Annotated in this window: 101 protein-coding genes, 1 tRNA gene and 1 other RNA gene; 49 read left to right on the top strand and 54 right to left on the bottom strand. The window is 66.5% G+C overall.

What is annotated here, in order from left to right:
- Both ACQR1L_RS31580 and ACQR1L_RS31575 read right to left on the bottom strand, forming a co-directional pair.
- Window positions 1–1,072, bottom strand: a 1,072-nt coding sequence (locus ACQR1L_RS31580) for a 5'-3' exonuclease (protein ID WP_434861817.1), incomplete at its 3' end; no start/stop codon positions are given.
- A gap of 312 nt (window positions 1,073–1,384) precedes the next feature.
- Entirely contained in the window at window positions 1,385–2,437 is a 1,053-nt protein-coding gene (locus ACQR1L_RS31575; protein ID WP_434861816.1) for an acyltransferase family protein, read from the bottom strand.
- Between the two features lie 151 nt (window positions 2,438–2,588).
- On the opposite strand from ACQR1L_RS31575, the gene ACQR1L_RS31570 reads away from it, so the two are divergent.
- The 4 genes from ACQR1L_RS31570 to ACQR1L_RS31555 all read left to right on the top strand — a co-directional run bounded on the left by ACQR1L_RS31570 (window position 2,589) and on the right by ACQR1L_RS31555 (window position 8,786).
- Window positions 2,589–3,908 carry a UDP-glucose dehydrogenase family protein gene (locus tag ACQR1L_RS31570; RefSeq protein ID WP_434861815.1) on the top strand — a complete coding sequence of 440 codons (1,320 nt, stop codon included), beginning with the start codon at window positions 2,589–2,591 and terminating at the stop codon, window positions 3,906–3,908.
- A gap of 111 nt (window positions 3,909–4,019) precedes the next feature.
- Window positions 4,020–6,494, top strand: coding sequence for an ATP-dependent helicase HrpB (hrpB, locus tag ACQR1L_RS31565; RefSeq protein ID WP_434861814.1), 2,475 nt, complete (start codon window positions 4,020–4,022; stop codon window positions 6,492–6,494).
- Between the two features lie 160 nt (window positions 6,495–6,654).
- On the top strand, window positions 6,655–7,152 hold the full coding sequence (locus tag ACQR1L_RS31560) for a TIGR02281 family clan AA aspartic protease (protein WP_434861820.1): 498 nt from the start codon (window positions 6,655–6,657) through the stop codon (window positions 7,150–7,152).
- A gap of 134 nt (window positions 7,153–7,286) precedes the next feature.
- Entirely contained in the window at window positions 7,287–8,786 is a 1,500-nt protein-coding gene (locus tag ACQR1L_RS31555) for a phosphomannomutase/phosphoglucomutase (protein WP_434861819.1), read from the top strand.
- Window positions 8,787–8,844: 58 nt separating this feature from the next.
- Here ACQR1L_RS31555 and ACQR1L_RS31550 read toward each other — a convergent pair whose 3' ends face one another.
- The 5 genes from ACQR1L_RS31550 to ACQR1L_RS31530 all read right to left on the bottom strand — a co-directional run bounded on the left by ACQR1L_RS31550 (window position 8,845) and on the right by ACQR1L_RS31530 (window position 12,789).
- On the bottom strand, window positions 8,845–10,311 hold the full coding sequence (locus ACQR1L_RS31550; RefSeq protein WP_434861813.1) for a methyl-accepting chemotaxis protein: 1,467 nt from the start codon (window positions 10,309–10,311) through the stop codon (window positions 8,845–8,847).
- Between the two features lie 19 nt (window positions 10,312–10,330).
- Window positions 10,331–10,657 (bottom strand): hypothetical protein, encoded by a 327-nt coding sequence (locus ACQR1L_RS31545; protein ID WP_434861812.1) that lies wholly within the window; start codon window positions 10,655–10,657, stop codon window positions 10,331–10,333.
- Between the two features lie 133 nt (window positions 10,658–10,790).
- A complete protein-coding gene (locus tag ACQR1L_RS31540; RefSeq protein WP_257170229.1) occupies window positions 10,791–11,291 on the bottom strand; it encodes an Lrp/AsnC family transcriptional regulator in 501 nt (166 codons plus the stop codon).
- Window positions 11,292–11,427: 136 nt separating this feature from the next.
- Window positions 11,428–12,366: an NAD(+) diphosphatase gene (gene nudC / locus ACQR1L_RS31535; RefSeq protein WP_434861811.1), complete on the bottom strand. Its 939-nt coding sequence runs from the start codon at window positions 12,364–12,366 to the stop codon at window positions 11,428–11,430.
- A gap of 3 nt (window positions 12,367–12,369) precedes the next feature.
- Entirely contained in the window at window positions 12,370–12,789 is a 420-nt protein-coding gene (locus ACQR1L_RS31530) for an HIT domain-containing protein (protein WP_434861810.1), read from the bottom strand.
- 148 nt (window positions 12,790–12,937) lie between these two features.
- Between ACQR1L_RS31530 and ffs the strand changes: the two genes are divergently transcribed.
- The 6 genes from ffs to ACQR1L_RS31500 all read left to right on the top strand — a co-directional run bounded on the left by ffs (window position 12,938) and on the right by ACQR1L_RS31500 (window position 16,937).
- Window positions 12,938–13,034: signal recognition particle sRNA small type (gene ffs, locus ACQR1L_RS31525), an RNA gene on the top strand.
- Between the two features lie 146 nt (window positions 13,035–13,180).
- A complete protein-coding gene (locus tag ACQR1L_RS31520; protein ID WP_434861809.1) occupies window positions 13,181–15,028 on the top strand; it encodes a DNA polymerase III subunit gamma/tau in 1,848 nt (615 codons plus the stop codon).
- Window positions 15,029–15,104: 76 nt separating this feature from the next.
- The gene (locus ACQR1L_RS31515; protein WP_006611474.1) at window positions 15,105–15,425 is read left to right on the top strand and encodes a YbaB/EbfC family nucleoid-associated protein; all 321 of its coding nucleotides are present in this window, start codon (window positions 15,105–15,107) and stop codon (window positions 15,423–15,425) included.
- 20 nt (window positions 15,426–15,445) lie between these two features.
- Window positions 15,446–16,045, top strand: a complete 600-nt coding sequence (gene recR, locus ACQR1L_RS31510; RefSeq protein WP_008964175.1) for a recombination mediator RecR — start codon at window positions 15,446–15,448, stop codon at window positions 16,043–16,045.
- 19 nt (window positions 16,046–16,064) lie between these two features.
- On the top strand, window positions 16,065–16,490 hold the full coding sequence (locus ACQR1L_RS31505) for a hypothetical protein (protein WP_434861808.1): 426 nt from the start codon (window positions 16,065–16,067) through the stop codon (window positions 16,488–16,490).
- Between the two features lie 66 nt (window positions 16,491–16,556).
- Window positions 16,557–16,937 carry a hypothetical protein gene (locus ACQR1L_RS31500; RefSeq protein WP_434861807.1) on the top strand — a complete coding sequence of 127 codons (381 nt, stop codon included), beginning with the start codon at window positions 16,557–16,559 and terminating at the stop codon, window positions 16,935–16,937.
- A 1-nt stretch (window position 16,938) separates the two neighbouring features.
- Here the strand turns inward: ACQR1L_RS31500 and ACQR1L_RS31495 are convergent, their stop codons facing one another.
- A complete protein-coding gene (locus ACQR1L_RS31495) occupies window positions 16,939–18,318 on the bottom strand; it encodes an AmpG family muropeptide MFS transporter (protein ID WP_434861806.1) in 1,380 nt (459 codons plus the stop codon).
- A 43-nt stretch (window positions 18,319–18,361) separates the two neighbouring features.
- The gene (locus ACQR1L_RS31490; RefSeq protein ID WP_434861805.1) at window positions 18,362–19,618 is read right to left on the bottom strand and encodes a DNA recombination protein RmuC; all 1,257 of its coding nucleotides are present in this window, start codon (window positions 19,616–19,618) and stop codon (window positions 18,362–18,364) included.
- A gap of 169 nt (window positions 19,619–19,787) precedes the next feature.
- Between ACQR1L_RS31490 and def the strand changes: the two genes are divergently transcribed.
- The 3 genes from def (at window position 19,788) to truA (ending at window position 22,245) form a co-directional block, all read left to right on the top strand.
- Window positions 19,788–20,315: a peptide deformylase gene (gene def / locus ACQR1L_RS31485; RefSeq protein ID WP_315787129.1), complete on the top strand. Its 528-nt coding sequence runs from the start codon at window positions 19,788–19,790 to the stop codon at window positions 20,313–20,315.
- Window positions 20,316–20,454: 139 nt separating this feature from the next.
- On the top strand, window positions 20,455–21,390 hold the full coding sequence (gene fmt, locus ACQR1L_RS31480; RefSeq protein WP_434861804.1) for a methionyl-tRNA formyltransferase: 936 nt from the start codon (window positions 20,455–20,457) through the stop codon (window positions 21,388–21,390).
- A gap of 117 nt (window positions 21,391–21,507) precedes the next feature.
- Window positions 21,508–22,245 carry a tRNA pseudouridine(38-40) synthase TruA gene (gene truA, locus ACQR1L_RS31475; protein WP_434861803.1) on the top strand — a complete coding sequence of 246 codons (738 nt, stop codon included), beginning with the start codon at window positions 21,508–21,510 and terminating at the stop codon, window positions 22,243–22,245.
- 68 nt (window positions 22,246–22,313) lie between these two features.
- Here the strand turns inward: truA and dapE are convergent, their stop codons facing one another.
- The 10 genes from dapE to rpmH all read right to left on the bottom strand — a co-directional run bounded on the left by dapE (window position 22,314) and on the right by rpmH (window position 31,412).
- A complete protein-coding gene (dapE, locus tag ACQR1L_RS31470) occupies window positions 22,314–23,468 on the bottom strand; it encodes a succinyl-diaminopimelate desuccinylase (RefSeq protein WP_434861802.1) in 1,155 nt (384 codons plus the stop codon).
- 60 nt (window positions 23,469–23,528) lie between these two features.
- Window positions 23,529–24,374 carry a 2,3,4,5-tetrahydropyridine-2,6-dicarboxylate N-succinyltransferase gene (dapD, locus tag ACQR1L_RS31465; protein ID WP_434861801.1) on the bottom strand — a complete coding sequence of 282 codons (846 nt, stop codon included), beginning with the start codon at window positions 24,372–24,374 and terminating at the stop codon, window positions 23,529–23,531.
- A gap of 360 nt (window positions 24,375–24,734) precedes the next feature.
- On the bottom strand, window positions 24,735–25,430 hold the full coding sequence (locus tag ACQR1L_RS31460) for a pyrimidine 5'-nucleotidase (protein WP_434861800.1): 696 nt from the start codon (window positions 25,428–25,430) through the stop codon (window positions 24,735–24,737).
- Between the two features lie 199 nt (window positions 25,431–25,629).
- Window positions 25,630–26,694: a DUF1036 domain-containing protein gene (locus ACQR1L_RS31455; protein ID WP_434861799.1), complete on the bottom strand. Its 1,065-nt coding sequence runs from the start codon at window positions 26,692–26,694 to the stop codon at window positions 25,630–25,632.
- Window positions 26,695–26,774: 80 nt separating this feature from the next.
- Window positions 26,775–27,671: an acetylglutamate kinase gene (gene argB / locus ACQR1L_RS31450; protein WP_434861798.1), complete on the bottom strand. Its 897-nt coding sequence runs from the start codon at window positions 27,669–27,671 to the stop codon at window positions 26,775–26,777.
- A gap of 73 nt (window positions 27,672–27,744) precedes the next feature.
- A complete protein-coding gene (locus tag ACQR1L_RS31445; protein ID WP_434861797.1) occupies window positions 27,745–28,116 on the bottom strand; it encodes a DUF423 domain-containing protein in 372 nt (123 codons plus the stop codon).
- Window positions 28,113–28,775 carry a ribosome biogenesis GTP-binding protein YihA/YsxC gene (gene yihA / locus ACQR1L_RS31440; protein WP_434861796.1) on the bottom strand — a complete coding sequence of 221 codons (663 nt, stop codon included), beginning with the start codon at window positions 28,773–28,775 and terminating at the stop codon, window positions 28,113–28,115. Before yihA ends, ACQR1L_RS31445 begins: the two co-directional genes overlap by 4 nt.
- 138 nt (window positions 28,776–28,913) lie before the next feature.
- On the bottom strand, window positions 28,914–30,779 hold the full coding sequence (gene yidC, locus ACQR1L_RS31435; protein ID WP_434861795.1) for a membrane protein insertase YidC: 1,866 nt from the start codon (window positions 30,777–30,779) through the stop codon (window positions 28,914–28,916).
- Complete coding sequence (gene rnpA / locus ACQR1L_RS31430; protein WP_434861794.1) at window positions 30,776–31,246, bottom strand: ribonuclease P protein component; 471 nt, start codon at window positions 31,244–31,246, stop codon at window positions 30,776–30,778. Before rnpA ends, yidC begins: the two co-directional genes overlap by 4 nt.
- 31 nt (window positions 31,247–31,277) lie before the next feature.
- Window positions 31,278–31,412: a 50S ribosomal protein L34 gene (gene rpmH, locus ACQR1L_RS31425; RefSeq protein WP_006609582.1), complete on the bottom strand. Its 135-nt coding sequence runs from the start codon at window positions 31,410–31,412 to the stop codon at window positions 31,278–31,280.
- 509 nt (window positions 31,413–31,921) lie between these two features.
- Between rpmH and ACQR1L_RS31420 the strand changes: the two genes are divergently transcribed.
- From ACQR1L_RS31420 to hisC, 3 genes are all read left to right on the top strand, one after another.
- Window positions 31,922–33,397 (top strand): sensor histidine kinase, encoded by a 1,476-nt coding sequence (locus ACQR1L_RS31420; protein ID WP_434861793.1) that lies wholly within the window; start codon window positions 31,922–31,924, stop codon window positions 33,395–33,397.
- Between the two features lie 201 nt (window positions 33,398–33,598).
- Window positions 33,599–33,675 (top strand) — tRNA-Arg (locus ACQR1L_RS31415).
- Window positions 33,676–33,768: 93 nt separating this feature from the next.
- Window positions 33,769–34,836, top strand: a complete 1,068-nt coding sequence (gene hisC, locus ACQR1L_RS31410) for a histidinol-phosphate transaminase (RefSeq protein WP_434861792.1) — start codon at window positions 33,769–33,771, stop codon at window positions 34,834–34,836.
- Window positions 34,837–35,077: 241 nt separating this feature from the next.
- Here the strand turns inward: hisC and ACQR1L_RS31405 are convergent, their stop codons facing one another.
- The 4 genes from ACQR1L_RS31405 to ACQR1L_RS31390 form a co-directional block, all read right to left on the bottom strand.
- The gene (locus ACQR1L_RS31405) at window positions 35,078–37,630 is read right to left on the bottom strand and encodes an autotransporter outer membrane beta-barrel domain-containing protein (RefSeq protein ID WP_434861791.1); all 2,553 of its coding nucleotides are present in this window, start codon (window positions 37,628–37,630) and stop codon (window positions 35,078–35,080) included.
- Between the two features lie 368 nt (window positions 37,631–37,998).
- Complete coding sequence (locus tag ACQR1L_RS31400; protein WP_434861790.1) at window positions 37,999–38,823, bottom strand: TIGR04222 domain-containing membrane protein; 825 nt, start codon at window positions 38,821–38,823, stop codon at window positions 37,999–38,001.
- A 2-nt stretch (window positions 38,824–38,825) separates the two neighbouring features.
- Window positions 38,826–39,404 (bottom strand): glycine-rich domain-containing protein, encoded by a 579-nt coding sequence (locus ACQR1L_RS31395; RefSeq protein WP_434861789.1) that lies wholly within the window; start codon window positions 39,402–39,404, stop codon window positions 38,826–38,828.
- A gap of 756 nt (window positions 39,405–40,160) precedes the next feature.
- Window positions 40,161–41,702 (bottom strand): glycosyltransferase family 39 protein, encoded by a 1,542-nt coding sequence (locus ACQR1L_RS31390; protein ID WP_434861788.1) that lies wholly within the window; start codon window positions 41,700–41,702, stop codon window positions 40,161–40,163.
- A 541-nt stretch (window positions 41,703–42,243) separates the two neighbouring features.
- Here ACQR1L_RS31390 and ACQR1L_RS31385 point away from each other — a divergent pair.
- Together ACQR1L_RS31385 and ACQR1L_RS31380 are read left to right on the top strand one after the other, a co-directional pair.
- On the top strand, window positions 42,244–42,915 hold the full coding sequence (locus ACQR1L_RS31385; RefSeq protein WP_434861787.1) for a response regulator: 672 nt from the start codon (window positions 42,244–42,246) through the stop codon (window positions 42,913–42,915).
- Between the two features lie 3 nt (window positions 42,916–42,918).
- Entirely contained in the window at window positions 42,919–44,364 is a 1,446-nt protein-coding gene (locus ACQR1L_RS31380) for a sensor histidine kinase (RefSeq protein WP_434861786.1), read from the top strand.
- 19 nt (window positions 44,365–44,383) lie between these two features.
- Here the strand turns inward: ACQR1L_RS31380 and ACQR1L_RS31375 are convergent, their stop codons facing one another.
- Together ACQR1L_RS31375 and ACQR1L_RS31370 are read right to left on the bottom strand one after the other, a co-directional pair.
- Complete coding sequence (locus tag ACQR1L_RS31375; protein WP_434861785.1) at window positions 44,384–45,478, bottom strand: TAXI family TRAP transporter solute-binding subunit; 1,095 nt, start codon at window positions 45,476–45,478, stop codon at window positions 44,384–44,386.
- 357 nt (window positions 45,479–45,835) lie between these two features.
- Window positions 45,836–46,786 (bottom strand): aldo/keto reductase, encoded by a 951-nt coding sequence (locus tag ACQR1L_RS31370; RefSeq protein ID WP_434861784.1) that lies wholly within the window; start codon window positions 46,784–46,786, stop codon window positions 45,836–45,838.
- Window positions 46,787–47,035: 249 nt separating this feature from the next.
- On the opposite strand from ACQR1L_RS31370, the gene ACQR1L_RS31365 reads away from it, so the two are divergent.
- Complete coding sequence (locus tag ACQR1L_RS31365) at window positions 47,036–48,286, top strand: NF038122 family metalloprotease (RefSeq protein WP_434861783.1); 1,251 nt, start codon at window positions 47,036–47,038, stop codon at window positions 48,284–48,286.
- Here the strand turns inward: ACQR1L_RS31365 and ACQR1L_RS31360 are convergent.
- From ACQR1L_RS31360 to ACQR1L_RS31350, 3 genes are read right to left on the bottom strand one after another with little or no spacing between them, the layout of a single operon-like run.
- Window positions 48,273–48,431 (bottom strand): hypothetical protein, encoded by a 159-nt coding sequence (locus ACQR1L_RS31360; RefSeq protein WP_434861782.1) that lies wholly within the window; start codon window positions 48,429–48,431, stop codon window positions 48,273–48,275. The two genes, ACQR1L_RS31365 and ACQR1L_RS31360, sit on opposite strands and share 14 nt — an antisense overlap.
- A 38-nt stretch (window positions 48,432–48,469) precedes the next feature.
- On the bottom strand, window positions 48,470–48,760 hold the full coding sequence (locus ACQR1L_RS31355) for a type II toxin-antitoxin system RelE/ParE family toxin (RefSeq protein ID WP_434861781.1): 291 nt from the start codon (window positions 48,758–48,760) through the stop codon (window positions 48,470–48,472).
- Between the two features lie 3 nt (window positions 48,761–48,763).
- Window positions 48,764–49,045, bottom strand: a complete 282-nt coding sequence (locus tag ACQR1L_RS31350) for a CopG family ribbon-helix-helix protein (RefSeq protein ID WP_434861780.1) — start codon at window positions 49,043–49,045, stop codon at window positions 48,764–48,766.
- A gap of 308 nt (window positions 49,046–49,353) precedes the next feature.
- Here ACQR1L_RS31350 and ACQR1L_RS31345 point away from each other — a divergent pair, with 308 nt between their 5' ends.
- Window positions 49,354–49,794: a hypothetical protein gene (locus tag ACQR1L_RS31345; protein ID WP_434861779.1), complete on the top strand. Its 441-nt coding sequence runs from the start codon at window positions 49,354–49,356 to the stop codon at window positions 49,792–49,794.
- 48 nt (window positions 49,795–49,842) lie between these two features.
- On the opposite strand, the gene ACQR1L_RS31340 is transcribed toward ACQR1L_RS31345, so the two are convergent.
- The 4 genes from ACQR1L_RS31340 to ACQR1L_RS31325 form a co-directional block, all read right to left on the bottom strand.
- Window positions 49,843–50,283 (bottom strand): type II toxin-antitoxin system RelE/ParE family toxin, encoded by a 441-nt coding sequence (locus tag ACQR1L_RS31340; RefSeq protein WP_434861778.1) that lies wholly within the window; start codon window positions 50,281–50,283, stop codon window positions 49,843–49,845.
- Window positions 50,280–50,576, bottom strand: coding sequence for a CopG family ribbon-helix-helix protein (locus ACQR1L_RS31335; RefSeq protein ID WP_434861777.1), 297 nt, complete (start codon window positions 50,574–50,576; stop codon window positions 50,280–50,282). The genes ACQR1L_RS31340 and ACQR1L_RS31335 overlap by 4 nt, the downstream gene beginning before the upstream one ends.
- Window positions 50,577–51,486: 910 nt before the next feature.
- Window positions 51,487–53,526, bottom strand: a complete 2,040-nt coding sequence (locus ACQR1L_RS31330) for a YgiQ family radical SAM protein (protein WP_434861776.1) — start codon at window positions 53,524–53,526, stop codon at window positions 51,487–51,489.
- A 117-nt stretch (window positions 53,527–53,643) separates the two neighbouring features.
- The gene (locus ACQR1L_RS31325) at window positions 53,644–54,336 is read right to left on the bottom strand and encodes a hypothetical protein (protein ID WP_434861775.1); all 693 of its coding nucleotides are present in this window, start codon (window positions 54,334–54,336) and stop codon (window positions 53,644–53,646) included.
- A 106-nt stretch (window positions 54,337–54,442) separates the two neighbouring features.
- Between ACQR1L_RS31325 and ACQR1L_RS31320 the strand changes: the two genes are divergently transcribed.
- On the top strand, window positions 54,443–55,135 hold the full coding sequence (locus ACQR1L_RS31320) for an HAD family hydrolase (RefSeq protein WP_434861774.1): 693 nt from the start codon (window positions 54,443–54,445) through the stop codon (window positions 55,133–55,135).
- A 178-nt stretch (window positions 55,136–55,313) separates the two neighbouring features.
- A complete protein-coding gene (locus tag ACQR1L_RS31315) occupies window positions 55,314–57,293 on the top strand; it encodes an SPFH domain-containing protein (protein WP_434861773.1) in 1,980 nt (659 codons plus the stop codon).
- Window positions 57,294–57,870: 577 nt separating this feature from the next.
- Here ACQR1L_RS31315 and ACQR1L_RS31310 read toward each other — a convergent pair.
- Window positions 57,871–58,521, bottom strand: a complete 651-nt coding sequence (locus tag ACQR1L_RS31310) for a hypothetical protein (protein ID WP_434861772.1) — start codon at window positions 58,519–58,521, stop codon at window positions 57,871–57,873.
- 261 nt (window positions 58,522–58,782) lie between these two features.
- On the opposite strand from ACQR1L_RS31310, the gene ACQR1L_RS31305 reads away from it, so the two are divergent.
- On the top strand, window positions 58,783–59,619 hold the full coding sequence (locus ACQR1L_RS31305) for a hypothetical protein (RefSeq protein WP_434861771.1): 837 nt from the start codon (window positions 58,783–58,785) through the stop codon (window positions 59,617–59,619).
- A gap of 36 nt (window positions 59,620–59,655) precedes the next feature.
- On the top strand, window positions 59,656–60,486 hold the full coding sequence (locus ACQR1L_RS31300) for a type 1 glutamine amidotransferase (RefSeq protein ID WP_434861770.1): 831 nt from the start codon (window positions 59,656–59,658) through the stop codon (window positions 60,484–60,486).
- A 5-nt stretch (window positions 60,487–60,491) separates the two neighbouring features.
- Here ACQR1L_RS31300 and ACQR1L_RS31295 read toward each other — a convergent pair whose 3' ends face one another.
- Together ACQR1L_RS31295 and ACQR1L_RS31290 are read right to left on the bottom strand one after the other, a co-directional pair.
- Complete coding sequence (locus tag ACQR1L_RS31295; RefSeq protein WP_434861769.1) at window positions 60,492–61,202, bottom strand: LrgB family protein; 711 nt, start codon at window positions 61,200–61,202, stop codon at window positions 60,492–60,494.
- A complete protein-coding gene (locus ACQR1L_RS31290) occupies window positions 61,177–61,596 on the bottom strand; it encodes a CidA/LrgA family protein (protein ID WP_434861768.1) in 420 nt (139 codons plus the stop codon). The genes ACQR1L_RS31295 and ACQR1L_RS31290 overlap by 26 nt, the downstream gene beginning before the upstream one ends.
- Window positions 61,597–61,706: 110 nt before the next feature.
- Between ACQR1L_RS31290 and ACQR1L_RS31285 the strand changes: the two genes are divergently transcribed.
- From ACQR1L_RS31285 to ACQR1L_RS31265, 5 genes are all read left to right on the top strand, one after another.
- Window positions 61,707–62,588 carry a LysR family transcriptional regulator gene (locus tag ACQR1L_RS31285; RefSeq protein ID WP_434861767.1) on the top strand — a complete coding sequence of 294 codons (882 nt, stop codon included), beginning with the start codon at window positions 61,707–61,709 and terminating at the stop codon, window positions 62,586–62,588.
- An 89-nt stretch (window positions 62,589–62,677) separates the two neighbouring features.
- Window positions 62,678–63,454: a succinate dehydrogenase iron-sulfur subunit gene (locus ACQR1L_RS31280; RefSeq protein WP_434861766.1), complete on the top strand. Its 777-nt coding sequence runs from the start codon at window positions 62,678–62,680 to the stop codon at window positions 63,452–63,454.
- A 419-nt stretch (window positions 63,455–63,873) separates the two neighbouring features.
- Window positions 63,874–64,701 carry a class II glutamine amidotransferase gene (locus tag ACQR1L_RS31275; RefSeq protein WP_434861765.1) on the top strand — a complete coding sequence of 276 codons (828 nt, stop codon included), beginning with the start codon at window positions 63,874–63,876 and terminating at the stop codon, window positions 64,699–64,701.
- A gap of 24 nt (window positions 64,702–64,725) precedes the next feature.
- Entirely contained in the window at window positions 64,726–66,498 is a 1,773-nt protein-coding gene (locus tag ACQR1L_RS31270) for an N-acetylglutaminylglutamine amidotransferase (protein WP_434861764.1), read from the top strand.
- A gap of 31 nt (window positions 66,499–66,529) precedes the next feature.
- Window positions 66,530–67,762: a carboxylate-amine ligase gene (locus tag ACQR1L_RS31265; RefSeq protein ID WP_434861763.1), complete on the top strand. Its 1,233-nt coding sequence runs from the start codon at window positions 66,530–66,532 to the stop codon at window positions 67,760–67,762.
- Between the two features lie 8 nt (window positions 67,763–67,770).
- Here the strand turns inward: ACQR1L_RS31265 and ACQR1L_RS31260 are convergent, their stop codons facing one another.
- The 3 genes from ACQR1L_RS31260 to ACQR1L_RS31250 form a co-directional block, all read right to left on the bottom strand.
- Entirely contained in the window at window positions 67,771–68,973 is a 1,203-nt protein-coding gene (locus tag ACQR1L_RS31260; protein WP_434861762.1) for an amidohydrolase family protein, read from the bottom strand.
- A gap of 104 nt (window positions 68,974–69,077) precedes the next feature.
- Window positions 69,078–69,710 (bottom strand): alpha/beta hydrolase, encoded by a 633-nt coding sequence (locus ACQR1L_RS31255; RefSeq protein ID WP_434861761.1) that lies wholly within the window; start codon window positions 69,708–69,710, stop codon window positions 69,078–69,080.
- Entirely contained in the window at window positions 69,707–70,645 is a 939-nt protein-coding gene (locus tag ACQR1L_RS31250; protein WP_434861760.1) for a ring-cleaving dioxygenase, read from the bottom strand. The genes ACQR1L_RS31255 and ACQR1L_RS31250 overlap by 4 nt, the downstream gene beginning before the upstream one ends.
- Before the next feature lie 136 nt (window positions 70,646–70,781).
- Here ACQR1L_RS31250 and ACQR1L_RS31245 point away from each other — a divergent pair, with 136 nt between their 5' ends.
- From ACQR1L_RS31245 to puuE, 3 genes are all read left to right on the top strand, one after another.
- On the top strand, window positions 70,782–71,675 hold the full coding sequence (locus tag ACQR1L_RS31245; protein WP_434861759.1) for a LysR family transcriptional regulator: 894 nt from the start codon (window positions 70,782–70,784) through the stop codon (window positions 71,673–71,675).
- A 90-nt stretch (window positions 71,676–71,765) separates the two neighbouring features.
- Window positions 71,766–72,122: a hydroxyisourate hydrolase gene (gene uraH, locus ACQR1L_RS31240; RefSeq protein ID WP_434861758.1), complete on the top strand. Its 357-nt coding sequence runs from the start codon at window positions 71,766–71,768 to the stop codon at window positions 72,120–72,122.
- Between the two features lie 5 nt (window positions 72,123–72,127).
- Window positions 72,128–73,552 carry an allantoinase PuuE gene (puuE, locus tag ACQR1L_RS31235; protein ID WP_434861757.1) on the top strand — a complete coding sequence of 475 codons (1,425 nt, stop codon included), beginning with the start codon at window positions 72,128–72,130 and terminating at the stop codon, window positions 73,550–73,552.
- Window positions 73,553–73,797: 245 nt separating this feature from the next.
- On the opposite strand, the gene ACQR1L_RS31230 is transcribed toward puuE, so the two are convergent.
- Complete coding sequence (locus ACQR1L_RS31230; protein ID WP_434861756.1) at window positions 73,798–75,150, bottom strand: amidase; 1,353 nt, start codon at window positions 75,148–75,150, stop codon at window positions 73,798–73,800.
- Complete coding sequence (locus tag ACQR1L_RS31225) at window positions 75,137–76,330, bottom strand: MFS transporter (protein ID WP_434861755.1); 1,194 nt, start codon at window positions 76,328–76,330, stop codon at window positions 75,137–75,139. The genes ACQR1L_RS31230 and ACQR1L_RS31225 overlap by 14 nt, the downstream gene beginning before the upstream one ends.
- 29 nt (window positions 76,331–76,359) lie before the next feature.
- On the opposite strand from ACQR1L_RS31225, the gene ACQR1L_RS31220 reads away from it, so the two are divergent.
- The gene (locus tag ACQR1L_RS31220; RefSeq protein WP_434861818.1) at window positions 76,360–76,701 is read left to right on the top strand and encodes a hydroxyisourate hydrolase; all 342 of its coding nucleotides are present in this window, start codon (window positions 76,360–76,362) and stop codon (window positions 76,699–76,701) included.
- A 194-nt stretch (window positions 76,702–76,895) separates the two neighbouring features.
- Here ACQR1L_RS31220 and ACQR1L_RS31215 read toward each other — a convergent pair whose 3' ends face one another.
- The 9 genes from ACQR1L_RS31215 to ACQR1L_RS31175 all read right to left on the bottom strand — a co-directional run bounded on the left by ACQR1L_RS31215 (window position 76,896) and on the right by ACQR1L_RS31175 (window position 84,902).
- Window positions 76,896–77,711, bottom strand: a complete 816-nt coding sequence (locus ACQR1L_RS31215; protein WP_434861754.1) for an ABC transporter permease — start codon at window positions 77,709–77,711, stop codon at window positions 76,896–76,898.
- Window positions 77,708–78,577: an ABC transporter permease gene (locus ACQR1L_RS31210; RefSeq protein ID WP_434861753.1), complete on the bottom strand. Its 870-nt coding sequence runs from the start codon at window positions 78,575–78,577 to the stop codon at window positions 77,708–77,710. The genes ACQR1L_RS31215 and ACQR1L_RS31210 overlap by 4 nt, the downstream gene beginning before the upstream one ends.
- A 4-nt stretch (window positions 78,578–78,581) precedes the next feature.
- Complete coding sequence (locus ACQR1L_RS31205; RefSeq protein WP_434861752.1) at window positions 78,582–79,628, bottom strand: ABC transporter substrate-binding protein; 1,047 nt, start codon at window positions 79,626–79,628, stop codon at window positions 78,582–78,584.
- A gap of 24 nt (window positions 79,629–79,652) precedes the next feature.
- Window positions 79,653–80,738, bottom strand: coding sequence for an ABC transporter ATP-binding protein (locus ACQR1L_RS31200; protein ID WP_434861751.1), 1,086 nt, complete (start codon window positions 80,736–80,738; stop codon window positions 79,653–79,655).
- Between the two features lie 343 nt (window positions 80,739–81,081).
- Window positions 81,082–81,831: an aspartate/glutamate racemase family protein gene (locus ACQR1L_RS31195; RefSeq protein WP_434861750.1), complete on the bottom strand. Its 750-nt coding sequence runs from the start codon at window positions 81,829–81,831 to the stop codon at window positions 81,082–81,084.
- Window positions 81,832–81,895: 64 nt separating this feature from the next.
- Window positions 81,896–82,348 (bottom strand): DUF3429 domain-containing protein, encoded by a 453-nt coding sequence (locus tag ACQR1L_RS31190; protein WP_434861749.1) that lies wholly within the window; start codon window positions 82,346–82,348, stop codon window positions 81,896–81,898.
- Window positions 82,338–82,532 (bottom strand): DUF2256 domain-containing protein, encoded by a 195-nt coding sequence (locus tag ACQR1L_RS31185; protein WP_434861748.1) that lies wholly within the window; start codon window positions 82,530–82,532, stop codon window positions 82,338–82,340. Before ACQR1L_RS31185 ends, ACQR1L_RS31190 begins: the two co-directional genes overlap by 11 nt.
- A gap of 6 nt (window positions 82,533–82,538) precedes the next feature.
- Window positions 82,539–83,309, bottom strand: coding sequence for an SDR family NAD(P)-dependent oxidoreductase (locus tag ACQR1L_RS31180; protein WP_434861747.1), 771 nt, complete (start codon window positions 83,307–83,309; stop codon window positions 82,539–82,541).
- A 117-nt stretch (window positions 83,310–83,426) separates the two neighbouring features.
- A complete protein-coding gene (locus ACQR1L_RS31175; protein WP_434861746.1) occupies window positions 83,427–84,902 on the bottom strand; it encodes an amidase in 1,476 nt (491 codons plus the stop codon).
- A 268-nt stretch (window positions 84,903–85,170) separates the two neighbouring features.
- On the opposite strand from ACQR1L_RS31175, the gene ACQR1L_RS31170 reads away from it, so the two are divergent.
- From ACQR1L_RS31170 to ACQR1L_RS31145, 6 genes are all read left to right on the top strand, one after another.
- The gene (locus tag ACQR1L_RS31170) at window positions 85,171–86,784 is read left to right on the top strand and encodes a hypothetical protein (RefSeq protein ID WP_434861745.1); all 1,614 of its coding nucleotides are present in this window, start codon (window positions 85,171–85,173) and stop codon (window positions 86,782–86,784) included.
- A gap of 65 nt (window positions 86,785–86,849) precedes the next feature.
- Window positions 86,850–87,428, top strand: coding sequence for a LysE family transporter (locus ACQR1L_RS31165; protein WP_434861744.1), 579 nt, complete (start codon window positions 86,850–86,852; stop codon window positions 87,426–87,428).
- Between the two features lie 160 nt (window positions 87,429–87,588).
- On the top strand, window positions 87,589–87,882 hold the full coding sequence (locus ACQR1L_RS31160) for a hypothetical protein (protein ID WP_434861743.1): 294 nt from the start codon (window positions 87,589–87,591) through the stop codon (window positions 87,880–87,882).
- Between the two features lie 58 nt (window positions 87,883–87,940).
- Window positions 87,941–89,209, top strand: a complete 1,269-nt coding sequence (gene ihpA / locus ACQR1L_RS31155; RefSeq protein ID WP_434861742.1) for a divalent metal ion exporter subunit IhpA — start codon at window positions 87,941–87,943, stop codon at window positions 89,207–89,209.
- Window positions 89,206–90,186, top strand: coding sequence for a divalent metal ion exporter adaptor subunit IhpB (gene ihpB / locus ACQR1L_RS31150; protein ID WP_434861741.1), 981 nt, complete (start codon window positions 89,206–89,208; stop codon window positions 90,184–90,186). Before ihpA ends, ihpB begins: the two co-directional genes overlap by 4 nt.
- A complete protein-coding gene (locus ACQR1L_RS31145) occupies window positions 90,179–93,394 on the top strand; it encodes an efflux RND transporter permease subunit (RefSeq protein WP_434861740.1) in 3,216 nt (1,071 codons plus the stop codon). The genes ihpB and ACQR1L_RS31145 overlap by 8 nt, the downstream gene beginning before the upstream one ends.
- Before the next feature lie 380 nt (window positions 93,395–93,774).
- On the opposite strand, the gene ACQR1L_RS31140 is transcribed toward ACQR1L_RS31145, so the two are convergent.
- The 3 genes from ACQR1L_RS31140 to ACQR1L_RS31130 are packed head-to-tail and all read right to left on the bottom strand — an operon-like array spanning window position 93,775 to window position 97,296.
- Window positions 93,775–94,521 (bottom strand): SDR family oxidoreductase, encoded by a 747-nt coding sequence (locus tag ACQR1L_RS31140; RefSeq protein WP_434861739.1) that lies wholly within the window; start codon window positions 94,519–94,521, stop codon window positions 93,775–93,777.
- A 3-nt stretch (window positions 94,522–94,524) separates the two neighbouring features.
- On the bottom strand, window positions 94,525–95,859 hold the full coding sequence (locus tag ACQR1L_RS31135; protein WP_434861738.1) for an FAD-binding protein: 1,335 nt from the start codon (window positions 95,857–95,859) through the stop codon (window positions 94,525–94,527).
- A 9-nt stretch (window positions 95,860–95,868) separates the two neighbouring features.
- On the bottom strand, window positions 95,869–97,296 hold the full coding sequence (locus ACQR1L_RS31130) for a UbiA family prenyltransferase (protein WP_434861737.1): 1,428 nt from the start codon (window positions 97,294–97,296) through the stop codon (window positions 95,869–95,871).
- A 149-nt stretch (window positions 97,297–97,445) separates the two neighbouring features.
- Between ACQR1L_RS31130 and ACQR1L_RS31125 the strand changes: the two genes are divergently transcribed.
- Window positions 97,446–99,035 (top strand): hypothetical protein, encoded by a 1,590-nt coding sequence (locus ACQR1L_RS31125; RefSeq protein ID WP_434861736.1) that lies wholly within the window; start codon window positions 97,446–97,448, stop codon window positions 99,033–99,035.
- A gap of 6 nt (window positions 99,036–99,041) precedes the next feature.
- Here the strand turns inward: ACQR1L_RS31125 and ACQR1L_RS31120 are convergent, their stop codons facing one another.
- Entirely contained in the window at window positions 99,042–99,674 is a 633-nt protein-coding gene (locus tag ACQR1L_RS31120) for a helix-turn-helix domain-containing protein (protein WP_434861735.1), read from the bottom strand.
- Between the two features lie 155 nt (window positions 99,675–99,829).
- On the opposite strand from ACQR1L_RS31120, the gene ACQR1L_RS31115 reads away from it, so the two are divergent.
- The 8 genes from ACQR1L_RS31115 to ACQR1L_RS31080 all read left to right on the top strand — a co-directional run bounded on the left by ACQR1L_RS31115 (window position 99,830) and on the right by ACQR1L_RS31080 (window position 108,020).
- Window positions 99,830–101,074 carry a dienelactone hydrolase family protein gene (locus ACQR1L_RS31115; protein ID WP_434861734.1) on the top strand — a complete coding sequence of 415 codons (1,245 nt, stop codon included), beginning with the start codon at window positions 99,830–99,832 and terminating at the stop codon, window positions 101,072–101,074.
- 91 nt (window positions 101,075–101,165) lie between these two features.
- Window positions 101,166–102,707 (top strand): ABC transporter substrate-binding protein, encoded by a 1,542-nt coding sequence (locus ACQR1L_RS31110; RefSeq protein WP_434861733.1) that lies wholly within the window; start codon window positions 101,166–101,168, stop codon window positions 102,705–102,707.
- Between the two features lie 26 nt (window positions 102,708–102,733).
- A complete protein-coding gene (locus ACQR1L_RS31105; RefSeq protein ID WP_434861732.1) occupies window positions 102,734–103,741 on the top strand; it encodes an ABC transporter permease in 1,008 nt (335 codons plus the stop codon).
- Window positions 103,734–104,624, top strand: a complete 891-nt coding sequence (locus tag ACQR1L_RS31100) for an ABC transporter permease (protein ID WP_434861731.1) — start codon at window positions 103,734–103,736, stop codon at window positions 104,622–104,624. The genes ACQR1L_RS31105 and ACQR1L_RS31100 overlap by 8 nt, the downstream gene beginning before the upstream one ends.
- On the top strand, window positions 104,621–105,496 hold the full coding sequence (locus tag ACQR1L_RS31095) for an ABC transporter ATP-binding protein (RefSeq protein WP_434861730.1): 876 nt from the start codon (window positions 104,621–104,623) through the stop codon (window positions 105,494–105,496). Before ACQR1L_RS31100 ends, ACQR1L_RS31095 begins: the two co-directional genes overlap by 4 nt.
- Window positions 105,493–106,353, top strand: a complete 861-nt coding sequence (locus ACQR1L_RS31090; RefSeq protein ID WP_434861729.1) for an ATP-binding cassette domain-containing protein — start codon at window positions 105,493–105,495, stop codon at window positions 106,351–106,353. The genes ACQR1L_RS31095 and ACQR1L_RS31090 overlap by 4 nt, the downstream gene beginning before the upstream one ends.
- Window positions 106,350–107,066 carry an SDR family oxidoreductase gene (locus ACQR1L_RS31085; RefSeq protein WP_434861728.1) on the top strand — a complete coding sequence of 239 codons (717 nt, stop codon included), beginning with the start codon at window positions 106,350–106,352 and terminating at the stop codon, window positions 107,064–107,066. The genes ACQR1L_RS31090 and ACQR1L_RS31085 overlap by 4 nt, the downstream gene beginning before the upstream one ends.
- Before the next feature lie 354 nt (window positions 107,067–107,420).
- Entirely contained in the window at window positions 107,421–108,020 is a 600-nt protein-coding gene (locus tag ACQR1L_RS31080) for a VOC family protein (protein WP_434861727.1), read from the top strand.
- A gap of 394 nt (window positions 108,021–108,414) precedes the next feature.
- On the opposite strand, the gene ACQR1L_RS31075 is transcribed toward ACQR1L_RS31080, so the two are convergent.
- The gene (locus ACQR1L_RS31075) at window positions 108,415–109,011 is read right to left on the bottom strand and encodes a hypothetical protein (protein ID WP_434861726.1); all 597 of its coding nucleotides are present in this window, start codon (window positions 109,009–109,011) and stop codon (window positions 108,415–108,417) included.
- A gap of 211 nt (window positions 109,012–109,222) precedes the next feature.
- Between ACQR1L_RS31075 and ACQR1L_RS31070 the strand changes: the two genes are divergently transcribed.
- A complete protein-coding gene (locus ACQR1L_RS31070) occupies window positions 109,223–109,618 on the top strand; it encodes a GFA family protein (protein ID WP_434861725.1) in 396 nt (131 codons plus the stop codon).
- Window positions 109,619–110,507 lie beyond the last annotated feature (889 nt).

The following is a 110,507-nucleotide window of genomic DNA, read 5'->3' as shown; positions in this document are numbered from 1 at the left end:
CTCCGGAGGGACCGCCCGTGGGGGACCCCCCTCCCTGACCCTCCCCCACAAGGGGGGAGGGAACGGAGAGAGCAGTGCCCGCCTTACTCTTGAAATTCTCGTCCGCCGTCACGTCAGCCGGATCGATCTGCGAATACTCCGCGACGCGCCGCGTCAGCGTCGAGAACTCCATCGCCTTCAGGAACGCGATGAGCTTGCGCGGGTCGGGCTCGTGCACGGCGAGGTCGTCGAGCGGCACATCGAGGGCGACCTTGTCGTCGAGCAGCACCAGCTGGCGCGAGATCCGCGCCTTCTCGGCGTTCTCGATCAGCGCCTCGCGCCGCTTCGGCTGCTTGATCTCGGATGCGCGCGTCAGCAGGCTCTCAAGGTCGCCATAGTCGTTGATCAGCTGCGCCGCGGTCTTGATGCCGATGCCAGGCACCCCCGGCACGTTGTCGGTGGAATCGCCGGCCAGCGCCTGGACCTCGACCACCTTCTCCGGCGGCACGCCGAATTTCTCGACCACCTCGGCGGTGCCGATGCGACGGTCCTTCATGGTGTCGTACATCGTGACGCAGTCGTTGACGAGTTGCATCAGGTCCTTGTCGGACGACACGATCGTGGTTGTGGCGCCGCGTTCGCAGGCGAGCCGCGCATAGGTCGCGATCAGGTCGTCGGCCTCATAGCCGGCCTGCTCCAGGCACGGCAGGTCGAAGGCGTGCACGGCCTCGCGGATCAGCGCGAATTGCGGGATCAGGTCATCGGGCGCCGGCGGCCGGTGCGCCTTGTAGTCGGCATAAATCTTGTTGCGGAACGTGACCTCGGACTTGTCGAACACGATCGCCAGATGCGTCGGCCGGTCGGTCTCGGGCATGTCGCGCAACAGCTTCCACAGCATGTTGCAGAAGCCGAGCACGGCATTGACCTGCAGCCCGTCGGACTTGCGGTTGAGCGGCGGCAGCGCGTGATAGGCGCGGAAAATGTAGGACGAGCCGTCGACCAGGAACACATGGTCGCCTTTGGCCGCGCTGTGGACAGCGGCAGGCGCAGGAGGGGCGGGCGTGGCGGCGGCTTTCTGGGGAGCTTTGGGCATGGCCGCAATGTAGGGAATTTGACCGCGATTGACACCCTGGGAACGGCAGATTCCGGCGCGTTCCCCACGCAAATCGGTGGCTGTGGAGCGCTCGCCAGGCGCGTCATATTCCGCCGTCGTCCCGGGCAAGCCCTGACGGCGCGAAGCGCCGGCGGGCCGCCGACCCGGGACCCATGCTCCGTAGCGGTCGTGAGGCGTCAAGCTGGAGCCACAGCGTGCCTCACACCGAGGATTGTGGCTATGGGTCCCGGGTCGGCGTCCGCCAACGCTCGCGCGTTGCCGGACTTGCCCGGGACGACAGCGAGGATGTGGCTACTCGGCCGCCTGCAGCACGGCCTTGGATTTCGGCGGCGCGATCCAGAACGCGATCGGCCGCTCGAACAGGAAGCGGGCGCCGACAACAAGCGCGAGGCGCCAGATCACGAGCGCGCCGAGCACGCCGGCGATGGTGACCAGCAGCGAGATCGTGCCGACGTCGGCGATGATCCCCGTCTTCAGCAGCACGGTGCGGGTCGCCGCCATCGGCAGGAAGAAGGCGAGATAGATCACGATCGAATGCTCGCCGCAGAACCTGAGCGCGGTGAGCAGTTGGGCGCGCGCGAGCAGCGTGCCGGCGACGATGATGGCGACCGCGCCGGCATAGCCGAGCGTCAGGGAGATCACCGGCCACTCGCTGATGCCGAGCGTCACGAGGCCCTGGTTGATCACCGCCCAGGCCAGCAGGCCGGCGACGGCCAGCAGGGGCTGTGCCCGCGCGCGGTCCGACACTGCGAAGATGTAGTTTGCGAACAGATAGCCCGAATAGATGTAGACGAAGCGGGCGCAGAACTCGTCGATGACGGTCCAGCCGGTCACGATATGCGACATCTCGAGTCCCGCGGCGATGCCCCAGATCACGGGTGCCGGGGCCTTCCGCGTCAGCTTGATGACGACGAAGAAGATCGGCAGCAGGTAGATGAACCACAGCGTGCCGAACGGCTCGATGAAGGACTCCAGATACAGGTAGCCGGCATGCTGCCAGCCGGAGGCGGCGGCGAAGCCGGGCGCCTTGAAGCCGAACTGGATCGTCACCCACAGCACGTAGAAATAGGCGAAGTGCACGACCTTGCGGTCGATGTAGGTGCGCCAGTCGCGATCGATCACCAGCGGCAGGAACAGGCCGGAGATCAGGAAGAAGTCGGGCATCCGGAACGGCTTGGCGAAGGCGACGACGGCATGCATGAAGCCGGTCTCGCCGGCGGCGAGCTCCACGCCGAGCACCGAGTGCATCATCACGACCATGATGATGCAGATGCCCTTTGCGTAGTCGACCCAGTCGATGCGCGCCTCGGTTCCCACCGTTTGCGGCGTGCCATTTGCGGTCATGCTGTCCCTCTCTGGCGCGGAGCTGCCGCATCTTCGGGCAGAGCCGTTAATACTCCCTGCTGTCATCCAAACGTCATGCCGTTTTCTAAATTCCCCTTGGGCCGCAAATGGTCTAAGACGCTGAAGTATTAACCTTGAAGGGTGGGTTTCTATGCGAATTGCGATGATCGGCACGGGCTATGTTGGGCTGGTGTCCGGTGCCTGCTTTGCCGATTTTGGGCATCAGGTCACTTGCGTGGACAAGGACGAGAGCAAGATCGCCGCGCTTCATCGTGGGGAAATCCCGATCTTCGAGCCCGGGCTGGATGCGCTGGTCGCGGCCAATGTGAAGGCCAAGCGGCTCGATTTCACCACCGATCTCAAGCAGCCGGTTGCCGAGGCTGATGCCGTCTTCATCGCGGTCGGCACGCCGTCGCGGCGCGGCGACGGCCATGCCGACCTGTCCTACGTTTATGCCGCAGCCCGCGAGATTGCCGCGTCGCTGACCGGCTTCACGGTGGTCGTGACCAAATCGACGGTGCCGGTCGGCACCGGCGACGAGGTCGAGCGCATCATCCGCGAGACCAACCCCTCGGCCGATGTCGTCGTCGCCTCCAACCCCGAATTCCTGCGCGAGGGCGCGGCGATCCGCGACTTCAAATGGCCTGACCGCATCGTCGTCGGCACCGACGACGAGCGCGGCCGCAAGGTGCTCGGCGACATCTATCGCCCGCTGTCGCTGAACCAGGCGCCGGTGATGTACACCGCGCGTCGTACCGCCGAGCTGATCAAATACGCGGCGAACGCGTTCCTCGCCACCAAGATCACGTTCATCAACGAAGTCGCCGATCTCGCCGAGAAGGTCGGCGCTGACGTCCAGGAGGTCGCGCGCGGCATCGGCCTCGACAACCGCATCGGCGCGAAATTCCTGCATGCCGGCCCCGGCTTCGGCGGTTCGTGCTTCCCGAAGGATACGCGCGCGCTGATCAAGATCGCGCAGGATTACGACACGCAGCTGCGCATCGTCGAATCCGTGCTGGCGGTGAACGACAACCGCAAGCGTGCGATGGCGCGCAAGGTCGCGCACGCGGTCGGCGGCAATCTGCGTGGCAAGACGGTCGCCGTCCTCGGCCTCACCTTCAAGCCGGAGACCGACGACATGCGCGAGGCGCCGTCGATCCCGCTGGTGACCGGGCTGCTCGACATGGGCGCCAAGGTGCGCGCGCATGATCCGGTCGGCATCGAGCAGGCCAAGAAGGAGCTGCCGGAGATCGCCTATTTCGACGATCCCTATGATTGCGCCGCCGGCGCCGATGCCATGGTGCTGGTGACCGAATGGGTGCAGTACCGCGCGATGGATCTCGATCGGCTCAAGCAGGTGATGGCCCATCCGGTGGTCGTAGATCTGCGCAACGTCTATCGTCCGGACGAGATGGCGGCCCACGGCTTCGTCTATGAGAGCGTCGGCCGTCCGTCGGTGACGGGGGCCTGACACGCCGTTGTCATGGGCCGCGCAGGCGGAGTATGCACGACGACCGATTGCCGCGAGGTGATCTGCACTGACTGGATCACCCGCTTCGGCGGGTGATGATTGGTTGATCGATTGCCCCTTCGCTTCGACACGCCGCTGCCGATCGACGCCGTGCTGGACGAATTGTCCGGCACGCTCGAACGCAGCAACACCGCCGTCCTGGTGGCACCGCCGGGCGCCGGCAAGACCACGCGGGTGCCGCTGGCGCTGCGCGATGCGCCATGGGTCGGGGACAAGAAGATCATCGTGCTGGAGCCGCGCCGCATCGCGGCCCGCGCCAGCGCCGAGCGCATGGCCAAGTCGCTCGGCGAGCGCGCCGGCGACACCGTCGGCTATCGTGTGCGCTTCGGCTCGAAGGTGTCGCGCGTGACCCGCATCGAGGTCGTCACCGAGGGCATCTTCACACGGCAGATCCTCGACGACCCCGAACTGACGGGCGTTGCGGCCGTGCTGTTCGACGAATTCCACGAGCGCTCGCTTGACGCCGATCTCGGCCTCGCTCTGGCACGCGATGCGCAGCAGGGCCTGCGCGAGGATCTCCGCATCCTCGTGATGTCGGCCACCCTCGACGGCGCCCGCGTCGCCGGCCTGCTCGGCGATGCGCCGGTGGTCGAGAGCGAGGGCCGCGCCTATCCGGTCGAGACGCGCTATGTCGGCCGCAAGCCGGATGCACCGGTCGAGCGGCAGATGGCCGAGACCATTGCGAGCGCCCTACGCGCCGATGCCGGCTCGGTGCTGGCCTTCCTGCCCGGCGCCGCCGAGATCCGGCGCACCCAGACCATGCTCGCCGAGCGCGTCCACGACGCCAGCATTGAGATCGTGCCGCTGTTCGGCGCGCTCGACGCCGCGGTCCAGGACCGCGCCATCTCGCCGGCGCCGAAGGGCCACCGCAAGGTGGTGCTGGCAACCTCGATCGCCGAGACCTCGCTGACCATCGAGGGCGTGCGCATCGTAGTCGATTCCGGCCTCGCCCGCGTGCCGCGCTACGAGCCGGATATCGGCCTGACCCGGTTGGAGACGGTGCGGGCCTCGCGCGCCGCCGTCGACCAGCGCCGCGGCCGCGCCGGACGCACCGAGCCCGGCGTCTGCTACCGGCTGTGGGACGAGCCGCAGACGGCCTCGCTCGCGGCCTATACGCAGCCCGAGATTCTCAGCGCCGATCTGTCCTCGCTGGTGCTCGACCTCGCGCAATGGGGCGTCAGCGATCCCGCGAGCTTGAGCTTCCTCGATCCGCCGCCGCAGCCGGCCTGGAAGGAGGCCCGGGGTCTCCTCAACGAACTCGGCGCGGTCGATGCCGACGGCCGGTTGACGGATGAAGGGCGCCGGCTGCGGGCGCTGGCGCTGCCGCCGCGGCTGGCGCGGATGATCGTCGATGCCGCCGATCACGGCGCGGCCGCGCAGGCTGCCGACATCGCGGCGATCATCACCGAACGCGGGCTGGGCGGCGACAGCGTCGATCTCGAAGTCAGGCTCGATCAGTTCCGCCGCGACCGTTCACAACGGGCGCAGAGCGCGCGCGACATGGCGCGCCGGTGGGCGCAGCAGGTCAGTACCGCCTCGTCGTCGCAAGGGGCAGGGGAGCTGACCACCGGTCTGATGCTGGCCTTCGCCTTCCCCGACCGTGTCGCCCGCAATCGCGGCAATGGCAGCTTCGTGCTGGCCAATGGCCGCGGCGCGGCGGTCGAGCAGACGTCGTCGCTGGCGCGCGTGCCCTATATCGCCGTCGGCGAGCTGACCGGGACGGCCGCCAGCGGCCGCATCCTGCTGGCTGCGCCGCTCGCGATCGAGGACATCGAGCGCCACTTCGCCGCGCACATCGAGGCAAAGGACGAGGTCAGCTTTGATTCCACCGCGATGGCGCTGCGGGCGCGGCGCCGGCGCAAGTTGCATGCGATCGTGATGGCCGATGCGCCGGTGGCGCTGACGCCATCGGAGGACACTGCGCGCATCTTCGCGGATGGTCTCTGCGCGGCCGGGCTGGACCGGCTGCCCTGGTCGAAGGCCGCCAAGCAATGGCGCGACCGGGTGACCTTCCTGCGCAAGGCCGAGGGCGACAGCTGGCCGGACCTGTCGGATACGGGCCTGACCGCGCGGCGCGAGGATTGGCTGGTGCCGCTGCTCGCCGACAAGATTTCGCTGAAGGAGGTGTCTCCCGGCGATGTGTCGGATGCGGTGATGGCGCTGCTGCCCTGGGATCTCCGTGCCCGGCTCGACAAGGAGGCCCCGACCCATTTCGAGGCGCCGACCGGCACCATGCTGGCGATCGATTACGAGGCCGAGCAGGGTCCGACCATCGCGGTGCGGCTGCAGGAGCTGTTCGGGCTGAACGTCCACCCGTCGATCGCCCGCGGCGCGGTGCCGCTTGTGCTGGAGCTGCTCTCGCCGGCGCAGCGGCCGGTGCAGGTGACACGCGATCTGCCTGGCTTCTGGCGCGGCTCCTATGCCGCCGTCCGCACCGACCTGCGCGGCCGCTATCCCAGGCATCCCTGGCCGGAGGATCCGGCCAGCGCGGTGCCGACCCGGCGCGCCAAGCCGCGCGGGACCTAGCTGATGCAAATTATACCGCCGGCCTGGCCGACGTTAACGCTTCACTCATCGTTTTCGCCAAAATGGCTTCGGCAGCCGGTCCGCCTCAGTCGCCCCCCAGCGGCTTTGATGCTCCAATCGGAGGCGGTGTAGCGTTGGATAGCGTTGTATGCGTAACATCATGATCTTCGCGGCTGTGCTCGTGGGGCTCGGCACCTTCATGGCGCAGCTCGCCGATCGTCTGACGCCCGCATCGGCTGCCGCGACGCCCTCCGCCCGTGCGGCGACGATGGAACCGGTCGCTGCCGGCCGCAGCCTCAGCATCCCCACGGACCGCCGCGGTCATTTCCGGGCCGACGGCCGCATCGACGGCCAGCGCATCAGCTTCATGGTCGATACCGGGGCCTCGATGGTGGCGCTCAACGAGAGTTCGGCGGCCCGTTTTGGCCTCCGCCCGGCCCGCGGCGACTACACCGCGACGGTGACCACCGCCAACGGCACGGTCAAGGCCGCGCGGGCCCGGCTCGCGATGGTCGAGCTGGGCGAACTCACCGTCCGTGACGTCGACGCGCTGGTGCTGCCGGACGCGGCGCTGTCGGAAAACCTGCTCGGCCTGTCTTTCCTGTCGAAGCTGAAGCGCTTCGCCTATGCCAACGGGCAGATGGTGCTGGAGCAGTAGTAAACCAACGCCGGATATCCTGTGGCCGCGTGCCTTAACGCATCTCGATAAATCCCGACTGTTGGCCTTCCGCTTGCTTGCTACTTTCGGTAAGGCTCTATCGTCGATTTTCCGAGAAGGCGTCATTTTCCATGTTGTTCCCGAAGCCCAAGCCCGTCCTGGTCCCCAACACCTACGCCTTCGAATCCGAGCCGATGGTGAAGCCGACGGGCTTCCGCGAATATGACGCGCGCTGGCTGTTCAACAAGGAGATCAACCTGATGGGGGTGCAGGCGCTCGGCATGGGGCTGGGCGCGCTGATCGCCGAACGCGGTGTCAAGCCGGAGATCGTCACCGGTCATGATTTCCGGGGCTACTCCGCCTCGATCAAATACGCGCTGATCTCCGGGCTGATGGCCGCCGGCTGCAAGGTGCACGACATCGGCCTGGCCGTGACGCCGATGGCCTATTTCGCGCAGTTCGAGCTCGACGTGCCCTGCGTCGCGATGGTGACGGCCTCGCACAACGACAATGGCTGGACCGGCGTGAAGATGGGCGCCAACCGGCCGCTGACCTTCGGGCCTGAGGAGATGACACGGCTGAAGGAGATCGTGCTCAACGCCGAGTTCAAGAACGAAGGCGGCGGCTCCTATCAGTTCCACGAGAATTTTCCGGCGCGCTATATCGCCGATCTCACCAACCGTCCCAAGCTGAAGCGCAAGCTCAAGGTCGTCGCCGCCTGCGGCAACGGCACCGCGGGTGCGTTTGCGCCGCAGGTGCTGGAGGCGATCGGCTGCGAGGTGATCCCGCTCGACACCGAGCTCGATCACACCTTCCCGAAATACAATCCCAATCCCGAAGACATGGAGATGCTGCACGCCATTCGTGACGCCGTGCTCGCCCATAAGGCCGATGTCGGCCTCGGCTTCGACGGCGACGGCGACCGCTGCGGCGTGGTCGACAACACCGGCGAGGAGATCTTCGCCGACAAGGTCGGCGTGATGCTGGCGCGCGACATGTCGGCGATTCACAAGGATGCGCAGTTCGTGGTCGACGTGAAATCGACTGGCCTGTTCATGACCGACCCGGTGCTGCAGGCGCAGGGCGCGAAGACCGAATATTGGAAGACCGGCCATTCCTACATGAAGCGCCGCACCAACGAACTCAAAGCGCTCGCCGGCTTCGAGAAGTCCGGCCACTTCTTCTTCAACAGGCCGTTCGGCCGCGGCTATGACGATGGCCTGGTCTCGGCGATCGCGATCTGCGAGATGCTCGACCGCGCGCCGGGCAAGTCGATGGCTGATTTGAAGGACGCGCTGCCCAAGACGTGGTCGTCGCCGACGATGTCGCCGCATTGTGGCGACGAGGTCAAATACGGCGTCGTCGATGCCGTCGTGAAGCACTTCCAGGCGCTGCAGCAGCAGGGCGGCAAGGTAGCGGGTCAATCGATCCGCGATCTCGTCACCGTCAATGGCGTCCGCGTCACGGTCGAGGACGGCAGCTGGGGGCTGGTGCGGGCGTCATCGAACAAGCCGGAGCTTGTCGTCGTAGTCGAAAGCCCGGTGTCGGAGCAGCGGATGCACGACATGTTCGAGGCCGTGAATGTCGTGCTGCGCACGCATCCGGAGGTCGGCGCCTACAACCAGACGATCTGACGCGACAGCGCGAGCATGCCGACCACGAGGCATGCTCGCCGACGTTCAGCGATGCGAACTAAGCGGCTCGCAGCGACTTCAGGAATTGATCGACCTCGGACTTGAGCCGCGCCGATTGCGAGGACAGGCCGTTCGCGGATTCCAGCAGCCGGGACGCCGCTCCGCCGGTCTCGTTGGAGGCGTTCGTGACGCTGCCCATGCTCTGGCTGACCAGCCGCGTGCCTTCCGAGGCCTGCTGCACATTGCCCGAGATCTCGCCGGTCGCGAGGCCCTGCTGCTCGACCGCGGTGGCGATTTCCTTGGAGATCCCGTCGATCTCCGCGATGGTCCCGCCGATCAGCTGGATGGCGCTGACGGCATCTCCGGTGGCGCTCTGGATGCTCTGCACCTGGCTGGAGATCTCCTCGGTCGCTTTCGCGGTTTGATTGGCCAGCGCCTTCACCTCGCTGGCCACGACGGCGAAGCCCTTGCCGTGCTCGCCGGCGCGGGCGGCTTCGATGGTGGCGTTCAGCGCCAGAAGATTGGTCTGGCTGGCGATGGTCTGGATCAGCGTCACCACCTCGCCGATCTTCTGCGTGCCCGCGGCAAGGCTTTCGACGACGCTGTTGGTGCGGCGCGCCTCCTCAGCGGCTTTGGCGGCGATTTCCGCCGAGCGTGTCACCTGCTGGGAAATGCTGCCGATCGAGGCCGTCAGCTGTTCGGTCGCGGCCGCGACCGTCTCGACATTGGTCGAGGCGCGCTGTGAGGCCTGGGCGGCCGCCGATGTCTGGCGTGAGGCTTCGCTGCTGTTGCGGCTCATCAGGGATGACAGGTTCTGCACTTCGTTCGCGGCGACTGCCACCGCCTCGACGATGCCGCCGATCTTGCGCTCGAACCCCTCGGCAAGGGCGCGGCGCGCGGCCTCGCCCTGGTCCTTGGCACGGTGCTCGGCCTCGATCCGCTCGGCGTTGGCACGCGCTTCGGCCGCGATCGCCGCGTTGGCTTCCGCGGTCTTGCGCATGCTGGTTTCGAACAGCTGAGTGAGCTTGAGCGCGAGCGCGACCAGGACGCCCGCCTCGATCAGGAGGATCACGGCATGCAGCACCACCCGGCCGAAATCAGCGCCGCCTGGATAGATGGCGGCTGGAAAGACAAAGTTCAGCACCAGATGGTGGAGCGCGACGGCGACGGTTCCGGCCACGATGGGCCGATAGTCGCAATAGGCGACGAGGCACGCCAGCGCGGCGAAGAAGTACATGTGCATGTCGATCTGCCACGCATGCCCGGACATCTGATAGACGAGCACGGACACGCCGCCCATGAGGGCGACCGCGACGGTGAGCTGGGTCGACAGGCTATCACCGGCGCTGCGCCAGGAGAGCGTCGCCACGACGGCGAGCGCGGCCATCATCATGGTCGGCATCATCCAGTCGCCGCGCGACAGTCCGATGATGAGGGACAGTGGAACGTGAATCCAGAGCACCGCCAGCAGGAGCTTGCTGGTCGTGCCACGGAGAATTGCCAGATCGTCGGTCTCGCCGGTCATTCCCATCCCCCGATATTGATCATTTTGTAAGGCAGGCGGAGACCGCTTGCGGGTCGATGATGAGCCAGGCTCCCGCCTCGCGCAGCCGCGCCAAGCCGTCATGATCTCCGGGCCGGACCACCAGCAGCGACGATAGACTCGTCGTGCGCACGAGAGCGGCGTCAGCCGACGCTGTAGCCAGCATCGTCTGCTGCGCGCTCCACCAGGGTGGAAAGGCGACGGCCACGATCTCGCGTCCGGGACGGACCTGCAGCGACAGCGCTGCCACCCCGACGAAGCTCGCGATCAAGAGGGCAATTGCATTCAGCCAGGCGCGCGACGACGAAGGTATGGTTGCACCGGACATCATCACATCTGAAGATAGATGGATGGAGATAACTTCCGGTAAACGATAACCGGAGAGGACGTAAAAATCCGGGCCAAGGCCGGCGACGATCCTGCGGCATGACCCAAGTGACCGGCCGGACTTCCCGGCTGACCTAGACCGGCGGCACCGGCAGCGCGGTCACCGACTTGATCTTCTCCATCGCGAAGCGCGAGGTGACGTTCTTGAGCGGCACGGCGCTGATCAGCTTCTTGTAGAACACGTCATAGCTCTGCATGTCCGCGACCACGACGCGCAGCATGTAATCGACATCACCGGCCATCCGGTAGAACTCCATGACCTCGGGCATCGAGCTGACGGCTTCGGCGAATTTCTTGAGCCAGGCCTCGGAATGGTCGGCGCTCTCCACCGAGACGAACACGGAGATGCCGAGCCCGATCTTGTACTGGTCGACCAGGGCCACACGGCGCAGGATCACGCCATCCGCCTCCAGCCGCTGGATGCGCTTCCAGCACGGCGTCGAGGACAGCCCGACCCGGTCGCCGATCTCGGCGACGGAGAGGGACGCATCCTCCTGCAGGACCATCAGGATCTTGCGGTCGATGGCGTCGAGCCGGCGGTTGGCTTCGGGGCTCTGGGCGGAGACGTCGGACATGGAGAAATTTGTTCCATATGAAGGTCAGGAAACCCTCATATAGAGAAAATCGTTCCAAAGCAAGGATCGGCCATTCACGCCCCTGATGCGGTCGGACGAGAGGGTGATTTTGCACGGCGATGGTGTTTGGGTGCCTTCAGACGCCGTCCTTGAGCCAGCGTCCGACCAGATGGTGGGCAATCGCGAACGGATGCGGACCAGCCAGCCCGTCCGGATGCTGCCGCTGCAGCATGAGCCGGGCCTCGTCGCGGCTGAACCAGCGGACGTCCTCGAGCTCGTTGCGGTCGATGACGATGTCTTCGTTCAGCGCCCGCGCACTGCAGCCGATCATCAGCGACGAGGGGTAGGGCCAGGGCTGGGTCATGTAGTAGGCGACGTCGGTGCAGCGGATGCCGGACTCCTCGAACACCTCGCGCCGGACGGCGTCCTCGATCGTCTCGGCGGCTTCGACGAAGCCGGCGAGGCAGGAATACATCCCGGCCGGAAACTGCTTCTGCCGGCCGAGCAGGCAGTTGTCGCCCGAGGCGACCAGCGAGATCACGACCGGGTCGGTGCGCGGGAAATGCTCGGTCTTGCAGTTCGGGCATTCGCGCTTCCAGCCGCCCTCGCGCATCGCGGTCTTGGTGCCGCAATTGGCGCAGAAGCCGTGGCGCTGATGCCAGGACACCATGGACTTGGCCATCGCGATGGTCGCCAGCTGGTCCACCGGGATCGCGCCCTGCATCGCCATCCCGCGCAACTCGGTCACCGAGACGTCGTCGCGGCCTGCGAGCTTTTCGACCGCCGCCGGCGAGATGCCCATGCCGAACACGGCCGCGCCCTCCTGCAGGCCGAGGAAGATCGTGCCGGGATTGGCGCCGAATTTCAGCGCCTCGTCGATCGACAGCAGGGCGCGGAGCTGGTCGCCGTCACGCTTCAGCACCAGCGAATCGCGATGCACCACGTAAGCGCGCGTCGACGGCTTGCTCTCGAAAGCCAACAGCTTGTCGTCATGAAAACGCAGATGCGCGGCGCGCTCGATCGGATGGCCGACGAAGGCCGGCTTGCCCAGCGGAAACAAGTCGAATGGCGACATCTCTCACCCTAGCCAGATCTTGCGCCTGATCGCGCCGATGAAACTCTCGACCTCCTGCGGGTCGTGCGGCACAGGAGGGGCGACGCCCCACACCGGGCGCGGCCACGCCACGTCACTGGTGCGGCGCGCGATGATGTGGACGTGCAACTGCGGCACCATGTTGCCAAGGGCGGCGACGTTGAGCTTGTCGCATTTGGTGATCTCCTTGACCGCGCGTGAGACTCGCGTGATCTCGGTCATCAATTGGGCCTGGGCGACCTCGTCGAGATCGATGATCTCGACCGCGCCTTCGCGGCGCGGCACCAGCAAAAGCCAGGGATAATTGGCATCCTTGATCACCAGCACGCGCGACAGCGGCAGGTCGCCGATATTGATCGTGTCCTTCGCAAGTTGCGGATGCAGCGACCAGGCTGATTCGGGCATGCGGTGGTGTTCCTGGCAGGGCGGTCAGGCGGGAAGATCGACGGCACCTAAAGCCTTTCCGAGCTGCGGCACAAGCCCGCGGACGGACGGGCCGGGCCGGCGAAGCTCGCGCTTGCTTTCCGAGCCGTTTGGCCCCAAATAGGCAGCGGGAGATTGGCGGTGGACGAGCCACTCGCCAACCGGGTCAGGTCCGGAAGGAAGCAGCCCTAACGAGGTCCGGATCGGGTCGCTCGTCAGTCTCCTACCTGTTTTCTCGAGCGAATCGCGCAAAGTTGGCGGGGACCCCGCGCAGGGCGGGCGCTCGACCGCACTCCGGTTGATTGCGTCGAGGCCGTTTGCGTCGACGACCGCAATCGATGCCGGCCTGGAATACTCACTTGCGGATCGCTCGATGACTGACGCTGGCGCCCCACCCGTTCCGCCCGACAGCGCCGACGCTCCCGCCAAGCCCTACCGGGTGCTGGCGCGCAAATACCGCCCCTCAAGCTTCGCGGATCTGATCGGCCAGGAGGCCGTCGTTCGCACGGTCTCGAACGCGTTCGAGACCGGCCGCATTCCGCAGGCCTGGATCCTCACCGGCGTCCGCGGCGTCGGCAAGACGACCACCGCCCGCATTCTGGCTCGCGCCCTGAATTACGAATTGCCCGATGGTTCGGTGAAGGGGCCGACCATCCACATGCCGGTGCTCGGCACCCATTGCCAGGCGATCATGGAAAGCCGGCACATGGACATCCTCGAGATGGACGCGGCGTCCCACACCGGCGTCGACGACGTCCGCCAGATCAATGACAGCGTGCGCTATGCGCCGGCCAGCGCGCGCTACAAGGTCTACATCATCGACGAAGTCCACATGCTGTCGACGGCGGCGTTCAACGCCTTCCTGAAGACGCTCGAGGAACCGCCGGAGCACGCCAAATTCGTGTTCGCGACCACCGAGATCCGCAAGGTGCCGGTCACGGTGCTGTCGCGCTGCCAGCGCTTCGATCTCCGCCGCGTCGAGGCCGACGTGCTGATGAAGCACCTCGCGGGCATCGCCACCAAGGAAGGCGTGACGATCGAGCCCGAGGCGCTCGGCATCATCGCGCGCGCCGCCGAAGGCTCGGTGCGCGATTCGCTGTCGCTGCTCGACCAGGCCATCGCGCACAGCGCGGGCGAGGTGCGCGCCGATGACGTCCGGCAGATGCTCGGCCTCGCCGATCGCACCCGCGTCATCGACCTGTTTCATCACCTCGCCAGCGGCGACATCGCCGCGGCTTTCAAGGAATTCCGCGAGCAGTATGACGTCGGCGCCGATCCCGTGGTCGTGCTGTCCGACCTTGCCGAATTCGTGAACTTCGTCACCCGCGTGAAGGTCGTGCCGGCCACCGCCGACAACGTCGCCTTCAGCGAGACCGAGCGGCTGCGCGCGCGCGACTTCGCGACCAAGCTGTCGATGCGCGTGCTGTCGCGGATGTGGCAGATGCTGCTCAAGGGCATCGCCGAGACGCAAGGCGCGACGCGTCCGGCGGCCGCGGCCGAGATGGTGCTGGTACGAATCGCCTATGCGGCCGATCTGCCGACCCCGGACGAAGCCATTCGCATGATCGACCAGAATGGCGGCGGATCGCCGGTTCTGACGAATGGCGGCGGCGGCCGCTCTGCACCAGCGCCGGGCAAGAGCGCGGCAGCGCCGCCGGTGATGAGTTCGGCATCGATGCAGGCCCCGCGTATGCAGGGGCCGACGCTGGCCGCGGTCGGCGGCGGCATGCGCCCGCAGGCGATGGCGTCGCAGCCGGCACCAGCCCAGCAGGATCAGCCCGCGCTGCGGCTTGGAAGTTTTCAGGAGCTCGTTGCGCTCGCCGGGAAAAATCGCGACCTGATCACCAAGAGCGCGCTCGAGATGGACGTGCGCCTCGTCCGCTTCGAGGAGGGCCGCCTCGAGATCGCGCTGGAACGGACCGCGCAGCGCTCGCTTGTCTCGGACCTCGGGCGCAAGCTCGAGGATTGGACCGGCCGGCGCTGGACCGTGATCGTCTCCAACGAGCAGGGCCAGGCGACCTTGCGCGAGCAGAACCTGCGCGCCAAGAGCGAGCGCGAGGCGGCGGCCGAGGCTGACCCGCGCGTGCAGGAGATCCTGGCACGGTTCCCGGGTACCAAAGTGATCGAAGTGCGTCGGCTCGCCCCCGAGCCGCCCGAATCCGACGCCAGTGCTGTCGAGCCGCCGGACGAGTCCGATTCCGACAATGATGATGATTTCTAGAGCATGATCCGGAAAAGTGGGAACCGGTTTTCCGAAAGATCATGCTCACCAAAAAGGCTGATGACGAGGTGCTCCGATGGCTGACTTTCTCGGCATGATGAAACAGGCGGCGCAACTGCAATCGAAGATGCAGGAGATGCAGGCCGAACTCGGCAACGTCGAGGTCGAGGGTATCTCCGGCGGCGGTCTCGTCGCCGTGCGCATGACCGCCAAGATGGATGTGAAGTCGATCAAGATCGATCCGTCGCTCCTGAAGCCGGAAGAGGCCGAGATCCTGGAAGATCTGCTGGTCACCGCGCATGGCGACGCGCGCCGCAAGGCGGAGGCCGCGATGCAGGAGAAGATGCAGGCCATCACCGGCAAGCTCGGCCTGCCGCCGGGCTTCGGCTTCGGTTAGTTCATGATCGTCGTGACCTGATGGCCGTCGCCGGTCCTGAAATCGAGCGCCTGATCCAGTTGCTTGCGCGCCTGCCCGGCCTCGGGCCGCGCTCGGCGCGGCGCGCTGCGTTGCATCTGATCAAGAAGCGCGAGGCGCTGATGGTGCCGCTGGCGTCGGCGCTACAGGTCGCGATCGACCGCATCCAGGTGTGCAAGACCTGCGGCAATATCGATACGCAGAGCCCCTGCACGGTGTGCACCGATCCGCGGCGCGATCCCGCGATGATCGTGGTCGTCGCCGATGTCGCCGACCTCTGGGCGTTGGAGCGCGCGAAGGCCAGCAATGGCCGCTACCACGTGCTCGGCGGCACGCTCTCGCCGCTGGACGGTGTCGGCCCGCAGGACCTCACCATCGACGCGCTCGTGCAGCGCGCGCATGCGCCGGAAGTGTCCGAGATCATCCTGGCGTTGAACGCCACGGTGGATGGCCAGACCACGGCGCATTACATCACCGACCTCCTGCAGGAGGCGAACGTCAAGGTCACGCGGCTGGCGCACGGCGTGCCGGTCGGCGGCGAGCTCGACTATCTCGACGAAGGCACGCTCTCGGCCGCCATGCGGCAGCGGACCTTGTTCTAAGCACAGACGGAAGTGAATGATGACGAATTGCGGATTCGGCAAACGGCTGGCTTTGGGCGCGATTTGGATGGCGCTCTCAGTGCCCTCCGTGCTCGCCCAGCAGGGCGAGGTGGCGCAAAAGGCCGGCAAGCCGCTCAACACCGGCGACGTGCTGTCGGGCGAATTGAACGCGCTGAAGGTCAAGGGCGCCAAGCCGGGCCAGCCCACCGCCGCCTATCAGATCACCAGCGAGCCGCGCCGCCTGCCGCCGCCGAGCGGCCTGTGCAATCTCGAGACCGGCCCGGAGACGTTCCAGCTGGTCACTGCGACGCCCGCGCAGGCGTCGCAGCTGAAGGGCCTGCTCGGCAAGCAGATCGCGGTGAAGGTCGACGAGATCGCCTGCGCTCAGGACGCCGGGCAGATCAGCGAAGCTGTCGTGACAAAGTGGAGCTTGGTAAAGCGGTGATCCTCGGCTAAGCTCCCCTACAATAGCACCCTATGTTAACTGGTGTGTATCTGTGTGGGAGCGCCGATGAAGGTCGGATTGGTGTTCGTTACAGCGGCACTTTCGACAATCTCGGCGGCAGTGTCCGAGGAAGCCGCCAAGGTCGATCTCGGCTATCCCGATGTTGCTGCTGCCATGGCCGGCCTGGGGGCCAAACCGGGCGTCACGCGCTCTACGCGATCCGGATGGACCATCTTCGAGGATCTCGAGTCAGGCGCCGTCTGGTCGTTTTCACCCGAAGGTCACACGGCCTATCCCACGGCGATTCGCCGCCGCATCGTACAGGAAGGCGACGACATCTTCATCGAGATGGACATTCGGTGCGAGGCAGTGAAGCCGGCCTGCGACTCTGTCGCCGCGGAGTTCGAGCGTGTGAACGACAAGGTGCGGCAAGAACTGAAGCGTTAGCTCAGACGCGGCTTTGCAAACCATCGAAATGTCCGCGCCGCTGCAGCCAGGCGAGCAGCACGAGACTCGGGACCGCCACCAGCACGCAGATCACGAAGAACAGCGGCCAGCCGGTCGCCTTCGCGACGTAGCCCGCGCCTGCTGACAGATAGGTGCGGCCGACCGCAGCGAGCGCGGTGAGCAGCGCATACTGGGTCGCGGTGTGCAGCGGATTCTGGCACAGCGCCGAGAGATAGGCGACGAAGATCACCGTGCCGATCGCACTGGTGAAGTTCTCCGCCGAGATCGCCAGCGCGAGCGCCCATTGGTTGACGCCGACGATGGCGAGCCAGGAGAACGACAGGTTCGCCAGCGCCTGCACCACGCCGCCGATCCAGAGGCTCGTGGCGAGCGAATAGCGCCGCGCGACGAACCCGCCGGCAAAGCCGCCGGCGAGCGTGGCGGCGAGGCCGACGCCCTTCACGATCGCGGCGTAGTCGACCTTGGTGAAGCCGAGGTCGATCACGAACGGCGCGGTCATCGTGCCGGAGAAGGCGTCGGTGAACTTGAACAGCACGACGAAGGCGAGCGCGGCGAGCGCATCGCGGCGGCCGAGGAATTCGACGAATGCGCCGGCGGCGGCCTGGGCCACGCGAGTGAGGGCGGTCTCGGCGCCCATGGCGGCTTCGGCCTGTTTCGACTGTGCCGGCTCGGTGGCGGCCAGCGCCGTGATGGTGCCGATCAGCACCAGCGCGGCCATCACGACGTAGCCCCACATCCAGGACGTCGGGCGGGTCAGCCCCGAGCTCTCAAAGGCGCTGACCACGACGAGCGCGCCGGCGGTCGAGACCAGCATGCCGATGCGATAGGCCGCGACATAGGCCGCCATGCCGGCGGCCTGCTCGCTCTCCGGCAGGCTCTCGACACGGAACGCATCGACCACGATGTCCTGGGTCGAGGAGGTCGCGGCCACTAGCAGCGCGGCCAGCGCCACCATGAACGGCGCGTGCGCCGGGTCGGTCAGCGCCAGCAGCATGATGGCGCCGATCAGCAGGAGCTGCGCGAACACCAGCCAGCCGCGGCGGCGCCCGAACGCGCGCGTCAGCAGCGGCACGTGCAGCGCGTCGACCAGCGGTGCCCACAAGAACTTCAGCGTATAGGGCGTGCCGACCAGCGCGAACAGTCCGATGGTTCCGAGATCGACGCCGAGCTCGCGCATCCAGATCTGCAAAGTCGAGCCCGACAGCGCCAGCGGCAGGCCGGAGGAGAAGCCGAGGAACAGCACCACGAGCACGCGCGGCTGCAGGTAGACGGCCATGCTCTCGCGCCAAGTCGGAGTGGGCTTGGCGTCAGGCTTTGCAGAGTTCGCTGTGAGGTCGGAGGTCGCGTCGGGTGCGGTCATGACCGGTTGGTAGCAGATTTGCGCGGCTGTCGCGACGCCGCCATCACTCCCCCGCCTGCATCCGTCCCGCCAGCGGAAACAGGTCCGGCGTCGTGCCCGTGCCCGGCGCGATCCGCGGCGAGTCCAGCGGCGCATCCTGCTTGCTGAAATCCAGTTCTTCGATCCGGGCGGCGCGCTTCTCGATCTTGTCGGCGGAGATCAGGATCTGGCGGATGTCCTCGCCGACGTCGCCGAAATGCTTTTGCAGCTTGAGCACGCGCTCGCGCAGGCGGCTGAGATCGTCGCCGAGATGGATCACCTCGTTGCGGATCTGGTCGGCGGCGTCGCGGATGCGGGCATCCTTCATGATCTGCTGCATGACCTGGATCGCGAGCATCAGCAGCGACGGCGACACCAGCACGACGCGCGCGCGATACGCCTTCTGGATGATGTCGTCGAAGCCGTCATGGATCTCGGCGTAAACGGACTCGGATGGCACGAACATCAGCGCCGTATCCTGCGTCTCGCCGACGACGAGATACTTCTCAGCGATGTCGTTGACGTGCCGCAGCACGTCGGTGCGCAGGCGCTGCGCAGCCGCGCGCTTCTCTTCGTCCGTCTCCGCATCGTGCAGCGCCGTCACGGCCTCCAGCGGAAACTTGGCGTCGATGCACAGCGGCCTGCTGTCGGGCAGGAACACCACGCAGTCGGGCCGCTTGCCGCCGGCGAGCGTGTACTGGAACGCGTAGCTGCCCTTCGGCAGCCCGTCCTGGACGATCGCCTCCATCCGCGCCTGGCCGAATGCGCCGCGCGACTGCTTGTTGGCGAGCACGTCGCGCAACGTGGAGACCTGCGTGGTCAGCTCGCTGAGATCGCGATGCGCGTTGTCGATGATGCCGAGCCGTTCGTGCAGCACGCGCAAGGAATCCATCGTGTGGCGGGTGGTCTGCTCCATCGACTGGCCGACGCGGTGGGTGACGGCGTCGAGCCGTTCGTTGACGCTGCGGGCGAGATCCACCTGCCGGCCGGCGAGCAGTTGCGCCATCGCGTCGACCCGGCCGGAGGCCTCGCTCTGCACCCGGATCATCTCGCCGAACCGCTGTTCGATCTCCTCCGTGCGCAGCGCCTGCTGGGCGGCAAGCTCCGCGCTGCGCCGTCCAGAGCGGGCCACCGCCAGGCCGATCATCACGAGCAGCAGCAGCACCAGCACGCCGAACCCGATCAGCGCGTCGCTGGCGCGGACGGGCAGGTCGCCGATCATGACGACGACAGGATTGAGCGCAGAATTCAGCGCAGGATTCAGCGATGGGCTGGCGGTCATCACCCCCGTCTATCCGATTCGCAAACCGTCGCGAACGAAGAGAGAACATTTATGGTTAAGGCCGGGTTAAGACGTATGGTTAACGGATCGTTGAAATTCATGGTTAGCGAAGTCTTAACCGCGCGTCCTCACATTGACCGCGCCTGTTCCGGGGCTTAAATCGCGCGCCATGTCCCTTAGAGAAATCATCATCCTGCCGGACCGGCAGCTCCGGCTGGTGTCCAAGCCTGTCGAGAAGGTCACGCCGGACATCCGGCAGCTGGTCGACGACATGTTTCAGACCATGTACGACGCGCCCGGCATCGGGCTGGCGGCGATCCAGGTTGCGCAACCCCTGCGCGTCATCACCATGGATCTGGCCAAGCCGGATTCCGGCGGCGAGACCAAGCGCGAGCCGCGCGTGTTCATCAATCCCGAGATCATCGCCAAGTCAGATGAGCTGTCGGTGTATGAGGAAGGCTGCCTGTCGATCCCCGAATACTACGAGGAGGTCGAGCGGCCGGCACGCGTGCGCGTGCGCTTCACCGATCTCGACGGCGTGGTCCGCGAGGAGGACGCCGAGGGCCTCTACGCCACCTGCATCCAGCATGAGATCGACCATCTCAACGGCGTGCTGTTCATCGACTACCTGTCGAAGCTCAAGCGCGACCGCGTGATGAAGAAGTTCACCAAGGCCGCCAAGCGCGCGGGCGAGTAACGATCAACTCTCTCCTTCGTCATGCCCGGGCTTGACCCGGGCATCCACGTCTCGCCGCTTGTCTTGGTCGCGCGACGTGGATGGCCGCGACAAGCCCGGCATGACGGCGGAGTAGAGGCTTTGCAGGGTCTTCGACCACATGCCGCTTCGCCTGATCTTCATGGGCACGCCGGATTTCGCCGTGCCGACCCTGCTCGAACTCGCCGGCCACGGCCACGAGATCGTGGCCGTTTATACGCGTGCGCCGAAGCCCGGCGGTCGCCGTGGTCTGGCGCTGGTGCCGACGCCGATCGAGACCGAGGCGCGCCGGCTCGGCATCCCCGTGCTGACGCCGAAGACGCTGAAGACCGAGGAGGCCTTGGCCGAATTCCGCGCGCACGAGGCCGATGCCGCGGTGGTCGTCGCCTATGGCATGATCCTGCCGCAGGCGATTCTCGATGCGCCAAGGCTCGGCTGCTACAATCTGCACGCCTCGCTGTTGCCGCGCTGGCGCGGTGCCGCGCCGATCAACCGCGCCATCATGGCGGGTGATGCCGAGAGCGGCGTGATGGTCATGAAGATGGATGTCGGTCTCGATACCGGCGACGTCGCCATGGCCGAGCGGTTGCCGATCACGGATGCGATGACGGCGTCGGACCTACACGACAAGCTGTCCCGCATCGGCGCCGACCTGATGGTCCGCGCGATGGCGGCGCTGGAGCGCGGCGGGCTGACACTGACGAAGCAGGCCGAGGACGGCGTGACCTATGCGGCCAAGATCGAGAAGGCCGAGGCGCGGATCGACTGGGCGAAGCCTGCGCACGCCGTGCTGCGTCACATCCACGGCCTGTCGCCGTTCCCCGGCGCCTGGAGCGAGGTCGTGTTGGACGGCGAGGCGGTGCGCCTCAAGATCCTGCGCTGCGCGCTGGCCGACGGCACGGGCGAGCCGGGCACCGTCCTCGACGATCATCTCACCATCGCCTGCGCCGGCGGCGCCATCCGCATCACCGAGCTGCAGCGTGCCGGCAAGGGGCCGATGAAGGCCGCGGATTTCCTGCGCGGCACGCCTGTCGCGCCGGGCCTGCGCTTCGGTTAACCTTCTCAGCTCGTCATGCGCGGGCTTGACCCGCGCATCCATCTCGCGAACAAGCTTCGTCCCTGGATGGATTGCCGGGTCCAAGCCCGGCAATGACGGCCACATGCGATCGAGGCGATGCCCCGCTACAAGCTCACCATCGAATATGACGGCACTCCCTTCTGCGGCTGGCAATTGCAGGAGACGCTGCCGTCGGTGCAGGGGGCGCTCGAAGCCGCGGTGCAGGCGACCTGCGGCGTGCCCACCCGCGTGCACGGCTCCGGACGCACCGATGCCGGTGTCCACGCCACCGGACAGGTCGCGCATTGCGATATCGAGAAGGAATTCCGCCCCGACAAGCTGCGCGACGCGCTCAACGCGCATCTGCGGCCCAATCCTGTCGCGGTGCTCGACGCCGAGATCGTGCCCGACACCTTTGAGGCCCGCTTCTCCGCGCGCAAGCGGCACTACCGCTATCGCATCGTCAACCGCCGCTCCAACCTCGCGCTCGAGGTCGGCCGCGTCTGGCGGGTGCCGCAGCGGCTCGATTCCGATGCGATGCACGTCGCTGCGCAACGCCTGATCGGCAAGCACGACTTCACCACGTTCCGCGATACCGAGTGCCAGGCGAAGTCGCCGGAGAAGACGCTCGATCAGCTCGATATCGCGCGAGATGGCGACGCCATCACGATCATCACCTCCGCGCGCTCCTATCTGCACAGCCAGGTACGCTCGATCGTCGGCTCGCTGGTGTGGGTCGGGCAGGGCCGCTGGACCGCGGATGATCTCGCGGCCGCGCTCGCCGCGCGAAACCGTGCAGCGTGCGGCGTTGTCGCGCCGCCGGAGGGGCTGTACCTCGTCAGGGTCGACTACTGATCAGGATCATCGTCGCGGAGACATCCTGGATTGCTTCGCTGCGCTCGCAATGACGACCGGAAAGAGCGTCACGCAAAATAGCGATCGAGGATGCCGCGATAGATCTTGGTCAAAGTCGCGATGTCGGCGACCGAGGCGCGCTCGTCGATCTGGTGCATGGTCTGGCCGACCAGGCCGAACTCGATCACCGGGCAGTAGGACGAGATGAAGCGCGCGTCCGAGGTGCCTCCGGTGGTCGACAGCTCCGGCTTGCGCCCCGTCACCTCCTCGATGGCCGCGACCGCGAGATCGGTGAACGGTCCCGGCTTGGTCAGGAACACGTTGGAGTTCGACGGCAACCAGTCGATATAGGCGCGGATGCGGTTGCCGCAGGCTTTCGCCAGCCGCTCCTCGACCAGCGCACGCAGCGACTGCTGCGTATGGCAGTCATTGTAGCGGATGTTGAATTTCGCCCGCGCGATCCCCGCGATGACGTTGGTGGCGGTGTTGCCGACATCGACGGTGGTGAATTCGAGGTTCGACGGCTGGAATTGCGCGCTGCCATGGTCCAGAGGCTCGTCGGACAGCGCCACGATCAGCCGCGAAATGTCCGGCACCGGGTTGGAGGCGCGATGCGGATAAGCGACGTGGCCCTGCTTGCCTTCGACGATCAGGATGCCCGACTGCGAGCCGCGGCGGCCGATCTTGATGCAGTCGCCCATCACTTCCTGGTTGGACGGCTCACCGAGCACGCAATGGTCGAACTTCTCGCCGCGCTCGGCGGCCCATTGCAGCAGCTTGATGGTGCCGTTGATCGAGACGTCCTCTTCGTCGCCGGTGATGAGGAACGAGATCGAGCCCTTCGGCTGTCCGCCGTGGTCACGCAGATAGGCGAGCGCCGCCGCGACGCTGCAGGCGATGCCGCCCTTCATGTCGACCGCGCCGCGGCCGTAGATGTAGCCGTCTTTCACCTCGCCGGAGAAGGCGCCAAGGCTCCATGCCGTCTCGTCACCGGGCGGCACCACGTCGGTATGGCCGGCAAAGGTGATGTGCGGGCCCTCGGTGCCGATGCGGGCGTAGAGGTTGTCGATGTCGGCGGTGCCGGCTTCCGAAAACGTGACCCGATGGGTCGTGAAGCCCGCGTCCTTCAGCAGGGCTTCGAGCACGCCGAGCGCGCCGGCGTCGGCCGGGGTGACGGAGGGGCAGCGGATCAGGTCGCGGGTGATGGTGAGGGCATCGGTCATGCCCTCCGCTTATCATGGCCGTTCGGGCGGCGGCTAGTCCGGCCGCCCGAGCCTGGACGATCAGTCGCGCAGCAGCTCGTTGATCGAGGTCTTGGAGCGGGTGCGCTCGTCGACGCGCTTGACGATCACGGCGCAGGCGGTCGAGGGGCCGATCTGGCCGTTCTTCATCGGCTTGCCCGGCAGCGCGCCCGGCACGACCACGGCATATTCCGGCACCTCGCCGACGAAGGTCTCGCCGGTCTCGCGGTCGACGATCTTGGTCGAGGCGCCCAGGAATACGCCCATCGCCAGCACCGCGCCCTTGCGCACGACGACGCCCTCGGCGACCTCCGAACGCGCGCCGATGAAGCAATCATCCTCGATGATCACGGGACCGGCCTGCAGCGGCTCCAGCACGCCGCCGATGCCGACGCCGCCGGAGATGTGCACGCGCTTGCCGATCTGGGCGCAGGAGCCGACCGTCGACCAGGTGTCCACCATGGTGGCCTCGTCGACATAGGCGCCGAGATTGACGAAGGACGGCATCAGCACGGCGTTCTTGGCGATGAAGGCCGAGCGGCGCACGATGGCGCCGGGCACGGCGCGGAAGCCGGCATCGCGAAAACGGTTCTCGCCCCAGCCCTCGAACTTGGACGGCACCTTGTCCCACCACGAGGCCTGGCCGGGGCCGCCGGGGATGACGCTCATGTCATTGAGGCGGAACGACAGCAGCACCGCCTTCTTCAGCCACTGGTTGACGCTCCACTTGCCGTCCGCGGCGCGCTCTGCGACGCGTGCCTCGCCCTTGTCGAGCAACTCCAGCGCGCTCTCCACGGCGTCGCGCACCTCGCCCTTGGTCGAGGTCGAGACCCCGTCACGGGCGTCGAAGGCGCTGTTGATGGTGGATTCCAGGGCGGACAGTGACATCGGTCGATCCTCGCTTGGTCCCGGGCGGGTCGCCTGGGCCGGTCATGTACGAGCAGGGTGGGGCAGGCGGGCTTTTTCGGAGTTTGGGGCAGGGGAGTCAAGGCACCCGCCGCCGTCGTCCCGGACAAGCGGAGCGCCACGCTGGTGATGAGGCGAGACGGCGGTCCGCCAAATTGGTGTCGTCCCGGGCTTGACCCGGGACCCATAGCCACAGGGAGATGTGTTGGGCACGCAGGTGGCTCAGGATCTGCCCAGCACATCTGCCTGTGGCTATGGGTCCCGGATCGGCGCTCGCGCGAACGAGCCTTCGCATGAACGGACAGCGTGGCGCTCCGCTTGTCCGGGACGACGCAACAAAGGCTAAGCGGAGACCAACCGCTGCAGAAACCCCGTCAGGTCATCCGTGACGTGATCGACATGCGGATCGTCCCGTCCCGACAGCTCCCAGTCCTCGCGCACCACCTCCTTGGTGCCGTCGGGCACCACCAGCACGGTGGTCATGCCAAGGTCGTGCGGCACGACGAGGTTGCGGGCGAGGTCCTCGAACATCGCCGCCCGGGTCGGATCGACGTCGTGCAGCCGCAAGAATTTGTCGTAGGTCTCGCGCGCCGGTTTCGGCGTCAGCTCGGCGGCGATGATGTCGAACACGCCGTGGAAGTGATCGCGAATCCCGAGCCGGGCCAGCACGGCGTCGACATGGTCGACCGAGCCGTTGGTCAGGATCAGCTTGCGTCCCTGCAGCTTCTCGATCGCCGCGCCCATCGCCGGATTCGGCTCCAGCGGCGAGTGGTCGATCTTGTGCACGTAGGCGAGGAAGTCGTCGGCATGCACGCCATGCTCGGTCATCATGCCGCGCATCGTCGTGCCGTAGCGGCGGTAGTAGTCCTTCTGGATGCGGCGCGCCTCCTCGGCATCGACCTTCAGCCAGTTGGATACGAATTCGCCGATCCGCGCATCGACCTGCTGCCACAGATTGACGTGATGCGGATACAGCGTGTTGTCGAGATCGAACACCCAGGTGTCGACGTGATCGAAGGCGCGGGGGGATTTTATCATTGTTGCCTCGATCGGTTCTGCCCGGCTGGCGCATCATATTCCGTCGTCGTCCCGGCGAAAGCCGGGACCCATACCGCGGAAGCTATCTTGGGGCACGATGGCTGCCGCCGGCGGCCCACACCACGGACGGTGGTTATGGATTCCGGCGTTCGCCGGGATGACGGAGTTTGTGGGGGCAGGCCGGGCATCATCGACGGCATCACGGCAGCGCGAACCGCAGCGTCTTGCCGCCGCGGGTGATGTCGACGGCGGTGAAGCCAGTGGCGGTGAAGCCGCGGCTCGGACAGTCGCCTTGCTCCGTCGTCTCGAACTTGTTCTCGCGGGTGCAGAGCTGCACCAGGCCGCCCCAGTTCAGCGGCTTGTTCTTCAGCTTGATGGTGCGGTTCTCGTCGTCGACCGCTTCGGCAAAGCTGTAGACTTTCTTCGGCTGTCCGGTGATGTCGGGATGCAGGCACTTGCCGGCATCGATACGATACCAGCCGCGGCTGACCACGGTGCGGCCGTCATCGGTGCCGACCGCGGCCATCACCTTGTGCGGCGTGTCGTTGCACCAGGTTAGTCCCACCGGAGACGGCGTCTGCACGGCATCGACCATGGTGGCGAAGAAGCTCGGCTGTGACACGACATCGGACGCCAGCCCGCGGCTCTTCAGGAACGCGGCGAGCGCGGTTTGCGTCTTCGGCCCGTCGACGCCGTCGATCGGCGAAGCGTCATAGCCGGCAATGCCGAGCAGCCGCTGAATGCCGGCGAGGCGCGCCTGCTCGTCGTCATATTCCGCGCTCTCGGCGAGATAGGCGATCAAGGTGCCGTCGTCGGTCTTGGTCGGCGTCACCTGCGTGAACGCCGCCGGCGTCTGGCCGGTGCGGCATTGCCGCGCGGCGGCGATGACGAAGTTGTCGGACGCGGCCACGCACAGCTGGTCATTGCCGTTGTCGGCGATCGGCGAGGCGCCATACAGGCTGAGCGCGCGGGCATGGAGGAGAATGCGATCCGCCGTCATCGTGCCCTGCAGCACCACGCGGCACGTCGCCGGATCGAGCCGGAACCAGCCACGCGTCGCGGTCGCCGCCTTCTCGTCGATGCCGATCGCGGCCTCGACGACGTAGCTCATGCGATTGCAGAGCTTGAGATCGGCGCGGGCGGGGGTGGTGGCGAGAAGCGGAAGAAGAAGCGCAGCCAGGGCAACAATTACACGAGGCCAGACAGAGTTTGTTTGCCCTGCTCTCACCCAGCCGTCATGCCCGGGCCTGACCCGGGCATCCACGTCTCTCCGTCCGGCACCGCCGCGAGACGTGGATGGCCGGGTCAAGCCCGGCCATGACGGAGCGAGATGGTGGAAGCCGCTCACTTGTGGATCAGCGTGCCCGTGCCCTGGTTGGTGAACAGCTCGAGCAGCACGGCGTGTTCCACCTTGCCGTCGAGGATCACGACGCCCTGCACGCCCTGCTCGAGCGCGTAGATGCAGGTCTCGACCTTCGGGATCATGCCGCCGGAGATCGTGCCGTCTGCGATCAGCTTGCGCGCGTCCTTCACCGACAGTTCCGGAATCAGCTTCTTCGACTTGTCGAGGACGCCGGGAACGTCGGTGAGCAGCAGCAGGCGCTTGGCCTTCAGCGCGCCAGCCACCGCGCCGGCGAAGGTATCGGCGTTGACGTTGAAGGTCTGGCCCTCCTTCGAAGTCGCGAGCGGCGCCAGCACCGGGATCAGCTCATAGCCGATGAGCTGGTTGAGCAGCGTCAGGTCGACCTTGTCGGGCTCGCCGACGAAGCCGAGATCGACCACCTTCTCGATGTGGCTGTCCGGATCGACCATCGTGCGCGAGGCCTTCACCGCGCGCACCATGTTGCCGTCCTTGCCGCACAGGCCGACCGCCTTGCCGCCGGCCTCGTTGATGTAGCCGACCAGCTGCTTGTTGATCGAGCCGGCCAGGACCATCTCGACGATCTCGATGGTCGCGGCATCGGTGATGCGCAGCCCTGCGGCAAATTCCGAGACGATGCCGAGGCGCTTGAGCATGGTCGCGATCTGCGGGCCGCCGCCATGCACCACCACCGGATTGATGGCGGTCTGCTCGAGCAGCACGATGTCGCGCGCAAACGCTTTCGCGGTGTCCTCGTCGCCCATGGCGTGGCCGCCATATTTGATGACGATGGTTTCGTCGTCATACTCCTGCATATGCGGGAGCGCTTCGGACAGGATGCGGGCCTGATCGAGCGGGCTGATGGTGGTCGCGTCGGTCATGTCGGGGGGATCTCGGCTGTCGGGACGTCGGGCGCGGTTCTATCCGATTGCCGGGCTCGCGCAAAGCGCGGGATCACGCCCGCCGCGGCCACGCTGCGGCAATGGCGAGCACCAGCCATCCGCCGATCAGGAGCATGCCGCCGGTCGGCGCGGCGAACGGAAACAGCCGGTCGCCCGCGAATTGCCGCATCATGAGATCGCCGGAGAAGAGAGCCGCGCCGAGCACCAGCCCGAGGGCCGCGACCATGCCGATGCGGCGCTGAACGATACCGCGTTCGGCCAGCGCGACCGTGCCGAGCAGGGCGCAGGCGTGGAACAGGAGCATCGTCGAAGCGGTCGCGAGCCGCGAAGCATCAGGATCATGCGCGGCCTTGGCCGCCAGCGCCACGCCGGCGGCGCCCATCAGTCCGGCCAGCGCGATCAGGATGCGCCACAGCGCCGTCATGCGCCGCGCTCCTCGAGCAGGCGGGCCATGGCGGCGCGCAGCTCGGGCATCCCGGTGCCGGAGCGCGACGACGTCGCCAGCACGTGCGGAAACGCCGCCGGATGCTTGGCGAGCGCGACCTCGGTCTCGGTGATGCGGCTCGCGAGCTCGGCGGATTTGATCTGGTCGGCCTTGGTCAGAACCAGCTGGTAGCTGACGGCGGACTTGTCGAGCGTCTTCAGGATCTCCTGATCGACCTCCTTCAGCCCGTGCCGGGCGTCGATCAGCACGTAGACGCGGGCGAGCGAGGCGCGGCCGAGCAGGAACTGGTGGATGAGCTCGGTCCAGGACGCGACCTTGGTCTTGGCCGCGGCGGCGTAGCCGTAGCCGGGCATGTCGACCAGGCGCAGCGGCGCGTTCGCCGGTCCTTCGAAGAAGATGAGCTCCTGGGTGCGGCCCGGCGTGTGCGAGGTGCGGGCCAGCGCGTTCTGGCCGGTCAGCGCATTGATCAGGCTGGACTTGCCGACATTGGAGCGGCCGGCAAAGGCGATCTCGATCTGCCCGGACATCGGCGGCAGGCTCGCGATCGACGGCGAGGCATGGGTGAACCGCCACGCCTGGGCGAACAGCTTGCGGCCCTTCTCGATCAGGCGCTCATCCGCATCGGCGCTGGTGGTCATGAAACGCTCTCGCCTCGTCATTGCGAGCGAAGCGAAGCAATCCAGGGCTGAGCAAGGACTCTGGATTGCTTCGTCGCTGCGCTCCTCGCAATGACGGCCGCCAGTGGCGCCGCCGACTTTCTCACGCCGCCTTGCTCGTCACGCCGGCTTTTTCTTGAACGTGCCCTTGATGTTGTCGAACAGCTCCACCTTCACGCCGTTGCGGCGCATGATGAAGCCCTGCTGCAGCACCGACAGCGTGTTGTTCCAGGCCCAGTAGATCACGAGGCCGGCCGGGAAGCCGGCGAGCATGAAAGTGAAGATGATCGGCATCCAGTTGAAGATCATCGCCTGGGTCGGATCCGGCGGCGCCGGGTTGAGCTTCATCTGCACCCACATCGTGACGCCCATGATGAGCGGCCAGATGCCGAGCGCGAGATAGTGCCCGAACACCGGGATCTGGGTCGGATCGAACGGGATCAGGCCGAACAGCGTGAACAGATTGGTCGGATCCGGCGCCGAGAGATCCTTGATCCAGCCGATGAACGGCGCGTGCCGCATCTCGATCGTGACGAAGAGAACCTTGTAGAGCGAGAAGAACACCGGGATCTGCAGCACGACCGGAAGACAGCCCGCGACCGGGTTGATCTTCTCCTTCTTGTAGATCTCCATCATCTCCTGCTGCTGCTTCATCCGGTCGTCCGGATAGCGCTCCTTGAGCGCCTGCAGCTGCGGCTGGATCGCCTTCATCTTGGCCATCGAGGCATAGGACTTGTTGGCGAGCGGGAAGAACAAGAGCTTCACCAGCACCGTCACCAGAAGGATCGAGACGCCGAAATTGCCGAAGAAGCGGAAGAAGAAGTCGAGCGCCAGGAACATCGGCTTGGTCAGGAAGTAGAACCAGCCCCAGTCGATCATGAGATCGAAATGGTTCAGTCCGAGCTGCTGGTTGTAGCCGCCGAGACCGCCGATCGGGAAATTGATGCCGACGACGCCGGCCTCCTTGGCGCCGGCGAACAGCCGGGTCGAGACGGCGGCCGAGCCGCCGGCCGCCACCGTCTGGGCGGTCTCGACATAATCGGTCTGATAGCGGTGCTGGTTGTCGACCAGCTTCGACGAGTAGTTCGCCGTCAGGCGGGCGTCCGTCATCGGCAGCAGCGCCGTCGCCCAATATTTGTCGGTGATGCCGAGCCAGCCATTGGTGACGTCGAACTTCGCCGCCTTCTCGTCGTCCATCTTCTTGTAGGTGTATTCCTGCAGGCCCTTGTCGCCGAGATAGCCGATCAGGCCTTCATGCAGGATGTAATAGCCGGACACGTGCGGCGTGCCGTGGCGCGAGATCAGGCCGAACGGATACAGCGTGACCGGCGCGCTGCCGGCGTTGGTGACCTCGTCCTTGATCGTGAACAGATAGTGCTCGTCGACCGAGATGGTGCGCTTGAAGGTCAGGCCGTCACTGTTGGTCGTGGTCAGCTTGACCGGGGTCGACGGCGTCAGCGCATTGCTGCCGTCCTGCTGCCACACCGTGTTCTGGTCGGGCACCTGGACCTTGGCGCCGGGCGCGCCGACCCAGCCGAACTCGGCGTAATAGGGTTCCGCGGTGTTGGACGGCGAGAACAGCACGATCGCGGGCGATTTCGGGTCGACCGTCTCGCGATACTGCACGAAGGCGAGATCGTCGAGGCGCGCGCCCTTCAGCGAAATGCTGCCGGTCAGCCGCGGCGTGTCGATCTTGATGCGCGGATTGGCGGCGATCGCGGTCTCGCGCGGCATCACGCCGGTGGCGGGAGCCGTTGCGCCACCCGGGGCGCTCGGCGTGCCCGCGGCGGCGTTCGGCTGCGGCGTCGCCGACGGCGCGGTGCCGTCAGGCTGCGCGGCCGGCGTCTGCTTCTTGGCGAGTTCGGCCTGCAGCTGCGCCTGGGCGCGCTGCTTCTCCATCTGCGGGCCGTTGTAGAAGACCTGCCACAGGATCAGCACGAGGCCGGAGAGAATGACGGCGAGGATGGTGTTGCGATTGTCGGTCATCGTTTTCTTATCGTCTCGTCGTTCAATCCGGTTTCACGGGAATGCGCGTCCGGCGCGGGAGCGTGTCGCCTGCTCGCATCCGAGGATTTGCGCAGCTGCGGCTTAACATGAGGCTGCGGCTTGGTTTGCTGCTGCTTGGCTTGCGGCCGGTCGAGGCGGCGGAGCGTCGCCTGGAGGTCGGCGAGCATGATATCGAAGTCGCGTGACAGCGCGTCCCGCCGGCCGACCAGCACATAATCACTGTGCGGCCGCATCGTCAGGGGATCGAGCCGTTTCACAAGCTCGCGCAACCGCCGACGGATGCGGTTACGCTCCGTGGCGGTGCCATTCTTCTTGGTAACGGTAAAGCCGATCCGGACCGGTCCCTGGTCCGGCCGTTCCCGGCGCTGGACCACGAAGGCAGGGCTGTTCGCCCGTACGCCATCGGCAACGGCGAGAAAGTCCGCCCGCTGCCGCAGCCGATCCATGATGGAAATCTCCGGGACAGACGCCCTGGTATCAGGCGCTGAGACGCTTGCGGCCCCGGGCGCGACGCGCGGCGAGGACCTTGCGGCCGCCGGTGGTGGCGAGACGGGCGCGGAAGCCGTGACGGCGCTTGCGCACCAGTTTGCTGGGTTGATAAGTCCGCTTCACGGGTCGTTCTCCGCTGACGGGCAATTTGCCAGTTGACAACTTGCCGGCTTGAAATGTCGATTGATGTCCGGTGATGCTTTTGGGCCCAAAGTGGACCGCTGCCGGCCCAGAAATCGAGCCGCTCCCGGGCGGGCCGGGTCATCGCGGACGGTTGGCGCGGCTTATAAGGGAGCGTCCCGCCTTCGTCAATCGCGGCAAAACGATCGCGACAAGACGTCCGACCGGCCGCTCGGAGGAGGTGCGAAGCAGGCGGCGTAAACGCCTTCGTCACGGATGCTGGTCAGCGTCCCGTAATGTGACCGGATCAATAGCGTGCAAGACGCGGATGCAGGACAAGCGCTAGACGAGTGTCCCGATGAGGCCAAGGCCGGCCGGGATCGTACAATTCTGGGTTCCATTGTGAACGACTTGGAAACCTCAACATGAGCGATCCGTAATTTGACCGGACTCCTGGGCAGTCCCATCTTGCGGAGCCGTAAGGGTGGGGGTGTCTCTTACAAGGGCGAGACGTGACAGAGAGCGACAACCAGCCGATTCTGGAGCGCCTGCGACCTAAGCGGTCGCGCCGGCTCGGCTTGTCCGGAAAGCTGCTGCTGCTGACGATTCCGCTGGTGATGATCGCGGCGGTTCTCGTCTACGTGCCCGCGATCGCCAATTTCTGGACCAACCGGCTCAACGACCGCCTCGCCGCGGCCAATACCGCCGCGCTGGTGCTCGACGCCGCGCCCTCCGGCATGGTGCCGGATTCGCTGGCGCGCCAGATCCTGACCTCCATCAACGCGCGCGGCGTCGCGATCAAGATGGGCCAGCAGCGCCGCCTGCTCGCCAGCGCCGATCTGCCGGCCTCTATCGATCATGACTACGACATGCGCGACATGACCGTGTGGTCGTCGATCGTGAACTCGCTGAAAATGATGACCGAGACCGGCGATCACACCATGCGCGTGATCGGGCCGGCGCCTGGCCGCGCACAATTCATCGAGGTGGTCACCGACGAAAAGCCGCTGCGCCGGGCGATGTACCGGTTCTCGCGCAACCTGCTTGGCGTATCGCTGCTGCTGGCGATGCTCACCGCGGCGCTGGTCTATCTCGCCTTGCATTACCTGTTCGTGCGGCCGATGCGGCGCCTGACCGCGAGCCTGGTCGGGTTCCATGAGAATCCGGAGAGCGCGGCGCGAATCATCGTGCCGAGCCAGCGCTCGGACGAGATCGGCGTCGCCGAGCGCGAACTCGCCGACATGCAGCGCGACCTCGTCTCGATGCTGCATCAGAAGAGCCGGCTTGCGGCACTCGGCCTCGCCGTCTCCAAGATCAATCACGACCTGCGCAACCTCTTGGCCTCGTCGCAGCTCTTGTCGGACCAGCTCGCGAGCGTGCCCGATCCGCGGGTGCAGCGTTTCGCGCCGAAGCTGATGCGCTCGCTGGAGCGCGCGATCGCGTTCTGCCAATCCACCCTGTCCTACGGCAAGGTGCAGGAGCCGGCGCCGGACCGCCGCATGGTCGCGGTCGAGCCGGTCGTTGCCGAGGTGCGCGAGACCGCCGGGCTGTCCCCGGACGTCTCCATCACCTGGGTCGCGGCGGTCGAGCGCGGCCTGAAGATCGATGCCGATCCCGACCAGCTGTTCCGCGTGCTGCTCAATCTGGTGCGCAACGCCGCCCAGGCGCTGGAGAGCCTGTCGGGCGATGCCGGCGTCCGCCAGATCCGCATCACCGGCCGCCGCGAGGGCGCGGTGGCGATTCTCGAGGTGTCAGATACCGGTCCCGGCGTGCCGGCAAAGGTGCGCGAGCACCTGTTCGAGGCGTTCCGCGGCGCCGGCCGTCCCGGCGGCTCGGGCCTCGGCCTTGCCATCGCCGCCGAGCTGGTGCGGGCTCATGACGGCGACATCCAGCTCGTGGAAGGCACCCTGGGCGCCACGTTCCGGATCACCATCCCCGATCGGCCGGTCGAGCTGCAGACCTTCTGGACCGAGCGCGCCAGCGCCTGAACCGCCGATGGCCACGGGAGGTCATCTCGGCCCGTGGCGCCGATCAGCCCTCCCAAAAAAGGCGCACAAAATCTCCCGCTTCCGCCTTGCCAAGCGGCCTCCGAGCCGTTAGTCAGAGGCCCTTCGCGAGGCCGCCGGCGATTGCCGCCCCGGCCTTCCGGGGCTTGGCCTTCGCGGTCGGTCCTGCCAAATGCGAAAAACGCGCCCGTAGCTCAGCTGGATAGAGCATCAGACTACGAATCTGAGGGTCGGACGTTCGAATCGTTCCGGGCGCGCCATTTGCCGATGAAACCCCCATCATCCCATCCGTACTTTCGGAACAGCGCGACGTCGCCTTGCGCGAGGTGTCTTGCGTCCGCAGGAGAACGATCGTGAGTCGCTTCTGGTCAGAGCTCGCCCATGGGCTGTCGCCCTATGTGCCCGGCGAGCAGCCGCAGATCCCGGGCCTCGTCAAGCTCAACACCAATGAGAGCCCGTTCGGTCCGTCGCCGCAGGCGATCGAGGCGATCAGGGCTGCGGCGGCCGACACGTTGCGGCTCTATCCCGATCCGCAGGCCATGCGTCTGCGCGAGGTGCTGGCGGACTACCACAAGGTGTCGCCCGCGCAGGTGTTCGTCGGCAACGGTTCGGACGAGGTGCTCGCGCACACTTTCGCGGCGTTGTTGAAGCAGCCGGCGCCTTTGCTGTTTCCCGACGTGACCTACAGCTTCTATCCCGTCTATTGCCGGCTGCTCGGCATCGCCGCCACGACGGTCCCGCTCGACGCCGAGATGCGCGTGCGCATCGACGATTATCTCGATCGGCCGGGGCCGGTGATCATCGCCAATCCGAATGCGCCGACCGGCATTGCGTTGTCGCGCGCCGAGATCGCGCGGCTCGTGCAGGGCCGCAGCGACGCGGCGGTCGTGATCGACGAGGCCTATGTCGATTTCGGCGCGGAGACCGCGATCCCGCTGATCACCGATCATCCCAATCTGCTGGTGGTGCAGACGATGTCGAAGTCGCGCGCGCTCGCAGGCCTGCGCGTCGGCTATGCGATCGGCGATGCCGGACTGATCGAGGGCCTGACGCGGGTCAAGGACAGTTTCAATTCCTATCCGCTGGGGCGGCCCGCGCAGGCCGGTGCGATCGCCTCGATCGAGGATGAGGCGCATTTCCAGCAGACGCGCGCGGCCATCATGCAGAACCGCGCCGACCTCACCGCAGCGCTGCTGCGGCTGGGCTTCGAGGTGCTGCCCTCCAGCGCCAATTTCGTCTTCGCGCGGCATCCCAACCATTCGGGCCAGCAGCTCGCCGCCGCCTTGCGCGAGCGCGCGGTGCTGGTTCGCCACTTCACCGCGCCGCGGATCGCCGACTATCTGCGCATCACGATCGGCTCCGCGCCCGAGCTCGCGCGGCTGACTGACGCCGTGCGCGAGGTGCTGGCGCGGAACGATTGAGATCTCGGGGCAGCGACGCGCCGGATGTGGCGCCCCATCCGCCGACATTCTGCTTGCGAGCATGATGCGATCCCTCCAGGGGAGGGTGACAGCGGGGCTGATCTCGAAGCTGCGAGCTGCTGCATCAGACACGCGGCCGAGGCCTTCCATGGATGCGATTCCATGGAAACGCATCATGCTCGATACGCTCAGGCCGCGGCATCGCCGTGCAATCGCGCGCCGGTCCCGCGACGGGCAGGTCTCACCAGGCGTAGCGGACGACGCCCTTTCCGGCGTAGGAGCGCGTGACGTTCGAGTACTCGCTCTCGAAGGTCACGCCCGCCGCCCAGCCGTTCGTCCATTTCAGCTCCGCGGACGCGCTGCTCAGCGCGGCTTCGCTCGCCTGCGCCGCGCCATTGACGACGAAGCTCGCGGCCGGCAGTGCCTGGAAGGTCGCGGCGGCCGTGCGGTTCGGATTGAAATCGTGCGCCCACGCGGTTCGGCCGCGCAGGGTCAGCACGGCATCCTGCATGACATAGGACTTGTCAGTCCGAAGCCCGAGCTCGGTGCGTGTGTCGGTGGATGTCCGGGCGGCGTAGGCAAGCGCGAAGGCGCCGCTGCCGGAGACCGTGCGCTCCGCATAGCCCGGCAGGTCGAGGGCGGTCACCTGGACCGCGCCGTAGGGCGTGAGGCCGATGCCGCCGATCCAGGGCGCGACAAAGCGGCTGCCGAGTTCGACGCGGCCGGAATAGGCGTTGGCGTTGAACGCGGCGCTCAGGTGATCGGTGCCGGCCGCGGTGACGATGCGATCGGTCGAGATCGAGTGCCAGCCATAGGCCGCCGTCGCAGCGACATAGGCCGGGCCTTGCACGTGACGCAGATAGGCACCGGCCTGGAACAGGTCGGAGCGACCCCAGCCCTGGCCACTGACGTCGAAATTGGTGCCGCCGCCCGCGAGCGCGAAACCGACCAGCGTCCTCGGATCAATCTGATAGTCGGCGCCCACGGCCGTGCCGTAGAGCCTGCTCGTCGTGTTGGTTGAGCCTACGGCCGCATTGCCGTCGGTCGTCTGCGATCCGCCAAAGCCGGAGGCCCACATGCCGAAGCGCGGCGCGAAGGCTGCCGCCGGCGCCTTGGTCGCCATCGCGAAGGCATCACCGCGCCGGCGCGCCGCATAGGCGCTGGCGCGATCGTCTTCTTCCGCATAGCCCGTGGCTCCGCCCGGAGCAGCCGCCGGGCTGCCGCGCTGCGGGTCGGTCAACAGGCCCATGAACTGTCCCATCGCGCCGAAGGTCGTCTGCTGCGGCGATGCGCCGAGCTGGCCGGCCGCCTGCGTGAGGCCGGCCGGTGTCAGGGATGCATAGGCCGCGGAAATGCCGCCGGCCGCATTGAACGCGTTGGTCAGGGCGTTGCCGGCGGCCCGCTGGTTGCCGTTCAGGCCCGCGATGCCGGCATAGCCCAGCGCGACGTTCAGATAGACGTGGTTGGCGTCGTAGCTGAGCGACCGCGTGAGCGTGGTCGAATTGGCGTTGACGATCGGCGCGAAGCTCCCGGAGACGCCGCCGCTCGCGGTGAGGATGGTGTAGGTCTTGGCGACATAGCTGCCCGGCGCGAAGGTGACGTTGACGGTCGCGCCGCCGAGGGTCGCGGTGCCGCTGACATTGGTCGTGGACGCCGTCGCGGGCGAGACCTGCACCAGATAGATCGCACCCGATTGAAAGGCGAGGCTGCCGGAGACGCCGAGTGATGTGCCGGCGGTGCCGTTGCCGGGCGAAAGGATGCCGCCGCTCGCCACCGTCGTACGGCCGATGCTGCCGGTGCCGCTCAGCGTGCCGCCCGAATTCACGGTGAGATTGCCGGCGGATGCAAGATTGCCGTCGACCCGCAGCGTGCCTGCATTGACATTGACGGCGCCGGTGTAGGTGCTGGTGCCGGTCAGGGTCCAGGAGGAGTCACCGACCTTGTTGAAGGTCGAGATGCTGCGATACTGCGCGGCATCACCAAGCTGCGAAATGTCAAAGGTTGCGTTGCCGCTGCCGCCGAGTTGCAGCGCGTTGTTGGTGCTGCCGCCCACCAGGCCGTTGATGACCGAGCCCGGCAGCAGCGTCAGCGTGTTGCCCGGACCAAAGAAGCTGATCCCGCCGTTGATCGTGCCGGCGTTGACGATCGCGGAGCCGGAGGCGGAAATGCCATAGACGCCGCCGGTGATCGTGCCGTCATTGTAGATCAGTGAGTTGCTGCCGAGGAAGACGGCTCCCCCTGGACTGCTGATCGTGCCGGAATTGAGAACCGCCAGGACGCCGTTGCCGCCGCCGACGCCTAGATTCGTCCCGGTGATGAGGCCTCCGGCGAGATTCGTGACGGTCCCCGAGCCGAAGGGACTGACGAAGCCCGCCGCGCCGGAAATGGTGCCGGAGTTGACGATGATGAAAGACGAATAGGCCTCGATGGCGTTGTTGTTTCCGGTGATCGTGGCGCCGGCTGCATTCGAGATGGCGAGGTTGTAGCCCTGGACGCCGTTCAAGCCGGTGCCGGTGATCGTCCCTGAATTGAGGATGCTGCCGTCGTGAATGTTCAGTCCGGCGTTCGATCCGGTCACGTTCGCTCCGACCGCGATAGTGAGGGAGACGCCCGTCTCGACGCCGGTGCCATAGCCGAAGGTGCTGGCGCTCGTTCCGGGAGCGCCTGCGCCCTGGTTGGTGGTCGTGCCGGTGCACGACGCCGTGACGTTGTCGGCGGCGGCGGGCGTACAGTCTGCGTTGGCGGCAGCGGTGCCGAGCGTCAGCAGAGCAAGCCCGAGGGCCAGCGCTGACACGCTGCTCTCGTAGGGAAGCCGGCGGCGACGTGGGCTCAGTTCACTCAACGCACAGATGTACCCATCGACTTGCAATCCAGCCCTCATGTCCCGCCCCGTGTACGCAACCACAACAATGTTCCCGATGGAACCCTATCACCGGAAACATGCAGAGGCTTGGAGAAATGGTATGAAGCAACCAGACACGCCTGAGATGTTGCTGGCTTGCTACATGGATTGTAACGGGACTAGGTGCGTCCACCGGTTGTGGGGGTGATGCTGAATCAGCTGGGCTGATGCCATGATCAAAGGCTGTGATCAGAGGCCGCGATTAGAGCCGGATGTGCGCATGAGCGACGGCGCCACTCGGCGTCTCCCTTTGGTTGAGGTCAGCTGCAGCCGCCGCAGCCGCCTCCGCCGCCTCCTCCACCTCCGCAGCCACCACCGCCGCAGCCACCACTGCTGCTGAGCGCCTTGGATGTTGCCAGTACCGAGGCGTAAGCGGTGCCGGACAGCACCGCGGCGCCGGTCAGCGCGACGGCCAGCAGCAATTCGTGCTCGCGCGGGGCGCGGGCCGCGCGCGCATGCGTCGTCTGATAGCTCCGCAGCACCGCGTTGCCGGCGTGGGTGCGGGTGGGCGCCCGTGCGAGCACGGCCGTGCCCAGCACCGTGGCAAAGATCAGCATCATCAGAAAGCCCACGTCGTGATGCCGCGAAACGCCGACGAGGACCTTGATCAGTCCGAACATGACGAGCGCGCCGACGAACGGCAGCACGGACTTGCGGAATGCCGTCATCTGGCTGTCGGTCGGCGCGTAGCCGAGCGTCTCCAGCCGCGCCCGGATGCGCGCCGTGAGCGGCGCCAGCGCCTCCTGGAATTCCTGCCGTGTCATGTCCGGGCGCAGCGCAAGCCGCGGTGGACGATCCATCAGCGCCGCCAGCGGCGCTTGGTCGGTTACCGTGATCTTATGATCGCGGGCCGTGAAAGTTGCTGTGCCGTTCGCGGCGAAGCCGAGCAGGACGGCGTCGCCGAGACGTGGCGCGCCACCGGCGAGATAGGCGAGCTCCAGCTCGCTCAAGGACGGCCGGGCGCTGACCGACGCCGGTCCGATCGTGCCGCGAAGCGCGAAGCCCTTGAGGAAAACAATGGCACCGAGAACGATATAGAGAAGCAGGAATGGGCCGGCCGTCCAGTCGAACGGATTGAGCGCCATAATCATCTCCTGAACAGCCGCCGCAGCCATGCGCGGGGCCGCGGCAGGACAAGCCAATAAGTGAGGTCGGTGACGTGATAGCGCGGTCCGGCGAAACGGATATGTGTCGCCGGCCACAGATCGGGGCTGGGCGGCCCGAAGAAGCGTTCGTGCAGCGCCAGCGTCTCGGCATATTGCCGGCGGTAGGTCATCTGTGCCTCCGGTCCGCCGGGCGTCGGATCGTGATGCAGCGGGGCCTGCAGCCGCTCGCCGCACCAGGTCGTCCAATAGTCGCGCGAGTAGATCAGATGCTGGTGCCAGACCTCGTCGACCACCTCGCTCGGCGTCACCGGTTTGGGCGAGACCATCGCGAGGAAGCAGAAGCGCCGGTAGGCGTCGACCGCGGCCCGGGCGTCGTCGAGGCTCCAGCCGTGATCGCGCGCCAAACGTTGGGTGAAGTTGAACGGCGTAGCCGGCTCGAAATCATGCGCGGCGATGCGCCGCCATAACTCCTGTCGCGCAGGTGTCCAGTCCGGCTCATTGGCCCGGACGTCGACCTTGAGCTGCGCGCGCTGTACCGAAGGCTCCCGGAGATCGTGCACAGCGGCATTATAACACAAGTCGAGATGAGTTCCAGTAGGGCCACCTCTTGACGGGGGAACCATCACCGCCGGTATTGGGCGATGATGTCGTGAGGGCCTTAGCTGCAATCTACCGCGCCAGGAGGCCGGCCATCAGCTCGGGAAACTGGTGTGGCGTGCCGGCGAACACCGGACAGCCGAGCGGGCCGAGGATCGCGAGCTTAGACACAAGGTTGTTCATCCTGTCCTATCATGGAGTTTTTCCCGGCCAGTCATGGGTCTCGTACACGCCCCGTGCTCTCGGTCGACGCGACGGACAGAGACAACGACATCGTGAACGAATTTGCGCAGCGAAGTAGTTCAGCGTGTGAGTTCCATGGCGTGGCGGCGTTCGTCGTAAGGCTGCGGTAAGGCGGGCACGCTAGTTTTCCCATGTCCTCGTGATCGTCGCGGAGTATCGACGCTATCGACCGCGTGTGAAGGCGAGCAATCCCTCGTCATCGCGATGCTGCATTCGATTGCAAGGACATGGACTGCTGCCGCGGAATTTGAATCGTCCGATCAGGTCGGCTCATTGCCACCCGCGGTATCGTTCATCATGAGCTGGCACCGCATGGCTTCGAACGTCAAAGGTCCAGTCGGCAGGCCGTTCGGATTGTGTACCAGCCCCACACATCCGGACGGCCTGCAATGATGGACCATGCTCCATCCGATCGCCTGCCTGTTGTCCTGCCCGGCACGCAGCGATCACTCATCACCTCGGCACTGCTCCCAGCTTCAGCGCGTGACCAGCAACGCCACCACCCCCCGTGTACATCCGAGCCACCCGAGTAGCCGCGATTGCACGACGAACTCGCGCTTGATGAAGGAACCCGAGCGAGCGGCCGCGTCCTCCGCGGCCGCGATGCAATCAGGCTGATCCTGGAAGCACAGCGAAACCCTGCCGTAATCGTCGTTTGAATGTCCGGCCTGATCCGCTGCGCCGCTGCCGTAAACCGGGTGGTCAGGGCTGTAAAAGGCCGTCGCGAGCGCAAGACTTTCCGTGCCGTCGACCCGGGCGAGCGGCCGCCCTGTCCATTCTCGCCACTGCCGTGTCGCCTCGTTCGCGACCTCTTGGTAGTACGTGCGCCCTTCCTCATAGCCGTGCGTGTTGCGGTAGAGCGCGTGCAGCGGTGCCCCGACGAGGGCGGCTGCAACCGCGATGGCCGCCGTGAGCACCGTCATGTTGACCGTGTGGAAGCGCTCGACCGGATAGCTCGCGCCGCATACGACGACCACCACGAACAGGAACAGTCCCTGAAGCGCCCACAGCGAGGGCAGGTCGGTGCCCATGATCAGCGCGTTGGCGACGGGCAGGCAGACCGTGCCGATGGCGATGTAGGCCAGCAGCCGCAGACCGTCGTTCAGCCCGGACATCTCGGCTGCGAAGCGGCGGATCCTCGGGCCGGCGACGACGATCCAGGTCACGGCCGCAACCGCCATCGCCGCCAGCAGGCCCAGCACGAAGAACAGCGCATCCCGCAGCGACGTCGCGAGGTCGGACCTCGCATGCGCCAGCGCATGCTGGATGGGCATGGCATCATGGGCCATGAGCCAGTCGAGATGCATCGACAGCGCAGCGAGGCCCACGACGGTCGAAATCCAGGGCGAGGCCGATGTGAAGTAGGCGCGGCGTTGCGGATGCGCCGCGGCGGCAAGCGCGAAGCTCGCCAACAGGAAGACCGAATAGTACTTTCCGAGCACCGTGAGCGCGGCGGTGAGACCGGCTGCGGCCGCCCAGGGCAGCGTCCGCGTTTCGAAGGCGCGCAGGAAGCAGTAGGTCGCCAGCGGCCAGGTCGCGAGCTGCACCGAGTTGGCGTTGAAGCGCTGTGCGTGAAACTGATAGGCCGGCGTCAGCATCAGCAGCAGCAGGACGATGACCCGCTTGTCGCCGGCGGCGAAGCGCCGCGTCACCAGGTCGACGCACCACAGCGCCAGCGCGGCATTGGTCATCGCCATCAGGTGGAATGATCCGTCGGAGGCCGGAAACACGCTCGACCAGGCTCCGGCGATCCAGCCCATCAGGGGCGGGTGCTTGACGTTGCCCCAGCTGAACTGCCGGCCGAAGCTCCAGGTCTCCAGCACGTCGGGATGCAGTCCGGCGCCGGCATAGGCGATGCACAGATAGATCGTCCAGACGATGACGAAGCAGGCCAGCAGCAGCGGCACGGCCCAGCCGGCCTCGATGCCGTCGAGCCAGCGCAGAAAGGGACGGCGCCAGGACGCCGGATGGCCGGCGGACCGGTCGGCGAGAGCCGAAAACGCAAATGCATGAAACATGTCGGATTGAACGAAAGAGGGCGGGGCGTAGGCGAAGCGGATGTTGTCGCGCGGCCGATGTCTGCGCCCGGACGATTACGCCAAGCTGACGTTCCGCTGTTGTGCTGATGAGGCCGGCGCCGCACGGATGTCCGTCACGTCATACGACGGTAACCGCTCCGGACGAGAAGCGCCGCGCTCGTTAACCGAGGATGTCGCGGGGCGCAGGAATGATGCCCGCCGAGACGTGGGAGGATTGCCCGCGCGGCCGCTGCAGCTCGATCCGGCGCGAGGCTCTCGATCCGCCGACTGCAACTAAACGACGCCGTAAAGAGAGGCGACAATCACAGCGGAATTCGCCGCGCCGCAACCTGGCTGCATGGAGCTCTTGAACGTGGCGCGTATCAGCATGGCGTGCGTGAACATGAACGAACCGGCCGGCAGAATAGAGAAATTCTACCATTCATTCGCGCGGACGGTACCAGAGCGCCGACGACGTAATTCTATTGTAATCCGTTCGTAATGATAGCAACACGCGGAAACGATGTTGCAGGAGACGAGCGTGCGCGTTCTGGTCGTTGAGGATGATCCCCAGCTGGGGCTCTGGCTGCGGGATGCGCTCGCGACGGCGTTCGGCTCGTCGGACGTGGTGACCACGCTCGACGAAGGGCGTGCCGCCCTCGCCGTGCGGAATTTCGAGCTGGTGGTGATCGACCGCAGTCTTCCCGATGGCGACGGGCTGGCGCTGCTGCGCGATCTGCGGCAGCAGAAGCCGCGTCCGGCGACGGTCGTGCTCACCGCGCTGGACGATCCCGCCGACGTCGCGCGCGCGCTCGACGAAGGCGCCGACGACTACGTCACCAAGCCGTTCGAGCCGATCGAGCTGGTGGCCCGCGCGCGCGCCGTGCTGCGGCGGCTCTTCCTGGACCGCGGCGCGATGGTCTCGATTGCCAATCTCAGCTACGACATCGTCAATCGCGCCGTGTGCGTCGACGAGGCGCCGATCGTGGTGCCGCGGCGCGAGCTCGCGATCCTCGAGGCGCTGGTCCGCGGCAGCGGCCGGGTGGTGCTGCGCGAGACGCTGGAATCCGCGGCCTATGGTTTCGAGGACGACATCCAGTCGAATGCGATCGAGGCCCATGTCTCGCGGCTGCGCCGCCGCTTGCGCGAGGCGAGCTGCAAGGCGACGATCCGGCCCGTGCGCGGCCTCGGCTATCTCCTGAGCGGCGAGTGAGCGATGTGCTACTGGCAGAAGCTCTCACGTGTCCGACGTTCGATCACGCTGCTCTCGGCGACGCTGATCGGCGCCCTCAGCACCATCATGCTGATCTGCGCCGCCGCGTTGCTGATCAGGTTCGGCGGCGACGATGACGGCACCTGGGGCGCCGCCGACGTCGCCGATGCGTTGAAGGAGGCGGTGGCGCGCGATGCCGGCGGCCAGCTCCAGGTCAAGCAGACGGCCCGCCTCGACAAGATCATGCAGGACTTCCCGTCGTTCTGGTACGTCGTCTCGGACAAGAGCGGCGAGGTCAGCTACGGCTCGATCCCGCCCTGGCGGCCGAACAAGAATCCGACTGCGCAGGACCGCACCAGCTTCCTGGCCTATGCGATCGACGGCGAGACGCGCCGCCTGAAGCGGATGACCGCCGTGCGCAATACGCCGGTCGGCGAGGTCTGGATCGAGACCGGCGGCGTTGCCTACACATCGACGCAGCTGATGCTCGGCACCCTCACCGATGCCACCATCGTCGCGCTGCCGATCATCCTGGTCCTGGTCGCGACGGTGGCCGCGGCGCTCTTGTTCGTGCCGACGCTGATCGCCCGCCCAGTCCGGGCGGTGGCGCGCGCCGCCGAGCTGATCGACGGCGTGCCCGATGGCCGCAGGCTGCCCGAGCGCGACGCGCCGGCCGAGCTCTTGCCGCTGGTCACGGCGTTCAACCGCGCGCTGTCGCGCATCGATCACGCCGCCGCGGCACAGCGCAACTTCCTCTCCAACGCGGCCCATGAGCTGCGCACGCCGCTGACCAATGCGCGCACCATGCTCGAGACGATCCCCGAGCCGGCCCTGCGCGCGAAGCTCATCGCAGAGAACCAGAAGCTGTCGTCGATCGTCACCATGCTGCTGCAGCTCGCGCGCATTTCGATGGAGGAGGTCGAACTCGGCGAGATCGATCTCGTCGCGCTGGCGCGGCGGGTCACCGCCGAGCATGTGCCGATGGCGTTGACGGCCGGCCTCGAGATCGAATTTTCCGGGCTCGATTCGCCGGTCTGGATTCAGGGCTCGGAGCCCGCGATCGCGGTCGCGCTCTCCAACCTGATCAGGAACGCCGTCGCGCATGCCGGCACGGGCGGACCCATTCTGGTCGAGGTCGACGCGCCCGCGCGCCTCAGCGTGATCGATTCCGGACCCGGCCTGCCGGCGGACCGTCCGGAGCGCCTGCTGCAGCCGTTCGAGCGCGGCCAGGCGCGCGGCGAGGGCATGGGGCTCGGGCTCTCGATCGTGTCGCAGGTGATGGTGACGCATCAGGGCAGCGTCGCGCTGCGCGAGACGCCGGGGGGCGGCACCACGGTCGAGCTCAGCTTTACGCCTTCAGCTCCGCGGCAGCAGGATGCCGCGGCCGCGCGCGGCACGGGACAGCGGGCGATCGCCCGGCACGCCGCCCCGCTGCCGCGATCGATCTGAGCGCGTCACGTGGGCCGGCTCAGCGCGCCTCGCGGCTGCGCTGCCATTTCAGGAAGTCGCTGTACAGCTTCGCCGCCTCGTCCGTCGACATCCGCGCCTGGGCCTTGCGCTCGTCGATGAATTTGCGGAATTCCGCCGGGCTGCCCTCCGGCGCTGGCGACTGCATGGCACGGGCGCCCTCCAGCCATTCCTGCGCCGCCTTGAAGCGGACCAGTCCCTGCACTGGCGCCGACAGCACGGTGTCGCGCCATTTCGGGTGTCGCGGCGGCGATTGCAGCACCTCGATCTTGCCGAACAGCGCCTCGACAAACCGCGCGGTGCGGCGATAACGCTCGCTGTTCTCAGGCCAGTTGTAGACCATCAGCACCGTGGACGCGGCCACCGTCTCGACCTTGCTGCCGGGCGGCACCAGGTTCGGATACTCCTCCGACGAGAACGACGACGGCAGATAGACGTCCTGCAGCGCGCGGTCGTAGGGGATCGTCAGGAGATGCAGCCGGCCGCCTTCGTTCTTGATGCTCTTGATGATCGGCGCGTCCTTGGACACCGAGGCGATCCAGGCATCGCCCTGGCCGTCGATCAGCTTCTGCAAACCTCCGGTCGGGTCGGTCTGGAAATCGATGTCGGCGCGGATGCCGAGGCGGCGGAAGATCGTGCGCGCCGCCGGCAGGCCGATCGAGCGTTCGGCGAACACGCGCCGGCCGTTGAGATCCTCCAGCGACCGGATCTCGCGCCGCGCAACGATGTGAACGTCGTTGTGGAACAGCTGCGCGATGTAGCGCACGCGCTGGGCGATGTCGGGAATGTTGTATTCCGTCTTGACGAATTCCAGCGCATCGGTGGCGACGAAGCCCATGTCGATGTTCTTCAACATGATGATGTCGATGAGGTTCTGCGCCGACCCCTTGCCGAGGATCGGCAGCACCCGCAGGCTCTCGCCCTCGTCGAGCACCGCCGCCATGTCGGAGCCCATCACCGACATCGGCCCGCCGATCGGCGCGGTGATGACGGTGACGGTGCCGGAGTTCAGCGCTTCGCGCTCCGGCAGCGTGCCGACCGTGCCTGCGCCCGCGCGCTGGGCTTGCTGAGCCCAGGCGGTTTTGACCGGCAGCACGAGAGATGAAAGGACGAATACAAAGACCGATGCGCCGGCGACGGCGCGCGCAACACAACTCACCGAACGTTTCCCCGCGTCATTCAGCTTATGTGTTCGACCGTGCAGATCGATCCCGGCCTAAATTTGTCCGCGACGTGGCAGCGCGCGATATGCCGCATAATGGCCCGGCCTGCTCCTTTCCTGGGCTGGAATTGCGATCGCGGTGGGCCGTATCAGTTGCGATCATGGGCAAAGCCCGGCACCAATGGCGCCGGGCTTGCGACTACAAAGCGTGCGAGATCGCATGTCGCCGCGCAGCGTGTGGAAATGACGCGGTGCCGGCGCCACATCATGGCGAACCGGCGTGCCGCCGGCTCAGGCGCTCGCGGCGTCGAGCCGGGCTACTTGATCCGCTGTCAGCGTGAGCTGCGTCGCCGCCACCAGCGTATCGACATGCTCCGGCTTGGTCGCGCTCGCGATCGGCGCGGTGACGGAGGGCTTGGCGAGCAGCCAGGCCAGCGCGACCGAGGCCTGCTGCGCGCCCGTCTCGGCAGCGACGGCATCGAGCGCCGCGAGGATGCGCATGCCGCGCTCGTTCATGTATTTCGGAATGCCGCGCTGGCCGCGCGGGCTCTTGCCGAAATCCGCATCCGACCGGTACTTGCCGGTGAGGAAACCGGCGGCAAGCGAGAAGAAGGTGATGACGCCGACCTCGTTCTGCTCGCACACGCGCTGCAGCGCGCCTTCATAGACCGAACGCTCCGCGAGGCTGTAGTCCGGCTGTAGGCTCTCATAGCGCGGCAGGTTGTTGGCCTTGGCGACGTCGAGCGCCGCCTGCAGCCGCTCGGCCGAGAAGTTGGAGGCGCCGATGACGCGCACCTTGCCCGCCTTGATCAGTCTGTCGTAGGCGGCGAGCGTCTCCTCCTGAGGCGTGCTCTCGTCGTCCTTGTGCGACTGATAGAGATCGATGAATTCGGTCTGCAGCCGGCGCAACGAGTCTTCCACGGCTCGGGCGATGTAGTCGGCCTTCAGCCCGACCTTGCCGTCGCCCATGTCCATGCCGACCTTGGTGGCGAGGATGACATGAGCGCGGTTGCCGCGCTGCTTCATCCATTTGCCGATGATGGTCTCGGACTCGCCGCCGGTGTGGCCGGGCACCCAGCGCGAATAGACGTCGGCCGTGTCGAGGAAGGTGAGTCCGGACTCGAGCACCTTGTCGAGCAGGCGGAACGAGGCCGCTTCGTCGACGGTCCATCCGAACACGTTGCAGCCGAAGCAGAGGGGCGGAACGTTGAGGCCGGAGCGGCCGAGCGGGCGCATCTTCATGGGAAGCTCTCGATGGAAGGAGGATGGCTGAATCTGTGGCGAATGCCTGCGCCAGCTTGCCTGCTTTCGTCGCGCGTGACCAGCGCGGCAGGAGCATGGCGGAGCGGCCCGCCTGCATCCAAACCATGGCGCGGCTGCCCCGAAGAGGTTCCGTCAGCGTCAGACTTTTCTCGCACTTGCCGACGATGGTCCCCGCCTGCGAGCGCCTCGCAGCTGGAGATCCGAGGCAACGGTTGAGGAGTCCGTCTGATGAACAAGCTGACCTATGACCAGCTCGGATTGAGCTCCGATTCCCTGATGATGTCAGATCCGGCGGCCGCGGCGAAGATGACGACGCCCACGCAGGCTGCCGCGACACCGTTTACGCTCCCGGCCGGCGCGGTCTCCGATCCCGTGGTTCATGCCGACGGCTCGGAGACGGTCTCGGTGCACACCGGCGGGCTCACCTTCAACCTCACCTTCGATGCCGCCGCAGCCGCCGCGCCCGAGAGTTTTCGCGCCGGCGTCGAGCAGGCGGCGGCGATCCTGTCGTCGGCGATCACCGACGAGGCGACGATCAACCTGGCCATCGACTTCGCCGGCACCGGCGGCGGCGCCGGCGCCAATGTCAGCAACGGCGTGCTCGCCAACTATACGCAGCTCCGCACCGATCTGCAGGATCACGCTGCAGCCGGCGACACCGTGTTCGACAATCTGCCGACCACACGCGCCGTGCAGGGCCATTCCCAGGTGTTCGTCGCCAATGCGCAGGCCAAGGTGCTCGGCCTGATCGACCCGAACGATACGACCACCGAGGACGGCTTCGCCGTCTTCAACACGGATATCCCGACGCAGTCGCTGGTCGGCGTCGCCCTGCACGAGCTGTCGCACGCGCTCGGGCGCGTGCCGTCGCCGGGCAATCTCGACATCTTCGACCTGTTCGATTTCACCAGGCCCGGCCAGCACCTGATCAACAACAACATCGCGTCCGGCCCGCCCGCCTATTTCTCGCTCGACGGCGGCGTGACGAAGATCGCCGATTACGGCCAGATGTCGGACCCGGCCGACTTCCTCAACACCGGCATCCAGGGCGCCCGCGATCCCCTCAACGAGTTCTACAATCCCACCACGTCGCAGACGCTGTCGCCGATCGATCTCGTCGTGCTGGAGACGCTCGGCTACAACATCACCACGCCCGACACCGCGGCGCTGCTGGCCGAGCTGCCGCAGGCGCGCGGCGTCGCCGCGCCGCTGCAGACGCCGGCGCAGGCCGCCGCGATTGCCTCCGCCGTCGCCGCCGAGACGGCGGCGAGCCTCACCAAGCTCGGCGATGCCGCCGGCGCCGCCCAGGTGCTGGCCAACGCCCAGGCCGATGCGGCTGCACTCAATGGCACCGATGCCGGCACGACGACGCATGCCAACGGCATGATGCACGAGGCCGCGCTGCACGACCCCTACGCCAGCAACTCCCACTACGATGCGATGATGGCTCTGCACCTGCACAACATCACGGCGAACTGATTAGCGACGGAATCGACCGCTCCTCGACGATGGTGCAAGCGGCGAAATCGATCATGAAGGAGACCGTCGCATAAGCCAGACCGGCCAGCCCGAAGAAGGTGAGGGCGGCGACGGCGGCGAGCAGATGCAGAGCCCAGGGTTTCACGGTCCCAGCCTCACGGACGCAATGCCTGTTTGCCCCATTCAGTAGCCGGCTTCGCGGCTGTGCCGAACGGCGAGGATCGTTGCCTGCTGACCGTCGTATCGGTAGAGAATGACGTAACCGCTGTTTCCAAACGGCACGTGTCGCTCCCGAAACTCCGGCGGCATCTCTTTGACTTGGCGACCCAGTTGCGGATGGTCTCGGAGCGCTGCCGTTCCGGCGCGGATGGCGCGCGCCGCCCGCTGGGCCGCAGCGGGGCTTTTCGAAACCAGGAATGCGTGGAGGCGTCTTACGTCGCGCAGTGCTGCAGGCGTCCAGACGACCTTTGTCATCCGTCAGCTGTGGGGCGAGGGCGGATCGGTGTCCTCACCAGCCTCGAGGCATGCGAGCCACGCATCGGCTTCCTCCCCCGTGACGTGCTGTCCCGTGACCTGATAATCGTTCCATGCAGCCGCCGCGTCCTGCCGAAAACCCGCTTGGCGTTCCTCGCGATCCACATATTGCTCGATCGCCTCGCGTATCAGGGCATCCGGCGAAAGCCGGCGCGCCTCGGCAAGCCGTTGCAAGCGGTCTTCCATGTCTGGTGCGGCTTCGAACTCAAAAGAGACGGTCGGCATCTGCGCTCTCCGTAGACATGGTGTGTATAGCAGGCTGTGCGGCGAATTTCACCTGGGCAGGGAGGCCGTCCGCCGGCGCGAATTCGATCGCCTGGGCGACAGGGAAAGCCGTAGCAGTGCTGAACTGCATACCGAATCCCGGTTGGCTTTTGCCGCGTCACTTCAGACGTCGCAAAAAGCGGCTGCCCGGACGCTTCGCGTGGCATCGCGTGTTGCACGTGTCCTCTCTTGTCGCGTATTTGTTCCGTGGCCGGATCATGATGATGATGCCTCTGGGGCGAGGCGATCGTGGGCGTTGGGGGGCATCGATGGGGATGAAGTTCACTTTGCGGGCGGCGCTGACGGCGTCCGCCATGGCCATGCTCGGTGGATGCGCGGCGTCGCCGGAGGGCCTGAACTCGCGCGACGTCGCCGACAGCAGAAGCTTTTCCGAAAGCTACGAGGAAATCTACCGCCGCCTGATGGAGGCCGGCAAGAGCTGTAATCCGCCGGTCCGGGTCTTTGGCAATCCGGCCAACCCGGGCGGGGGACAGATCGAAGCCGAAGGCGAGTTGCACCGCGACCGCGGCTTTGCGGAGTTCCGCCTGGTCGCAGGTAGCTATGGGATCCGGATGAACTACTTCGTCGCCGCGCGCATCGAAAAGTCCGGCTCCGGTTCACGCGTCACCATCAAGGTCAGCAATCCGCTGGGCGCGGGGCCGCTCAGCAGCAGGATCTACCGCTGGGCCAGCGGGGACCCGAGCTGCTAGCTTTTTGCGTGCCTTCTGTCGTTTGCAAAAGCACGTATGAGATTGAACCTATGCTGACTGACGACGGCCTTGCCGACATTCGCACTCGTCTGCACCGAGCCACCCCCGAGCATCGAAGACCCGGACACTTGTGTCGGCTCCAGCTTCATACGAACCGCCGCGTCGGACATCTAACTGGCGGGAGCGGCGAGCGGCATGCGACTCAAAGAGATTCAGGCCAACGCCGCGCGCTGTGAAGAACGCGTAGGATTTGGATCGTATCACCGGAGAGTCGATACGCCACGATGAGGGCGTCTTCGGGATGACGAGCTCACGCGTGCCATGAACGCGCCCTGGCCGTCCCATTTGCGGGCGATTGGCCAGCAGTGTCTCGACGTTTCGAAGGATATGGAGGGCGACGCGCTGAGCCGCAGCCGGATCGTCTTGCGCGATAAAAGCTCTCAAGGCGACGAGATCGGCGACCGCCTCAGGAGACCAGATCGGGGTCATGGTCTTTTGGAGGCAGCCTTGGTCGTGTTGCCAGGGGCCGGCTTCTCGGCTTGCGTTCCCCAGGAGGCCACCCAGTCCTTGACCTCGTGATGTGAAATGCCCTCGCCCCGATCCAGGGATGAGATGGCTTGCTGGATGCCCTCTACCTGCCACTCATAGACATCGACATCGAGAGAGCTATTGATCAGCTCGGCCGCAACGATGTCTCGGCTTCGGCCCGTGCGTTTGGCCAACCGTTCGAGGCGCTCATTGACGCTTGCATCGACATGCACGGTCAAGGTGGTCGGTGGCATCGTGCAGTCCTTCGGTCTGTGACCAACAAATATATGACGGGTGATTGGGCTGCGCAATTGCCCGCGAAGCTGCTCACAGAACGCCATTCCCAGCCCGACGGGCACTCTCCGCATCCCTCTCATGCGCCAACTGCCCGTCGAGCCAGTTTGTCACACGCTCACCGGCTTGTGTCGTCGGGCAAATCAGGTCGATGCTCTCGGCCATCCCGTTCGCGATGAAGAGGGGCGTTTCGGCCGATCGTCACGGAGCGTAGCAAGCGGGGAGCGGTGGACGTGTCGGGCTTGGGGCCTTTGCGCAAGCGGGCCGGCGAGCGAGCCTGGTGCGTACGGTCAAGTCGCGTGGTCCTGGCCTCCCGATGCTGAGGTCAAGCCGGTCGATGATGCGGAAACGCGTCTCGGCGGTGATGGGGGCAAACAAGCCCGGTCCCCAGGGAGATCGCGAAGCAGCCGTTAAAACCAGCCGCGCGGGGAAGGCCGGGTCGTCCGGCTGAACCGTGGTACCTGCCGCCTGCATTTTTTTCCGCAGGCGGGCCACGGGCCTCAGTCGAGGTCCGGTCTTCCCCGCGCCCTCTCAGTTTTCGAGGGCGATGTCGGCAGCATGACCCGGGCGCGGATGCGCCGCGGGGCTGCGGTGGGCTGTTTGCAAAATCGTGCAGTTGGATGGCGGCGGAGGTGCACGAGCTATGCGCATCGCGCCTGTGAGTTGGAACGGCGCTACCACAAACTCAGTGTCGTCCCGGCCTTGAGCCGGGACCCATAATCACCGGCGGGTGTGTGAGGCAGGCAAGTGACTCAAGTCGTGCCCAACAAAACTGCCGGTGGTTATGGGTCCCGGGTCAAGCCCGGGACGACAGCGGAGAACGAGGCGCGTGCGGGCCCGAGCCCAAGCTCTATGTACGCGCTCTACCAACTACTTCCTGATCTTCACGCCCTTGGTCGTGAACCGCTGCGGCCGCTGCTCGGGCCTCACCGGCCGCCGCGTCACGGCGGCCTTGCCCGTGCCCGGCGGCTGATGTGCCGGCACCAGCTGGTCCGGGCGCGAGCCGATCAAATCGGCGCGGCCCATGGCGCGGAGCGCGTCGCGCAGCACCGGCCAATTGTCGGGGTCGTGATAGCGCAGGAACGCCTTGTGCAGCCGCCGCTGCTTGAGGCCCTTGATCGCCTCGACCTTGTCGCTGGCGCCATGGCGGACGCCGCGCAAGGGATTGACGCCGGTGTGGTACATCGCGGTGGCGGTGGCCATCGGCGACGGCAGGAACGTCTGCACCTGATCGGCGCGGTAGCGGTTCTTCTTCAGCCACAGCGCGAGGTTCATCATGTCCTCGTCGGACGTGCCGGGATGCGCCGCGATGAAGTACGGGATCAGGTAGTACTTCTTCCCCGCCTGCGCGGCAGCCGCGTCGAACATCTGCTTGAAGCGATGATAGGTGCCGATGCCCGGCTTCATCATCTTGTCGAGCGGGCCGCGCTCGGTATGCTCCGGCGCGATCTTCAGATAGCCGCCGACATGATGCGTGACGAGCTCCTTGATGTAGGCGGGGCTCTCGACTGCGAGGTCGTAGCGCACGCCCGAGGCGACCATCACGCGCTTGACGCCCTGGACCTCGCGCACCTTGCGATAGAGACGGATGAGATCGTCATGCGAGGTGTTGAGGTTCGGGCAGATCTCCGGGAAGACGCAGCTTGGCCTGCGGCATGCGGCCTCGACCTTCGGGTCCTTGCACGCCATGCGGTACATGTTGGCGGTGGGGCCGCCGATGTCGGAGATCACGCCGGTGAAGCCCGGCGTCTTGTCGCGGATGCGCTCGATCTCCTGCAGGATCGAGCCTTCCGAGCGGCTCTGGATGATGCGCCCCTCATGCTCGGTGATCGAGCAGAAGGTGCAGCCGCCGAAGCAGCCGCGCATGATCGTGACCGAGAACTTGATCATGTCCCACGCCGGAATCTTGGCATCGCCGTAGGACGGATGCGGCGCGCGGGCGTAGGGCAGGTCGTAGACGCTGTCCATCTCCGCCATGGTCAGCGGGATCGGCGGCGGGTTGAGCCAGAGGTCGCGGTCGCCATGGCGCTGCACCAGCGGGCGCGCATTGCCGGGATTGCTCTCGCGGTGGAGCACGCGCGAGGCGCGGGCGTAAGCTTCCTTGTCGGCCTCGACCTGCTCGCAGGACGGCAGCCGGATGACGACGTCGCCCTTTTCGCGCGCGGCACCTTCGTCGGCGGAGTCGAGATCGTCGGCGTGCAGCTCGACGTAGCCCTCGGGCACCTTCCGGAACAGCGCGGTGCCACGGACGGACTGGATGTCCTTCGGCGCTTCGCGGCCGGCGATGCGGTGCGCGACCTCGATCACGGCGCGCTCGGCATTGCCGTAGATCAGGATGTCGGCCTTGGCGTCGGCCAGCACCGAGCGCCGCACCTTGTCGGACCAGTAGTCGTAATGCGCGATCCGGCGCAGCGAGGCCTCGATGCCGCCGAGCACGACCGGCACGTCCTTGAACGCCTCGCGGCAGCGCTGCGCATAGACCAGCGTGCAGCGGTCCGGCCGCTTGCCGCCTTCGCCGTTCGGCGTGTAGGCGTCGTCGCTGCGGATGCGGCGATCCGCGGTGTAGCGGTTGACCATGGAGTCCATGTTGCCGCCGGTGACGCCGAAGAACACGCGCGGACGGCCGAGCGCCTTGAACGGCTCGGCCGAGTGCCAGTCGGGCTGCGAGATGATGCCGACGCGAAAGCCCTGGGCCTCGAGCAGCCGGCCGATGATCGCCATGCCGAACGAGGGATGGTCGACATAGGCGTCGCCGGTCACCAGCACGATGTCGCAGACGTCCCAGCCGAGCGCGTCCATTTCCTTCCGGCTCATCGGCAGGAACGGCGCGGGCTTGAGGTCGGCGCGGTGGCGCGGCCAGGAACTCAAGGAGGGAGCGCTCAGGGGCGGGGTGGTGAGGGCGATGTTCATCGCCCAGGCATAGAGAAAGGGGCTTGCCAGTTCAACCGAGCCGCCTGTCGCAGCCTCCAGCGGATGATCAAATTGTCCGGAATGGTTCCCGCGGCGTTGCGCCGGCGGCCTTGTGGCTCAGTCGATCGGCCCGGCGAGGGCGTTCCGGCGCTTCAGCCAGCCATGGCCGAAATAGGCGATCAGCGCGCCGACCGCGAGCAGGATCCAGAGCGAGGGCATCCGGGAGCGCTGACTCCCGCCGGCCTCGCCGACCGTCGTAGGCCCGGCGCCGGGCTCGGTCATCGAGACCATCCGCAGGCCGGCGGCATCGGTCGCGCGGCGCATGTCGGCGATCGCCGAATGCGGCAGCGGGTCTGCTGCGAACGGACGTCCCATCGCGGTGCCGGCGGGCTCGTCCGCCGCGGCGAGGTCGCTTGGCGGCGGCTCCATGGCCGATTGCGCGGCATGGCTGCCGGCGGGCAGCTGGGCGAAGGAGTTGAGGTTGGCCGGCCGGTGCGGCTTCGGCGCCGCGCGCTCCGGCTTGTCGAGCTTCTCGGCCCGCTCCATCTTCTTCGGCGTCGTGGACTGCGGTACTGCGACCCGCACCTGCGGCCGCGCATAGAGCGGCTGGGTGGTGGCGAGCACGCGATTGGACCAGGACATGTAGGCCTTGCAGAGATCGTTGCAGTACTGGCCGTTGACCATGTCCGTGCTGGCTTCCGCGGCGCCGGACGTCGTAAGCGACAGCAGCGAGATCAGCGCTGCAGCACCAAGGCTGGCTCTAAGGCTGGTCGACGTCGAGGCAGGCACTGCTTTCAACTGGCCGATCATCGCAATTTCCCCCGTCGCGGTTTCACGCCGTTTAGGGAATAACGACAGCCGCTCTGGTCGAGAGTTGGATCAGATCGCGACAATATCCGGATGAGTTGAGGTCAATTTGCTGATGCGAGGCGTTATCAAGAGACGGCAACAGGCGTTGCTGTTCGACATCGACGGCACGCTTGCCGACACCGATGCGTTGCATATCGAGGCGTTCAACGCGGTGTTCGGGCCGCGCGGCCACGTGTTCGACCGTCCACGGGCGGCACGCGAACTCCTCGGACGCTCCAACGCGTCGATCGGGGCGGAGTTTCTTCCCGGTGAGCCGCCGGAGCGGCGCGTCGAAATCATGGCGGAAAAGGAGGCGGTGTTTCGTCGTCTCGCCGCCGGCGAGGTGCAGCCGCTGCCGGGACTGATGGCGCTGCTCGACTTGGCGGACGCGGAAGGGATTCCCGTCGCAGCGGTGACCAACGCACCGCGCGCCAATGCCGAGATGATCCTTGCCGGGCTCGGCATCGCGAAGCGCTTTCGCGCCGTCATCATTGGCGACGAGCTGCCCCACGGCAAGCCGCACCCGCTACCCTACCTCGAGGGCCTGCGCGCGGTCGATGCCGCGCCGGAAGATGCAATCGCGTTCGAGGATTCTCGCGCTGGCATCACAGCGGCGACGAGGGCGGGCATCGTCACCGTGGGCATGCGCACCAATCTTCCGCACCACGATCTGATGGCGGCGGGCGCGGCGATGACCGCCGCGGGGTTCGACGAGCCGGAGCTGATCGCCTTGGTACGAGAGCGAATGAAAGGCGACTGAGTCGCGGCATCGCGGCGCAGGTTCAACGTTGGGAGGCGAAATATTTCGGCGACGGTGGTCTTTGAAAAATCCGCAAGAGGTCTAGCTTCTCGCCCGCCGACATCGATCGGCATGATCGCGCGCGGTGACAGCGCGGCGGCAGCAGCCGCCCCGGCCCTGCGCGACTTGGAGACCCCTCATGGACATCACCACTCTGGTCCAGCCGGCCCTCGCGGCCGGGGCGATCATTGCGTTGCTTGCACTGCTGAAGCTTTCCAACGTCATCCGCTACATCCCGAACAACCAGGTCGGCATCGTCGAGAAACTGTGGAGCATCCGCGGCTCCGTCGCCGACGGTTTCATTGCGCTGAACGGCGAGGCCGGCTTCGAGCCGGAGGTGCTGCGCGGCGGCCTGCACCTGTTCTTTCCCTTCATGTACCGCATCCACACCTCCGATCTCGTGACGGTCGGCCAGGGCAAGATCGCCTATGTGTTTGCCCGCGACGGCGCGCCGCTCGGCGCCTCGCAGGTGCTGGGCGCCAACGACAGCGAGGACAACAGCGACTTCCAGGATGCGCGCCGCTTTCTTTTGGCCGGCGGCCAGAAGGGCCCCCAGCGCAAGATTTTGCGCGAAGGCACCTACGCGATCAACACGACGCAGTTTGCGATCATCACCGACGAACGCGTCTATGGCCACGCGCTGAGCGATCAGGAGCGTGTGGTGCTCGACGCCATGCAGCTGACGATCGCCGAGCGCTGGGGCTTTACGCCCGTGATCCTGGCGGCCGATCATGATCTCGTCGGCATTGTCACCGTGCATGACGGCCCCTCGCTGCCTCCCGGCGAGATCATTGCGCCGGAGGTCGGCACCGAGCTGCGGGACGACGCGACCTTTCACAACAATTTCCAGGAGCCCGAGAAATTCCTCGCCGCCGGCGGCCATCGCGGCCGTCAGCTGCAGGTCATCGTCGAGGGCACCTGGTACATCAACCGCCTGTTCGCCACCGTGGAGAACGTGCCGAAGACGATCATTCCGGTCGGCAATGTCGGCGTCGTCGTCTTCTACACGGGGCCGCGCATGGCCGACGTCTCCGGCGAGACCTATCGTCATGGCGAACTCGTCTCGAATGGCGGCCGCGGCGTCTGGAAGGATCCGCTGCTGCCCGGCAAATACGCGTTCAACACCTATGCCGGCAAGATCGAGATCATCCCGACCGTCAACTTCATCCTCAAATGGGTGCGTGGCGAGGTCGGCGCGATGAAGCTCGACGAGAACCTGTCGGAGATCTCGCTGATCACCAAGGACGCGTTCGAGCCGACCCTGCCGCTCTCGGTGGTGATGCACATCGACTACAAGAAGGCCCCGATGATCATCCAGCGCTTCGGCGACGTGAAGAAGCTGGTCGAGCAGACGCTCGACCCGATGGTCTCGGCGTTCTTCAAGAACGTCGCGCAGAAGATGACGCTGATCGAGCTGTTGCAGAACCGCGCCGCCATCCAGGAGGAATCCGCGGCCGAGATGAAGGTGAAGTTCGAGGGCTATTCGCTCGAGCTGCAGGAGGTCTTGATCGGCACGCCGCGCGCGGCGCCGGGCGACCAGACGATCGAGAACATCCTGATCCAGCTGCGCATGCGCCAGGTCGCACGCGAGCAGGTCGAGACCTTCCAGGAACAGGAGAAGGCCGCGATCCAGGAGCGCACGCTCAACGAGGCCAAGGCGACGGCTGCGGCACAGGCCGCGTTGACGCAGTCGCTGATCCAGATCCGCGTCAACGAGAACGAGGGCGCCGCTGCGCTCGCCCGCGCGCAGAAGGATGCCGAGACCCGCAAGGTGACGGCAGCCGCGGTCGGCGAGCAGTCGCGGCTCGAAGGCCAGGGCGAGGCCGATCGCGCGCTCGCGGTCGGTGCGGCCAACGCGCAGGCGACCAAGCTCGCGGTCGATGCCTATGGCGGGCCGGAGTTCAGGCTGGCCGAGCAGAACTTCGCGAAGTTCGCGGAGGCGCTGACGCGGATCAACCAGCCGTTGGTGCCGCAATTCCTGATGTCCGGCGGGCCGGGGCAGGAGAGCGGCAACTCCGGCCTGATCCCGACGGCGATGCTGAGCTCGATGTTCGGCCGCATGATGCCGGAGGCGCTGGAGCAGTTGAAGCGCGAAGCTCCGCGCGCCACGCGGCAGTAGGACTGGAACAAATGCGGCGGCGAGCTGACATCTGGCTGACATCCGGCAACAGCTCGCCGTCACCGCGCTCGGCGCAATGGTCGTATCGAACGCGGCCGATGCTTCGGCCGCCACGACACGAAGGTGAGACGCATGCGCAAGATGTTGATTGCAACCGGTCCCTCGGAACAGCCGCTCCGCGTGATGCTGCCGTTCGGCGACACCGCATCGGCATTGGATCAAGGTGGCCGCCGGATGCGAGCGGATGGTCGTGCGTCCGGGTTGCCGAAGCGATTTCGCTGGCGGCTTCCGTCTCGTGCCATGCTCGTTGTCCTCCGAGGCTTGAGGGCGACGCTTTCGACCCTCTTGCCGGCGGAGATCGAAGGCTTCGCAGACGAGCACGTGCAGGCGCCAGCTGCGGCACCCTCGGACCAACCCAGGCTACATCTCGTTCGCGGTTGCGGCGGGGCGCTCGCGGCGCCCGTTGCGAGAGTTGCTTCACCGATCAACGGAATTCACGATGCAATCACCCCGTGCCATCACATCCATTGCGTACGCCGCAGGCGTCGGCGTTGATGGGAGAAGCGGAGGCCCTGGCTCAGAACCGGCCACCTCCGCTTTGGAATGCAAATTGGGGAACGACGCTCATGAGGCGCGTCCGAAGCCGGGCTGCGGCTTGTGGATTGGACGCGCCGAGAGCCTGCACGGCGTCAGCGGAATTGTCTTCGACCTTGGCCGAGAAAAATCCTTTGTCCCAATGCATGTGGACCACGAGACGGCCAAGATTGATGACTTCGCCCGCTCGTATGCTGAAACTGCCGAAGCGGGGTGTGCGCGTCTGCGGGTCCAGGCCAGGCCCTCTTGTGGTCGGACCACCACCGATATTGATTTTCTCGATGTAGTAGGTGCCCGGCTCGACGGCAAACACGCGCGGCGCGCGATTGTCGTCGCCACGGCCGAATACGCGTTTCCAGTCTGCCGCAACCGCGCCGCGAAGCGCCAGGTCATAGTCATCGCTGGCGCGGCCTTGCGACCGATCGACCCTCCGAAAGAACACGTCACCCACATGGTCCACGTCTCTCAGGGACGTCAGCTCACGCAGATCTGCGGCCAGCACGACGACGGCCTTCTCATTGCTGGCGGAAGCGGCCCGCCCGTCGGACGGACGTTGCTGTGCAGACGCCTCGCTCACCGCAAGCAGCATCATCACCGCGATGATCTTCAACATCGATCTTCGAATCTTGTCCATCTCGAATCCCGTCAAGCCAATGCGATAGTCGCTCCCACGCCGTATCCTAAGACCCATCATGGTCGCGCGTTAAGGCAGAATCGGGCTCCCAAGCGAGATGTCCCGCGCCGATACCTGGACCTGGCTAAGGCGGGGACCGGCAGTTGCGGCATGCCGGATGTTCGGTGGTGCCGCTTGTCCGTTGCCTCGGGTCATGAGATTGAAGTGGGCGCGGCAGCTTTGAATCTTTCCGTGTTCGTTCGTCGCTTGGGGTCAGGATCGATGAGGATCTTATTGGGCTGGTCGCTCGCGGCGGTCTCGCTGCTGCTCGCCACGACCGTCCTCGCCGCCGACAAGCCCGGGGACACCAAGGGCACCATGCTGGAGCCATCGCCCGAGAACCTCGCGCTGACCTGGGCGAAGGCCAATCTCGTGCTGCCGGCGGTGTTGGCGGGCGGACGGCGCTGGGAAGGGCATGCCGAGGATGCGCCGGACGTGATCGGGATCGCGCCGCTCGTTGTCGTGATGCACGGCTCGAGCGGGGTGGCGCCGGCGATCAAGGAGTTTCAGGTCTGGCTGGCCGACGAGCTCGGCGCGGCTTCCGTCGCGCCCGACAGTCTCGCGATCCCCGACCGGCTGACCTACACGTCCCCTATCGATGTCGCGACCTATGAGCGCGTCCACGCCTTGCGGCTGGCCGAGTTGGAGAATGCGCTGAAGTCCGCGCGCGACTGGAGCTGGGTCGACCGTCAGCGCGTCGTGATCGGCGGCACCAGCGAGGGCTCGGTGGCGGTCGGCCGCTACGCCGGCAAGGATGTCGCCGCGCGGCTGATCTATTCCTGGTCCTGCGAGGACAACTACTTCGTCACCGCGCCGCGGCTCGGCATCGGGCCGAAGGAGCCGGTGCTGAATGCGATCTCGGCGCGCGATCCGTACTTTTCGGCGGCCAATCCCTGGAACAAGGACCGCGCCGTGACCGGCTCGTGCGCGTCGGCGCTCAAGGATGATCCGAAAGCGGAGGTGATGGTGATCGATGCCGACGTCCATACCATCCTGAACCGCCCCGAGGTCCGGGAGCGGAGCGCGCAGTTCTTGCGCGGGGTCCTGGACCAGCAGTAAGGCGACGCGAGCGATGAGAACTCGGAGATTGATGGCGTGCTGAGACTACTCGTCCTCGAAGGCAACTCGCTCGTCGGCCGTCGCCGCTGGGCGGAGATCGCCGGACATACGCCGTCGCAGAGCTATGCCGCCGTGCTGCGCGCGCTTGCGCCCGATGCCGTGGTCGACATCGCCACGCCGGCCGATGCCGATGCGACGATGCCGCAGCCGATCGACGCCTATCAGGGCATCGTCATCACCGGCTCGGCGCTCAACATCTATCAGCGTGAGCCGGAGGCCCTGCGCCAGATCGAGCTGGTGCGAACGATCTTCGCGCAGGGCGTGCCGATGTTCGGCTCATGCTGGGGGCTGCAGCTCGCGACGGTTGCGTCCGGTGGGCAAGTCTCGCTCAATCCGGCCGGCCGCGAGGTGGCCTTTGCCCGCAAGATCATGCTGACCGAGGCGGGCCGCGGTCATCCGTTGCACGCGGCGCGCAACGAGGTGTTCGATGCGCCGGCGATCCATAGCGACATCGTGACGACGCTGCCGCCGGATGCGACGGTGACGGCGCGCAATGCCTTCAGCGAAGTGCAGGCCGCGGAGATCCGCAGCGGCCGCGGCCGGTTCTGGGGCGTACAGTATCACCCGGAATTCAGCCTGCAGGACGTCGCCTGGGTCATCAGACGCATCGGCCAGCCGCTGGTCGACGAGGGCTTCTTCGCCGACATGGCCGAACTCGAACGCTATGCCGCCGATCTCGCGGCCTTGCATCACGACCGGGCGCGGCGCGATCTGCTCTGGCGACTCGGGCTCGACCAGGACGTCGCAAACGATGGGCTGCGCCAGACCGAGATCAGCAACTGGATCGGCTCGCTGGCGCGGCGCTGAAATCGCTACTTCATGAGCTGAATGATCAGCGGCGCCAGCGCCACGTTCATCAGCCCGACCAGCACCATCACGAGGCCGGCGATCGCGCCTTCCTCGCGGCCGATCTGATGCGCCCGCGCCGTGCCGGCGCCGTGTGCGCCGACGCCGAACAGCGCGCCCTTGGCGAGCGTCGAGCGCAGCGGCAGCCGTGCCAGCACGATGTCGCCGACGGCGGCGCCGATGATGCCGGTGAGCACGACGAACACGGCGGTGAGGTCGGGACTGCCGCCGATCTCGCCGGAGACCTCCATCGCGAACGGCGTGCTCATCGAACGCGGCAACAGGCTCAGCCGCAACTCGCCGTCGATGCCGAGCATATAGGCCAGCGCCCAGCTGGTGGCGACCGCGGTCAGACTGCCCGCGATCATCCCGGCGAGCAGCAGCGGCCAGCGGCGCCGGATCAGCGCGCGCTGCTCATAGATCGGCACGGCGAAGGCGACGGTGGCAGGCCCGAGCAGCGCCACCAGCCAATGCGTGCCGCGGATATAGTCGCGGTAGGAGACGTTGAGCGCCAGCGCCGCGATCATCAGGAGCGCCGGTGCGACCGCGAGCGGCATCAGCCACCAGCGCGGCCAGCGCCGGTGTACGCGCTTCGCCAGCAGATAGAGCAGGATCGTCGCCAGTGACCAGACCGCAGCCTGGACCAGCGGCTCACGCCACAGCACGGGCAGTGTCATGACGTTCGGTCCAGCGGTAGCAGAGGTCGACGGTCAGCGCCGTCACGCACATCACGGCCGTGGTGCTCACGATGATCACGGCAAAGATCTTCAGGCCGAGCAGGCCGAACAGCTCGCGATGGTCGAGCAGCGCTAACACGGCCGGCACGAAGAACAGCAGCATCTCGGCCAGCATCCAATTGGCGCCCCGCTTCATGTTCGCGACCTTCAGCCCGCCCGCCAGGAACAGCACGAGCGCCAGCGCCATTCCGATGATACCGCCGGGCAGCGGCAGGCCGGTGGCCCGTGCCAGAGCCTCGCCCGCGGCCCAGAACAATCCGAGCAGGCCGATCTGCACCAGCCGGTTGCGGCGAAGCAGGCGGCGAAAGGAAATGGCGATGTTGCGGTGCATCATGGCTGTGGCCCGAGTGGTCTTGCTGCAGCAAAAGATATGTCGCGCTGCAGCATGTACAAAATGAATTGAATGAATGAATTTAAGTCCGAAATGGAATACCGTGCGCCATTATGGAACTGAAAGCGCTCCGAACCTTCGTCGAGGTCGTCCGCCAGGGCGGATTTTCGCAAGCCGCCAAGGTGGTGTTTGCTACGCAGTCGACCGTCAGTAAGGCAATCAAGCAGTTGGAGGACGAACTCGGCTTGCCGTTGCTGGACCGGCTTGGCCACAAGAGCCGCATGACCGCCGCCGGCGAGATCGTCTACCGTCGCGCGATCCGGCTGTTGGCTGAGCGTGACGACCTGCAGGCGGAGCTTGCAGAGCTCCGAGGATTGAAGCGCGGCGTGCTGCGCCTCGGCCTGCCGCCGATCGGTTCGAGCACGCTGTTTGCGCCGCTGTTTGCGCTCTACCGCCAGCTCTATCCCGACATCGAGATCCGGCTTGTCGAGCACGGCAGCGACCGGCTCAGCGAACTGCTCGCCGCTGGCGACATCGATTTTGCCGGTCTGCTGCCGCCGATCGCGGATGAGTTCGCCGCCCAGATCGTGCGCCGTGAGCCGTTGATGGCGCTGATCGCCGTGGATCATCCGCTGGCCCAGCGTGAGACCATTACGCTGGCTGAGCTGCGCGAGACCCCCTTCGTTCTGTTCGAGGCGGGCTTCGCGCTGAACCGCATCCTCCGCGAGGCGTGCCGCCGCAACGGCTTCGAGCCGATCGTGGCGGCGCGCAGCACACAGATCGACTTCATCGCTGAGCTCGCCGGCGCGGGCCTCGGAGTCGCGTTCCTGCCGCGCATGATCGCAACCCAGCGCACGCAGGTGCCGATCAGCCTCGTGCTGCTCGACGAGCCCGAAACAGAATGGACGTTGGCGATGGCCTGGCGGCGCGGCGCCTATCTGTCGCCCGCTGCCGCAGCCTGGCTGAAGCTGGTGCGCGAGCGCGGCGAGGGGTGAGCCGCGCCGCGACGATGTCGCTCATCCAATGGAGGAACGTGCGGTGAGGCGGGCGGTTGGTCGCGATCCAATGACCGCGGAGGCTCATGATGGCCGACTTCAGGCTCCCCAGGAACTCCGCGATGATCGAGGGCAAATCCTGGCCGAAGCCGAAGAGCGTCACGCTGCGCGAATTTCGCGTCTATCGCTGGAATCCAGACGTTGGCGGCAATCCGCAGATCGACAGCTATCATGTCGACACGTCGGATTGCGGGCCGATGGTGCTCGACGGCCTGATCTGGATCAAGAACAACATCGATCCGACGATCGCTTTCCGCCGCTCCTGCCGCGAGGGCATCTGCGGCTCGTGCTCGATGAACATCAACGGCCAGAACACGCTCGCCTGCACGAAGTCGATGAGCGACCATGACGGCGCCGTGCAGTTGCTGCCGTTGCCGCATCAGCCGGTCGTGAAGGACTTGGTTCCGGACCTCACCAATTTCTACGCGCAGCTTTCGGTCATCGAGCCCTGGCTTCAGACGAAAACGCCGACGCCGCAGAAGGAGTGGCGGCAGAGCGAGGAAGACCGCGACAAGCTGAACGGCCTGTACGAGTGCATCCTCTGTGCCTGCTGCTCCACCTCGTGCCCGAGCTACTGGTGGAATTCACAGCGCTTCCTGGGACCCGCCGCGCTGATCCAGGCCGCGCGCTGGATCAACGACAGCCGCGATGAAGCCACCGGTGAGCGGCTCGACATCCTCGAAGACCCGTTCCGGCTCTATCGCTGCCACACCATCCTCAACTGCGCGAAGGCATGCCCGAAGGGGCTCAATCCCGGCGAGGCGATCTCCGAGCTGCGCATGAAGCTGGTCGCGCGCAAGATGTGAGCAGGAACCGCGCTTGCGTTCGCCCGTTGGTCGTTGCGTCCAACATTGCCGTTGATGACTTTCAACCGACAGGACATTCGATGAGCGACGATGATCGAGAGACGACCGGTCGTCGGCCCGGCGATCGGCCAAAGCCGGCCGGTGGCAGTCGGGCAAAGCAGTCAGCAGACGAGACGCTTCCGCCCGCAGGCCCACACGCACGGCCCGATCTGACCGATGAGGAGAAAACGCCCGGCACCGGCATGCTTCCGGAGCCGGACGACGCCAACCCCAGCCCGACGGGTTGAACGCGGTCTCGACGTTTTCGAGGATGCGCGCGCGGGAACTCGCGCGCGCCCTCGCGCGTTTCCGCCTCCCTCGCCAAGTGCGCCCCGTCAGACGCGCATCTTGAAGTCCATTCATCCATCTGGAGGGGCAGGATGTGTCGTTGGATCGCCTACCGCGGAGAGCGGACCTCGTTCGAGCACTACGTCACCGAGCCAGAGCATTCGCTGGTGACGCAGAGCATTCGTGCGCTCGAATCGACGGCAGGCACCAATGGCGACGGCTTCGGTCTCGGTTGGTACGGCGATCATCCGGAGCCCGGGCTTTATCGCGAGACACGACCGGCGTGGTCGGATGAAAATCTGCGCTATCTTTGCCGCCACCTGCACTCGCATCTGTTCTTCGCGCATGTGCGCGCGGCGACGGGCACGGCGGTGACGCGGCAGAATTGCCATCCGTTCGCCTGCGGTCGCTGGATGTTCATGCACAACGGATTCGTTGGAAGTTGGAACAGGCTGCGCCGCAAGGTCGAGGCGATGATCCCGGATGCGCTCTATCCGTCGCGGCTCGGCACGACGGATTCGGAGGCTGTCTTCCTGGCGATCGTCGGCGCCGGCATCGATCAGGATCCGATCGGCGCGACTCGCAAGGTGCTCCGCGCGCTCTGCCAGCTCGTCAACGAGGACGGCCTGCGCGAGCATCTGCGCTTCACGTCTGCGCTGTCGAACGGCCATGACCTCTACGCCTTCCGCTTCGCCGCCAACGATCGCGCCAACTCGCTGTACTACCGCAAGGACGGCGATCAGGTGATCGCCGTGTCGGAGCCCTATGACAAGGAGCCGGACTGGATCGAGGTGCCGCCAGACCACGTGCTGGTCGCGCGCGCGTCCCGGCCGGCGGAAATCGTTCCGCTCTTTGTCGCAGGTGCCGTCGGTTTTGACCAGGAACACAAGCGATCACAGAGGGTTGTCGGAGGTACATAGAACAACGGAGTTGGGTGGCCCGCGATGTGCGGCATTTGTGGTGAAATCAGGTTTTCAGGCCAGCCGTCGCTCGCGGCGCTGAGCCGCGTGAACGATGCCATGCAGGCGCGTGGACCTGACGCGGCGGGACTGTTCGTGCAGGGCGGCGTCGCGCTCGGCCACCGGCGCCTGAGCATCCTCGATCTCTCCGCTGCCGCGCAGCAGCCGATGATCGATGCGGCGCTGGGACTCGGCATCGCCTTCAACGGCTGCATCTACAATTTTCGCGAGCTGCGCGCCGAGCTGCAGGCCAAAGGCTATCGCTTCTTCTCGGATGGGGATACCGAGGTCATCCTCAAGGCCTATCACGCCTGGGGCAAGACCTGCGTGCAGCGCTTCAAGGGCATGTTCGCCTTCGCGCTCTGGGAGCGCGACAGCGGCCGCGTGCTGATCGCGCGTGATCGCCTCGGCATCAAGCCGCTGTACTACACCGAAGGACCGGGTTTCTTCCGCTTCGCCTCGTCGCTCACGGCGCTGATCGCGGGCGGTGACGTCGATACGTCGTTGGATCGCAGGGCGCTGCATCACTATTTCAGCTTCCACGCCGCGGTCCCCGCGCCGCGGACGATTCTCAACGGCGTCAAGAAGCTCGCGCCGGCCACGCTTTTGACGATCGAACCCGATGGCACGAAGCGTTCGGAGCGGTACTGGGAATTCCAGGTCGGCGAGCAGCGTCCGGCCGACCGGGCGATGAGCCACGAGGAATGGTCGGACGCGGTCTTGGACGCCATGACCGCTGCCGTCGATCGCCGGCGCGTGGCCGACGTGCCGGTCGGCGTTCTGCTGTCCGGTGGTCTCGATTCATCCTTGCTGGTCGCGCTGCTGTCGAAGCTCGGGCATGACGACATCCGGACGTTCTCGATCGGCTTCGAGTCTGTCGATCAGCATAGCGGCGACGAGTTTCGCTATTCCGACGTGATCGCGCGGACCTTCGGCACCAATCACGAGCAGATCAGGATCGGCGGCGATCGCGCGCTCGAAGCCTTGCCGCACGCCATTGCGGCGATGTCGGAGCCGATGGTCAGCCATGATGCCGTAGCGTTTCATCTGCTGTCGTCGGAGGTCGCCAAGCGCGTCAAGGTCGTGCAGAGCGGGCAGGGCGCCGACGAGGTGTTCGGCGGCTACAGCTGGTATCCCGGCTTCCTCTCGGCGAACGACCCCGTCGAGCAGTATCAGAACGCCTATTTCGACTGGAAGCATGCGGATCTCGAGCGGCTGCTCGCGCCGGATCTCGTCGGCGACGATGTGAGCCTTGCTTTCGTCGAGCGATTCTTTGCCGATCACAGCAATGCGTCCGCCGTCGACAAGGTGCTGCAGATCGATACCGAGATCATGATGGTGGACGATCCCGTGAAGCGGGTCGACAACATGACGATGGCCTTCGGACTCGAAGCCAGGGTGCCGTTCCTCGATCACGAGGTGGTCGAGCTCGCTGCGCGCATCCCGGCCGAGCTGAAGGTCAGGAATGGCGGCAAGCACATCCTGAAGGAAGCCGCGCGCCGCTGCGTTCCGGCGGAGGTGATCGATCGTCCGAAGGGATATTTTCCCGTGCCGTCGCTGCGGTACCTGCGCGGACCGTTCCTCGACTACGTCCGTGACGTGCTCACGAGCGAGAAGGCGCGAACACGCGGAATCTACCAGCGCGATTTCATTGACCACATGCTGCAGAACCCCGAAGCCGAGATGAGCCCTAAGGGACATTCACGGCTGTGGCAGGCCGCCTTGCTGGAGGCCTGGCTGCAGACCCACAGCATTTGAAACGGCATTTGAGTCTGACAGGATTGATCGCATGGGATTGGATCCGAAAATTCTCGAACGGCTCAGGCTGGGTCTGAGCGACGACGAGCGCCGGCTGGTCATCCGCTCTGCCACCGGCGGCGAGGACATCACCGAATATTCCTTCGGCATCGAGGAGGAATATTTCCTGGTCGATGCACGGACATTGGATGTCACGATCCGCACGCCCGATGATCTGTTCGAGGCGGCGAACTGGTCGACCGGCGGACAGGCGATGCGCGAGATGCTGCAGTCGCAGCTCGAGGTCGCGAGCAATGTCCATGTCGACGTCGGCGACGCGCGGGAGGAGCTCAAATTTCTCAGGCGCGAGGTCGCCAATGTGGCCGCTCAGTACGGCCTGACGATTTTGGCGTGCTCGACGCATCCGACCGCGACGTGGCGCAGCTCGCAGCCGAGTCCCAAGCCGCGCTACGCTGAGATGATGGAGGACCTGCGCATCGTCGGCCAGCGCAACATGCTCTGCGGCATGCACGTGCACGTCCAATTGCCGGAGCCTGAGCGCCGCTTCGCGGTGATGCGCGCGATGATTCCCTATATCCCCGTGTTCATCGCGCTGTCGGCGTCGTCGCCGTTCTGGAATTCGCGCGAGACCGGGCTGAAGGGCTATCGTCTCGCGGCCTATGACGAGCTGCCGCGCACCGGCTTGCCGGAGCTGTTCACCAGCAAGCGCGACTATGATCGCTACGTTGCGGCGCTGACGAAATCGGGCGTGATGCCCGACGAGAGCCACGTCTGGTGGGCGATGCGGCCGTCGTTGCGTCATCCGACCTTGGAGCTGCGCGCGCCCGACGTCTGCACGTCGGTGGATGACGCCGTCGCGGTCGCCTCCCTCTATCGCTCGCTGGCGCGCTATCTCGACCTCCATCCGGAACGCGCAGACGATGTCGGCAATGTCGAGCGCGCGATCGCCGTCGAGAACAAATGGCGCGCGCAACGCTATGGCACCGACTGCCTGTTCGTCACCGAGGACGGTCCGGTGACCGGCCAGGAGATCCTGAATCGGATGATCGTCGATGTCGCCGAGCATGCAGAGGCGCTTGGCTGCCTGGCTGAGGTGGAGCGCTGCCGCACCATCATGCAGTTCGGCAGCTCGGCCGACTATCAGCTGCAGGCCTATCGCGAGTCCGGTGGGCAATTGTCGGCCGTGACGCAGTGGATCGCTGCCGCGACGGTCTCGCGTGCCGAACCGCCGCGCTCGCAGGCGCCGGTGGAGCCGGCGCAGTAAGCGCCGGTCTAGCTCGGCCTGACGACACGGCCGTCGCGCGCGACGAGGCGGCCGCTCTTGTATACGGAGCGCCCCTTGGGAACGGCAACGACCGCTTCCGGGACGTGCTCCGCCTGCAAGGTCACGAAGTCGGCGCGTGCCCCGACCTGCAGGCCGTAGTCCGCCAGCCGCAGGGCCTTGGCGCCGGCCGCGGTGACGAGATCGAAGGCGACCCGCAGCTCGTCGTCGACATAGAAGCCGGAGCGATAGCCGACCATCATGGCGCGGTTCAACAGATCGCCGTCGCCATAGGGCCACCAGCTATCGCGGATGTTGTCGTTGCCGCTGAACACGGTGACGCCGGCCGCGCGCAGCAGCGCCACTGGCGGGAAGGGCCGCGCCCCCGGCGCATTGGTCATGATGGCAACGCCCGATGTGGCCAGCACCTCGGCAATCTTTTTCAGTGGTTCCGCCGTGATGTCGCCGAGCCCATAGGCATGGCTGACCGCGACATGTCCCTGCATGCCGAGTGCGCGGGCGCGCGCCGCGATCTGCTCCAGTTCGAACAGGCCGAGCATGCCTGGATCATGAAGGTGAATGTCGACATCGACGCCGTGCTTCTGCGCCACGCCGAACACGACGTCGAGATGCTTCTCGACGTCGCGATCGAAGCTCGCCGGATCGAGCCCGCCGACGACGTTCGCGCCGAGCCTGATCGCCTCGTCGAGCAGCTCCGGCGTACCCGGGCTCTTGATGATGCCGCTCTGGGGGAAGGCGACGAGCTGGATCTCGATCAGGTCGCGATACTCCTCGCGCACGCGCAGGATGGTCTCGAGCGACTTGAGACCGACCGAGCCGTCCACCATGACATGGCTGCGCATCCGCGTGGTGCCGTGGCCGATGCAGAGATCGAGCTGGTTGCGGGCGCGTACGTCCATCGCCGCGGCGGCGGCCATGTTCTGCGCCTGGAACGTCACCCGCTCATGCACGTCGAAGCCGTTGGTGCACGGCTTGTGCGGCTTCCAGGCATCGCCATAGAAGCTGGTGTCGAGATGGATGTGGCCCTCGACGAAGCCGGGAACGACCAGCGCGCCGCCGAGATCGATCACCTCGCGCGCCTGCGGCCGCTCGGTCTCCGCGAGCAAGCCGCTGATGCGGCCTTGATCGACCGCGATCGCATGGCGTGCGCCGCGGTCGAGCCGCGCGTTGATGAACAGCTTGTCGACGGCCATGCCGAGATCCTCCATTCAATCCAGCATCGGGCCGCGGGTGCGGTCCGATGCTGATGACGGCATTCTCGATCAGGATGCACGCGGGCCGCAAGCGCGGATGAGCGTCATGCCGCCTTTGCCTGCGGCAGTCCCGCGATCCAGTCTCGCGCCAGCACGACGTCCGCCTGCGAGAGCTGATGCCCCGCCGGCAGGATCGTATGGGTCACGTCGGCACCGGCTTCGATCAACTGAGTGCAGAGCTTGGCCGAGTTGCTGGCCGGCACGATCGGATCGGTCTTTCCCGACAGAATCAGCACCGGCGTGCGGGCGAGCTTTGCCGCCGGCGGCTGCGCCAGCGGCACCATCGCGCGGAACAGCACGGCGCCGGCCAGCGCCTCCGGCTGCAGCAGAAGCAGCGCGGCGGCAATGTTCGCGCCGTTGGAGTAGCCGATGGCGAGTGGCGCGCCGATGCCGTAATGCTCACGGGCTTCGCCGATGAACGCGCCGAGTTCCAGCGCGCGCCGGCGGACGTCGTCCTCATCGAACACGCCTTCCGCCAGGCGGCGGAAGAAGCGCGGCATGCCGTGCTCGAGCACCTGCCCGCGCGGCGACAGCAGCGCCGCGCCGGGCGAGAGGGTGGCGCCGAGGGCTAAGAGATCGTTCTCGTCGCCGCCGGTGCCGTGCAGGAGCAGCAATGGTGCTGCTCCTGCATTGCTTCCGGGCTGGAATCGGTGAGTGAAGGACAATGCCTGGGTCATGACGCGGCCTCTTCGAGGTTGGGCAGCACGCCCTCGATCTGCTTGCGGTGCGTCTCGAGGAAGGCGGGCAGCTTCAGGTTTCGTCCGAGCTCGGCGACCGGCTCGTCGACCGCGAAGCCCGGGATGTCGGTCGCGATCTCGAACAGCACGCCGCCGGGTTCGCGGAAGTAGATCGAGCGGAAGTAGTTGCGGTCCTTCTGCTCGGTCGGATGCAGGCCGTGGCGGTCGACGAGCTTCTGCGCCATCACGCCCTGCTCGGCATCATCGGCCGCGCGGAAGGCGATGTGGTGCACCGATCCGGCGCCTTGCGCGCCGCGGAGGAAGCCCTTGGCCTCGTAGATGTCGACCACGCTGCCTTGCGCATCGCCCGGTGCCTTGAAGCGGATCACCGAGCCTTCGCGACCGGCTTCCGCGAAGCCGAACACGTCGGTGAGCACGGCCGCGGTCTTCTCGGCGGAATCGAGCAGCAGGGTGACGCCATGGAAGCCGCGGATGGCATGCTCGGCCGGGATGTCGCCATTGCTGTAGCCGGGCTCGTTCTCGGCGCCGGGGACGCCGACCAGCGCCAGGGCCATGCCGTCGGGATCGGTGAACGGCAGCACGGATTCGCCGAAGCGCTTCTCCAGCGCCTCATAGGCGATGCCCTTTTCGGTCAGGCGCTGCGTCCAGTATCCGAGCGAGCGCTGCGGAACCCGGAACGCGGTCTGGTGCGTCTCGCCGACGCCGCGGCGGCCCGGTCGCACACCGGCCCAGGGAAAGAACGTCAGGATGGTGCCGGGGCGGCCGGTCTCGTCGCCATAATAGAAATGGTAGGTGCCGGGATCGTCGAAATTGACCGTCTTCTTGACGAAGCGCAGGCCGAGATCACGGGTGTAGAAGCCGTAATTCCGGATCGGGTCGCCGGCGATCGCGGTCACGTGGTGCAGTCCGGGCATGTGGGTCTCCTATTGATGGGCCCCGTCAGGGCCGTTGAATTCTTGGACGCAATATTGGTCGGCTTTGATTTGGAGACAATCCGTGCTCTTGTGACGTCTCTGTCTACGATTTGGCGACAATCCTGGCCTGGAGACGATGGACAAGCTCGGCAGCCTCAGGGCGTTCGTGAAGGTGGTCGAAAGCGGCAGCTTCGCCGAGGCCGGCCGGCAGTTGCGGCTGTCGCGCTCGGCGATCTCGAAATATATCGGCGAGCTCGAGCAGAGCCTTGGCGTGCAGCTGATCGTCCGCACCACGCGCCATGCCAGCCCGACCGAGACTGGTCAGAGGTATTTTGAACGTGCGGTTTCCATTCTGGCCGAACTCGACGCCGCCGATCAGGCCGTGAGCCAGTTGCAGGCGGCGCCGCGCGGGCTGTTGCGCGTCAATGCGCCGATGTCGTTCGGCACGATGCGGCTTGGGCCCGTCGTGGCCGATTTCATGGTCCGCTATCCCGAACTGCAGCTGCAGATCGTGCTGAGCGACGACCTGCTCGATCCCGTTCAGGACGGCTTCGACGTCACGTTGCGCATTGCCGAGCTGGAATCGTCGAGCCTGGTGGCGCGGCGGATCATGCCGGTGGACCGGGTGATCTGCGCCGCGCCCGCCTATCTCGCTCGGCACGGCACGCCCGAGAGTCCCGAGGATCTGCGCCGGCATCATTCGCTGACCTATGGCTTCCTGCTGACCGGCAACCAATGGAAGCTCACCGGCCGCGACGGCGATCACTGGATCCAGCCGGCCTGGAGCCTGTGCGTTAACAATGCCGAGGTATTGCGCGACGTCGCGGTGAAAGGGCAGGGGATTGCGCTGATCCCGCATTTCATCGCCGCGGAGGCGCTGGCCAGCGGCGCGCTGACCGCGATCCTGTCCGACTATACGGCGCCGCCATTGGCGCTCTATGCGATCTATCCGCCAACGCGGCATCTCTCCGTCAAGGTGCGGCTGTTCATCGACTTCCTCGTCGAGCGCTTCGGCCGGAGCGAGGCGTGACCACGCATTGGGCTGATGGTGACCGGCAAAACGCCTCGAAGCTTTAACCGGCCGCTGCTAGGCTTGGGCCACAGCAGCAGGGGAGCACGGATGGGCCGTCTCAGCACGCATATCCTGGACACGGTGAGGGGCAAGCCCGCCGCCGATGTCGCGATCGATCTCGATGTCCTCGGGCCCGGTGGCGCATGGCGCCGGATCAAGCAGGTCCGCACCAATGCCGACGGGCGTACCGATGAACCGGTGCTGGCCGGTGACGAGTTCGGCGCCGGCACCTATCTGTTGACGTTTCACATGGGCGACTATTTCAAGGCCCATGGCCTTGCGTCCGGCGAGCCGCCGTTCCTCGACCTGATCCCGCTCCGCTTCACGGTCGCAGACGCCGCCGCGCACTACCATGTGCCGCTGCTCGCGACGCCCTGGAGCTACCAGACCTATCGCGGGAGCTGAAACGAATGAGTGCCGAATATCCGCGCGACATGGTCGGCTATGGCCGCACGCCGCCGCATCCGCGCTGGCCGGGCGATGCCCGCATCGCCGTGCAGTTCGTGATCAACTACGAGGAGGGCGGCGAGAACAACATCCTGCACGGCGACGCCGCCTCGGAAGCATTCCTGTCCGAGATCGTCGGCGCGGCACCGTGGCCGGGCCAGCGCCACATGAACATGGAGTCGATCTACGAGTTCGGCTCGCGCGCCGGCTTCTGGCGGCTGTGGCGGATGTTCACCGCGCGCAAGCTGCCGGTGACGGTGTTCGCGATCGCCACCGCGATGGCGCGCAATCCGGAGGCCGTTGCGGCGATGAAGGAGGCCGGCTGGGAGATCGCCTCGCACGGCCTGAAATGGATCGACTATCGTGACTTTTCAGAAGCCGAGGAGCGCGCCCATATCGAGCAGGCGATCCGCCTGCACACCGAACTCACCGGCGAGCGGCCGCTGGGCTTCTACCAGGGGCGGACCTCGGAGCACACGCTCGACATCGTCCTCGACGAGCAAGGGTTCGTCTACAGCGCCGACTCCTATGCCGACGAACTGCCATACTGGATTCAGGGTCCGCATGGCCCGCAGCTGATCGTGCCCTATACGCTCGACGCCAACGACATGCGCTTCGCGACGCCGCAGGGGTTCAACGCCGGCGACCAGTTCTTCGCTTATCTCAAGGACAGTTTCGACACGCTCTATGCCGAAGGCGCTGAGGCGCCGCGCATGATGTCGGTCGGGCTGCATTGCCGTCTCGTCGGCCGTCCCGGCCGCGCCGCGGCGCTGGCGCGGTTTCTCGACTACATCATGAGCCACGAGAAAGTCTGGGTCGCGACCCGCCTCGACATCGCCCGGCACTGGATCAAGACGCATCCGCCCACGGGCGCGTGGAGGCCGTCGCAGATGTCGCGCGTGCTGTTCGTCGAGCGCTATGGCGACATCTTCGAGCATTCGCCTGAAGTGGCCGACCGCGCCTATCGCGCTGGCCTCTCGGCGTTCGACGACTCCGCGGATGCGCTGCATACGACGCTCATGAACGTGGTCCGCGGCATGAGCCGCGACGAGAAGCTGAAGCTGATCCGGGCGCATCCAGAACTTGCCGGCCGCGAGGCGCTCGCTGGCGAGATGACGAGTGACTCCATCGGCGAGCAGGGCCGGCTCGGCTTCACATCGCTGTCGCGCGCGGAATTCGAGCGCGTCGCCGACATCAACCGTCGCTACCGCGACAAATTCAGCATGCCGCTGATCGTCGCACTCGCCCTGCACGCCGATCGCGCCTCGGTCATCGCCGAGATGGAGCGCCGCATCGGCAACGATATGGACTCCGAGATCGTCAACGCCATCGACCAGATCGGCCACATTACGCGGGCCAGGCTAGCGAAGAAGTTCGAGCAGGGGTGAGGGTGGACAATCTAACCACCTGTGAGTTGGACCCAGGCACTTTCGTCACGGGCAGCGCGCTCCCTCTCCCCGTCCTTCACGGGGAGAGGGTTGGGGTGAGGGGCAGCCACACCCACCGACCCCGCCGAGAGTCCCCCTCACCCGGATTGCATCTTTCGATGCAATCCGACCTCTCCCCGCCTTAGCGAAGCTTCGCTTCGCCCTGGCGGGGCGAGGTAGGCACCGCGCGAGTCGCAATAGAGTACCTAAATCAGACCAGCTAACACGCACTCTGCATTCGCAGCCACATCAAGCAGCAGCCGATCGTGCCCCCGCGCTGTGATCAGTTGCAGACCGAACGGCAGTCCCTGCGAGTTTCTGCCGCAAGGAATCGAGATCGCCGGCACGCCCGCATGGTTGGCGAACGGCGTGAACACCGCATGCGCACGCGGAGTCGCGGGCTTGCCGCCGATCTCTGACGGGCCGAGCTGCGTGAACGGCCACGCGACGCACGGCACGGTCGGCGCGAGCAGCACGTCGATTTCCGTGAAGAACGCCGCGAAAGCGCGCGCGATCCGCGTGCTCGCCTCCAGCGCGCGGCCAACATCGGAGCCGCTCAAGCCAAGGCCGCGCTCGATCTGCTTGGCGATATCGGGATCGAACTGCGCGGGATCGCTGCGGAACGCCTCGCCATAGAGCGCAGCCAGCCCGGCGTGCTGCAACGGCATCACCGCGTCCTCCGCGAGGTCCGCCGGCCAGATCGGATCCTTGTCCACGATCGCCAAGCCGCTGGCGCGGAGCCGATCGACCGCCTGCTGCAAGCCGGCGCTCACCTCGTCGTCGACAGCGACGTCGAGCCCAAGGCGTGGTGAGAACGCCAGCCGCAACGGTGTCCCTGCTGCAGTCGATCGCAAATCAAAGGAGTCCGGGTCGCGTGGATCGGCCCCCGCCATGACTTCGAACGCGAGCCTCGCATCGGCGACATCGGCCGCGATCGGTGCGATCACCGAGATGCGCCAGAACGGCTCGGCAAATCCCGGTCCATACGGGATTGCGCCATAAGACGGCTTGAAGCCGACCACGCCGACATGCGCCGGTGGTCTCCGGCTCGAGCCCCCGGCATCGGTGCCGATCGCGAGCGGCACCAGGCCCGCTGCGACCGCGGCTGCCGGTCCGCCCGAGGAGCCGCCGGGCGTGAGGCGTGGATCGAGCGGATGACGGGTTGGTCCGTATAGCAGCGATGTCGTCACGCCCTTGCAGGCGAATTCCGATGTCGCGCCGATCCCGACGATCACGGCCCCGGCACGTCGCAGCCGCGCGATCGCGATCGCATCCTCGGGCGCAACGAAGTCAGCGAACAGTCGTGAGCCCTGCGTGATGCGCCAGCCCGCGGCCCAGATGTTGTCCTTGACCACGACCGGCACGCCGGCGAGCGGCAACGTCTCGCCGGATGTAACTCGGCGGTCGACAGCTTCGGCGTCCGCGCGCGTTCGCCGCGGATCAGTCGTCACGACAGCGTTGAGGTCACTGGCGGCGATACGCGCCAGCGCCTGCTCGGCCATCTCCATCGCCGTCGTCCGCCGCGCCGTCACGGCGCTTGCGATCTCAGTTGCGCGCATGGGATCGCTCCATCAGCAGCACGGTGGCGCCCGCGGCCGCGGTCAGTCCCAGAACGACGAAGCTGCCGCCGAGGCCGATGCGCGGCGTCAGCACCGCCACCAGCAGCGGCGCCGCGACGAGGCCAAGAAACGACGTGGTGAGCACCGCGCCGGTGGCCTCCGCCACGCGCCCGGGCTTTGCGAGATTGGCGATCTCGGCGATGAAAACGCCATTCCAACCGCTGGCCGTCAGTCCGAACACGAAGGTGAGCAGCACCAGGATCGATCCGCTCAGCAACGGTCCCCACAGGCCGAGCAGCAGCGCGCACACCGCCATGCCCGCGCCCGCCATCACCAGCACGGCGCGCGCCGAGCGCAGCCGCGTCGCGACCGCGCCCCATCCGAGCCGTCCGATCAGGCCCGCGCCTTGCGCCGAGGCCAGCAGCCAGCCGGCCTCGACATGAGAGAGTGCGAGCTCCGAGGTGCCGAAGGAGATGTAACAGGTGTTGAGGATCACCTGCATGCCGCTGAATGGGATCGAGGCGACCGCGAGCGCGGCCATGCGCCGGTCGGAACTGACGAGTTGCAGCCGCTGCCGCAGGCCGAGATACGGCATCGGCGGCAGCTTGACCGCGTAGGCCGGCCGCAGCCGCTCGAAACTGATGAAGCCGATCACGGCGCAGATGATCACCGCGGCATAGGCGGAACTCGGCGCCAGCCCAACCGCGAGCGGCGGCAGCAGCAGCGAGCCGACGACCGCGCCGATCTGGCTGCCGGTCTGCCGGATCGAGAACACCATCGCGCGCTGCTCCGGCGGCACGAGGCGTCCGAGCAGGGCCGCACTCGCCGGCGTTTCCGGCCCGGCGGCTAATCCGAGCACGAGGCCGGCGCCGAGCAAGGCCCAGCCTTGGCCGAGTGTCGCCATCGACATTCCGACGCAGACGGCGACCGCGCACAGCGCCGCGACGCGCAGCGAGCCGATCTTCTGCACCAGGGTGCCGCCCCAGAACGAGGACACCAGGCTGATCGCGAACGCCGCGGTCGAGAACAGCGACAATTCCTCGATGCTGAGTCCGGCGCGCGGCGCGACCGTGCCCGGCGCGAACAGCGCCAGCGACACCAGCGCCTGCAGCGCGGTCATCGCGACGAGGGCAGGCCACAGCGGCGGCGCTGGCGCCGCCTCGGGTTTCGCGTCTATCATGCGGCGACAACCTGATGGCGGAGCACGATATGGCCGGCGGTATCTCGGTTCATGCAGTCGATGTGGCGAACGGGCGCCCGGCGCTCGGCTTGCGCGTCGCGATCTGGCGCGTGGCGCCGGACCGCACGCTGCTCGCCGACGGAGCGCTCGGCGCCGACGGCACCTTGCAGGCGCCGGTCGTCAAGGGCGACGGCGTCATCGCCGGCGAGTATGAGGTGCTGTTCCATATCGGCGAGTTCTTCGGGGCAAACGCGCAAACCAAATTCCTCACCACAGTGCCGTTTCGCTTCGCCATCGACAAGGTCGAGGAGCACTTTCATCTGCCGCTGAAATTCACGCCGTGGGGATATTCGATCTTCCGCGGGGCTTGAGGGCGATATGCCTCCCTCCGTCCTACCCTGATTGAACGAGGTCGCTACCAAGGAGATGCTCGTCATGCCCGGGCTTGTCCCGGGCATCCACGCCTGTCCGCAGTCGCCGATCGACGTGGATGGCCGGGACAAGCCCGGCCATGACGGCGCTATGGAGACGGGCACTAGCCGGCACTGACGAGAGCCAAACAGCCTTAGCCCGTCAGCCGCTTTGACAGCCCCGTCGTCCGCTCCATGATCGCCATCAGCGCCACGGTCGCGATGATCAGCACGCTCGACAGCGCGGCGATGGTGACGTCGAGCTTGCCTTCGAGGTCCTGCCACATCCGGATGGGCAGCATGTCGGTGGCGGCGTCGCGCAGGAACAGCGACACCGGCACATTGTCGAACGACGACATGAAGGCGATGAACGCGCCGGAGATGATGCCCGGGCGGATCAGCGGCAGCACGATGCGGCGGAAGGTATAAAGCCGGGAGGCGCCGAGGATCGCCGAGCTTTCCAGCAAGGTCGGCTCGAGCTGCGCCAATGCCGCCACGGTGTTGCGCACGACATAGGGCACGCAGACGATGGTGTGGCCGATGACGAGCGTGAGCAACGACACCGGCAGGCCGATCAGCGAGAAGAACATCAGCGCGGCGAGACCGAAGGCGAGCGCGGGCAGCACCAGCGGCGACATGAACAGCGAGTCCAGGAGCTTCGCCGTCAATGTTTTCGAGCGCGAGATCGCCAGCGCCGCGGCGACACCGAGCACGATCGAGAGGCCCGTCGACCACAGCGCGACGACGACGCTGTTGCGTGCCGCGAATTGCAGCTGCCAGGCGTTCCATAGTTCGACGTACCAGCGCGTCGAATAGCCCGGCGGCGGGAATTTTAGCGAGAAGCCCGACGTGAACGAGACGATGACCACGACCAGCGACGGCGACACGATCAGGATCAGCGCGAGCACCGCGATCACCGTCATCACGATCTGGAAGCTGAGCGCCTCCCAATTGCGCTGCCGCCCGCTCATCGCGCGTCTCCATAGCCGCGGGCGCGCGGCCCGAGCGTCGAGAACAGCGCGACGATGGCGAGCACGGCGAACAGGAAGATGATTGAGATCGCGGCTGCGAACGGCCAGTTCTGCAACGTCGAGGCCTGCTGATACAGATACATCGGCATGAACAGCATCTGCCCGCCGCCGACCAGCGACTGGGTGATGAAGGCGGTGATCGCCGCGGCGTAAGTGAGAGTGCAGCCGGCGATGATGCCGGGCATCGACAGCGGCAGCATCACCTTGACGAAGGTGCGCCAGCTGCCGGCACCGAGCGACGCCGAGGCATCGGAGAGGTTGGGATCGATGCGGCTGATCGCGGTGATCAAGGGCAGCACCATCAGCGGCATCTGCACCTGCGCCAGGGCCGCCACCAGTCCGCCTTGCGTGTAGATCATGCGCAGCGGCGTGCCGATCAGGCCGAGCGACTGCAGCACGGAGTTGATGATGCCCTGCCGGCCCAGGATCACGATCCAGGCGAAGGTGCGGACCACGACGCTGGTCAGCAGCGGCAGCAGCACGATCATGATGATCAGGGTCTGCACCCGGCTGCCCGAACGCTGGTACAGCCAGGCGATGGGGTAGCCGAGCACGAGGCAGGCGAGCGTCACTTCGGCGCCGAGGAGAAGCGTCGAGCCGAGCACGGCGAGGCTGAAGGGGTCGGTCAGGAACTTGATGTACTGGCCGAGCCCCCACACCGTCGCCGCGGTGTCGTTGTGGAGCGAGAGATAGAGCAGCTGCGCCAGCGGAGCCACGAAGAAGACTGCGAACACCAGGCCTAAGGGCAGTGCGAGCCCCAAGCTGAAGCTGGTCACGTCTCCAGGTGCGGTCGTGGCGCTCTTCATCGCGTCAGATCTTGATGTCGCGGTTGAACTTCTCGATCCAGGACGCGCGCTGCTCGTTGATCTTCTTCCAGTCCTGGAACACGAACTTCTTCTTCAGTTCCGCGGTGTCCTTGGCCAGCACCTTGGCGATCTCGCCGGACATCGCGACCTTGGTGTTGGTCGGCACGATCAGGTAGGGCGGGTTCATCAGGGTCGTCTGCACCTCCGGCGACAGCGCCGCCTCGATCAGCTTGAAGGCGAGCTCCTTGTTCGGCGAGTTCTTGACGATATGGATCGTGGTCTTGAAGGCGATGGCGCCTTCCTTCGGCGCCACGAACTCGACCGGCACGCCGCGCGCTTTCAGGATCTGGATGGCATTGAAATTCCCGGGCGAGATGTCGATCTGGCCCTGCTGGAACAGGGTTGCCAGCGCGCCGGGGTTGGCGGCGACGGCGGCGAGGTTCGGCTTGAGTTCTTCCAGCGCCTTGAAGCCCTCATCGACATTGGCTTCCGAGCCGCCGCGCATGCGCGCGATCTCGACCAGCCAGCCGGTGCCGAGCGTGGAGTTGAGATTGGTGATGCCGACCTTGCCCTTGAACTCCGGCTTCCAGAGATCGGCCCATGACGTCGGCGGCGTCTTCACGGTCTCCGGATTGTAGGTGAGGCCGACGACCTGGAAGAATGGCGCCGGACCCATCGCGTCCTGCGCTTCCGGAATCAGGTCCTTGAAATAGGCGCTCTTGTCGGCCGGGTAGGGCTCGACGAGATCCTGACCGATCGCGACCAGCGCCGGACCGGGATCGTGCAGCATGACGTCGATCGGCGGATTGGCTTTCGCGGCATTGACCTTGGCGATCTGGTCGACCGACAGCATCGGGTCGAGCACGATGGGCGCATCGCCATTGGCCTTGCGGAAGGCGGGCACCAGCACCGCCTTGTGCGCCTCCTCCCAGCTGCCGGTAAAGGTCGCAAACACCAGCGGCCGCGCCTGCGCGAGGCTGAGGCCCGGAAAGGCGTGCATGGCCCCCAGCGTCAAGGCGCTGGTGAGGAGCCGGCGGCGATCAAGCATCATGTTTCACTCCGATATGTTGGTTGTCTATTGCGGGAACACGGTCGCGAGCCCCGGCGCGAGCGGCGCGACGCGCACTGGCGTGCCTGCTTCGCGCAGCGGGGTGTCGCCGGTGCGGGCCTGCGAGATCTTGATGCTCGATCCGTCCTTGGCCTTGATCTCGTGAACCACGGTGGCGCCGAGCGGCAGCGCCATGCCGATCTCGCCGGCAAAGCCGGAGTCGTCGCTGACGAAGGCGAGATGCTCGGGCCGCAGGCACACGATGACCTTGTCTGAGGCACGAACCGGATTTGGCGCACGCGCGATGATCTCGCCGCCCGCCTCCAGGGCGACCTTGACATTGCCCGCGTCGGTCGCGATCACGGTGCCCCTCATCTTGTTCGCGGTGCCGACAAAGGTATTCACGAACAGCGTCTGCGGCTGGTCGTAAATCTCGCTGGGCGTGCCGAACTGCTCCAGATGACCATGGCTGAGGACGGCGACACGATCGGCCATCGACAGCGCCTCCTCCTGGTCGTGCGTCACGATCAAGGTCGTGGTTCCGGCCATGCGCTGCAGCCGCTTGACCTCGATCTGCATGTCCAGCCGCAGATTCTTGTCGAGCGCGGCGAACGGCTCGTCGAGCAGCAGGATCGACGGCTTGATCGCGAGCGCGCGCGCCAGCGCGACGCGCTGCTGCTGGCCGCCGGACAATTGCCGCGGCAGCCGTTCGCCGAACGGCCCAAGCTGCACCATGTCGAGCAGCCGCTGCGCTTCCTTGATGCGCGTCGCCTTGTCGACGCCGCGCGCAGCGAGGCCGTAGCCGACATTCTCGGAGATCGAGAGATGCGGGAACAGCGCGTAGTTCTGGAACACGATGCCGACAGCGCGTCGGTTCGGCGGCAGCGCATCGACCACGTCATTGCCGATGATCACGCGCCCTTCGCTCTGGCCGATGAAGCCGGCGATGATGCGCAGCAGCGTGGTCTTGCCGCAGCCGGACGGGCCGAGCAGCGCGATAATCTCGCCGCCCTTCACATCGAGATTGATGTCGGAGACGGCCATCGTTCCGCTGGCGAAGCGGTGCGTGATCCGATCGAGAACGAGCGACTTGGCTTCCGATACGCTGGCCATTGGGCTTCCTGCTCAACTGAGTTGAAAAAGCAAGAAGCGTGCCGCCTTTTGAGGCAGCGAGGGCCATTTGTGTACAAGCGAGCGGGTGGGCGGTATGGAAGTGTGTGGCGAGGTGCGACGCTCGATCTAAGTGCACGCAGTCAGCTCATGCCCGCCTCTCTCCACGTCATTCCGGGGCGCCCGAAGGGCGAGCCCGAAATCCATACCCACAGGCAGTTGTTGGAGAGCGAGATGCTCGTGGGTATCGCCAAAGACAGTCGTGGTTATGGATTCCGGGCTCGCGCTGACGCGCGCCCCGGAATGACGGTGTGGAGAGAGACGGGGCACCTCGTCGTTCGCCGAACTACAAATCGCTATGCTCCAGCCGGGCAGCCAGCGCCTCCGGTAATCCCGTCGTCGGCTTGGCCGCCGGACGCCGGAACGTCCCGGCTGTCGCTTTGCGCATTTTCAGCGCCAGCAGTGCCTCGGCCTGCTTCACCGCCGCGATCACCTGATCGACCACCGGCACGGGAATGCGATGCGCAACGCGGGCCGCAAGCCCCGACAGCGGCGCGCCGGCGAAGATCAGCACGTCGGCGTCGTTCTCCTCGACCGCGCGTAGCGCCAGCTCGACCAGCAGTTCCTCCTTCTCATGCTGCACGTCGGAGATCTGCTTGAAGCTGCCATCGAGCATGCGGATGCCGGCGCAGCGCTCCATCAGCCCGTGCATGCGCACGCACTCCTCGTACCAGGGCCCGAGCGCCTGCGCGAAGGTGACGATCGCGAAGCGCCGTCCCGCCATGCACGCCGTCAGCATCGCCGCTTCAGCAAGGCCGATCACCGGCACGTCGAACAGCTCGCGCGCCGCGAACAGGCCGGGATCGCCGAACGCGGCGATGATCGCGGCATCGAACGTGCCGTTGCGCTCCGCCAGCATCTCCAGCGCCACCGCGCCGCCGATCTGCGCCTCGGCGCGGGTGGCGATGTACGGCACGCCGCGCGGCGCCGTGCACGGGATCAGATTTGTGCCGGGAGCCGCAGCGTCGCGGCCGACCTGCAGCATCAGGTCGGTGATGTCGGAGCGGATGTTGGGATTGAGCAGCAGGATGTTCATGGCGCCTCGCGAAAGTTACGCGAGCTTGCCAGGGGAAACGCCGCATTGTCCAGGACGGCGGCTGTCAGCGCGCCGTCTTGACCAGGATGGTGATGAGCGAGGCGAGCAGCGATAACGTCGCGCCAGCCGTCAACACCCGCCGCAGCTTCAGCAGCCAGGCCTGCGACGCATCAGCGCTGAAGCTGAACTCATCGAATACCAGCGCTGCCAACAGCGAAGCCGTGAGCAGCACCAGGGCCGGCAGTGGCGGCAGCAGCAGTGCGACCCAGCCGAGCAATGACGGCGTCACGCCCCAGGCCATGCGCGGCCAGCTCGCCAGCGCCGGCGTCTGCACGGCTGCGCCCCAATGCAGCGCGCCCAGGAAGCTCACGATGACCGCGCCGTAGCCGATCTGCGCGCGCAGGGCCGAAGCGCGGATCGTCTCATCGCCGGTGATGACGATGATGGCGAGGCCGACGAACGGGATCAGTCCGGCCAGGCCGAGGCTTCGCATTGGTGCCGGAATGTCAGACAGCATGCGAGCGTCCCCTGGTCGCGGTCGATGCAGCGGCAGCCACTCGACCACGATCCGACCGGCAGCGATCCGAGCAGTACTTCACCTCGTCCCAGTCGCGAGTCCATTTGCGCCGCCACGCGAAGGGGCGGCCGCAGCAGGCGCAGATCTTGGTCGGAAGGTCGGCCTTGCGCCGCATCTTAGGCATTACGCATCACCACGGCACCGGCATGCCGCGCCAATCGTGGAAGCTGCCTGAGTCCTTTGCCGCGAGCCGGTCGATCACGCCGAGCAGATGCCGCGCGGCCTCGGCCGGGGCGAGGCCGGCGGCCGGGGCGAACGGCGCCGAGAGCCGCGTCGCCACGGTGCCGGGATGCAGCGCGATGCAGACGGCCTCGGGCGCGCGGCGCGCCAGCTCAATGGACGCGCAATGCACCAGCTGGTTCAGCGCCGCCTTGGACGCGCGATAGCCGTACCAGCCACCGAGCCGGTTGTCGCCGATCGAGCCGACCCGCGCCGACAGCGCCGCGAGCGTCGCCTTGCCGCTGCGCGGCAGGCAAGGCAGCAGATGCTTCATCAGCAGCGCCGGACCGATGGCATTGATGGCGAAGGCGCGGGCGAGGCGCTGGGCATCGAGCTCGCGCCAGCTCTTCTCCGGCAGCACGTCGCCGTCGTGCAGCATGCCCGTCGCAATGATCACGAGCCGGAGTTCGCCGGCGGCCGCGAGCGTTTCGGCTGCGCGTGCGACGCTCGCCTCGTCGGTCAGGTCGAAACGGGGATCGCCGGCCCGGCTGAAGCCGAGCACGCTGTTGAAATGACCGCTCTCGGTCAGGGCCGCGCTGAGGGCTCCGCCGATGCCGCCGCTCGCGCCGAATACCGCGGCGACGCCGCCGTGCGGAAACGAGTCCAGCCGGACCGTGTGCCGGCGCGCCTCGGTCCCTGCAGCGCCGTTACGTGTCGCGGTCGCGATCAGCTGATCGGTCACGTCCATCCTCGCCGGTAACGCGCGGCGCCGAGTCTCGAGCCCAGCACCGTCCACCGTCACCAACGCTTCACCGGCGATGTCGGATCATCGCCGGGCCGGAAACATGGGGGCGCGCCATCACCCCTTGGTGACGTGCACCGCCGGCGTCGCGCCGGCGTTCCACTGGCCGCCGATCGCGCGTTCGATCTGGGCCGCCAGTTGCAGCAGCAGGCCGTCATCGGCCTGCTTGCCGATCGCCTGGATGCCGAGCGGCAGGCCGTGCTCATTGGTCGCGAGCGGCAGCGAAATCGCCGGAATGCCGCAGAGATTGGCGAGCGGCGTGAAGGCGAAGTTGCGCCAGAGATTCTCGAACCAGTCGAGCACGGACGGATTGTCGCTGATGGTGAGATATTCGGTGGTGCCGATCTTCGGCGTCGGCAGCGCCGTGATCGGGGTCAGGATGATGTCCCAGTCCTCGAAGAACGCGCCGAAAGCGCGCGAGGTGGTGTTGAACACCGCCTGCATCGCGGCGCGCTCGGCGAAGCTGGTGCCCTTGCCCGCTTCCCAGATCCGGATGTTGATCGGCTCGATCAGATCGGCCGGCGGCCGGTCGAGCTTGCGCGATGCCAGTAGGTTGTTGATGACGATCGCGAAGTTCGAGATGTAGCAGGTGGTCTGCGCCGCGAACGCCGCGCGATAGTCGACATCCGGCAGCGCATAGGCGACGTGATGGCCAAGGCCTTCGAGAAACTTGCCGACGCGCTCGAGCTCGGCCGCGATGTGCGGCGTGGCGCGGTAGTCGCCCCATTGGTGCGACAGCGCGATCTTGAGCTTGCCGGGATCGCGCTTGATCAGCTCGGTGTACGGCTCCGGCGTCGTCCAATACGGCATGAACTCGCCCGGCGCGCCGCCGCGGCAATGATCGACGAAGGCGGCGGTGTCGCGCACGCTGCGCGACTGGCAGCCCTGGATCGAGACGAGGCCGGTGAGATCCGACAGATGCGGCGCGATCGAGAACACGCCGCGCGAGACCTTCAGACCGATATTGCCGTTGACGCCAGCGGGAATACGGATCGAGCCGCCGCCATCGGTGGCATGCGCGATCGGTACCACGCCGGCGGCAACCATCGCCGCGCTGCCGGCTGAGGAGCCGCATGTCGTGTAGTCGGTATTCCAGGGATTGCGGGTGACGTAGACGGCGGGGTTTTCTGCCGAACTGCAGACGCCGAATTCCGGCGTCGTGGTGCGGCCCATCAGATTGAGGCCGGCCTTGCGCATCTTCGCGGTGAGATGCGTGTCGGCGGTCGGGCGGTTGCCGCGCATGAACAGCGAGCCCTGCTCCTGCAGCCGGCCGGCCATGGTCGGCCCGAGATCCTTCATCAGGAACGGCAGGCCCGCGAACGGACCGTCAGCATTGGCGCCGGCCTTGATCGGATCGTCGACCGCGTCGGCGAACACCTCGACCACGCCCGACAGCGCCGGATCGACCTTGGCGATGCCTTCCGCGGCCTGCTTCGCCAGTTCGGCCGGCGTCAGCTCGCCCTTCCGCACACGCTCCGCCAGCGCCACGCCATCATGCCGGGTCCACTCGTCCCAGCTCATCGCCAAAGTCATTCTGATCCGATCCTTCGCGCCGCGATCATCGGCCCTCAAGGGCCTGATCCGTCGCAGTTGATTGTTCCCGGCGGCGCGAACCTTAGTGGGCGGGGGTCCCAAGTCAATCAAACGCACTGCATGCCGCCAATACGGGATGCTCATGCGGCATCGCCTACCGCTGGCGCGTCGAGGAATTAACGAATGATGTACGGACGCGCAGTGCCGGAAAGCGGGACTTAAGCTTTCGCAGCTAATGAGGCATGCGACGACGAGCTTCGGATTCTTCATGACCATCGATACCTTCGCAACGGCGGACGCGCGCACCGGATCGGGCTCACGCCCGTGGCCGGCCTTGTCGCATCGCACGGTCGTGGCGTTGTCGGTCTGGGGCGTGCTGTTCGCCGCCGAGCTCATCGTCAGCCTCTATCTTGCCGGCGGCCGGCTCGTGTTCACGCTGGACGACGGCTACATCCATCTTGCGGTCGCCGACCAGATCCTGGCCGGCGGCTACGGCGTCAATGCCGGCGAGGTCTCCTCGCCGAGTTCGTCCATCATCTGGCCCTATCTGATCGCGCTCACCGAGGCGCTGCATCTCGGCCCCTGGGGACCGCTGCTGATCGGCGCCGCCGCAGCCGCCGCCACCCTCGTCACGATCGTCCGCCTGCTGGAGAGCTCCGGCCTGTTCGACGGCGAGCGCGCCTGGTTCACGAACGCGATCGCGCTGCTGATGATCTTCATCGTCAGCGCGGTGGCACTGCCGATGACCGGACTGGAGCACAGCCTGCATGTCTGGGCGACGGTGACGACGTTCGCCGGGCTCGTCGAGGCCGCGCGCGGACGTTCACCGTCCCGGCTGCAGATCGCCGCGCTGGTGCTGCTTCCGCTGATCCGGTTCGAGGGCGCGGCCCTAGCGTGCGCGGCGCTCGCCGGCCTCGTGCTGCTGCGGCAGCGCCGGGCCGCAGCGCTCGCCGCAGGTCTGATCGCGGTGGCGCTGCTCGCTTACGGCGCGCGGATGCACGCGCTCGGCCTGCCGCTGCTGCCGAGCTCGGTGCTCTTGAAAGCGCGCATCGCCGAGGCGGCCTATGAGCACACCAGCGCGCTGGGCGCCATCGTCGACAATCTGATCCTCAGCCTGATCAATCCCTACGGCCAGCGGCTGCTGCTGCTTGCCATGGCCGTGGCGGTCACCGCGTGGTGGCTGCGCTCCGACCGGCGCGCGCTGGTCGTGGCCGGCGCGGTGCTTGCCGCCATCGGCGGCCACGTCGCGTTCGGGCAGTATGACTGGTTTCATCGCTACGAGGTTTATGTCATTGCGCTCGGTGCCGTGACCTGGCTTTGGCTGATCGCGCAGCTGAAACCGCAGCTCGACGCTCGTGTCGCGCATGCGCTGAAGGTGCCGCTCCTGTTGCTATTGGGCTACGCGTCCTGGCCCTATGCGTCCGCCGCCTGGGTGTCGCCGATGGCCTCGCGCAACATCTCACAGCAGCAATATCAGATGGGCCGCTTCGTCCACGAGTTCTATCCTCATCCCGTCGCCGTCAACGATCTCGGCCTCGTCGCCTACCGCAATCCGAACTACGTGCTCGACCTCTGGGGGCTCGGCTCCGAGCCGGTGCGCAAGGCCAAGCTCGCCGGCCGTTATGGTCCCGACGAGATGGCCGCGCTTGCGGCCGAACGCGGCGTCGGCCTGGTCATGATTTATGATCGCTGGTTCACCAGGGGCGTGCCGGCGAGCTGGACGAAAGTCGCGGTGCTGCACAGCCCGTTCGTCACCGTGGCCGTCGGCGACGTCTCGTTCTACCGCGCGCCCGCGGCTGACGCGGCCGAGGTGAACCGGGCGCTGGCGGCCTTCGCGCCGACGCTGCCGCCGGATGTGAGCCTCGAGATCCTCGCGCCCTGAACACCGAGCTGGGCAGGATTGACCCTGGTCAAGGCGGGGACGTGGCCCGCGTGGTCAGTCGGCGCATGGAATTGCTGACCTTCGCTCTCGCCGCTGCTGCGCTGCTTGCGACACCCGGCCCGACCAATACTCTGCTCGCCACGTCAGGCGCGAGCCGCGGCGCGCGCGGCTCCGTTCACCTGCTGCTGGCGGAGATCGCCGGCTATCTGCTCGCGATCCTGGTCCTGCGCGGCCTGCTCGGTCCCGTTCTCGCCCTCCATCCGCTCGTGGGCGATGCCCTGCGCGTCGTGGTCGTGCTCTATCTGCTGCACCTCGCCGCGGCGCTCTGGCGCCATGGCGGCGTGGCCGCCCGCCATGCCCCGCCGGTCACAGCCGGTCGCGTCTTCATCACCACGCTGTTCAATCCCAAGACGATCATTTTCGCCTTCACGCTGCTGCCGGCGCAGGGCGATGCCGCAACCCTGCTGCCCTTCATCGTTGCGCTCGGCCTCTCGACGATGATGATCGGGGCAGGCTGGATCCTGCTCGGCGCGACGCTCCGCCGCGGCCTGGGAGGTCTCTTGCCGGCTGCGGTCGGCTATCGCTGCAGCGCCGCCGCGTTGATGCTGCTCGCCTGCGTGATCCTCGCGCCGGCGATCGCCTAGCGCGACAGCGATGCGGTTCCGTTTGTTACATTGTTGCTGATCGACAACATCCCGGCTGCGTGCTATCCGCGCCCGATACAGGGGATGATTTTTGCAATTGGTCGGCCCGCGATATGTCACGACGCGCCCGCGCTTCTTGCGCCGGATCGCATCGCTGTGCGTGCTGCTGGCCTATCTCCTGGCGGGCGCGCTGCATGGCGCCTGCGACATCGACGTCGCGCATTCTTCCGCCGGCAAGCCGGAGATCGCATCGCTGCTTGACAAGGCCGGTCATGCCGATCAGCGCGGGATCGCCGATCACCATTGCCATGGCTGCTTCTCTGTCGCCATGCCGCAGCTCCAACTCGCGGCCCTTCCGGCCGATATCGTCGCGGCCACCGACTGGGCCAGTCCGCTGCTTCGCGCAGGCGTCCTCTCCGAGCGCGATTCTCCGCCGCCAAGACACCTGATCTGACGCCGCGTGCCGGACGGCTGACGCCGTCCATCCTTGCTCGTCCAGACAGGTTGCTTTGATGCCATTTCCCGGGATGGTTGCGCGCGCGCTCTGCGCCGCGACCCTGCTCGCCGTCTCAGCGCAGGCGACAGCCGCGCAGACGCTGACCTTGCGCGAGGCGCTGTCGCGCGCGCTCGCTGCCAATCCACGCCTTTCTGCTGCGGATCGCGACATCGGCATCGCCTCCGGCCAGCGGCTGCAGGCGGGTACGTTGATCAATCCCGAACTGTCCTACGAGCAGGACAATTCGCTTGGCTCGGGCCCATATCGCGGCACGCGCTCGGCCGAGACGACCTTGCAGATCAGCCAGGCCTTCGAATGGTTCGGCAAGCGCGATGCGCGCATCGCCGCAGGCCAGGCGGGTGTGCGCGTCGCCGAGATCCAGCGTCAGGCGGTGCGGCTCGAAGTGCTGTCGGAGACGGCGATCGCCTTCGTCACCGTGCTCGCCACGCAGCGCCGCATCCAGATCCTCGACGACCAGGTCGCGGCGCTCGACCGCCTCACGCCGCTGCTGCGCCGTCGGGTCGAGGCCGGCGCGTCGTCACCGGCGGAGACCGGCCGCGCCGAGGTAGCCTCCGCGCTGGTCCGCGCCGACCGCGAGCGCGTCAAGGCGACATTGGCGAGCGCGCGCCGCGAACTCGCGGTGCTGATCGGCGACAGTCTGGCCAAGCTCCCCACCGTCACCGGCCGCTTCGAGACGACCGGCCAGCCGCCTGCATTCCAGACCGTCGTCGCCGCGATCGATGCCAATCCGCAGCTGACGCGATGGACGGCCGTCTACGCGCAGCGCAATGCCGAGCTGCTGCTCGCCCGGCTCAAGCCCTATCCAGACGTCCGCGTCGGCGCCGGCTGGCGCCACTTCAACGACACCCAGGACGATGCGGTCAGGCTCAGCGTCAGCGTGCCGATCCCGGTGTTCGACCAGAACCAGGGCAACATCCTCTCCGCGCAGGAAAGCCTCGCCAAGACTGAGGCCGAGCGCAAGGCCAACCGCAATGCGCTGCTGGTGATCGCCGGCCGCGCCTATGACTCGCTGCAGGGCTCGCTGCGCGAGCTCGCCGTGCTGCGCGAGATCGCAATTCCGAAGGCGCAGGAGGCTGCGGACGAGATCGCGCAGGGTTACAGCGCCGGGCGCTTCTCGCTGCTCGAGGTGCTGGACGCGCAAGGCAGCGTCGCCCAGGCGCGGCTGCGCGAGCAGGAGGCGCTGCAGAACATCCACGTCGCGGTGGCGACCATCGAGGGCCTGGTCGGCCGCCCCTTCACTCTGGTCCGGGAGTCTGCGCGATGAAGACGTCCACCGCCATATTGATCGCGATCCTCGCCGCCGCCAGCGGCGCCGGCGCTGCGCGCTTCTTGGGCCACGCATCGCCGCACACCGAGGCGACGGTCGGCCATGCCGATCACGCGGAGAAGCCCAAGGACCATGTCGAGCAGGACGAGCACGGCGCCGACCGCATCCGCATCAGCGACGTCAAGCTCGCCGCCGCCGGCGTGACGCTGGCCGAAGCCGGACCGGCGACGCTCTCCGACACGCTCGCATTCAACGGCGTGCTGCGCGCCAACCAGGAAGCGCTGGTGCAGGTGACGCCGCGCTTCCCCGGCATCGTCCGCGCTATCAGGAAGCGCATCGGCGACACCGTGGCCAAGGACGAACTTCTCGCCGTGATCGAAAGCAACCAGAGCCTGACCGCCTATGACTTGAAGGCGCCGATCGGAGGCACCATCATCGATCGCCAGATCTCGCTCGGCGAATACGCCTCCGAGCAGAAGCCGGCCTTCGTGGTCGCGGACCTCTCGACCATCTGGGTGGACCTCTCGATCTATCGCCAGGATCTGCGGCGCGTCCGCCTCGACGACGAGGTGCTGATCGATCCCGATGACGGCCGCGGCACCATCAAGGGCAACATCTCCTACATCGCCCCCGTCGGTGCCAGCGAGACCCAGACCGCGCTGGCGCGCGTCGTGCTGCCGAATGCCGATGGTCGCTTGCGCCCCGGCCTGTTCGTCACCGCACGGCTGGTGCTCGCCAAGCGCAGCGTCGCGGTCGCGGTGCGCGCCAGCGCGATCCAGACCTTGGAGAACAAGACCGTCGTGTTCGTCCGTGAGGAGGGTGACAAGATCGAGGCGCGGCCCGTCGCGCTTGGCGAATCCGATCCCACCCATGTCGAGATCCGCGACGGACTCTCCCCAGGCGAGCACTACGTCGCCGAGAACAGCTTCGTCGTGAAGGCCGAGATGGGCAAGGGGGAGGCCGAGCATGATTGACACCATCCTCGCCTTTGCCGTGCGCCAGCGCTGGCTGGTGCTGCTCGTATCACTCGGCGCGGCCGGCTTCGGCGCCTGGAATTTCACCCGGCTGCCGATCGACGCCGTGCCCGATATCACCAACGTCCAGGTGCAGATCAACACCAAGGCGCCGGGCTATTCGCCGCTCGAGACCGAGCAGCGCATCACCTTCCCGGTCGAGACCGCGATGGGCGGCCTGCCGAAGCTCGACTACACCCGCTCGCTGTCGCGCTACGGGCTGAGCCAGGTCACCGTCGTGTTCCAGGACGGCACCGACATCTACTTCGCCCGCCAGCTCGTCAATGAGCGCATCCAGCAGGTCAAGGACCAGCTGCCGCCCGGCGTCGAGGTGGCGATGGGGCCGCTGTCGACCGGGCTCGGCGAGATCTTCATGTATGCGATCGAGGCCAAACCCGGCGCCAAGAATGCTGAAGGCGCCGACTACTCGCCGACCGATCTGCGCACCATCCAGGACTGGATCATCCGCCCGCAGCTGCGCGGCGTGGCCGGTGTCATCGAGGTCAACACCATCGGCGGCTTCGAGCGCCAGTTCCACGTGCTGCCGGATCCCGGCCGTCTCATGGCCTACAAGATCAGTTTTCGCGACGTCATCGCCGCGCTGGCATCGAACAACGCCAATGTCGGCGCCGGCTATATCGAGCGCAACGGCGAGCAGTATCTGGTCCGCGCGCCCGGCCAGGTCGGCAGCGCCGCCGAGCTGAAGGACATCGTGATCGGCGCCCGCGGCGGCACGCCGGTGCGCATCGGCGACGTTGCCGAGGTGATGGAGGGCCGCGACCTGCGCACGGGCGCGGCGACGCTCAACGGCGAGGAGACCATCCTCGGCACCGCGATGCTGCTGATCGGCGAGAACAGCCGTAGCGTCGCGCGCCGCGTCGCCGCACGGCTCGATGAGATCGCGAGGTCGCTGCCCGAGGGCGTGATCACGCGCACGCTCTATGATCGCACTCATCTCGTCGAGGCGACGATCCGGACCGTCGAGACAAACCTGCTCGAAGGTGCCGCACTCGTCGTCGTCGTGCTGTTCCTGCTGCTCGGCAACATCCGCGCCGCGCTGGTCACCGCCTGCATCATCCCGCTGTCGATGGCGATGACCATCACCGGCATGGTGGAGAGCAAGGTCAGCGCCAATCTGATGAGCCTGGGCGCGATCGATTTCGGCATCATCGTCGACGGCGCCGTCATCATCGTCGAGAACTGTCTGCGGTTGCTCGCCCAGGCGCAGCACCGCAAGGGCGGCCTGCTCACGACCTCCGAGCGGCTGCAGACCATCGTCAGCGGCGCCCGCGAGGTGATCGGCCCGAGTCTGTTCGGCACGCTGATCATTGCGGTCGTCTATCTGCCCGTGCTCACGCTGACGGGCGTCGAAGGCAAGATGTTCACGCCGATGGCGCTGACGGTGCTGATGGCGCTCGGCGCTGCCGTGCTGTTCTCCGTCACTTTCGTGCCGGCGGCGGTCGCCATCTTCGTCACCGGCAAGGTGTCGGAGCAGGAGAATTTCGTGATGCGCGGCGCCCGGCGCGTGTATGCGCCGCTGCTGCGCGCCGTCATCGTCCATCGCGCCGCCGTCGCCATCGCAGCCGTGGTGATCGTCGCGGCCAGCGGCGTCGCGGCGACACGCATGGGCGGCGAGTTCATTCCGAGCCTCGACGAGGGCGACGTGGCGCTGGCGGCGCTGCGGATTCCCGGCACCAGTCTCACGCTGTCGGTCGATCTGCAGAAGGCGCTCGATGCGAGGCTGAAGCGAATCCCAGAGGTGAAGGACGTCTTCACCCGCATCGGCACCGCGGAGGTCGCCACCGATCCGATGGCGCCGTCGCAGGGCGACGGCTACATCATGCTGAAGCCGCGCGCGGAGTGGCCCGATCCGGCCAAGGACAAGGCGACATTGGTGGCCGAGATCGAAGCCGCCGCGGACGAGATCCCCGGCAGCAACTACGAGATCTCGCAACCGATCCAGTTGCGTTTCAACGAGCTGATCTCCGGCGTCCGCAGCGACGTCGGCATCAAGATTTTCGGCGACGATCTCGACATCCTGCAGGGCGCGGCGCGCCAGGTGGAGGCCGTCATCCGCGGCATCAAAGGCGCGACCGACGTCAAGACCGAACAGGTCGCGGGGCTGCCGATCCTGACCGTCAAGATCGATCGCCAGGCGCTGTCGCGCTATGGTCTCAGCGTCGCCGAGGTGCAGAACGTGGTCGAGATCGCCATCGGCGGCAAGGCCACCGGGCAATTGTTCGAGGGTGACCGCCGCTTCGACATCGTCGTTCGCCTGCCGGAACGCCTGCGCGGCAATCTCGATGCCATCAGAGCCATCCCGATTCCCTTGCCCGCAGGCGAGGACGCGGGGGCCGCGCCGCTGCGCACCGCCTTCAGCGCCGCGGCCCAGCCGCGCTATGTGCCGCTGTCCTCGGTGGCAAACGTGGCATCGGCGCCGGGCCCGAACCAGGTCAGCCGCGAGAACGGCAAGCGGCGCATCGTCGTGTCGGCCAACGTTCGCGCGCGCGATCTCGGCTCGTTCGTGACCGAGGCGCAGGCAGCCGTTGCCGAGAAGGTGAAGCTGCCGCCGGGCTACTGGATCGGCTGGGGCGGGCAGTTCGAGCAACTGGTGTCCGCGACCAAGCGGCTCACAATCGTGGTGCCGATCGCACTCGCACTGGTGCTGCTGCTGCTGTTCATGAGCATGGGCTCGCTGGCCGATGCCGCCCTGGTGTTCTCCGGCGCGCCGCTGGCGCTCACGGGCGGCATCGCCGCACTGCTGCTGCGCGGGCTGCCCTTGTCGATCTCCGCAGGCGTCGGTTTCATCGCGCTATCCGGCGTAGCCGTGCTCAACGGCCTCGTCATCATCGCCTTCATCGAACGATTGCGCCAGGAGGGCCGCAGCGTGCTCGCGGCCGTAGAGGAGGGCGCGCTGGCGCGGCTGCGCCCGGTGCTGATGACGGCGCTCGTCGCCTCGCTCGGCTTCGTGCCGATGGCCCTCGCCACCGGCGCCGGCGCCGAGGTGCAACGGCCGCTCGCCACCGTCGTCATCGGCGGCATCATCTCGTCGACGGTCCTGACCTTGCTGGTGCTGCCGGCGTTGTATGTGCTGTTCAGAAGGGAGGAGCGGCAGGGACATCGCATAGGAGGCTATGGATCTGAGCCGGCGAGCGATGCTGCCGAATAGTCACTCCGTCATGCCCGGGCTTGTCCCGGGCATCCACGTGGTTCTCAGCATGCCGGACGACGTGGATGGCCGGGACAGGCCCGGCCATGACGACGAGGAGAGAAACAAACACAAACTGCGATCGTCATCTGCGATTGCCATGGGAAAGGGGGATGACGTCGCCCTAGCTCTCAAATTGTGCGCTCAGCGAATAGCCCAACTCACAGCAACGTTCCTCGATAGTGTCCGCGGTATGCGCGCCGGCGTTCGCCGGGACGACGGCGGAGTATGGAGGACGAGCCTCGCGCCCCGCCCACGATGTCGTCCCGGCCTTTAGCCGGGACCCATGCGCCGCGGCAGACATGAGGCGGACGGACAGGAGTCGCCTTCGGCCGCGAAGACTAAAGCTTCAGCCGCTTGAACACCGCCTCCGGAATCAGCTTGATGATCGTCATCACCAGCCAGAACCTGCGCCCGACATAGATCACGTCGCGCGGGCTCTCCTCCGCGGCCGCGTAGATGTCGGCGGCGACGCGCGCCGCGGTCACCGTCAGCGGCGCCGGAAGCTTGAGATGCGCGGTCATTCGCGTGCGCACGAAGCCGGGCTTCACCGTGACGACGCGCACCTTGCCGGCGAGCGCCATGCGGTTGCGCAGGCCCGACAGGAATTGCGAGAAGCCGGCCTTGGCAGCGCCGTAGACGTAGTTCGAGCCGCGACCGCGATCGCCGGCCACCGAGCTGACGCCGACGATCGTGCCGGAGCCGCGCGCCGCGAAGGCATTGGCGAACAGGCCGAGCAGCAGCGCCGGCGCTTCGAAATTGGTGCGCATGATCATCGCGGCGTGTTCGATCTCGCGTTCCGCGCGCGCCTGGTCGCCGAGTTCGCCGATCATCGAGACGACGGTGTCCGGCAGCGCCGGCAGATCGTCGACGAAACCAGTGAGCCGCGCGCTGTCGAGGACGTCGAGCGCATGCACAACAACATCATTGCCCGTGCGCGCCTTGATGTCGTCGGCATTGCGCTGAGCAGTGGATGTGTCGCGGGCGGCGAGCGCCACCTGCCAGCCGCGCTCCGCGTAGCGCAGCGCGGTGGCATGGCCGATATCGGAACTGCCGCCGATCACGAGTACGGATTTCGCGTTGGTCATGACTCAGATTCCCAATCGGGCGGAGAGGTGAGAGACGAGCTTGTCGGTGGCGCCGATCTGGCGGCGGATGTCGCGCAGGCGATCGAGCCCGGTATAGCCGGCCATGAACGTTGCGCGCGACTGGCGCGCGTCCTTGGCGAGGTAGATGCGGCCGCCGGCTGCGCTGACGAACGCATCGAGCTCATCGAGAAAGTCGAACAGCGAGTCCTGGATCGGAAAATCCATCGCCAGCGTATAGCCGCGCAGCGGAAACGACATCAGGCCGTGGCTGTCGCCGAGCTGCTTGAGCACGGCGAGCACCGAGGCGCTGCCGCGTCGCGCGACCCGTTCGAGGATCTCAGCGAGCACGCTGCGGGCGTTGTGCGCCGGGATCACGCATTGATGCTGCAGGAAGCCGCGGACGCCATAGATGCGGTTCCAATGGCCGATCGCATCGAGCGGGAAGAAATAGGGATCCCAGTGCACCAGCCGCGGCGTCGCCGCGTGCCTGGCGCCGCGGCTGAAATACAGCGCATTGAAGGCGCGCACCGACAGCGGGTTCAGCGCGAAGCCCGGCGTGAAGGACGGCATCGACGGACCGGGGCGTCGTTGCGGCGGGAACGGATCGCGGGCCGGCGCGAAGCGATCCTTGTCGGCGAGACCGGCATGATCGGCGGCGTAGATCAGCGAGCGCCCGAGCGCGGCGCCGCGCGCCAGGCAGTCGATCCACGCCACCGAATAGGTGTGCGACGCCGTCGCCTCGAGCGCCGCCATGGCGGCTTCGAGATCGTCAGCGACATGCGTCTCCTGCACCAGCCAGCCCGTCTCGATCGGCATCAAGGTCAGCGTCGCCTCGGTGATGATCCCGGTGAGACCCATGCCACCGACCGTGGCGTGGAACAGCTCGGCGTTGAGGTGCCGCGAGCAGGTGACGCTCTCTCCGCTCGGCAACATCAGCCGGAGAGCGACGACATGGTCGCCGAAGCCGCCGTCGCGATGGTGGTTCTTGCCGTGCACGTCGGCCGCGATGGCGCCGCCTATGCTGACGAATTTCGTGCCGGGCACGACCTTGAGGAAGAAGCCGCGCGGCACGAAGGTCGTGAGAATGTCGGCAATGGTCACGCCGGCTTCGACCGTCAGTTCGCCGCTGTCGGGATCGAACCGGCGCATCCGGCTCAGGCCGCCCGTTGAGAGCGTCGCGGCCATGCCGATCGCGGCATCGCCATAGGCGCGCCCCTGGCCGCGGGCGATCAGCCCGGTGCGGCTTGCGAGCAATGGCGGAATGGTGCCGGAGCGCAGCGGCGTGAGCTGCTCGCTCGGCAGCCGCGGATAATTGCCCCAGCCGGCGAGATCGCTCATGGCCGCGTGTTACATCGCCGCCAGCATGATCGCGCCGATCGTGCCGAGCGCGAGCCAGCTGACGCGGTCCTTCAGTGCGAAGATCACGGGATCGTCGTCGATCAGCCCGCGCTGGGCGAACAGCATCACCCGCGCCATCCAATACATCAGCACCGGGCAACCGGCCCACATGATCTGTGGGTGGCTATAGAGCGCGCGAACCGTATCGGAGGAAATGTAGAGCGTGAAGATCACGACGGCATTGAAGCCGGCGGCGGCCGCCAGCACGGCGATCATCGACAGATCGTTGGGCTGGTAGTCGCGCGACATCGGCTTGTCGCCGCCGCTCCGCCGATCGAGTTCGACATAGCGTTTCACCAGCGCCAGCGCCATGAAGATGAACAGCGAGAACGCGAACAGCCATTCCGACATCGCCACGCCGATGGCGACGGCGCCGGCGATGACGCGAAGCGTGTACAGCACGGCAAGCGTCACGACGTCGACCAGCGCGATGCGCTTCAGGCGGAACGAATAGGCGGTCGTGAGCGCAAGATAGAAGACGAGCATGCCGAGAAACGGCAGGGAGATGGCTGTCGCGAGCGCCAGCGCGGTGACGAGCAGCAGCGCCATCGCGGCAATGGCCTGCGCCGGGGCGATGGCGCCGCTTGCGATCGGCCGGTTGCGCTTGGTCGCATGCGCGCGGTCGGCGGTGACGTCGACGAGATCGTTGAGGATGTAGGCCGCTGACGCGCCGAGCGAGAAGGCGACGGCTGCCAGGAGCGCGGTCGCGACCGGCCAGAATCCGAACTGATGCGCCGTCAGCAATGGCACCAGCACCAGCGCGTTCTTGGCCCATTGGTGCACGCGCAGCAGCTTCGCCCAGACCCGCCAGCCCGCGGGCTGCGTCGCCGCGACCGTCGATGCGTCCGCTGTGCGGCGCGGAAGCCGTGTCGCGCCGGTCGGCAACGCCTCGCTGTCATGGCCGAGATAGTCGAAGCCCTGGCTCCAGGATTGCAGCAGGCCGAGCACCTCGGGATCGAGCCGCACGCCGGTCTCAGAGGCCGACCACGCGGTGAAGACGCCGAGGTGTTGCGCGATCGCGCTGACCAGCGCGCCGTCATAGTGATCCGAGGCGAGATAGACCGGTCGTCCCTCGCCGAGAACCTGTAGCATCATGCCGACCGTGTCGGTGTTGTAGGCGAGGCGGGCAGGATCGAAATGCGCCGAGGTCGACAGGCGCCGCTTCAGCTCGGCAGGGCCGCGCAGCAGCGCGGCGGCGAGCGTGATAATCGCAGAGGGACGGTGCGCGATCTCGGACCAGACGGCCTCGCTCGACAGGCTGGTCTGCAGCAGCACATCCTCGACATCGACGACCAGCGGCCGGCCTGCGCGCGGGCGCGGTTCGCGTTGAGTGCCGGCGTGACCCGGATCGCTCGCGTCTGGGAAGGGAAGGGACATGTCTCACCGCTGCTGGCGCCGCGCGCATTGTGCAGCGCGCTTCCCTAAGATCGTGTGAACCGGTGCGGGGCGACCGCTGGTGGAAAGCCCGCGCCGAAAGCCGGTGCTAAGGAATTTGGGTCATGGATGCTGCAGCAGCAGCGTCATTCATGACATCGACCGCCCCTCCAGCTTGCAGAATCCTGAACAGCGCCGGCGTGCTGCTGGGCCTCGGCATCTTCGCGGCGTTTGCGTTCCGTTCGGTTAACGATCTCTTGTGGGCCGACGAGCTGCTGACGATGCATCTTTTGCAGGCCGACAGCCTGCGCAAGCTGTGGGGCGGTATAGCGCTCGGCATCGACGGCAATCCGCCGCTGTACCTCACCGGCGCGTGGCTGCTGGCGCGGCTGCTTCCTGGCTCCATCTCGGCCGTCGCTGTCCTGAAGCTGCTCAACCTCGCGCTGGTGACGGCAGGTCTTGCCGCGCTGTGGCATCTCGGCAGGCGCGTGGCGTCGGCGGCCGCGTGCTGGGCCGCTCTGTTCGTGCTTCTCACCTTGAACGAGAACCTGCTGTTCGCGGCGTTCGAGTTCCGGACCTATGCGACCTACTTCGCCGCGGCGGCGGTTGCCGCGCTGGCGCAGCAGGGCGCCATCGAGCGCGGCCGGCCGCGCGAGACAGGGCTGCTCGCACTGGCGTTCCTGGCCCTGACGTCGTCACACACCTTCGGCATCGCCTATGTCGGCTGCATCGCGTTGGCCGGCTGGCTCAGTGCTCGCTGCGAGAAGGGCGTGCTGCGCCGGATCGTGATCGCGACTGCGCCTTCCGTGATGGCGGTGCTCGCATGGCTCCCGATCCTGCGCGAGCAGCTCAAGGTCGCGAGCCCCTATGGCTGGATGACACAGCCGGGCTGGTCCGAACTCGCCGAGACGTTGTTCTCCTCGCAACTGATGTTGTGGATCTGTGTCGCCGCGTTGTTGTGGCTGCTGCTGACGAGCGTGGCCGACTGGAGCCAGCAGCCGCGATGGCGCGGCGAGATGATCTCCGGCGACGATCGGCAATCCACGCGCTACATGTTGCTCCTGGCGACCGGGTTCACCGCATTCGCCCTCGCAGCCTGGATCGTCTCGCTGATCGCATTCCCGATCTTCGTGCCGCGCTTCTTCATTCCGCAGCTGATCGCCACCTCCATCCTGATGACCGTATTTGCACAGGGGCTGCTCGCGGTCGCGGAGCGCCGTCGCGCGCTCGTCGTGGTCGGCGGGCTGATCATCTCGGCGCTGGTGCTGCGCAACGTTGCCGCTCACGTCGCGCATCCGGCTCACGGCGACCCCGTCTGTACGGATGCGGCCGGCACCCCCTTCGAAGCCGCCTATGTCACAGGCGAGTGGCCGGTCATCACCGACTCGCCGCATGTCTTCCTGCCGCGCGCCGCCTATGCCGCGCATCGCGAGGCCTATCGCTTTCCGCTGGATTGGGACGTGGTCACGACCTATCCGACGCGCTCGCGCGGCAACGCCGTCGACTATCACATTCTGCAGGCGCTACAGACCTGGCTGCCGATGCCGCAGGTCGTCACCACTGACGAGGTGGTGCGCGGCGGCGGACCGTTCCTCGTGATCGAGACGCCGGGCCGGGCCTGGTTCGCGCATCTGCGCGCGACCCGTAGTACCGTGGCCGAGCAGGTTGCGCAAAGCGCGCAACGCGCCGGGGATGACGTGATCTGCACCTTGTGGAAGGTGACGGACGTCAAGCCGCGCTAGCACGCCTCACGACTGATGCCGCTTGGTGATCGCGACCCGCGTCGCCTGGCCGTAGAGCCCGGCCATCTGGTCGAGCTGCGCCGTGGTGGCTGCACAGCTGTCGATCCAGCCGGGCACGCCATCGAACATCGGCGGCAGTGTCGCCGCACGGAGCGCTGCGTAATCCTCGGTGACCTCGCGGCCGCGCGCCGTGGCGCGATAGCGGGTCTCCTTGCGCGATGAGCGTCCCTCGGTCTCGATCAGGCCGGCGCGCACCAGCTTGCGCGTCGCATATTGCAGGTTGGGCACGTCGACGCGGTTGAGCAATTGGCCGACTTCGGCGAGCCGCTTCGGCTCGTCGCCCATGCGCACGACGTTGAGCACGGCAACGTCGTCGCCGGTCAGCGGCACCTCGCAGACGGCGGCGAGGCAGGACGCCTTCCAGCGATAATAGGACTGCGCCAGCCGCTCCAGCGCGAACTCGAAGTCGGACAGCCGCCGCTCGGCGTCGCTGCGGGCGAGGTGCCAGGAGGCTTTGCTGTCGCGACTGTCGCTTCTCTCAGCAACTCTGTCGGCCCGTGATCCAGCATTGCTGATCGCCGATTTTGCCTTCACCGTCACCGTCTTGCGCTTGGCTGCGGCGTTCGTCGCCCGTTTCAAATTCCCATCTCCCGATGCCGCTCCGCACAACGCTTGTGCAGCGCATGCTCAATCTCTGCTGTTTACATCCGACATTTTTACATTAAAAATTCAATGAAGAAAACACATGAGGCCCGGCGTCACTGTGGACGCTGGCAGGACCGGGGAGCATGACGATGGCTGGCACGAGCGCTGGACAGTGGATCGACATCGCCGCCGCCGATGGCGGCACGTTCAAGGGCTATCTGGCGGTGCCCGCGTCAGGCTCCGGTCCCGGCATCGTGCTCCTGCAGGAGATTTTCGGCGTCAACGCCTCGATGCGCGCCGTCGCCGATTACTACGCCGAGGAAGGCTATGTCGTGCTGGCGCCGGACCTGTTCTGGCGCTTCGAGCCGGGCATCGAGCTCGGCTATGGCGAGGCCGATTTCGGCAAGGCGTTCGGCTATTACCAGCGCTTTGACGTCAATCTCGCGATCAAGGACACGGCCGATGCGCTGAAGGTGCTGCGCGCGCGTCCCGAGTGCAAGGGCAAGGTCGGCGCACTCGGCTTCTGCCTCGGCGGCAAGCTGGCCTATCTCACGGCCGCCCGCACCGATGTCGATTGCGCCGTCTCCTACTACGGCGTCGGCATCGAGGCGGATATCGCCGAGGCCAAGACCATCAAGGGCCCGACCGTCTTCCACTTCGCCGAGCTCGACAAGTTCGCGCCCGCCGAGGCGCGCGAGGCGATCAAGGCCGGCTTTGCCGGCCGCGATGACGCCGAGTTCTATCTCTATCCCGGCTGCGATCACGCCTTCGCCGCGCCGGAGCGCACGAGCTTCGACAAGCCCGCGACCTTGATGGCGCATTCGCGCTCGATCGCGCTGTTCCGCAAGGTGCTGGGCCCGCATTACGATCTGTCGTCGCTGTGGGACAAGCACACCGAGCTCGAATTCGCCACCCGCTCGGCGGAGGCGACGATGGGCACCATGGTCGCCGAGCCCTATGTCAACCATATCCCGACCATGACCGGCGGCGTCGGCTACAAGGACCTGCTGCGCTTCTACGCCAACCACTTCATTCCGAAGACGCCAAAGGACACCAAGCTGGTGCCGATCTCGCGCACCATCGGCGCCGACCGCGTCGTCGACGAGATGCTGTTCTGCTTCACCCACGACATCGAGATCGACTGGATGCTGCCCGGCATCCCGCCGACCGGCAAATATGTCGAGATCCCGCTGGTCGCGATCGTCCGCTTCCGCGGCGACAAGCTCTACAACGAGCACATCTACTGGGATCAGGCCTCGGTGCTGGTGCAGATCGGCCTGCTCGATTCCTCCAAGCTGCCGGTCGCGGGTGTCGAGACCGCCAAGAAGCTGGTCGATGAATCCTTGCCCTCGAACACGCTGATGAAGCGCTGGGCCGAGAGCGCACCGCACTGATCATCAAGTGAGGAATGGCGCCGGCAGGTGCGCCATTTCCTGATCTGCCTTTCGCTCACTCATCGTTCGCACATTTCGGAGTTGCATCACCATGCGTGACCATCAGATCTCTCGCCGTACGATGTTGCAGCTCGCGGGCGCGGCTGCGTTGCCGCTCGCCACCGGCCTGCCGCTCTCGTCCGCGCGTGCCGCGGCGGGCACCCTGACCATCGCCTACAACGTCAATCTGCCGTCATTCGATCCGACCGTCGGCGTCTCCGCGGTCAATCCCACCATCCAGTCGATCTACCAGGCGATCTTCGATCCCTATATCGGCCAGGCCGCCGATCTCTCGTTCAAGCCCGGTCTTCTGACGAAGTGGGGCTGGAACGAGGACCGCACCAAGGTCACGATGGAGCTGCGCTCCGACGCGACCTGGCACGACGGCTCCAAGGTGACGCCGGAGGACGTGGTGTGGTCGCTGACCCGCGCCGCCGATCCGAAGGGCGGCAACCCCATTCAGTTCGTCTGGTCGAAGATCAACAACTTCAAGATCGACGGCCAGACCATCACGGCCGATGTCGTCGAGTTCGAGCCGGTGCTGTTCAAATGGATGGCGTTCCTCACCGGCTATGTGCTGCCGAAGGCCTATTACGAGAAGGTCGGCGCCGAGGGCTTCGAGAAGGCGCCGATCGGCTCGGGTCCGTACAAGGTCGATGCGTTCGAGCGCAACGCCTTCCTGCGGCTCAAGGCGCATCCCGGCTATTGGGGGCCGAAGCCGGCGTTCGAGACCGTCGTGTTCAAGTTCGTCACCGATCCGACCAGCCGCGTCGCCGAGATCGAGTCGGGCGGCTCCGACATCACCTTCGAGATTCCCTACGAGGAGTTCGACCGCCTCAAGGCCAAGCCGAACCTCGCCGGCGTGACACAGCCGATCTCCGACATCGGCATGATCTTCCTGACCGACATCGATCCGATGCTGGATCGCAACGTCCGCCTCGCCGCCAATCACGCCATCGACAAGAAGGCGATCGTCGAGAAGCTCTTGCGCGGCTATGGCGTGCCGATCGACACGCTGGAAGCGCCGGGCTACGCCGCGTTCGATCCGTCGATCAAGGTCGCCTACGATCCGGAGCTCGCCAAGAGCCTGCTCGCCAAGAGCGGCTATTCGACCACGAAGCCGGTCAAGTTCACCATCCAGACCACGCGCGGCTTCAAGCCGAAGGACTATGAGATGGTGCAGGCCATCGCCGGCATGTGGCGCAAGGTCGGCATCGAGGCCAATATCGAGGTCTACGAGATCGCGCAGCATTTCGAGCTGCGTGCCCGCCACGCGCTGGCGCCGGCCGCGTTCTACAATTGGGGCAACGCGATCGGCGATCCCACGACGTCGACCGGCTTTGCGATGTTCGGTCCGTCGCCGCATTCGGCCTGGAAGGGCAAGGATTTGATCGAGCGCATCGGCCCGCTGTGGGGCGAGAAGGACGAGGCCAAGCGCCTCGCCGGCTGGAAGGCGGTCGACAAATACATCGCCGAAGAGGGCGAAGTGATTCCGCTGCTGCAATACGTCCAGCCGATCGTGCACAAGAAGGGGCTGAAGGTGGTGCCGCAGGCCAACGGCATGATCCTGCCGCAGCTCGTGACCCAAGGTTGAAACAAGGCTGAGACGGAGACCGAGCGATGCGCTGGAGCGCCATTCTCAAGCGCCTCGCTCTGATCCCGCCGACTCTGCTCGGCGTCGGCGCCATCGTGTTCGTGCTGTTGCGCGTGGTGCCCGGCGATCCCATCGCCATGATGATCCCGCCCGGCGCCTCGCCTGCCGATATCGCGCGGCTACGCGCGCTCTACGGCCTCGACCAGCCGCTGCTGTCGCAGTTCATCACCTGGCTCGGCCAGGTCGTATCAGGCGATTTCGGCCGCTCGATCAGCCTGCGCCAGCAGGTGTTCGAGCTGGTCGGCGCGCGGCTGCCGGCGACGCTCGAACTCGCCGCGCTCTCGGTCGTCATGGCGCTGCTGATGGGCGGAGCGGTCGCGCTGGTCGGCAGCCTCATGCGCGGCACCCGCGCCGAATGGCTGCTCGACACCGTCAACGGCGTCTTCCTCGCGATTCCCGATTTCCTCTGGGCGCTGATCCTGCTGCTCGGCTTCGGCGTGCTGCTGCCGCTGTTGCCGATCTCCGGCCGGCTCGACCCGCAGCTCGCCGTGGCCTTCCGCACCCACTTCTATCTGATCGAGAGCATGCTCACCTTGCGCCTCGACGTCGCCGCCGATCTGTTGCGCCACATGCTGCTTCCGTCGCTCGCACTGGCGCTGCCCTTCGCCGCGCTGGTCGCACGGCTGCTCAAGGCGCAGCTCGCAGAGGCCGAGGACCAGGACTACGCCCAGATCGCCCGCACCCGCGGCTTCTCGCGCACCACGATCCTGCGACGCGAGGTGTTTCCCAACGCGCTGATCCCGACGGTCGCGCTGTCAGGCGTGCAGGTCACCCTGCTGCTCGGCGGCACGGTTCTGGTCGAGCGCATCTTCTCCTATGAGGGCATCGGCAACATGGCGATCGATGCCGTCATCAATCGCGACTTCCCGCTGATCCAGGGGCTGATCCTGACCTTCGCCGTGCTGTTCATCGCGCTCAATCTCGCCGTCGATCTGCTCGTCGCGCTGCTCGATCCGAGGCTGCGTCATGGCTGATCTCGTTGTCTCAGGGCCCATCATGGCAACGCCCTCGCGCTGGCGCAGCGCGCTCGCGCGCGGCGGGGCGCGGCTGTGGATCGGCGGCGGCCTCGTTGCTCTCTTGCTGCTGATCGCGCTGTTCGCCCCAGCCATCGCCCCGCACGACCCTGCCGAGCAGGACCTGATGTCGGCGCAATTGCCGCCGTCCTTCATGCGCGGTGGTGAAGCGGCGTTCCCGCTCGGCACCGACAGCCTCGGCCGCTGCGTGCTGTCGCGGCTGATGTACTCCGCGCGCACCGCCGTGGCGGTGGCGCTGGTCGCCTCGGCGCTTGCGGCGATCATCGGCGTCGCACTCGGCCTGATCGCCGGCGCGTTCGGCGGCGTGCCCGATCAGCTGGTGTCGCGCATGATCGACGTCTGGATGGCCTTTCCGCCGGTGCTGCTGTCGATCGTGCTCGCCGCCGTGATCGGCGCCGGCCTGACCTCCGTCATTGCCGCGATCGTCGTGGTCGACTGGACGCGCTTTGCGCGCATCACCCGCGCGGAAACCCAGGCGCAGCTCGCGCGCGACTACGCGGCCGCGGCGCGCGTGCTTGGCCTCACCCGCATGCAGGCGCTGCGGCTCGAGATCCTGCCCAATCTGATCCCGCTGATCGTGACCCTGCTCGCCGTCGAGATGGGCATCGCGATCCTGGTCGAGGTCATCCTCTCCTTCGTCGGCATCTCCGTCACCGGCGATACCGCGAGCTGGGGCGGCATGATCACGGAAGGGCGGCAGATCGTCTATCAGGCGCCGTGGATCATGGCGCTGCCGATCGCCGCCGTCATCGTCAGCGTCATCGGCTTCAATCTGTTCGGCGACGGTCTGCGCGCCGCGCTCGACCCGGTGCAACGCCGATGAGTGCCGTGCTGGAGATCGAGAACCTGCACGTCGCGATCGGGGCCGCCAAGGTGCTGCGCGGCGTCTGCTTGCGCGTCGAGGCCGGCGAGGTGCGCGGACTGGTCGGCGAGTCCGGCGCCGGCAAGTCGATGGTCGGCCGCACCATCTTCGGCCTGCTGCCGGCGAAGGCGAACATCACGGCGGGCCATGTGAGCTTCGAGGGTCGCGATCTTCTGGCGATGCCCGACAAGCAGCGCCGCGATCTGCTCGGGCGCCGCATCGCGCTGATCCCGCAGGACCCGATGACCTCGCTCAATCCCGTCCGGCGCATCGGCGCACAGATGGCGGCGGTGCTGCAGCTGCATTTGAAGCTCTCCAAGCGCGCCGCGCTCGACCGCGCCGCCGAGCTGCTCGCCGAGGTCGCGATCCGCGATTCCGGCCGCGTGCTCGCGTCATACCCGCACGAGCTCTCCGGCGGCATGCGCCAGCGTGTGCTGATCGCGATGGCCTTCGCCTGCGATCCGTCGCTGGTGATCGCCGACGAGCCGACCACCGCGCTCGACGTCACCGTGCAGCGCCAGGTGCTGCAGCTGGTCGAGCGGATGCGCCAGCGCCATGGCGCCGCGATCCTGTTCGTCACCCACGATCTCGGTGTCGTCGCAAAAATATGTCGCAGCATGACCGTGCTGCATGCCGGCCGCGTGCTCGAGGACGGCTTGACGGCCGACGTCCTGGTGAAGCCGCATCACGCCTATACGCGCGCGCTGCTGGCGGCGACACCGCGCGCGGATCGCCCTGCGGATGCGCTGAAGCCGGTGCCGCCGGCGCTGATCGAGAGCCTGTGGGCCGAGGCGCGCCGGCTCGATCAACTCGGCGCCGGGAGGCCGGCATGAGCGACATCCTGCTGCGCACCGGCCAGCTCGGCTTCGCCTATCCGGCGCGCTCGACCTCGCTATTCGGCAAGCCTGCGATGCGCGAAATCATCAAGTCCGTCGATCTCGCCGTGCCGCGCGGCGCGGTGCTCGGCCTGGTCGGCGAATCCGGCTCGGGCAAGACCACGCTCGGCCGGCTGCTGGTGCGGCTGCTGGAGCCGACCTCGGGTGGCATCCAGTTCGATGGCGTCGAAATCAGCCATCTCTCGGAAGCCGCGTTGCGACCCTTGCGCGCGCGCATCCAGATGATCTTCCAGGATCCGCAATCCTCGCTCAATCCGAGGCTACCGCTCGCAGTGACCTTGACGCGCCAGCTCGAAGTCTACGGCCGCCTCAGCGGCCGGCGCGACCGTCGCGACAAGGCCGCGGCGCTGCTCGACCTCGTCGGCCTGCCTACCTCGTTCGTCGATCGTTATCCGCACGAACTCTCCGGCGGCCAGCGGCAGCGCGCCGGCATCGCGCGGGCGCTCGCGCTGCAGCCGGACTTCATCGTCGCCGACGAGATCGTCTCCGGCCTCGACGTCTCGACCCAGGCGCACATCCTGATGCTGCTGAAGGAACTGCGCGCCAAGCTCGGCCTCACCGTCGTCTTCATCAGCCATGACCTGTCGGTGATCCGCGTGCTCTGCGACGAGGTCGCCATTCTCAAGGGCGGCGAGGTGGTCGAGCACGGCCCGGTCGGCCGCATCTTCTCCCATCCGCAACACGCCTACACGCGCCAGCTCCTCGCAGCCATTCCGCTCCCCGATGTCGAGCCGGGCTGGCTCGACGACTCCCCGTCCCGTCAGCAACCACAGCAGCAGGGATCAGCCGCATGAGCACTTCGGTCAAGAGTTCCGTCGTCGTCATCACCGGCGCCACCGGTGCCATCGCCACCGCGCTGATCGCCGAGTTGCTGGCGCGCGGCGCCGCCAAGGTCTACGCCGCCGCGCGCGACGTCTCGGGACTTGCGGCCACCGACAAGGTCGTGCCGCTCAAGCTCGACGTCACCAGCGATGCCGACGCGGCGGCCGCCGCAGCGCAGGCCTCCGACGCGACGCTGCTGATCAACAATGCCGGCGTCAACCACAACACCGCCTTCCTGCTCGCCCCCGATCTCGCCATCGCCACCGAGGAGCTCGCGATCAACTATCTCGCGCCGCTGCGGCTCACCCGCGCCTTCGCGCCGGTGCTGATCAGGAACCACGGCGCGGTGCTCAACATTCTCACCATCCTGGCCCGCGTGAACCTGCCGCTGATGGGCTCCTACTGCGCCTCCAAGGCCGCGGCGCTCAGTCTGACGCAGGGCCTGCGCGGCGAGCTCGAGCCGAAAGGCGTCCGTGTCGCGGGCGCGCTGCCCGGCGCTGTCGATACGCGGATGACGGCCGGGCTGCCGATTCCAAAGATGACGCCGGCAGACGCCGCGAAGGAGATCCTCGACGGCTATGAGGCGGGCGAGGAGGACATCTATGTCGGCGACATGGCCCGCGGCCTCGCCGCGGGCCTCGCGCAGGATCACAAGGCGGTGGAGAAGCAGCTGGCGGCGGGGTGAGCGTAACGACGGCAGCGTGCGTGTGCGCGCGCTGCGAGATTTCGATCTCAATCCTCATGGTGAGGAGGCGCCCGATGGCGCCGTCTCGAACCATGAGGCCCCAGCAGCGGCCTCACCCTTCGAGACGCCCGCCTATGGCGGGCTCCTCAGGGTGAGGGGAGGGGGCGGTTCGAGCAGCCCGGGCGCGCGGGGCGGTGCGAAGCTCCGGGCTCATCTCCCGAGCTCTCAGCCGATAGCTGATGTGCGCGCCGCATTCGGAACTCAAACCCTCATGCTGAGGAGCGCCGCCTTGGCGGCGCGTCTCGAAGCACGAGGCCCCAATCGTTCGATGTCAATCCTAGGTCGGAGTCTTCAATGAAAATCACCAAACTCATCAGCACCGCTCTCGCCGCCCTCGCTCTCTCCTCCACACTCGCCGCCGCCGACTCCATCCCCGGCCTGCGCGGCCACGACCACACCGGCATCACCGTGCCGGATGTCAAAGCCGCCATCGCCTTCTTCACGGACGTCATCGGCTGCAAGCAGGCGATGTCGTTCGGGCCGTTCTCCGACGAGAAGGGCACGTTTATGCAGGACGTTGTCAACGTGCATCCGCGCGCCGTCATCCACGAGATCAGCATGGTCCGCTGCGGCTATGGCTCCAACATCGAGCTGTTCCAGTACGAGGCGCCCGACCAGGCCAAGACGCAGCCGAAGAACAGCGATTTCGGCGGCCACCACATCGCGCTCTATGTCGACGACATCGACAAGGCCGCCGCGTATCTGAAATCGAAGGGCGTGCGCACCATGCAGGGCCCGATCCCGATCAATGAAGGCCCTGCAGCCGGCCAATCGATCCTGTACTTCCTGACACCCTGGGACCTGCAGATGGAGCTGATCAGCTACCCCAAGGGCATGGCCTACGAGAAGAACGCGACGACCCTGCTGTGGTCGACGACGGAGCCGCAGAAGTAATAGGACGACGAGAAGCCATTGGCTCCACGCCGGCGGTGCTTCAACTCCCTCTCCCCGTTCTTACGGGGAGAGGGTTGGGGTGAGGGGCAGCCGCACGGGACGTGCGAGCGGAACGACTTATCCCTCTCCCACCCGGCTTGCATCCGATGATGCAATCCTCTCGCGTTTGAAGATCGTCGTTTCGCGCTGATCTCTCTCCGTCATCGTGGCCGGGCTTGTCCCGGCCATCCACGTCGTTCGGCACCCGTGGATGGACGTGGATGCCCGAGCCTCCGCCGCGCCGAAGCAGCTTCGGCCGCGCAGGCGGGACAGGCCCGGGCATGACGGAGTCACTCACTTGCAGGATCGTACGTCGCGACAGCCTCACTTCAAGAGAGGAGGGAGCGACCTCGTCCTAATTGAACGCCATCGGCGCCGCGCTGGCCATCCACCCATCCGAGCGCGTGTTGCGCGCCACCCGCTGATAGCGCGACGCACGGGCTTCGCGCGTGGCTCCGGCTGCCGCGCCGAACATCGTCGAACCACCCCGCGGATTCACGATCGTATATCCGGCGATGGAGCGCGGATGCTCGCGGGTGACGTGGCCGCCGGAATTGCCGTCATGCACCAGCCACACATTGCCGGCGACCTGCTGCTGCAGGATCATGACGTGGCCGGAGCGGACGGCCGCCATGCCCGGCGCCGGCATGGCGCGCGGAAAGCGGCGCCAGTTGGACGCGAGGTTCAACTCGGGAATGATCCGGCCAAACGTATAGAGCGACGCTTCGCAGCCGCAGAAGGCATGGGGGCATCCCGACGGTCGACCGGCCACGACACGGGCTTCGCCCGGAATCGAAGCCATCGCGTTCATGAAGGAGTGCTGGCGATAGGCGTAGCGGTGATGGGAGGAGTGATGATGATAGGAATAGTGATGATGATGATGACGAGGACGTGCCTCGGCTTGAACGGAGAGAGCCAGCAATGCGGCGACGACAAGAACAACGCGGTACATTCGGAGGACTCCTGTACACTGTGAAATCCCCCTGCCGCGCGCCAATCAACCGGCAAACGTGTCCTCAACGTGACGGAATCGCCCGTGAGCCATGCATTTCTGGGATGCGACTGCCCGCTGCGGCAGTTCCGAATTGATCAATTTGCTTGACTCGGTCTAGCCGCGCGTCGCCGGCGGCCGCTTGTCAGCTCGATGGCAAAAGGAGGAAGAAATGACCGCGTTTCGTGGCAGCTGTTTGTGCGGCCAGGTTGCGTTCGAGGTCGATGCTCCGTTCGATCGATTTCTCAACTGTCATTGCTCGCGCTGTCGCAAGGCCAGCGGCGCGGCACATTCGTGCGAAGTCATCGTCAAAGCGCCGGCTCTCCGCTGGCTGCGTGGTGAGGAGAGCGTCTCGCGCTTCGACCTGCCGCAGGCGCGGAGCTTCGCCACCGCGTTCTGCAACAGGTGCGGCAGCCCGATGCCGCATCTGACGCGCAGTGGTCGCGAGGCGATCATTCCTGCCGGCAGTTTCGATCAGCCGCTCGGCGCCGCGCCGGATCGCCACGTCCACTGGGCGTCGCGCGCGGACTGGTACGTCCATGGTGAGGATCTCCGCGTAGAGGACTGACAGATTGCGGCGCGATGCATGACGGAAAGGGATTCCGCGTCGGCAACCTTTGCCATTCGTGACCGCGCGGGACCTCGTGCAGATGGCCGCTGCGTCACGCGTTGTCCTTTCAAGGTTGTCATCGTGAGGACGGCAAGCTCTCCACGCTCCCTCCCCCCTTGTGGGGCAGGGGGGTAGCCGAGAGGGTGGTGGGTGTGGCCACCCCCCCTCCCTAGCCCTCCCCCACAAGGGGGGAGGGAACGAACTCGGGCGAGGAGAGGGCACGGCTCATTGAGCCGGCAGGCATCTGAGCTACGAGCTCATCCGCCTGCCAGTTCGTCCTCGTTAGGAGTGCAAGATCTCCACGCTCCCTCCCCCTTGTGGGGGAGGGGGGGAGCCGAGAGGACGGTGGCGTGGCCACCCCCCTCCCTAGCCCTCCCCCACAAGGGGGGAGGGAACGAACTCGGGTGAGGCAGAGCACGGCTCATTGAGCCGGCAGGCATCTGAGCTACGAGTTCATCCGCTTGCCAGTTCGTCCTCGTCAGGAGTGCAAGCTCTCCACGCTCCCTCCCCCCTTGTGGGGGAGGGTTGGGGAGGGGGGTAGCCGAGAGGACGGTGGGCGTGGCGCCCCCCTCCCTAGCCCTCCCCCACACAGGGGAGGGAACGACCTCACGCGAGGAGAGGGCACGGCTCATCGAGTCAGCAGCAGGGAGGCCCGCTGTCGGCAGGCCCAGAGCAACGCGCCATCGGCCAGCGCGCAGAATCTGATTTCACCTTTGCGTTCAAGCTGATTTGGGCTGTCCAGTCCTGTTAGTAAAAATATTCCGCTTCGCGATTTCGGAAAATCATGATCTTATCTCCCTCGTCCCGCCTCATCGACGAGGGGCGCTGCGCGGTCGTCACGAAGCGT

It is taken from the genome of Bradyrhizobium sp. HKCCYLR20261, from assembly GCF_051168435.1.
Taxonomy (GTDB): Bacteria; Pseudomonadota; Alphaproteobacteria; order Rhizobiales; family Xanthobacteraceae; genus Bradyrhizobium.
This window is presented reverse-complemented; position numbering and strand designations above follow the sequence as displayed.

Bases quoted from the DNA above. Each gene is read 5' to 3' on its own strand.
- ACQR1L_RS31575 (WP_434861816.1), bottom strand. From the start codon at position 2,437: ATGACCGCAAATGGCACGCCGCAAACGGTGGGAACCGAGGCGCGCATC.
- ACQR1L_RS31570 (WP_434861815.1), top strand. From the start codon at position 2,589: ATGCGAATTGCGATGATCGGCACGGGCTATGTTGGGCTGGTGTCCGGT.
- ACQR1L_RS31560 (WP_434861820.1), top strand. From the start codon at position 6,655: ATGATCTTCGCGGCTGTGCTCGTGGGGCTCGGCACCTTCATGGCGCAG.
- ACQR1L_RS31550 (WP_434861813.1), bottom strand. From the start codon at position 10,311: ATGACCGGCGAGACCGACGATCTGGCAATTCTCCGTGGCACGACCAGC.
- ACQR1L_RS31545 (WP_434861812.1), bottom strand. From the start codon at position 10,657: ATGTCCGGTGCAACCATACCTTCGTCGTCGCGCGCCTGGCTGAATGCA.
- ACQR1L_RS31540 (WP_257170229.1), bottom strand. From the start codon at position 11,291: ATGTCCGACGTCTCCGCCCAGAGCCCCGAAGCCAACCGCCGGCTCGAC.
- nudC (WP_434861811.1), bottom strand. From the start codon at position 12,366: ATGTCGCCATTCGACTTGTTTCCGCTGGGCAAGCCGGCCTTCGTCGGC.
- ACQR1L_RS31530 (WP_434861810.1), bottom strand. From the start codon at position 12,789: ATGCCCGAATCAGCCTGGTCGCTGCATCCGCAACTTGCGAAGGACACG.
- ACQR1L_RS31520 (WP_434861809.1), top strand. From the start codon at position 13,181: ATGACTGACGCTGGCGCCCCACCCGTTCCGCCCGACAGCGCCGACGCT.
- ACQR1L_RS31515 (WP_006611474.1), top strand. From the start codon at position 15,105: ATGGCTGACTTTCTCGGCATGATGAAACAGGCGGCGCAACTGCAATCG.
- recR (WP_008964175.1), top strand. From the start codon at position 15,446: ATGGCCGTCGCCGGTCCTGAAATCGAGCGCCTGATCCAGTTGCTTGCG.
- ACQR1L_RS31505 (WP_434861808.1), top strand. From the start codon at position 16,065: ATGACGAATTGCGGATTCGGCAAACGGCTGGCTTTGGGCGCGATTTGG.
- ACQR1L_RS31500 (WP_434861807.1), top strand. From the start codon at position 16,557: ATGAAGGTCGGATTGGTGTTCGTTACAGCGGCACTTTCGACAATCTCG.
- ACQR1L_RS31495 (WP_434861806.1), bottom strand. From the start codon at position 18,318: ATGACCGCACCCGACGCGACCTCCGACCTCACAGCGAACTCTGCAAAG.
- ACQR1L_RS31490 (WP_434861805.1), bottom strand. From the start codon at position 19,618: ATGACCGCCAGCCCATCGCTGAATCCTGCGCTGAATTCTGCGCTCAAT.
- def (WP_315787129.1), top strand. From the start codon at position 19,788: ATGTCCCTTAGAGAAATCATCATCCTGCCGGACCGGCAGCTCCGGCTG.
- fmt (WP_434861804.1), top strand. From the start codon at position 20,455: ATGCCGCTTCGCCTGATCTTCATGGGCACGCCGGATTTCGCCGTGCCG.
- truA (WP_434861803.1), top strand. From the start codon at position 21,508: ATGCCCCGCTACAAGCTCACCATCGAATATGACGGCACTCCCTTCTGC.
- dapE (WP_434861802.1), bottom strand. From the start codon at position 23,468: ATGACCGATGCCCTCACCATCACCCGCGACCTGATCCGCTGCCCCTCC.
- dapD (WP_434861801.1), bottom strand. From the start codon at position 24,374: ATGTCACTGTCCGCCCTGGAATCCACCATCAACAGCGCCTTCGACGCC.
- ACQR1L_RS31460 (WP_434861800.1), bottom strand. From the start codon at position 25,430: ATGATAAAATCCCCCCGCGCCTTCGATCACGTCGACACCTGGGTGTTC.
- argB (WP_434861798.1), bottom strand. From the start codon at position 27,671: ATGACCGACGCGACCACCATCAGCCCGCTCGATCAGGCCCGCATCCTG.
- ACQR1L_RS31445 (WP_434861797.1), bottom strand. From the start codon at position 28,116: ATGACGGCGCTGTGGCGCATCCTGATCGCGCTGGCCGGACTGATGGGC.
- yihA (WP_434861796.1), bottom strand. From the start codon at position 28,775: ATGACCACCAGCGCCGATGCGGATGAGCGCCTGATCGAGAAGGGCCGC.
- yidC (WP_434861795.1), bottom strand. From the start codon at position 30,779: ATGACCGACAATCGCAACACCATCCTCGCCGTCATTCTCTCCGGCCTC.
- rnpA (WP_434861794.1), bottom strand. From the start codon at position 31,246: ATGGATCGGCTGCGGCAGCGGGCGGACTTTCTCGCCGTTGCCGATGGC.
- ACQR1L_RS31400 (WP_434861790.1), bottom strand. From the start codon at position 38,823: ATGGCGCTCAATCCGTTCGACTGGACGGCCGGCCCATTCCTGCTTCTC.
- ACQR1L_RS31390 (WP_434861788.1), bottom strand. From the start codon at position 41,702: ATGTTTCATGCATTTGCGTTTTCGGCTCTCGCCGACCGGTCCGCCGGC.
- ACQR1L_RS31380 (WP_434861786.1), top strand. From the start codon at position 42,919: ATGTGCTACTGGCAGAAGCTCTCACGTGTCCGACGTTCGATCACGCTG.
- ACQR1L_RS31370 (WP_434861784.1), bottom strand. From the start codon at position 46,786: ATGAAGATGCGCCCGCTCGGCCGCTCCGGCCTCAACGTTCCGCCCCTC.
- ACQR1L_RS31365 (WP_434861783.1), top strand. From the start codon at position 47,036: ATGAACAAGCTGACCTATGACCAGCTCGGATTGAGCTCCGATTCCCTG.
- ACQR1L_RS31355 (WP_434861781.1), bottom strand. From the start codon at position 48,760: ATGACAAAGGTCGTCTGGACGCCTGCAGCACTGCGCGACGTAAGACGC.
- ACQR1L_RS31350 (WP_434861780.1), bottom strand. From the start codon at position 49,045: ATGCCGACCGTCTCTTTTGAGTTCGAAGCCGCACCAGACATGGAAGAC.
- ACQR1L_RS31345 (WP_434861779.1), top strand. From the start codon at position 49,354: ATGGGGATGAAGTTCACTTTGCGGGCGGCGCTGACGGCGTCCGCCATG.
- ACQR1L_RS31340 (WP_434861778.1), bottom strand. From the start codon at position 50,283: ATGACCCCGATCTGGTCTCCTGAGGCGGTCGCCGATCTCGTCGCCTTG.
- ACQR1L_RS31335 (WP_434861777.1), bottom strand. From the start codon at position 50,576: ATGCCACCGACCACCTTGACCGTGCATGTCGATGCAAGCGTCAATGAG.
- ACQR1L_RS31330 (WP_434861776.1), bottom strand. From the start codon at position 53,526: ATGAACATCGCCCTCACCACCCCGCCCCTGAGCGCTCCCTCCTTGAGT.
- ACQR1L_RS31325 (WP_434861775.1), bottom strand. From the start codon at position 54,336: ATGATCGGCCAGTTGAAAGCAGTGCCTGCCTCGACGTCGACCAGCCTT.
- ACQR1L_RS31315 (WP_434861773.1), top strand. From the start codon at position 55,314: ATGGACATCACCACTCTGGTCCAGCCGGCCCTCGCGGCCGGGGCGATC.
- ACQR1L_RS31310 (WP_434861772.1), bottom strand. From the start codon at position 58,521: ATGGACAAGATTCGAAGATCGATGTTGAAGATCATCGCGGTGATGATG.
- ACQR1L_RS31305 (WP_434861771.1), top strand. From the start codon at position 58,783: ATGAGGATCTTATTGGGCTGGTCGCTCGCGGCGGTCTCGCTGCTGCTC.
- ACQR1L_RS31295 (WP_434861769.1), bottom strand. From the start codon at position 61,202: ATGACACTGCCCGTGCTGTGGCGTGAGCCGCTGGTCCAGGCTGCGGTC.
- ACQR1L_RS31290 (WP_434861768.1), bottom strand. From the start codon at position 61,596: ATGATGCACCGCAACATCGCCATTTCCTTTCGCCGCCTGCTTCGCCGC.
- ACQR1L_RS31285 (WP_434861767.1), top strand. From the start codon at position 61,707: ATGGAACTGAAAGCGCTCCGAACCTTCGTCGAGGTCGTCCGCCAGGGC.
- ACQR1L_RS31280 (WP_434861766.1), top strand. From the start codon at position 62,678: ATGGCCGACTTCAGGCTCCCCAGGAACTCCGCGATGATCGAGGGCAAA.
- ACQR1L_RS31275 (WP_434861765.1), top strand. From the start codon at position 63,874: ATGTGTCGTTGGATCGCCTACCGCGGAGAGCGGACCTCGTTCGAGCAC.
- ACQR1L_RS31270 (WP_434861764.1), top strand. From the start codon at position 64,726: ATGTGCGGCATTTGTGGTGAAATCAGGTTTTCAGGCCAGCCGTCGCTC.
- ACQR1L_RS31265 (WP_434861763.1), top strand. From the start codon at position 66,530: ATGGGATTGGATCCGAAAATTCTCGAACGGCTCAGGCTGGGTCTGAGC.
- ACQR1L_RS31260 (WP_434861762.1), bottom strand. From the start codon at position 68,973: ATGGCCGTCGACAAGCTGTTCATCAACGCGCGGCTCGACCGCGGCGCA.
- ACQR1L_RS31255 (WP_434861761.1), bottom strand. From the start codon at position 69,710: ATGACCCAGGCATTGTCCTTCACTCACCGATTCCAGCCCGGAAGCAAT.
- ACQR1L_RS31250 (WP_434861760.1), bottom strand. From the start codon at position 70,645: ATGCCCGGACTGCACCACGTGACCGCGATCGCCGGCGACCCGATCCGG.
- ACQR1L_RS31245 (WP_434861759.1), top strand. From the start codon at position 70,782: ATGGACAAGCTCGGCAGCCTCAGGGCGTTCGTGAAGGTGGTCGAAAGC.
- uraH (WP_434861758.1), top strand. From the start codon at position 71,766: ATGGGCCGTCTCAGCACGCATATCCTGGACACGGTGAGGGGCAAGCCC.
- puuE (WP_434861757.1), top strand. From the start codon at position 72,128: ATGAGTGCCGAATATCCGCGCGACATGGTCGGCTATGGCCGCACGCCG.
- ACQR1L_RS31230 (WP_434861756.1), bottom strand. From the start codon at position 75,150: ATGCGCGCAACTGAGATCGCAAGCGCCGTGACGGCGCGGCGGACGACG.
- ACQR1L_RS31225 (WP_434861755.1), bottom strand. From the start codon at position 76,330: ATGATAGACGCGAAACCCGAGGCGGCGCCAGCGCCGCCGCTGTGGCCT.
- ACQR1L_RS31220 (WP_434861818.1), top strand. From the start codon at position 76,360: ATGGCCGGCGGTATCTCGGTTCATGCAGTCGATGTGGCGAACGGGCGC.
- ACQR1L_RS31215 (WP_434861754.1), bottom strand. From the start codon at position 77,711: ATGAGCGGGCGGCAGCGCAATTGGGAGGCGCTCAGCTTCCAGATCGTG.
- ACQR1L_RS31210 (WP_434861753.1), bottom strand. From the start codon at position 78,577: ATGAAGAGCGCCACGACCGCACCTGGAGACGTGACCAGCTTCAGCTTG.
- ACQR1L_RS31205 (WP_434861752.1), bottom strand. From the start codon at position 79,628: ATGATGCTTGATCGCCGCCGGCTCCTCACCAGCGCCTTGACGCTGGGG.
- ACQR1L_RS31200 (WP_434861751.1), bottom strand. From the start codon at position 80,738: ATGGCCAGCGTATCGGAAGCCAAGTCGCTCGTTCTCGATCGGATCACG.
- ACQR1L_RS31195 (WP_434861750.1), bottom strand. From the start codon at position 81,831: ATGAACATCCTGCTGCTCAATCCCAACATCCGCTCCGACATCACCGAC.
- ACQR1L_RS31190 (WP_434861749.1), bottom strand. From the start codon at position 82,348: ATGCTGTCTGACATTCCGGCACCAATGCGAAGCCTCGGCCTGGCCGGA.
- ACQR1L_RS31185 (WP_434861748.1), bottom strand. From the start codon at position 82,532: ATGCCTAAGATGCGGCGCAAGGCCGACCTTCCGACCAAGATCTGCGCC.
- ACQR1L_RS31175 (WP_434861746.1), bottom strand. From the start codon at position 84,902: ATGACTTTGGCGATGAGCTGGGACGAGTGGACCCGGCATGATGGCGTG.
- ACQR1L_RS31170 (WP_434861745.1), top strand. From the start codon at position 85,171: ATGACCATCGATACCTTCGCAACGGCGGACGCGCGCACCGGATCGGGC.
- ACQR1L_RS31165 (WP_434861744.1), top strand. From the start codon at position 86,850: ATGGAATTGCTGACCTTCGCTCTCGCCGCTGCTGCGCTGCTTGCGACA.
- ihpA (WP_434861742.1), top strand. From the start codon at position 87,941: ATGCCATTTCCCGGGATGGTTGCGCGCGCGCTCTGCGCCGCGACCCTG.
- ihpB (WP_434861741.1), top strand. From the start codon at position 89,206: ATGAAGACGTCCACCGCCATATTGATCGCGATCCTCGCCGCCGCCAGC.
- ACQR1L_RS31145 (WP_434861740.1), top strand. From the start codon at position 90,179: ATGATTGACACCATCCTCGCCTTTGCCGTGCGCCAGCGCTGGCTGGTG.
- ACQR1L_RS31140 (WP_434861739.1), bottom strand. From the start codon at position 94,521: ATGACCAACGCGAAATCCGTACTCGTGATCGGCGGCAGTTCCGATATC.
- ACQR1L_RS31135 (WP_434861738.1), bottom strand. From the start codon at position 95,859: ATGAGCGATCTCGCCGGCTGGGGCAATTATCCGCGGCTGCCGAGCGAG.
- ACQR1L_RS31130 (WP_434861737.1), bottom strand. From the start codon at position 97,296: ATGTCCCTTCCCTTCCCAGACGCGAGCGATCCGGGTCACGCCGGCACT.
- ACQR1L_RS31125 (WP_434861736.1), top strand. From the start codon at position 97,446: ATGACATCGACCGCCCCTCCAGCTTGCAGAATCCTGAACAGCGCCGGC.
- ACQR1L_RS31115 (WP_434861734.1), top strand. From the start codon at position 99,830: ATGGCTGGCACGAGCGCTGGACAGTGGATCGACATCGCCGCCGCCGAT.
- ACQR1L_RS31110 (WP_434861733.1), top strand. From the start codon at position 101,166: ATGCGTGACCATCAGATCTCTCGCCGTACGATGTTGCAGCTCGCGGGC.
- ACQR1L_RS31105 (WP_434861732.1), top strand. From the start codon at position 102,734: ATGCGCTGGAGCGCCATTCTCAAGCGCCTCGCTCTGATCCCGCCGACT.
- ACQR1L_RS31100 (WP_434861731.1), top strand. From the start codon at position 103,734: ATGGCTGATCTCGTTGTCTCAGGGCCCATCATGGCAACGCCCTCGCGC.
- ACQR1L_RS31095 (WP_434861730.1), top strand. From the start codon at position 104,621: ATGAGTGCCGTGCTGGAGATCGAGAACCTGCACGTCGCGATCGGGGCC.
- ACQR1L_RS31090 (WP_434861729.1), top strand. From the start codon at position 105,493: ATGAGCGACATCCTGCTGCGCACCGGCCAGCTCGGCTTCGCCTATCCG.
- ACQR1L_RS31085 (WP_434861728.1), top strand. From the start codon at position 106,350: ATGAGCACTTCGGTCAAGAGTTCCGTCGTCGTCATCACCGGCGCCACC.
- ACQR1L_RS31080 (WP_434861727.1), top strand. From the start codon at position 107,421: ATGAAAATCACCAAACTCATCAGCACCGCTCTCGCCGCCCTCGCTCTC.
- ACQR1L_RS31075 (WP_434861726.1), bottom strand. From the start codon at position 109,011: ATGTACCGCGTTGTTCTTGTCGTCGCCGCATTGCTGGCTCTCTCCGTT.
- ACQR1L_RS31070 (WP_434861725.1), top strand. From the start codon at position 109,223: ATGACCGCGTTTCGTGGCAGCTGTTTGTGCGGCCAGGTTGCGTTCGAG.